125 protein-coding genes, 1 other RNA gene and 1 other annotated feature (1 of these 127 running past the window's edge) are annotated in these 111,182 nt (G+C 52.7%); of the genes, 48 read left to right on the top strand and 78 right to left on the bottom strand.

What is annotated here, in order from left to right:
• Window positions 1-267: 267 nt before the first annotated feature.
• The 3 genes from clpB to rluD all read right to left on the bottom strand — a co-directional run bounded on the left by clpB (window position 268) and on the right by rluD (window position 4,679).
• The gene (clpB, locus tag ACOT1A_RS04485) at window positions 268-2,841 is read right to left on the bottom strand and encodes an ATP-dependent chaperone ClpB (RefSeq protein WP_022649055.1); all 2,574 of its coding nucleotides are present in this window, start codon (window positions 2,839-2,841) and stop codon (window positions 268-270) included.
• A gap of 129 nt (window positions 2,842-2,970) precedes the next feature.
• The gene (yfiH, locus tag ACOT1A_RS04490; protein ID WP_023298396.1) at window positions 2,971-3,702 is read right to left on the bottom strand and encodes a purine nucleoside phosphorylase YfiH; all 732 of its coding nucleotides are present in this window, start codon (window positions 3,700-3,702) and stop codon (window positions 2,971-2,973) included.
• A complete protein-coding gene (gene rluD / locus ACOT1A_RS04495; RefSeq protein ID WP_022649057.1) occupies window positions 3,699-4,679 on the bottom strand; it encodes a 23S rRNA pseudouridine(1911/1915/1917) synthase RluD in 981 nt (326 codons plus the stop codon). The genes yfiH and rluD overlap by 4 nt, the downstream gene beginning before the upstream one ends.
• 131 nt (window positions 4,680-4,810) lie before the next feature.
• Here rluD and bamD point away from each other — a divergent pair, with 131 nt between their 5' ends.
• The 4 genes from bamD to pheA all read left to right on the top strand — a co-directional run bounded on the left by bamD (window position 4,811) and on the right by pheA (window position 7,577).
• On the top strand, window positions 4,811-5,548 hold the full coding sequence (gene bamD, locus ACOT1A_RS04500; protein WP_003863164.1) for an outer membrane protein assembly factor BamD: 738 nt from the start codon (window positions 4,811-4,813) through the stop codon (window positions 5,546-5,548).
• A 267-nt stretch (window positions 5,549-5,815) separates the two neighbouring features.
• Window positions 5,816-6,157: a ribosome-associated translation inhibitor RaiA gene (gene raiA, locus ACOT1A_RS04505; RefSeq protein WP_006811628.1), complete on the top strand. Its 342-nt coding sequence runs from the start codon at window positions 5,816-5,818 to the stop codon at window positions 6,155-6,157.
• A gap of 103 nt (window positions 6,158-6,260) precedes the next feature.
• Window positions 6,261-6,386, top strand: a sequence feature (Phe leader region).
• Window positions 6,262-6,309, top strand: coding sequence for a pheA operon leader peptide PheL (pheL, locus tag ACOT1A_RS04510; RefSeq protein WP_100229775.1), 48 nt, complete (start codon window positions 6,262-6,264; stop codon window positions 6,307-6,309). (Overlaps the previous feature by 48 nt.)
• A 30-nt stretch (window positions 6,387-6,416) precedes the next feature.
• The gene (gene pheA, locus ACOT1A_RS04515) at window positions 6,417-7,577 is read left to right on the top strand and encodes a bifunctional chorismate mutase/prephenate dehydratase (RefSeq protein WP_023306733.1); all 1,161 of its coding nucleotides are present in this window, start codon (window positions 6,417-6,419) and stop codon (window positions 7,575-7,577) included.
• Here the strand turns inward: pheA and ACOT1A_RS04520 are convergent.
• The 3 genes from ACOT1A_RS04520 to aroF are packed head-to-tail and all read right to left on the bottom strand — an operon-like array spanning window position 7,574 to window position 10,709.
• Window positions 7,574-8,446, bottom strand: a complete 873-nt coding sequence (locus ACOT1A_RS04520; RefSeq protein WP_155024331.1) for an SMP-30/gluconolactonase/LRE family protein — start codon at window positions 8,444-8,446, stop codon at window positions 7,574-7,576. The two genes, pheA and ACOT1A_RS04520, sit on opposite strands and share 4 nt — an antisense overlap.
• Window positions 8,447-8,506: 60 nt before the next feature.
• The gene (gene tyrA / locus ACOT1A_RS04525; protein ID WP_022649060.1) at window positions 8,507-9,628 is read right to left on the bottom strand and encodes a bifunctional chorismate mutase/prephenate dehydrogenase; all 1,122 of its coding nucleotides are present in this window, start codon (window positions 9,626-9,628) and stop codon (window positions 8,507-8,509) included.
• A 10-nt stretch (window positions 9,629-9,638) separates the two neighbouring features.
• The gene (gene aroF, locus ACOT1A_RS04530) at window positions 9,639-10,709 is read right to left on the bottom strand and encodes a 3-deoxy-7-phosphoheptulonate synthase AroF (RefSeq protein WP_006811632.1); all 1,071 of its coding nucleotides are present in this window, start codon (window positions 10,707-10,709) and stop codon (window positions 9,639-9,641) included.
• 478 nt (window positions 10,710-11,187) lie between these two features.
• Here aroF and ACOT1A_RS04535 point away from each other — a divergent pair, with 478 nt between their 5' ends.
• The 3 genes from ACOT1A_RS04535 to ACOT1A_RS04545 are packed head-to-tail and all read left to right on the top strand — an operon-like array spanning window position 11,188 to window position 13,432.
• A complete protein-coding gene (locus tag ACOT1A_RS04535; protein ID WP_276169972.1) occupies window positions 11,188-11,724 on the top strand; it encodes a YfiR family protein in 537 nt (178 codons plus the stop codon).
• Window positions 11,717-12,937 carry a diguanylate cyclase DgcN gene (gene dgcN / locus ACOT1A_RS04540; RefSeq protein WP_199009209.1) on the top strand — a complete coding sequence of 407 codons (1,221 nt, stop codon included), beginning with the start codon at window positions 11,717-11,719 and terminating at the stop codon, window positions 12,935-12,937. Before ACOT1A_RS04535 ends, dgcN begins: the two co-directional genes overlap by 8 nt.
• 12 nt (window positions 12,938-12,949) lie before the next feature.
• Window positions 12,950-13,432, top strand: coding sequence for an OmpA family protein (locus ACOT1A_RS04545; protein ID WP_045308388.1), 483 nt, complete (start codon window positions 12,950-12,952; stop codon window positions 13,430-13,432).
• A 2-nt stretch (window positions 13,433-13,434) separates the two neighbouring features.
• On the opposite strand, the gene ACOT1A_RS04550 is transcribed toward ACOT1A_RS04545, so the two are convergent.
• The 7 genes from ACOT1A_RS04550 to ffh form a co-directional block, all read right to left on the bottom strand.
• The gene (locus ACOT1A_RS04550; protein ID WP_276169971.1) at window positions 13,435-14,805 is read right to left on the bottom strand and encodes a PepSY-associated TM helix domain-containing protein; all 1,371 of its coding nucleotides are present in this window, start codon (window positions 14,803-14,805) and stop codon (window positions 13,435-13,437) included.
• Between the two features lie 38 nt (window positions 14,806-14,843).
• Window positions 14,844-15,248, bottom strand: coding sequence for a DUF2946 domain-containing protein (locus tag ACOT1A_RS04555; protein ID WP_022649065.1), 405 nt, complete (start codon window positions 15,246-15,248; stop codon window positions 14,844-14,846).
• A 132-nt stretch (window positions 15,249-15,380) separates the two neighbouring features.
• A complete protein-coding gene (rplS, locus tag ACOT1A_RS04560) occupies window positions 15,381-15,728 on the bottom strand; it encodes a 50S ribosomal protein L19 (RefSeq protein ID WP_002914145.1) in 348 nt (115 codons plus the stop codon).
• 43 nt (window positions 15,729-15,771) lie between these two features.
• Complete coding sequence (trmD, locus tag ACOT1A_RS04565) at window positions 15,772-16,539, bottom strand: tRNA (guanosine(37)-N1)-methyltransferase TrmD (protein WP_003863138.1); 768 nt, start codon at window positions 16,537-16,539, stop codon at window positions 15,772-15,774.
• A 31-nt stretch (window positions 16,540-16,570) separates the two neighbouring features.
• Entirely contained in the window at window positions 16,571-17,110 is a 540-nt protein-coding gene (gene rimM / locus ACOT1A_RS04570) for a ribosome maturation factor RimM (RefSeq protein WP_003863136.1), read from the bottom strand.
• A 15-nt stretch (window positions 17,111-17,125) separates the two neighbouring features.
• The gene (rpsP, locus tag ACOT1A_RS04575) at window positions 17,126-17,374 is read right to left on the bottom strand and encodes a 30S ribosomal protein S16 (RefSeq protein ID WP_022649067.1); all 249 of its coding nucleotides are present in this window, start codon (window positions 17,372-17,374) and stop codon (window positions 17,126-17,128) included.
• Between the two features lie 116 nt (window positions 17,375-17,490).
• On the bottom strand, window positions 17,491-18,852 hold the full coding sequence (ffh, locus tag ACOT1A_RS04580; protein WP_003863132.1) for a signal recognition particle protein: 1,362 nt from the start codon (window positions 18,850-18,852) through the stop codon (window positions 17,491-17,493).
• A gap of 166 nt (window positions 18,853-19,018) precedes the next feature.
• Between ffh and ACOT1A_RS04585 the strand changes: the two genes are divergently transcribed.
• Together ACOT1A_RS04585 and ACOT1A_RS04590 are read left to right on the top strand one after the other, a co-directional pair.
• On the top strand, window positions 19,019-19,810 hold the full coding sequence (locus ACOT1A_RS04585; RefSeq protein ID WP_014832951.1) for a cytochrome C assembly family protein: 792 nt from the start codon (window positions 19,019-19,021) through the stop codon (window positions 19,808-19,810).
• Between the two features lie 19 nt (window positions 19,811-19,829).
• Window positions 19,830-21,116 (top strand): HlyC/CorC family transporter, encoded by a 1,287-nt coding sequence (locus ACOT1A_RS04590; RefSeq protein ID WP_026094274.1) that lies wholly within the window; start codon window positions 19,830-19,832, stop codon window positions 21,114-21,116.
• A 52-nt stretch (window positions 21,117-21,168) separates the two neighbouring features.
• Here ACOT1A_RS04590 and grpE read toward each other — a convergent pair whose 3' ends face one another.
• Complete coding sequence (gene grpE / locus ACOT1A_RS04595) at window positions 21,169-21,762, bottom strand: nucleotide exchange factor GrpE (RefSeq protein ID WP_003863126.1); 594 nt, start codon at window positions 21,760-21,762, stop codon at window positions 21,169-21,171.
• 122 nt (window positions 21,763-21,884) lie between these two features.
• Here grpE and nadK point away from each other — a divergent pair, with 122 nt between their 5' ends.
• From nadK to bamE, 3 genes are all read left to right on the top strand, one after another.
• Window positions 21,885-22,763: an NAD(+) kinase gene (nadK, locus tag ACOT1A_RS04600; RefSeq protein ID WP_022649070.1), complete on the top strand. Its 879-nt coding sequence runs from the start codon at window positions 21,885-21,887 to the stop codon at window positions 22,761-22,763.
• An 85-nt stretch (window positions 22,764-22,848) separates the two neighbouring features.
• Window positions 22,849-24,510 carry a DNA repair protein RecN gene (gene recN, locus ACOT1A_RS04605; protein WP_022649071.1) on the top strand — a complete coding sequence of 554 codons (1,662 nt, stop codon included), beginning with the start codon at window positions 22,849-22,851 and terminating at the stop codon, window positions 24,508-24,510.
• A 138-nt stretch (window positions 24,511-24,648) separates the two neighbouring features.
• Complete coding sequence (gene bamE / locus ACOT1A_RS04610; protein ID WP_003863121.1) at window positions 24,649-24,987, top strand: outer membrane protein assembly factor BamE; 339 nt, start codon at window positions 24,649-24,651, stop codon at window positions 24,985-24,987.
• 61 nt (window positions 24,988-25,048) lie between these two features.
• Here the strand turns inward: bamE and ACOT1A_RS04615 are convergent, their stop codons facing one another.
• Together ACOT1A_RS04615 and ACOT1A_RS04620 are read right to left on the bottom strand one after the other, a co-directional pair.
• Window positions 25,049-25,336, bottom strand: a complete 288-nt coding sequence (locus ACOT1A_RS04615; protein WP_003863119.1) for an RnfH family protein — start codon at window positions 25,334-25,336, stop codon at window positions 25,049-25,051.
• The gene (locus ACOT1A_RS04620; RefSeq protein ID WP_196344390.1) at window positions 25,326-25,763 is read right to left on the bottom strand and encodes a type II toxin-antitoxin system RatA family toxin; all 438 of its coding nucleotides are present in this window, start codon (window positions 25,761-25,763) and stop codon (window positions 25,326-25,328) included. The genes ACOT1A_RS04615 and ACOT1A_RS04620 overlap by 11 nt, the downstream gene beginning before the upstream one ends.
• Before the next feature lie 156 nt (window positions 25,764-25,919).
• Between ACOT1A_RS04620 and smpB the strand changes: the two genes are divergently transcribed.
• Window positions 25,920-26,402: an SsrA-binding protein SmpB gene (smpB, locus tag ACOT1A_RS04625; protein WP_003863115.1), complete on the top strand. Its 483-nt coding sequence runs from the start codon at window positions 25,920-25,922 to the stop codon at window positions 26,400-26,402.
• Window positions 26,403-26,491: 89 nt separating this feature from the next.
• Window positions 26,492-26,855: a transfer-messenger RNA gene (gene ssrA, locus ACOT1A_RS04630) on the top strand.
• Window positions 26,856-27,335: 480 nt separating this feature from the next.
• Here the strand turns inward: ssrA and ACOT1A_RS04635 are convergent.
• Both ACOT1A_RS04635 and ACOT1A_RS04640 read right to left on the bottom strand, forming a co-directional pair.
• Entirely contained in the window at window positions 27,336-28,262 is a 927-nt protein-coding gene (locus ACOT1A_RS04635; protein WP_023306741.1) for an RNA-guided endonuclease InsQ/TnpB family protein, read from the bottom strand.
• A 149-nt stretch (window positions 28,263-28,411) separates the two neighbouring features.
• Window positions 28,412-30,136: a FliC/FljB family flagellin gene (locus tag ACOT1A_RS04640; protein ID WP_276169970.1), complete on the bottom strand. Its 1,725-nt coding sequence runs from the start codon at window positions 30,134-30,136 to the stop codon at window positions 28,412-28,414.
• 326 nt (window positions 30,137-30,462) lie between these two features.
• Here ACOT1A_RS04640 and ACOT1A_RS04645 point away from each other — a divergent pair.
• Window positions 30,463-31,610, top strand: a protein-coding gene (locus ACOT1A_RS04645) for an IS3 family transposase (RefSeq protein WP_276169969.1) whose coding sequence is annotated in 2 segments (ribosomal slippage) — window positions 30,463-30,700 and window positions 30,700-31,610 — 1,149 coding nt in all. Because the reading frame shifts where the segments join, the coding sequence is not laid out codon by codon here.
• Between the two features lie 353 nt (window positions 31,611-31,963).
• Here ACOT1A_RS04645 and ACOT1A_RS04650 read toward each other — a convergent pair.
• Window positions 31,964-32,386, bottom strand: coding sequence for a hypothetical protein (locus ACOT1A_RS04650; RefSeq protein ID WP_032671399.1), 423 nt, complete (start codon window positions 32,384-32,386; stop codon window positions 31,964-31,966).
• Between the two features lie 115 nt (window positions 32,387-32,501).
• The gene (locus tag ACOT1A_RS04655; RefSeq protein ID WP_276169968.1) at window positions 32,502-33,050 is read right to left on the bottom strand and encodes a recombinase family protein; all 549 of its coding nucleotides are present in this window, start codon (window positions 33,048-33,050) and stop codon (window positions 32,502-32,504) included.
• Between the two features lie 130 nt (window positions 33,051-33,180).
• Here ACOT1A_RS04655 and ACOT1A_RS04660 point away from each other — a divergent pair, with 130 nt between their 5' ends.
• Window positions 33,181-33,942, top strand: coding sequence for a hypothetical protein (locus tag ACOT1A_RS04660; protein WP_368958412.1), 762 nt, complete (start codon window positions 33,181-33,183; stop codon window positions 33,940-33,942).
• An 83-nt stretch (window positions 33,943-34,025) separates the two neighbouring features.
• Complete coding sequence (locus ACOT1A_RS04665) at window positions 34,026-34,796, top strand: hypothetical protein (RefSeq protein WP_276169966.1); 771 nt, start codon at window positions 34,026-34,028, stop codon at window positions 34,794-34,796.
• On the opposite strand, the gene ACOT1A_RS04670 is transcribed toward ACOT1A_RS04665, so the two are convergent.
• The 25 genes from ACOT1A_RS04670 to ACOT1A_RS04790 form a co-directional block, all read right to left on the bottom strand.
• Window positions 34,762-36,036, bottom strand: a complete 1,275-nt coding sequence (locus tag ACOT1A_RS04670) for a phage tail protein (RefSeq protein ID WP_368958413.1) — start codon at window positions 36,034-36,036, stop codon at window positions 34,762-34,764. The two genes, ACOT1A_RS04665 and ACOT1A_RS04670, sit on opposite strands and share 35 nt — an antisense overlap.
• Window positions 36,037-36,094: 58 nt before the next feature.
• On the bottom strand, window positions 36,095-36,328 hold the full coding sequence (cor, locus tag ACOT1A_RS04675; RefSeq protein ID WP_017382566.1) for a phage exclusion lipoprotein Cor: 234 nt from the start codon (window positions 36,326-36,328) through the stop codon (window positions 36,095-36,097).
• A 107-nt stretch (window positions 36,329-36,435) separates the two neighbouring features.
• Window positions 36,436-37,059, bottom strand: coding sequence for a hypothetical protein (locus ACOT1A_RS04680; protein WP_229685517.1), 624 nt, complete (start codon window positions 37,057-37,059; stop codon window positions 36,436-36,438).
• Window positions 37,060-37,107: 48 nt separating this feature from the next.
• Window positions 37,108-37,422 carry a hypothetical protein gene (locus ACOT1A_RS04685; protein ID WP_276169964.1) on the bottom strand — a complete coding sequence of 105 codons (315 nt, stop codon included), beginning with the start codon at window positions 37,420-37,422 and terminating at the stop codon, window positions 37,108-37,110.
• Between the two features lie 42 nt (window positions 37,423-37,464).
• Window positions 37,465-41,010, bottom strand: a complete 3,546-nt coding sequence (locus tag ACOT1A_RS04690; RefSeq protein WP_276169963.1) for a host specificity protein J — start codon at window positions 41,008-41,010, stop codon at window positions 37,465-37,467.
• Window positions 41,011-41,063: 53 nt separating this feature from the next.
• Window positions 41,064-41,669: a tail assembly protein gene (locus ACOT1A_RS04695; protein ID WP_032668962.1), complete on the bottom strand. Its 606-nt coding sequence runs from the start codon at window positions 41,667-41,669 to the stop codon at window positions 41,064-41,066.
• 43 nt (window positions 41,670-41,712) lie between these two features.
• Window positions 41,713-42,054, bottom strand: a complete 342-nt coding sequence (locus ACOT1A_RS04700; RefSeq protein ID WP_072026015.1) for a hypothetical protein — start codon at window positions 42,052-42,054, stop codon at window positions 41,713-41,715.
• Window positions 42,055-42,083: 29 nt separating this feature from the next.
• Entirely contained in the window at window positions 42,084-42,794 is a 711-nt protein-coding gene (locus ACOT1A_RS04705) for a C40 family peptidase (protein ID WP_032668965.1), read from the bottom strand.
• A gap of 1 nt (window position 42,795) precedes the next feature.
• Window positions 42,796-43,554 carry a phage minor tail protein L gene (locus ACOT1A_RS04710; RefSeq protein ID WP_023305932.1) on the bottom strand — a complete coding sequence of 253 codons (759 nt, stop codon included), beginning with the start codon at window positions 43,552-43,554 and terminating at the stop codon, window positions 42,796-42,798.
• The gene (locus ACOT1A_RS04715) at window positions 43,551-43,889 is read right to left on the bottom strand and encodes a phage tail protein (RefSeq protein ID WP_017384364.1); all 339 of its coding nucleotides are present in this window, start codon (window positions 43,887-43,889) and stop codon (window positions 43,551-43,553) included. The genes ACOT1A_RS04710 and ACOT1A_RS04715 overlap by 4 nt, the downstream gene beginning before the upstream one ends.
• 2 nt (window positions 43,890-43,891) lie before the next feature.
• Window positions 43,892-47,173 (bottom strand): phage tail tape measure protein, encoded by a 3,282-nt coding sequence (locus ACOT1A_RS04720; protein WP_368958414.1) that lies wholly within the window; start codon window positions 47,171-47,173, stop codon window positions 43,892-43,894.
• Window positions 47,174-47,208: 35 nt separating this feature from the next.
• Window positions 47,209-47,472, bottom strand: a complete 264-nt coding sequence (locus ACOT1A_RS04725) for a phage tail assembly protein T (RefSeq protein ID WP_032622502.1) — start codon at window positions 47,470-47,472, stop codon at window positions 47,209-47,211.
• Between the two features lie 23 nt (window positions 47,473-47,495).
• A complete protein-coding gene (locus ACOT1A_RS04730) occupies window positions 47,496-47,897 on the bottom strand; it encodes a phage tail assembly chaperone (protein ID WP_032622503.1) in 402 nt (133 codons plus the stop codon).
• A gap of 54 nt (window positions 47,898-47,951) precedes the next feature.
• Window positions 47,952-48,422 (bottom strand): phage tail tube protein, encoded by a 471-nt coding sequence (locus ACOT1A_RS04735; RefSeq protein ID WP_000202242.1) that lies wholly within the window; start codon window positions 48,420-48,422, stop codon window positions 47,952-47,954.
• Window positions 48,423-48,476: 54 nt separating this feature from the next.
• Window positions 48,477-48,824 (bottom strand): tail completion protein gp17, encoded by a 348-nt coding sequence (gene gp17, locus ACOT1A_RS04740; RefSeq protein ID WP_276169961.1) that lies wholly within the window; start codon window positions 48,822-48,824, stop codon window positions 48,477-48,479.
• Window positions 48,821-49,270, bottom strand: a complete 450-nt coding sequence (locus tag ACOT1A_RS04745) for an HK97-gp10 family putative phage morphogenesis protein (protein WP_032622505.1) — start codon at window positions 49,268-49,270, stop codon at window positions 48,821-48,823. Before ACOT1A_RS04745 ends, gp17 begins: the two co-directional genes overlap by 4 nt.
• Window positions 49,267-49,617 (bottom strand): phage head closure protein, encoded by a 351-nt coding sequence (locus ACOT1A_RS04750; protein ID WP_276169960.1) that lies wholly within the window; start codon window positions 49,615-49,617, stop codon window positions 49,267-49,269. Before ACOT1A_RS04750 ends, ACOT1A_RS04745 begins: the two co-directional genes overlap by 4 nt.
• 8 nt (window positions 49,618-49,625) lie before the next feature.
• Complete coding sequence (locus ACOT1A_RS04755; protein ID WP_048243843.1) at window positions 49,626-49,952, bottom strand: head-tail connector protein; 327 nt, start codon at window positions 49,950-49,952, stop codon at window positions 49,626-49,628.
• A complete protein-coding gene (locus tag ACOT1A_RS04760; RefSeq protein WP_233158516.1) occupies window positions 49,949-50,992 on the bottom strand; it encodes a phage gp6-like head-tail connector protein in 1,044 nt (347 codons plus the stop codon). Before ACOT1A_RS04760 ends, ACOT1A_RS04755 begins: the two co-directional genes overlap by 4 nt.
• Complete coding sequence (locus ACOT1A_RS04765; RefSeq protein ID WP_276169959.1) at window positions 50,989-52,347, bottom strand: phage portal protein; 1,359 nt, start codon at window positions 52,345-52,347, stop codon at window positions 50,989-50,991. The genes ACOT1A_RS04760 and ACOT1A_RS04765 overlap by 4 nt, the downstream gene beginning before the upstream one ends.
• A 203-nt stretch (window positions 52,348-52,550) precedes the next feature.
• The gene (locus ACOT1A_RS04770) at window positions 52,551-54,485 is read right to left on the bottom strand and encodes a phage major capsid protein (protein WP_276169958.1); all 1,935 of its coding nucleotides are present in this window, start codon (window positions 54,483-54,485) and stop codon (window positions 52,551-52,553) included.
• Between the two features lie 58 nt (window positions 54,486-54,543).
• Window positions 54,544-56,205: a terminase large subunit gene (locus tag ACOT1A_RS04775; protein ID WP_108367712.1), complete on the bottom strand. Its 1,662-nt coding sequence runs from the start codon at window positions 56,203-56,205 to the stop codon at window positions 54,544-54,546.
• The gene (locus tag ACOT1A_RS04780; protein ID WP_105322670.1) at window positions 56,202-56,696 is read right to left on the bottom strand and encodes a terminase small subunit; all 495 of its coding nucleotides are present in this window, start codon (window positions 56,694-56,696) and stop codon (window positions 56,202-56,204) included. Before ACOT1A_RS04780 ends, ACOT1A_RS04775 begins: the two co-directional genes overlap by 4 nt.
• Window positions 56,697-56,801: 105 nt before the next feature.
• A complete protein-coding gene (locus ACOT1A_RS04785; protein ID WP_421625507.1) occupies window positions 56,802-57,170 on the bottom strand; it encodes an HNH endonuclease in 369 nt (122 codons plus the stop codon).
• Window positions 57,163-57,753, bottom strand: coding sequence for a hypothetical protein (locus tag ACOT1A_RS04790; protein WP_370658810.1), 591 nt, complete (start codon window positions 57,751-57,753; stop codon window positions 57,163-57,165). Before ACOT1A_RS04790 ends, ACOT1A_RS04785 begins: the two co-directional genes overlap by 8 nt.
• A 168-nt stretch (window positions 57,754-57,921) precedes the next feature.
• Here ACOT1A_RS04790 and ACOT1A_RS04795 point away from each other — a divergent pair, with 168 nt between their 5' ends.
• Window positions 57,922-58,179: a hypothetical protein gene (locus ACOT1A_RS04795; RefSeq protein WP_040117529.1), complete on the top strand. Its 258-nt coding sequence runs from the start codon at window positions 57,922-57,924 to the stop codon at window positions 58,177-58,179.
• Here ACOT1A_RS04795 and ACOT1A_RS04800 read toward each other — a convergent pair.
• Together ACOT1A_RS04800 and ACOT1A_RS04805 are read right to left on the bottom strand one after the other, a co-directional pair.
• The gene (locus ACOT1A_RS04800) at window positions 58,133-58,468 is read right to left on the bottom strand and encodes a hypothetical protein (protein ID WP_136128982.1); all 336 of its coding nucleotides are present in this window, start codon (window positions 58,466-58,468) and stop codon (window positions 58,133-58,135) included. The genes ACOT1A_RS04795 and ACOT1A_RS04800 overlap by 47 nt on opposite strands.
• An 11-nt stretch (window positions 58,469-58,479) precedes the next feature.
• Window positions 58,480-59,937, bottom strand: a complete 1,458-nt coding sequence (locus ACOT1A_RS04805; RefSeq protein ID WP_276169957.1) for a glycosyltransferase family 2 protein — start codon at window positions 59,935-59,937, stop codon at window positions 58,480-58,482.
• Between the two features lie 190 nt (window positions 59,938-60,127).
• On the opposite strand from ACOT1A_RS04805, the gene ACOT1A_RS04810 reads away from it, so the two are divergent.
• Entirely contained in the window at window positions 60,128-60,418 is a 291-nt protein-coding gene (locus tag ACOT1A_RS04810; protein WP_032671404.1) for a Bor family protein, read from the top strand.
• Between the two features lie 110 nt (window positions 60,419-60,528).
• Here ACOT1A_RS04810 and ACOT1A_RS04815 read toward each other — a convergent pair whose 3' ends face one another.
• The 15 genes from ACOT1A_RS04815 to ACOT1A_RS04885 all read right to left on the bottom strand — a co-directional run bounded on the left by ACOT1A_RS04815 (window position 60,529) and on the right by ACOT1A_RS04885 (window position 69,522).
• Window positions 60,529-60,756: a hypothetical protein gene (locus ACOT1A_RS04815; RefSeq protein WP_108367717.1), complete on the bottom strand. Its 228-nt coding sequence runs from the start codon at window positions 60,754-60,756 to the stop codon at window positions 60,529-60,531.
• 432 nt (window positions 60,757-61,188) lie between these two features.
• Window positions 61,189-61,377, bottom strand: a complete 189-nt coding sequence (locus ACOT1A_RS04820) for a hypothetical protein (protein ID WP_047719375.1) — start codon at window positions 61,375-61,377, stop codon at window positions 61,189-61,191.
• A gap of 65 nt (window positions 61,378-61,442) precedes the next feature.
• Complete coding sequence (locus ACOT1A_RS04825) at window positions 61,443-61,646, bottom strand: hypothetical protein (protein WP_020690713.1); 204 nt, start codon at window positions 61,644-61,646, stop codon at window positions 61,443-61,445.
• Window positions 61,647-61,791: 145 nt separating this feature from the next.
• Window positions 61,792-62,169: a hypothetical protein gene (locus ACOT1A_RS04830; RefSeq protein WP_062939161.1), complete on the bottom strand. Its 378-nt coding sequence runs from the start codon at window positions 62,167-62,169 to the stop codon at window positions 61,792-61,794.
• 138 nt (window positions 62,170-62,307) lie between these two features.
• On the bottom strand, window positions 62,308-62,577 hold the full coding sequence (locus tag ACOT1A_RS04835) for a hypothetical protein (protein WP_023296246.1): 270 nt from the start codon (window positions 62,575-62,577) through the stop codon (window positions 62,308-62,310).
• 7 nt (window positions 62,578-62,584) lie between these two features.
• The gene (locus tag ACOT1A_RS04840; protein ID WP_117309009.1) at window positions 62,585-63,214 is read right to left on the bottom strand and encodes a glycoside hydrolase family 19 protein; all 630 of its coding nucleotides are present in this window, start codon (window positions 63,212-63,214) and stop codon (window positions 62,585-62,587) included.
• Window positions 63,214-63,492: a phage holin family protein gene (locus ACOT1A_RS04845; protein ID WP_017384386.1), complete on the bottom strand. Its 279-nt coding sequence runs from the start codon at window positions 63,490-63,492 to the stop codon at window positions 63,214-63,216. Before ACOT1A_RS04845 ends, ACOT1A_RS04840 begins: the two co-directional genes overlap by 1 nt.
• A complete protein-coding gene (locus tag ACOT1A_RS04850; protein WP_276169956.1) occupies window positions 63,482-63,871 on the bottom strand; it encodes a phage holin family protein in 390 nt (129 codons plus the stop codon). The genes ACOT1A_RS04845 and ACOT1A_RS04850 overlap by 11 nt, the downstream gene beginning before the upstream one ends.
• Window positions 63,872-64,225: 354 nt before the next feature.
• Entirely contained in the window at window positions 64,226-64,711 is a 486-nt protein-coding gene (locus ACOT1A_RS04855) for an HNH endonuclease (RefSeq protein ID WP_276169955.1), read from the bottom strand.
• Between the two features lie 294 nt (window positions 64,712-65,005).
• A complete protein-coding gene (locus tag ACOT1A_RS04860; RefSeq protein WP_276169954.1) occupies window positions 65,006-65,788 on the bottom strand; it encodes an antitermination protein in 783 nt (260 codons plus the stop codon).
• Window positions 65,789-65,815: 27 nt separating this feature from the next.
• Window positions 65,816-67,195, bottom strand: a complete 1,380-nt coding sequence (locus ACOT1A_RS04865) for a replicative DNA helicase (protein WP_023296241.1) — start codon at window positions 67,193-67,195, stop codon at window positions 65,816-65,818.
• Entirely contained in the window at window positions 67,192-68,073 is an 882-nt protein-coding gene (locus ACOT1A_RS04870) for an ATP-binding protein (RefSeq protein ID WP_276169953.1), read from the bottom strand. The genes ACOT1A_RS04865 and ACOT1A_RS04870 overlap by 4 nt, the downstream gene beginning before the upstream one ends.
• Before the next feature lie 15 nt (window positions 68,074-68,088).
• The gene (locus ACOT1A_RS04875) at window positions 68,089-68,985 is read right to left on the bottom strand and encodes a helix-turn-helix domain-containing protein (RefSeq protein WP_276169952.1); all 897 of its coding nucleotides are present in this window, start codon (window positions 68,983-68,985) and stop codon (window positions 68,089-68,091) included.
• Entirely contained in the window at window positions 68,982-69,278 is a 297-nt protein-coding gene (locus tag ACOT1A_RS04880) for a hypothetical protein (protein WP_017384393.1), read from the bottom strand. The genes ACOT1A_RS04875 and ACOT1A_RS04880 overlap by 4 nt, the downstream gene beginning before the upstream one ends.
• 25 nt (window positions 69,279-69,303) lie before the next feature.
• On the bottom strand, window positions 69,304-69,522 hold the full coding sequence (locus ACOT1A_RS04885) for a transcriptional regulator (RefSeq protein WP_032645228.1): 219 nt from the start codon (window positions 69,520-69,522) through the stop codon (window positions 69,304-69,306).
• A gap of 114 nt (window positions 69,523-69,636) precedes the next feature.
• Between ACOT1A_RS04885 and ACOT1A_RS04890 the strand changes: the two genes are divergently transcribed.
• The 10 genes from ACOT1A_RS04890 (at window position 69,637) to ACOT1A_RS04935 (ending at window position 74,488) form a co-directional block, all read left to right on the top strand.
• Window positions 69,637-70,344: an XRE family transcriptional regulator gene (locus ACOT1A_RS04890; RefSeq protein WP_017384394.1), complete on the top strand. Its 708-nt coding sequence runs from the start codon at window positions 69,637-69,639 to the stop codon at window positions 70,342-70,344.
• A 414-nt stretch (window positions 70,345-70,758) separates the two neighbouring features.
• Window positions 70,759-70,959, top strand: a complete 201-nt coding sequence (locus ACOT1A_RS04895; RefSeq protein WP_017384395.1) for a hypothetical protein — start codon at window positions 70,759-70,761, stop codon at window positions 70,957-70,959.
• Complete coding sequence (locus ACOT1A_RS04900; RefSeq protein ID WP_017384396.1) at window positions 70,959-71,381, top strand: hypothetical protein; 423 nt, start codon at window positions 70,959-70,961, stop codon at window positions 71,379-71,381. The genes ACOT1A_RS04895 and ACOT1A_RS04900 overlap by 1 nt, the downstream gene beginning before the upstream one ends.
• Window positions 71,382-71,573: 192 nt before the next feature.
• A complete protein-coding gene (locus ACOT1A_RS04905; RefSeq protein ID WP_016240231.1) occupies window positions 71,574-71,777 on the top strand; it encodes a hypothetical protein in 204 nt (67 codons plus the stop codon).
• The gene (locus ACOT1A_RS04910; protein ID WP_276169951.1) at window positions 71,758-72,168 is read left to right on the top strand and encodes a hypothetical protein; all 411 of its coding nucleotides are present in this window, start codon (window positions 71,758-71,760) and stop codon (window positions 72,166-72,168) included. The genes ACOT1A_RS04905 and ACOT1A_RS04910 overlap by 20 nt, the downstream gene beginning before the upstream one ends.
• Window positions 72,122-72,361, top strand: coding sequence for a hypothetical protein (locus tag ACOT1A_RS04915; protein ID WP_233161803.1), 240 nt, complete (start codon window positions 72,122-72,124; stop codon window positions 72,359-72,361). Before ACOT1A_RS04910 ends, ACOT1A_RS04915 begins: the two co-directional genes overlap by 47 nt.
• Entirely contained in the window at window positions 72,358-72,771 is a 414-nt protein-coding gene (locus tag ACOT1A_RS04920; RefSeq protein ID WP_276169950.1) for a hypothetical protein, read from the top strand. Before ACOT1A_RS04915 ends, ACOT1A_RS04920 begins: the two co-directional genes overlap by 4 nt.
• Window positions 72,772-72,874: 103 nt before the next feature.
• Window positions 72,875-73,159 carry a hypothetical protein gene (locus ACOT1A_RS04925; protein ID WP_276169949.1) on the top strand — a complete coding sequence of 95 codons (285 nt, stop codon included), beginning with the start codon at window positions 72,875-72,877 and terminating at the stop codon, window positions 73,157-73,159.
• The gene (locus ACOT1A_RS04930) at window positions 73,149-73,358 is read left to right on the top strand and encodes a hypothetical protein (RefSeq protein ID WP_000050710.1); all 210 of its coding nucleotides are present in this window, start codon (window positions 73,149-73,151) and stop codon (window positions 73,356-73,358) included. Before ACOT1A_RS04925 ends, ACOT1A_RS04930 begins: the two co-directional genes overlap by 11 nt.
• Window positions 73,313-74,488 carry an Arm DNA-binding domain-containing protein gene (locus ACOT1A_RS04935; RefSeq protein ID WP_166479411.1) on the top strand — a complete coding sequence of 392 codons (1,176 nt, stop codon included), beginning with the start codon at window positions 73,313-73,315 and terminating at the stop codon, window positions 74,486-74,488. Before ACOT1A_RS04930 ends, ACOT1A_RS04935 begins: the two co-directional genes overlap by 46 nt.
• A gap of 6 nt (window positions 74,489-74,494) precedes the next feature.
• Here the strand turns inward: ACOT1A_RS04935 and ACOT1A_RS04940 are convergent, their stop codons facing one another.
• The 3 genes from ACOT1A_RS04940 to ACOT1A_RS04950 form a co-directional block, all read right to left on the bottom strand.
• Window positions 74,495-74,938: a hypothetical protein gene (locus ACOT1A_RS04940; RefSeq protein ID WP_234707573.1), complete on the bottom strand. Its 444-nt coding sequence runs from the start codon at window positions 74,936-74,938 to the stop codon at window positions 74,495-74,497.
• A 225-nt stretch (window positions 74,939-75,163) separates the two neighbouring features.
• Window positions 75,164-75,490, bottom strand: coding sequence for an STAS-like domain-containing protein (locus ACOT1A_RS04945; protein WP_032422782.1), 327 nt, complete (start codon window positions 75,488-75,490; stop codon window positions 75,164-75,166).
• A gap of 4 nt (window positions 75,491-75,494) precedes the next feature.
• Window positions 75,495-76,406: a hypothetical protein gene (locus ACOT1A_RS04950; RefSeq protein WP_045332789.1), complete on the bottom strand. Its 912-nt coding sequence runs from the start codon at window positions 76,404-76,406 to the stop codon at window positions 75,495-75,497.
• A 253-nt stretch (window positions 76,407-76,659) separates the two neighbouring features.
• On the opposite strand from ACOT1A_RS04950, the gene ACOT1A_RS04955 reads away from it, so the two are divergent.
• The 4 genes from ACOT1A_RS04955 to ACOT1A_RS04970 all read left to right on the top strand — a co-directional run bounded on the left by ACOT1A_RS04955 (window position 76,660) and on the right by ACOT1A_RS04970 (window position 80,649).
• Window positions 76,660-77,025 carry a hypothetical protein gene (locus tag ACOT1A_RS04955; RefSeq protein ID WP_139153942.1) on the top strand — a complete coding sequence of 122 codons (366 nt, stop codon included), beginning with the start codon at window positions 76,660-76,662 and terminating at the stop codon, window positions 77,023-77,025.
• Between the two features lie 159 nt (window positions 77,026-77,184).
• A complete protein-coding gene (locus ACOT1A_RS04960) occupies window positions 77,185-78,255 on the top strand; it encodes a ParA family protein (RefSeq protein ID WP_126490465.1) in 1,071 nt (356 codons plus the stop codon).
• A gap of 738 nt (window positions 78,256-78,993) precedes the next feature.
• Window positions 78,994-79,953, top strand: a complete 960-nt coding sequence (locus tag ACOT1A_RS04965; protein ID WP_126490467.1) for a reverse transcriptase family protein — start codon at window positions 78,994-78,996, stop codon at window positions 79,951-79,953.
• Window positions 79,954-80,349: 396 nt separating this feature from the next.
• Window positions 80,350-80,649, top strand: coding sequence for a contact-dependent growth inhibition system immunity protein (locus tag ACOT1A_RS04970; protein WP_063849417.1), 300 nt, complete (start codon window positions 80,350-80,352; stop codon window positions 80,647-80,649).
• A gap of 337 nt (window positions 80,650-80,986) precedes the next feature.
• Here ACOT1A_RS04970 and ACOT1A_RS04975 read toward each other — a convergent pair whose 3' ends face one another.
• The 6 genes from ACOT1A_RS04975 to ACOT1A_RS05000 form a co-directional block, all read right to left on the bottom strand.
• Complete coding sequence (locus ACOT1A_RS04975) at window positions 80,987-82,303, bottom strand: amidase (RefSeq protein WP_276169948.1); 1,317 nt, start codon at window positions 82,301-82,303, stop codon at window positions 80,987-80,989.
• A 54-nt stretch (window positions 82,304-82,357) separates the two neighbouring features.
• A complete protein-coding gene (gene hisD / locus ACOT1A_RS04980) occupies window positions 82,358-83,653 on the bottom strand; it encodes a histidinol dehydrogenase (protein WP_276169947.1) in 1,296 nt (431 codons plus the stop codon).
• Window positions 83,654-83,848: an ester cyclase gene (locus ACOT1A_RS04985; RefSeq protein ID WP_368958415.1), complete on the bottom strand. Its 195-nt coding sequence runs from the start codon at window positions 83,846-83,848 to the stop codon at window positions 83,654-83,656. It lies immediately after the preceding gene.
• Complete coding sequence (locus ACOT1A_RS04990) at window positions 83,767-84,795, bottom strand: ester cyclase (RefSeq protein ID WP_368958416.1); 1,029 nt, start codon at window positions 84,793-84,795, stop codon at window positions 83,767-83,769. The genes ACOT1A_RS04985 and ACOT1A_RS04990 overlap by 82 nt, the downstream gene beginning before the upstream one ends.
• A gap of 106 nt (window positions 84,796-84,901) precedes the next feature.
• Window positions 84,902-85,873, bottom strand: a complete 972-nt coding sequence (locus tag ACOT1A_RS04995) for a nuclear transport factor 2 family protein (protein ID WP_022649093.1) — start codon at window positions 85,871-85,873, stop codon at window positions 84,902-84,904.
• Complete coding sequence (locus ACOT1A_RS05000) at window positions 85,870-86,940, bottom strand: LacI family DNA-binding transcriptional regulator (RefSeq protein WP_032625871.1); 1,071 nt, start codon at window positions 86,938-86,940, stop codon at window positions 85,870-85,872. The genes ACOT1A_RS04995 and ACOT1A_RS05000 overlap by 4 nt, the downstream gene beginning before the upstream one ends.
• A 308-nt stretch (window positions 86,941-87,248) precedes the next feature.
• Here ACOT1A_RS05000 and ACOT1A_RS05005 point away from each other — a divergent pair, with 308 nt between their 5' ends.
• From ACOT1A_RS05005 to ACOT1A_RS05030, 6 genes are all read left to right on the top strand, one after another.
• The gene (locus tag ACOT1A_RS05005; RefSeq protein ID WP_022649095.1) at window positions 87,249-88,487 is read left to right on the top strand and encodes an MFS transporter; all 1,239 of its coding nucleotides are present in this window, start codon (window positions 87,249-87,251) and stop codon (window positions 88,485-88,487) included.
• Window positions 88,488-88,562: 75 nt separating this feature from the next.
• Window positions 88,563-89,885, top strand: a complete 1,323-nt coding sequence (gene hisD, locus ACOT1A_RS05010) for a histidinol dehydrogenase (protein ID WP_276169945.1) — start codon at window positions 88,563-88,565, stop codon at window positions 89,883-89,885.
• Between the two features lie 3 nt (window positions 89,886-89,888).
• On the top strand, window positions 89,889-90,653 hold the full coding sequence (locus ACOT1A_RS05015; RefSeq protein WP_063137595.1) for an SDR family NAD(P)-dependent oxidoreductase: 765 nt from the start codon (window positions 89,889-89,891) through the stop codon (window positions 90,651-90,653).
• An 8-nt stretch (window positions 90,654-90,661) separates the two neighbouring features.
• Entirely contained in the window at window positions 90,662-91,405 is a 744-nt protein-coding gene (locus tag ACOT1A_RS05020; RefSeq protein ID WP_023298422.1) for an alpha/beta fold hydrolase, read from the top strand.
• Window positions 91,387-92,178, top strand: coding sequence for an HpcH/HpaI aldolase family protein (locus ACOT1A_RS05025; protein ID WP_276169944.1), 792 nt, complete (start codon window positions 91,387-91,389; stop codon window positions 92,176-92,178). The genes ACOT1A_RS05020 and ACOT1A_RS05025 overlap by 19 nt, the downstream gene beginning before the upstream one ends.
• A gap of 11 nt (window positions 92,179-92,189) precedes the next feature.
• Window positions 92,190-93,365, top strand: coding sequence for a cupin (locus ACOT1A_RS05030; RefSeq protein ID WP_276169943.1), 1,176 nt, complete (start codon window positions 92,190-92,192; stop codon window positions 93,363-93,365).
• 101 nt (window positions 93,366-93,466) lie between these two features.
• On the opposite strand, the gene ACOT1A_RS05035 is transcribed toward ACOT1A_RS05030, so the two are convergent.
• Genes ACOT1A_RS05035 through opgC form a run of 5 tightly spaced genes read right to left on the bottom strand, consistent with a single transcriptional unit; the run spans window position 93,467 to window position 97,572 of the window.
• Window positions 93,467-93,886, bottom strand: a complete 420-nt coding sequence (locus ACOT1A_RS05035) for an ATP-binding protein (RefSeq protein WP_080343380.1) — start codon at window positions 93,884-93,886, stop codon at window positions 93,467-93,469.
• A gap of 7 nt (window positions 93,887-93,893) precedes the next feature.
• The gene (locus tag ACOT1A_RS05040) at window positions 93,894-94,232 is read right to left on the bottom strand and encodes an STAS domain-containing protein (protein WP_046621201.1); all 339 of its coding nucleotides are present in this window, start codon (window positions 94,230-94,232) and stop codon (window positions 93,894-93,896) included.
• On the bottom strand, window positions 94,222-95,436 hold the full coding sequence (locus ACOT1A_RS05045; protein WP_046621202.1) for a PP2C family protein-serine/threonine phosphatase: 1,215 nt from the start codon (window positions 95,434-95,436) through the stop codon (window positions 94,222-94,224). The genes ACOT1A_RS05040 and ACOT1A_RS05045 overlap by 11 nt, the downstream gene beginning before the upstream one ends.
• Window positions 95,437-95,444: 8 nt before the next feature.
• Window positions 95,445-96,344, bottom strand: coding sequence for a hypothetical protein (locus tag ACOT1A_RS05050; RefSeq protein ID WP_046621204.1), 900 nt, complete (start codon window positions 96,342-96,344; stop codon window positions 95,445-95,447).
• 10 nt (window positions 96,345-96,354) lie between these two features.
• On the bottom strand, window positions 96,355-97,572 hold the full coding sequence (opgC, locus tag ACOT1A_RS05055; RefSeq protein WP_276169942.1) for an OpgC domain-containing protein: 1,218 nt from the start codon (window positions 97,570-97,572) through the stop codon (window positions 96,355-96,357).
• Window positions 97,573-97,855: 283 nt separating this feature from the next.
• Between opgC and ACOT1A_RS05060 the strand changes: the two genes are divergently transcribed.
• The 7 genes from ACOT1A_RS05060 to ACOT1A_RS05090 are packed head-to-tail and all read left to right on the top strand — an operon-like array spanning window position 97,856 to window position 109,236.
• Window positions 97,856-99,673: a glycosyltransferase family 2 protein gene (locus tag ACOT1A_RS05060; protein WP_126502728.1), complete on the top strand. Its 1,818-nt coding sequence runs from the start codon at window positions 97,856-97,858 to the stop codon at window positions 99,671-99,673.
• Window positions 99,670-101,001 (top strand): DUF3131 domain-containing protein, encoded by a 1,332-nt coding sequence (locus tag ACOT1A_RS05065; protein ID WP_046621209.1) that lies wholly within the window; start codon window positions 99,670-99,672, stop codon window positions 100,999-101,001. The genes ACOT1A_RS05060 and ACOT1A_RS05065 overlap by 4 nt, the downstream gene beginning before the upstream one ends.
• A complete protein-coding gene (locus ACOT1A_RS05070; protein WP_046621211.1) occupies window positions 100,998-102,545 on the top strand; it encodes a DUF3131 domain-containing protein in 1,548 nt (515 codons plus the stop codon). The genes ACOT1A_RS05065 and ACOT1A_RS05070 overlap by 4 nt, the downstream gene beginning before the upstream one ends.
• Window positions 102,530-103,924: a DUF3131 domain-containing protein gene (locus ACOT1A_RS05075; protein WP_126315104.1), complete on the top strand. Its 1,395-nt coding sequence runs from the start codon at window positions 102,530-102,532 to the stop codon at window positions 103,922-103,924. Before ACOT1A_RS05070 ends, ACOT1A_RS05075 begins: the two co-directional genes overlap by 16 nt.
• Window positions 103,921-104,355, top strand: coding sequence for a globin (locus tag ACOT1A_RS05080; RefSeq protein WP_046621214.1), 435 nt, complete (start codon window positions 103,921-103,923; stop codon window positions 104,353-104,355). The genes ACOT1A_RS05075 and ACOT1A_RS05080 overlap by 4 nt, the downstream gene beginning before the upstream one ends.
• A gap of 2 nt (window positions 104,356-104,357) precedes the next feature.
• Entirely contained in the window at window positions 104,358-107,045 is a 2,688-nt protein-coding gene (locus tag ACOT1A_RS05085; protein WP_276169941.1) for a hybrid sensor histidine kinase/response regulator, read from the top strand.
• The gene (locus ACOT1A_RS05090; protein ID WP_252065871.1) at window positions 107,035-109,236 is read left to right on the top strand and encodes a glycoside hydrolase family 2 protein; all 2,202 of its coding nucleotides are present in this window, start codon (window positions 107,035-107,037) and stop codon (window positions 109,234-109,236) included. The genes ACOT1A_RS05085 and ACOT1A_RS05090 overlap by 11 nt, the downstream gene beginning before the upstream one ends.
• A gap of 7 nt (window positions 109,237-109,243) precedes the next feature.
• On the opposite strand, the gene ACOT1A_RS05095 is transcribed toward ACOT1A_RS05090, so the two are convergent.
• On the bottom strand, window positions 109,244-109,447 hold the full coding sequence (locus ACOT1A_RS05095) for a hypothetical protein (protein ID WP_046621221.1): 204 nt from the start codon (window positions 109,445-109,447) through the stop codon (window positions 109,244-109,246).
• Between the two features lie 19 nt (window positions 109,448-109,466).
• Between ACOT1A_RS05095 and ACOT1A_RS05100 the strand changes: the two genes are divergently transcribed.
• Entirely contained in the window at window positions 109,467-109,601 is a 135-nt protein-coding gene (locus ACOT1A_RS05100) for a hypothetical protein (RefSeq protein WP_259369129.1), read from the top strand.
• 39 nt (window positions 109,602-109,640) lie between these two features.
• Here the strand turns inward: ACOT1A_RS05100 and ACOT1A_RS05105 are convergent, their stop codons facing one another.
• Complete coding sequence (locus ACOT1A_RS05105; protein ID WP_022649105.1) at window positions 109,641-110,363, bottom strand: SDR family oxidoreductase; 723 nt, start codon at window positions 110,361-110,363, stop codon at window positions 109,641-109,643.
• A gap of 98 nt (window positions 110,364-110,461) precedes the next feature.
• Between ACOT1A_RS05105 and ACOT1A_RS05110 the strand changes: the two genes are divergently transcribed.
• Window positions 110,462-111,182 carry the 5' portion of a LysR family transcriptional regulator gene (locus ACOT1A_RS05110; RefSeq protein ID WP_058646216.1) on the top strand. The gene runs 197 nt beyond the window's last position, so only the first 721 of its 918 coding nucleotides appear in the window; its start codon is at window positions 110,462-110,464; its stop codon lies off the right edge, out of view.

Here is a 111,182-nt window from a genome sequence, read left to right on the forward strand (position 1 = left end):
CGCTGCGGCGCGGGGTGTGCATATTACGCTTTCCCGCTTCAGAGTCAAGCGTTTATTTTGCTTTTCTCTGCTGACCCGGCGGCGTGCGTGCCGTTGTTCCGTGTCAGTGGAGGCGCATTATAGGGAGTTCTTCTGAGGCTGCAAGTGCAAAGTGAAAATTATTTACTGACTGCTCATTTTCCAGGCAAAACACATCTCAGACCTTAATTCTTGCCTGGTTTTTAAACAAAAACGAGCCGCAAGCGGCCCGTTTTTGCGTTTTGTGACTTACTGCACTGCCACAATTCGGTCTTCGTTGGCTTCCAGACGGATAACTTTGCCCGGAACCAGCTCCCCGGAAAGGATTTGCTGCGCCAGCGGGTTTTCGATCTGCTGCTGGATTGCACGTTTTAACGGACGCGCGCCATAAACAGGATCGTAACCATTCTCGCTCAGCAGTTTCAGCGCATCATCCGAGATGTGGATTTCATACCCACGCTCTTCCAGACGCTTGTACAGACGCTGCAACTGGATCTGCGCAATCGACGCAATGTGTTTCTCACCCAGCGGATGGAACACGACCACTTCATCAATACGGTTGATGAACTCCGGACGGAAGTTTTGGCTGACCACACCCAGCACCAGATCTTTCATATGGCTGTAATCCAGCTCACCGAAGCGTTCCTGAATCAAATCGGAACCCAGGTTCGAGGTCATGATCACCACCGTGTTACGGAAATCGACCGTTCTTCCCTGCCCGTCCGTCAGGCGTCCATCATCCAGCACCTGCAACAGAATGTTAAACACGTCAGGATGAGCCTTTTCCACTTCATCCAGCAGGATGACGGAATAAGGACGACGACGAACCGCTTCCGTCAGGTAACCGCCCTCTTCATAACCGACATATCCCGGAGGCGCACCGACCAGACGCGAGACAGAGTGTTTCTCCATAAACTCGGACATATCGATACGCACCATCGCGTCATCGCTGTCGAACATAAAGTTAGCCAGCGCTTTACACAGTTCGGTTTTACCGACACCGGTTGGCCCCAGGAACAGGAACGAGCCGATGGGTCGATTCGGATCGGATAGCCCCGCACGGCTACGACGAATGGCGTTAGATACCGCTTCGACCGCTTCGTTCTGGCCAATGACGCGCTGATGCAGATCCTGCTCCATACGCAGCAGTTTTTCGCGTTCACTTTCCATCATGCGAGCTACAGGAATCCCCGTCCAGCGCGCCAGCACTTCGGCAATCTCGGCGTCCGTCACTTTATTACGCAACAGACGCATGGTTTTGCCTTCCGACTGCGTGGCGATCTCAAGCTGTTTTTCCAGCTCAGGGATCTTGCCGTACTGTAGCTCGGACATCCGCGCCAGGTCCCCTACGCGACGCGCCTGCTCAATGGCAATTTTCGCCTGCTCCAGCTCCGCCTTGATTGTCTGGGTGCCAGAGAGGGAGGCTTTCTCAGCTTTCCACTCTTCTTCCAGCTCAGAATACTGACGCTCTTTCTCATCCAGCTCTTCGTTGAGCATATCGAGGCGTTTCTTACTCGCTTCATCAGACTCTTTGTTCAATGCCTGCTGTTCCAGCTTGAGCTGAATAATGCGGCGATCGAGTCGGTCCAGCTCTTCCGGTTTCGAGTCAATCTGCATACGGATGCTGGACGCCGCTTCATCGATAAGGTCGATGGCTTTATCCGGCAACTGCCGGTCGGCAATGTAACGATGCGAAAGCGTCGCCGCCGCAACGATGGCCGGGTCAGTGATCTGCACATGATGGTGCAGCTCATAACGCTCTTTCAGACCACGCAAAATCGCGATGGTATCTTCAACGCTTGGTTCTGCGACAAACACCTTCTGGAAGCGTCGCTCCAGCGCGGCATCTTTTTCAATGTACTGACGATACTCGTCCAGCGTAGTGGCACCGACGCAGTGAAGTTCACCACGTGCCAGCGCAGGTTTCAGCATGTTCCCTGCATCCATTGCGCCGTCAGCTTTACCTGCCCCCACCATAGTGTGCAGTTCGTCAATAAACAGGATGACGTTGCCTTCCTGTTTCGCCAGATCGTTCAGCACGCCTTTCAGACGCTCTTCAAATTCACCGCGGTATTTCGCCCCGGCCACCAGCGCGCCCATATCCAGCGCCAGTACGCGACGGCCTTTCAGCCCTTCGGGCACTTCGCCATTAACGATACGCTGCGCCAGCCCTTCAACGATGGCGGTTTTACCGACGCCAGGCTCACCAATCAGCACCGGGTTGTTTTTGGTACGGCGTTGCAGTACCTGAATAGTCCGGCGAATTTCTTCGTCGCGACCGATTACCGGGTCAAGTTTGCCCTGCTCGGCACGTTCGGTCAGATCGACCGTAAATTTTTTCAAAGCCTGACGTTGGTCTTCGGCTCCCTGGTCGTTCACGCTTTCACCTCCGCGCATTTTCTCAATCGCCTGGGTCACATTAGCGGTGGTTGCACCGGCGGATTTCAGCAGGTCGGTTAAGGTACCGCGTGATTCAAGCGCCGCCAGAACAAACAGCTCTGACGAAATAAAGTTGTCCCCACGTTTTTGCGCCAGCTTGTCGCAAAGGTTCAGTACACGCACCAGATCCTGTGACGGCTGTACGTCGCCACCGGTACCTTCTACCTGCGGTAAACGACTCAGCGCCTGATCGATGGCGGTGCGTAACTGGCCGGCATTAATGCCAGCGGACGTTAACAAAGGACGTATCGATCCCCCTTCCTGATTCAGCAAGGCGCTCATTAAATGAAGAGGTTCGATAAATTGGTTGTCGTGCCCCAGTGCGAGGGACTGGGCATCGGCGAGAGCAAGCTGGAATTTATTAGTAAGACGATCCAGACGCATAACTCCTCCCATAACAGGTCAAATTTGCTACTGGAGATTAAATGAGGTCATCCCTCAATTATTCAAGGTTAATAACCTGAATTATGTGAAAAGAAAACGGCGCGTACCGGATCGTCTTGATTCTTTAGGTTATATCAGCCAAATGAAACTTGCCATACGGCCTGTCGTCTTGTCACGGCGCCAGGAGAAAAAATCACCCTTTTCGGTGAATGTACAGCGATCGCCGCCGAAGATCTGGGTCACGCCGACATTATTAAGGCGCTGGCGGGCAAGCTGATAAATATCGGCCAGATATTTATCGCCGGATGCCACAAACGCATTAACCGCCTGAGGATCTTTTTCCATAAAAGCTTGCCGAACCTCAGGCCCCACTTCAAATGCCTGCGGGCCAATCGCCGGGCCAAGCCAGGCGATGAGATTTGCAGAATCGTCCTGGAAGCAGGCAACGGTCTCTTCCAGCACGCCTTCACACAGGCCACGCCAGCCCGCATGCGCTGCTGCAATCTCCGTACCGGCACGGTTACAAAACAACACCGGCAGGCAATCAGCGGTCATCACCGCGCAAACCGTTCCCGGCGTATTGCTGTACGAAGCATCGGCGCGTTTAGACGCATAGGGCTCACCCGTAAGCTTCAGCACCGCTTTACCGTGCACCTGCTCAAGCCAGACCGGTTTTGAAGGAAGGTTTCCCGCAGCAAACAGACGTTTACGGTTCTCTTCGACGTGCTCCAGGTTATCGCCACAGTGCGCACCGAGGTTCAAAGACGCCCACGCACCCTGGCTCACGCCACCGATACGGGTCGAGCTACAGGCGGCCACGCCTTCAGGCAGCGGCCACTCCGGGACAATCAGTTTGGTCATAACCAGTCCACGTGATCCTTATGTTCTTCGAAATCTGCGCGCATCGCGTCGATAAGTTCCACCATATCCTGTGGGATAGGCGCATGCCATTCCATCTGAATTCCGGTGATTGGGTGGTAAAGACGTAGCATCGTCGCATGCAGCGCCTGGCGATCGAATTTACGCAGCACGGAGATGAATTCATCCGATGCGCCCTTTGGTGGACGCGGACGACCGCCGTAAACAGGGTCACCCACCAGTGGATGGGTAATATGCGCCATGTGCACGCGGATCTGGTGAGTACGCCCGGTTTCCAGACGCAGACGCAGGCGCGTATGAATACGGAAATGTTCCATGATGCGGTAGTGGGTTACCGCCGGTTTACCCATCGGGTGCACGGACATATGCGTACGCTTGGTTGGATGACGACTAATCGGCTCTTCCACCGTGCCGCCAGAGGTCATATGACCAATCGCCACCGCTTCATACTCACGGGTGATTTCGCGCAGCTGCAAAGATTCCACCAGTCGAGTCTGGGCGGGGATCGTCTTCGCCACCACCATCAGACCCGTGGTGTCTTTATCCAGACGGTGAACGATACCGGCACGCGGTACGTCAGCTATCGGCGGGTAATAATGAAGGAGTGCGTTAAGTACCGTACCGTCAGGATTACCCGCGCCCGGATGGACGACAAAGTCACGCGGTTTGTTGATGACCAGAATATCGTCATCTTCGTAGACGATATCCAGCGGGATATCCTGCGGCTCGAAGCGGACTTCCTCTTCGATTTCAGCATTGATGGCGACAGCTTCCCCACCAAACACTTTCTCTTTTGGTTTGTCCCAGATCTTGCCGTTTACCAGCACGCGCTGGTCAAGGATCCATTCTTTTATACGTGAACGCGAATAATCAGGGAACAATTCGGCCAAAGCCTGATCTAAGCGTTGACCGAGCTGATTTTCGGAGACTGTTGCGGTGAGTTCTACTCGTTGTGCCATAAACTGCTTCTTCGTTTAACGTTGGGTTTTACGGCTTTGCCGTTTAATATAGTGTGCTATTGTAGCTGGTCTTAATCGGGAGCAGGAACTGAGTTTCTCCCGGACAAACATTTGAGGAAAGTCAAAACGTCATGACGCGCATGAAATATCTGGTGGCAGCGGCCACGTTGAGCCTGGCTTTGGTGGGCTGCTCCGGTTCGAATGAACAGGTCCCTGACAATCCGCCGAATGAAATCTATGCGACTGCACAACAAAAGTTGCAGGACGGTAACTGGAAACAGGCGATAACGCAACTGGAAGCGTTGGATAATCGCTATCCGTTTGGTCCGTATTCACAGCAGGTACAGTTAGATCTGATCTACGCCTACTATAAAAATGCCGATCTGCCGCTGGCTCAGGCAACGATCGATCGTTTCATGCGTCTGAACCCTACCCATCCTAACATCGATTACGTGATGTACATGCGCGGCCTGACTAACATGGCGCTGGATGACAGTGCATTGCAGGGCTTCTTCGGGGTGGATCGTTCTGACCGTGACCCGCAACATGCGCGTGATGCTTTCAATGACTTCTCCAAACTGGTGCGTAGCTACCCGAACAGCCAGTACATTACCGATGCCACTAAGCGTCTGGTGTTCCTGAAAGATCGTCTGGCGAAATACGAGTACTCCGTTGCGGAATACTACACCCGCCGTGGCGCATGGGTTGCCGTGGTTAACCGTGTAGAAGGCATGCTGCGTGATTATCCGGATACCCAGGCCACGCGTGATGGCCTGAAGCTGATGGAGAATGCGTATCGCCAGATGCAGATGACGGCTCAGGCTGACAAAGTGGCGAAAATCATCGCCGCGAACAGCAGCAACACCTGATACCGCTACAACGCATAACGGCAGCCCGCAGGCTGCCGTTTTTTTATTCTTTCAGACTTACGCTGAAGCGGTTTAGCTTCAACACATCCAGTCAACTATGACCGCAATTGCTGGCTTCGACAAGGTAAATCTCACCTCTTCCTGCCCTGCCTCACAAAAAAGATTCCCTGACAAAAACCGACAAAATAACGTGATCTAAATCACACATTTTGACATTAGGTCGGGTATGCTGGAATCACCAAGACGGAAAGACAAGAGGTAAAATTTATGACAATGAACATTACCAGTAAACAAATGGAAATTACTCCGGCAATCCGCCAGCACGTCGCAGACCGTCTCGCCAAACTGGATAAATGGCAAACACATTTGATTAATCCACATATCATCCTGTCCAAGGAGCCGCAGGGTTTCGTCGCTGATGCAACTATCAATACTCCAAACGGCCATCTGGTCGCCAGCGCTAAACACGAGGATATGTACACCGCAATTAACGATTTGATCAACAAGCTGGAACGGCAGCTCAATAAAGTGCAACACAAAGGTGAAGCCCGTCGCGCCACAACATCGGTGAAAGACGCCAGCTTCGCGGAAGAAGTTGAAGAAGAGTAATCCTTTAAATTGAGTGTACCGACAACGCGCCTTCGGGCGCGTTTTTTATTGACAGGATCAAAACAGTACAGGTACTTTAACCCTATCAATTTCAGGATGACCTAATGAAACAGACGCCGTTTTTCTTCGCATTCTTTTTTACCTTCCCCTGACCGGGAGGCGTTTCGTCGTGTGATAAAGAATGCGAAGACGAACAACAAGGCCTCCCACACCGGGAGGCCTTTTTTATTGATAACGATAAAATGAGACAGACAACACTATGACACCGGAAAACCCGCTCCTGGATTTACGCGTAAAAATCAGTGCACTCGACGAAAAGTTACTGGCCCTGCTGGCAGAACGCCGCGCGCTCGCCATTGAAGTGGGCAAAGCCAAGCTGGATTCTCATCGGCCGGTGCGCGATATCGATCGCGAGCGTGATTTACTGGAACGGTTGATACAGCTCGGCAAAGCGCATCATCTTGATGCCCACTACATCACCCGCCTGTTCCAGCTCATCATTGAAGATTCCGTTCTGACGCAACAGGCCCTGCTCCAGCAGCATCTGAACAAAACCAACCCGCACTCTGCTCGGATCGCTTTCCTCGGCCCGAAAGGTTCTTATTCTCACCTGGCGGCTCGCCAGTACGCAGCCCGTCATTTCGAAGAGTTCATTGAGAGCGGTTGTGCAAAATTTGCAGACATCTTCAACCAGGTCGAAACCGGCCAGGCAGATTACGCCGTGGTGCCTATTGAGAACACCAGTTCCGGCGCCATCAACGATGTTTACGATCTGCTCCAGCACACCAGCCTGTCGCTGGTCGGTGAGCTGACTATTCCTATCGATCACTGCGTGCTGGTCTCTGGCTCAACCGATCTGAGTCAGATCGAAACGGTGTACAGCCACCCGCAGCCGTTCCAGCAGTGCAGCCAGTTCCTGAACCGTTATCCGCACTGGAAAATTGAGTACACCGAAAGCACCTCGGCGGCGATGGAAAAAGTGGCGCAGGCAAACTCTCCTGCCGTCGCGGCACTCGGTAGCGAAGCGGGCGGCGCGCTGTATGGCTTACAGGTGCTGGAACGCAATCTGGCCAACCAGACGCAAAATATCACCCGTTTCGTGGTTCTTGCCCGCAAGGCCATCAACGTGTCGGACCAGGTCCCGGCGAAAACCACCCTGCTGATGGCGACCGGCCAGCAGGCGGGTGCGCTGGTTGAAGCGCTGCTGGTGCTGCGTAATCACAACCTGATCATGACGAAGCTGGAATCCCGCCCAATACATGGCAACCCGTGGGAAGAGATGTTCTATCTCGACGTTCAGGCCAACCTGGAGTCTGCATCCATGCAGAAAGCCCTGCGCGAACTGGGCGAGATCACACGCTCCATGAAAGTACTGGGCTGCTATCCGAGCGAAAACGTGGTCCCGGTCGATCCGGCTTAATGTTCGATAAAGCGGCTTTTCTTCATCCCTGCCACATTTACAGGCAGGGTGAAGATGGCACCGGAAAGCGGGTATTTCGCCAGCTCTTCCGCCTCCATATTTTCCCGCGTGGTGGTGATAAACAGCGTTTTCATATCGTCGCCGCCAAAGCAGACCATTGTCGGGCAGCGTACCGGCAGCCGGTATTCTTCCAGCTGTTCGCCTTGCGGTGAAAACCGTGCGATACGCCAGCCGTCAAACAGTGCGCTCCAGTAGCAGCCTTCCTCATCCATTGCCGCTCCGTCGGGTATACCCTCTCCCTCGCTAAAACGGCGAAACTCTTCGCGCTTACCGGGTTCCCCCTGCTTATCAAGCGGCGTACGGTAGATCACACCGTTCGGCGTATCAGAAGTAAACATCCACCGTTTGTCAGGACTAAACGCTAAACCGTTATGCCCCTGAATATCGCACTGGATCACTTTCGGTGTCAGGTCGTTGTCGATACGCATCAACATGGCGCCGTTATAATCTCCCGGCCCCCAGAACGTGCCCGCATAAAACCGTCCCTGATGGTCGGTGCCTCCATCGTTAAAGCGTGCAAGCTGCGAGTTGGACGGGTTATCGCAAACCTTACGCTGGAGCAGGCCGTGTTTATCGGTCAGCCAGATGGCGTTTCGCATCGCGACGATAAATCCGCCGCGTTCACGCAGGGCAAAACACCCAACTTCTTCATGGAATGAGAGCACCGAGTGTTCCGCGGTGGGCAGATGGTACCGATGAATCTCCCCTTCCAGAATATCCGCCCAGTAGAGCGCCTTCTCTTCAGCACTCCACGTCGGGCATTCGGGCAGATGCCCGGTATAGTTCAACAGCAGTTGCGGTTCAGCCATGACAATTCCCCAAAATGAAAAAAGCCAGCATTGCTGGCTTTTAGTATATACATCATCAGATTACTGGCGACTGTCATTTGCCTGGCGCAACAGCGTGCGGCTTTCACTCTGGAACCGCGTGGCGTAATCACCGAACCAGTGCTCCACTTTACGGAAACTGTCGATAAACGCTTGTTTATCGCCGTGTTCCAGCAAGGTGATCGCTTCGCCAAAACGCTGATAGTAGCGCTTGATCAGCGCCAGGTTATTTTCAGACGACATGATGATGTCGGCGTAAAGCTGTGGATCCTGGGCAAACAGTCGCCCGACCATCGCCAGCTCCAGACGATAGATTGGCGAGGAAAGCGCCAGCAATTGTTCAAGCTGAACGTTCTCTTCCGCCAGGTGCAGACCATAGGCGAAGGTTGCAAAGTGGCGCAGCGCCTGAATAAACGCCATGTTCTGATCGTGCTCAACCGCACTGATACGGTGCAAACGTGCCCCCCAGACCTGAATCTGTTCCAGGAACCACTGATACGCTTCCGGCTGACGACCGTCGCAGTAAACCACTACCTGCTTCGCCAGGCTGCCGCTGTCCGGGCCAAACATCGGGTGTAACCCAAGCACGGGCCCGGTGTGCGCCGCCAGCATTGCCTGTAGAGGGCCATTTTTAACGGACGCCAGATCCACCAGAATGCAATCTTCCGGCAGCGGAGGAAGTTTCGCGATAATCTGCTCCGTCACATGAATCGGTACGCTGACGATAACCATTCCGGCATCCTTCATGAGTTCCGGCGCATGCGGCCAGTCCTCTTTTTCCAGGATGCGCACCTGATAGCCAGAAAGCGTCAGCATTTTTTCAAACAGACGCCCCATCTGGCCGCCGCCACCGACAATCACCACCGGACGCAGCGACGGACAGAGAGTTTTGAAGCCCTTGTCGTTTTCGCTGGAATAGGATTCCCGCATCACACGACGCAGGACATCTTCAATTAAGTCCGGTGAAACGCCCAGCGCCTGTGCCTCTTTACGGCGGGAGGCGAGCATAGAGGCCTCACGCTCTGGAACGTAAATTGGCAGGCCGTATTTGCTTTTAACTTCGCCGACCTCAGCAACCAGTGCCATGCGGCGCGCCAGCAGGTCCAGCAACGCCTTATCCACTTCATCAATTTGATCGCGTAATGCGGTCAATTCAGCAACCATAACTATCCTCTTATGCCAGACGCGTCGCCAGCTGGCCGTTCAAATCTTTGTGGATCTCACGCAGTAGCGCATCAGTGGTTTCCCAGCTGATGCAAGCATCCGTGACCGAGACGCCGGGCTTCATCGCGCTACGCGGCTGTTCCGATGACTGATTGCCTTCATGAATATTACTTTCAATCATCAGGCCGATAATTGAACGGTTACCATCTTTAATCTGTGCAATCACAGATTCTGCAACCGCAGGCTGGCGACGGTAATCTTTATTCGAATTACCATGACTGCAATCTACCATCAGCGCCGGACGCAGTCCCGCCTGTTCCATCTCTTTTTCACACTGCGCGACATCCGCCGGGCTGTAGTTTGGCGCTTTACCACCGCGCAGGATCACATGCCCGTCCGGATTGCCCTGCGTTTGCAGCAGGCATACCTGGCCCGCCTGGTTGATCCCGACAAAACGATGGGGCATGGCGGCGGCGCGCATGGCGTTAATCGCCGTGGCCAGGCTGCCGTCGGTACCGTTTTTAAAACCAACCGGCATAGACAGGCCAGACGCCATCTCGCGGTGGGTTTGTGACTCGGTGGTGCGCGCCCCAATCGCAGACCAGCTAAACAGATCGCCGAGGTACTGCGGGCTGTTCGGATCCAGCGCTTCGGTTGCCAGCGGCAGCCCCATGCTGACGAGCTCCACCAGCAGGCGACGCGCAATCTTCAGGCCCGCTTCCACATCAAACGAGCCATCCATGTGCGGATCGTTAATCAACCCTTTCCAGCCAACCGTTGTACGTGGCTTTTCAAAATAGACGCGCATCACCAGATAGAGGCTATCGCTGACCTCCTCCGCTAATGCTTTAAATCGACGAGCGTACTCAATGGCGGTTTCAGGATCGTGAATGGAGCAAGGACCACATACCACCAGCAGGCGCGGATCGCGGCCTGCGATAATGTCAGAAATGGTCTGGCGAGAGTGCTCAATCTGAGCTTCCTGCGCGACGCTCAGCGGGAATTCCGCCTTCAGTTGATCCGGGGTGATTAACACCTGTTCGTCAGTGATATGTACGTTATTCAGCGCGTCTTTTTGCATGATTGCGATCCTGTAAAACTCGTTTGCGATAGTGGTTTTCCTCGAAGAGGTGACACAACGATAACACATCAAGTAAAGATTTCAATCCAAAATTCGTACAGATTATTTTACAGTAGCCATCTATATGCCAAATTACAGGTTAAAAACGTAAACTTAAAATTACACATACGCTTTTAATGCCAGTCTACGCTCACACCAGGGACGCTATCCAGGCGCTGGCCGTTAGCTTAATTATCCTCGGGTCAATTGAGGGAAAGTTGCGTGGCTACATAAATCCTGGCAACAAAAAATGAATAAAAGTATGAATTCCAGCAGACTTAATTGAGCCTGCCTAAATTACTTTGAATATCGTGCTCTGTAAGATTTAGCTTAGGTCAAGACAGGGATATTTCTGACATAATGACGGCTTTGAGAAAGAATGGTATTCTGCCGGAAATTCATAAGGGCATCTATTTCCGGGGCGGTTTGGCGGATTCTGATGAGAAATGCATTCTTGATCGCTTTGCTTCACCTCCCCCTGGCGCTAATGCTTTTCATTTTGGTGAGCCCTGCAAGGGCAGGCTCGCTCACGGAAACGGATAAATCGGTACGTTCGATTGTTTCTGGTATTGTGAGCTACACCCGATGGCCAGCACTTTCCGGCCAGCCTAAGCTCTGTATTTATGCCTCTTCCCGTTACAGACAGGCGCTCAGCAGTGAAGATGTAAATAACCCGTTGTCCTATAGTCCTGTCATTGTGCATAGCGATCGGGAAGCACTCACAGCAAGGTGCGATGCCCTCTATTTCGGGAGCGAATCACCGGCAAAACAACAGGAAATAATAAATCAATATCAGGGCCAGGCGTTGCTATTAATGTCAGAGCAAAATCCTGAATGCGTTATTGGCAGCGCATTTTGTCTGATAATAGAGCACAACAAGGTCAGGTTTTCCGTAAATCTGGATGCGCTGACGCGCAGTGGCGTAAGAGTCAATCCGGATGTATTAATGCTCGCTCGGAATAAGAAGCATGAATAAGGAATTCACACCAACACCGCGTCCGACGTTTAAAAGAACGTTGCGGCGAATCAGCATGATAAGCGTCATTATAACGATGACGTTTATATGGTTGCTGCTGTGTTTCGCTTCCGTGGTGACATTAAAGCAATACGCGCAAAAAAACCTCGAACTCACCGGCGCCACCATGAGCCACAGCCTTGAGGCCTCTCTGGTGTTCAACGATGCCGTGGCGGCAAATGAAACGCTGGCGACCCTCGGCAAGCAGGGGCAATTTGCCGTGGCGGAAGTGCTAAATGCACATCATAAACGGTTTGCCTGGTGGTCGTGGAACCCGGCGGATAATACCGACACGCTGGGCGCGCTGGTCAACCGGTGGTTGTTCCCTGTTCCTGTCGCACAGCCCATCATACATAACGGTAATGTGATTGGCGAAATTCGTCTGACCGCACGAGACAGCCTGATTAGCCACTTTATCTGGCTCTCATTTGCGGTCCTCACTGGCTGCATTCTTTTTGCCTCTGCCGTCGCATTGACCATCACCCGCTCGCTACATCATGGCATGGTTGTTGAAATGCAAAACATCACTGACGTTGTGCATGACGTCCGTACCAACCGCAACTTCTCTCGCCGGGTAACGGAAGGCCGCATTGAAGAGTTCCACCAGTTTGGTGAAGACTTCAACAGCCTGCTGGATGAAATGGAAGAGTGGCAGCTCAAGCTACAGGCGAAAAACGCTCAACTGTTGCGTACCGCCATGCACGATCCGCTCACGGGGCTTGCAAACCGCGCCGCGTTTCGCAACAACATTGCGGCCTTAATGAATGACGCTTCGGCAAAGACCAATTCTGCCCTGCTCTTCCTGGACGGTGATAACTTCAAGTTTATTAACGACACCTGGGGCCATGCCGCGGGCGACTGCGTACTGATCGAAGCCGCAAAAAGGATGGTCGAATTTGGCGAAAAACGTCATCAGTCTTACCGTCTTGGCGGCGACGAGTTTGCCATGATCCTTTATGGCGTCCACACCGCGCGTGAGGTCGAATATATTTGCGCTGCGCTGTCGCAGCAATTTATCCGTCCGTTTGATCTGCATAACGGACACACAGCATCAATGTCACTCAGCATTGGCTTTGCTCTGGCGTGGGAAAATGCCTCCGTCGAGGCATTACTGGAGCAAGCCGATCGCAATATGTACCTGGTCAAAAACCAGCGTTCGAAAACAATACCCTGAAAGGAAGACGATATGTTGAAGCGATACATCGCGCCGTTGTTACTGGCATCTCTGGTTATGTCCGGGTGCCAGACGCCGGAGGGTAAATTCACACCAGAGCAAATCGCGGCCATGAAGTCCTACGGCTTTAACGAACTGAATGGCGACTGGTCCTTGGGCCTGTCGGATAAGATCCTGTTTGATAAAAATGACGCCAGACTGCGTCCGGAAAGTGAAACGCAGATCCAGACTATGGCCTCACGTCTGGCGGCAACCGGTCTGAATCACGCCCGGATGGACGGCCATACGGATAACTATGGCGAAGAGAGCTACAACGAAGCGCTTTCGTTAAAACGTGCCAATGTTGTAGCGGATGCCTGGGCGAAGGGCGCGAACATCCCGCGCAGCAACCTCACTACGCGGGGTTTAGGCAAAAAATACCCTCTCAGCAGCAACCGTACTGCGCAAGGGCGCGCTGAAAACCGCCGTGTTGCGGTAGTTATCAGCACGCCTTAAGGCTATTTAGCGGATGTGCCGGCGAGCGACACGCCTGAAGCCGCTCGCCAGCGCAGCCAGTCAATCACGATAAATACCGCCAGACTGACGCCCATTATCGGCAACGCCAGCCCCAGCAGGAGGCTTATCATGAACGTCACTCCCCTTCCCCACAGCGGCAATGCCAGCCAGCTTTGACAGAGCGTCTGTACCGGGTTCGCGGCTGACGTCGCAGGACGACGCATCCACCACATCCGGTATCCCCAGATAATCAGCACGCACAGCGCAACGCCAAACGCGATGAGCAGCAGCTGATTTGCCAGACCAAACAGGATCCCCATATGGAAATCCACGCCCCAGCGGGTGAGTTTAGCCATCAGCGGGAAATCCCCAAAGCGAGTCCTGTCCAGCACCTTCAGAGAGTGGGGGTCCACGGCAACGGCATCAACCTGCGTCGGCCAGCGGCGATCGATTTCCGTCACCGTCCAGGCCTGGTCGACACTGCTTGCCGGACGGATCTCAACGTTGTTAGCATCAATTCCTGACTGGCGGGCGGCCTGCAATACGCTGTCAAAAAGCGACAGTTCAACAGGCATTTCAGGCATCGACATTCCGCCGTGATGACCACGATGTTCGGCGTGTTCATCCATCATTTCCGGCGCACCGGAAAGGGTGGTGTTTACCTGCGGCGTCAGCCAGTTCATCTCTGCACGCAGCTTATCGACGTTGCCACCGGCCCATTGTGACCAGGTTAACCCGGTGACTGAGAACAGCAGCATTCCCGCCAGTAACGTCCAACCTAAGATCACATGCAGGCGACGACGATTCTGGAAACGATTGTTAATACGGCGCTTCGGTCGGGTATAGAACCACAGCGCGATCCCGCCCAGGGCAGCAACCCACATCCACGAGGCGGCTAACTCGCTATAGAGGCGTCCGAGGTTGCCCAGCATCAGCGAGGTATGCAGATAATCGATAGTCTGACGCAGCGGTAAAATCCCGCTGGTGCCGTAGACGGTCATATCCCCTCGAACCTCAAGGCTGGCGGGATCAATAAAAATAGCCCGATGCTCGGAGGGACCCAGCGCCGAGTCGGCAAACATCACGCGGGTCGTTTCGCCCTCTTCCAATCCCGGACGAACAGCATGTAAACGCAGCGCTGAACCCACGGCCTTTTCGGCCGCGGCAATTTGTGCAGCAAGAGGCTGCGCCTCACCCACGGCATCCGTGTGGAGTGCATGATGGTACAGCGCATTTTCAAGCTGCGGCGTGGCGACATACAGCGTACCGGTCAGCGCTGCGAAGAAAATAAACGGACCAACAAACAGCCCGATATAGAAATGGAGGCGACGCAGCAGGTTTCCCCATGCCGCGCACGGAGTGCAGGTAGTCATACTTTTCCTTTTTAAGGCAAAAAGTGAGTGATTTTGTTTTAAAGGGAGAAAGCAGACCGACGCGGCGGCGCGCGGGTATCGGGGTAAAGCCAGGGGAAAAAGTGCCAGTGGCTGACCGCCTGACGAGGCGGCTTCATGCGCAGCCGCTGCAACACCACGCTGAGCAGAACGATAAGCGCCAGCATCACGCCCGGCACATGCGCTAACAGCACGCAGTAGCCGCAAGCTTCCGCATGGTCAACTGGCATGGAATGCGGCATATCCCCATGATGCTCGTCCATCGACATCATGCTCATGTCATGGTGCATACCCGGCATGGCGCTCATGGGATCTTTTTGCAGCGAGACGGAGATCAGCGGCGCCACGACGATCAGCAGGATCGCAAACAGCGCGGTCAATGCCGCTGCGCGTTTCCAGCTATGCTGATGCAGTACGTTATCCACTTACCCTCCACCCAAGAGGCGAACATTGTAAATGATTTATGACGGAAGGGTTAACGCGAGAGGTGCGATGGGATAAAAAAAGGGCCAGCCTTTCGGCCAGCCCTTTCTGACAGGATGTCGCTTAAGCGAATCTTAGTTCAGACGCTCTTTAATACGAGCAGACTTACCAGTACGCTCACGCAGGTAGTACAGTTTAGCTTTACGTACAGCACCACGACGTTTAACAGCAATGCTGTCAACTACCGGAGAGTGAGTCTGGAAGACACGCTCAACGCCTTCGCCGTTGGAAATTTTACGAACAGTGAATGCAGAGTGCAGACCGCGGTTACGAATAGCGATAACCACGCCCTCGAATGCCTGCAGACGTTTTTTGGAACCTTCAACAACCCATACTTTCACTTCCACGGTGTCACCTGGACGGAAGGAAGGTACGTCCTGCTTCATCTGCTCTTGTTCAAGTTGCTTAATAATGTTGCTCATAATTTAATCTCTTATCCTGGGTAAACTGATATTCGGGAGCGTATTACGCTTTCCCATCATGTTCATGCTGCTGGTGCGCGTGTTCGGTTTTGAACTCGGCCAGCAACTTTGCTTGCTCTTCAGTCAGAGCCAGGTTTTCCAGAAGTTCAGGTCTTCTAAGCCAGGTCCGGCCCAGCGACTGCTTCAAACGCCAGCGACGTATCTCGGCATGGTTTCCAGACAGTAACACTGCCGGGACTTCCATCCCTTCTAACACTTCAGGACGAGTATAGTGTGGACAGTCCAGCAATCCATCGGCAAAGGAATCTTCCGTTGCCGAAGCTTCATGGCCCAGAACCCCCGGAATAAACCGGGCGACGGAGTCAATCAACGTCATTGCTGGTAGCTCACCACCGCTGAGAACGTAATCGCCGATAGACCATTCTTCGTCAATCTCGGTTTGAATTACCCGCTCATCTATCCCTTCGTAGCGACCACAGACCAGAATCAGCTTTTGATTCGTCGCCAGTTCGCTCACGCCCGCTTGATCAAGCTTGCGTCCCTGAGGTGACAGATAAATCACCTTCGCGCCTTCACCTGCCGCGGCTTTTGCTGTGTGAATGGCGTCCCGTAAGGGTTGCACCATCATCAACATCCCCGGTCCGCCGCCGTAAGGACGATCGTCCACGGTACGGTGCCGGTCATGCGTGAAGTCACGAGGACTCCAGCTCTGGATGCTCAGCAGGCCATTCTTTACTGCCCGGCCAGTTACCCCGTAATCGGTAATCGCGCGGAACATTTCAGGAAACAGGCTAATTATGCCAATCCACATAGCGCCGTCTTTTACCGTTTATCCGGAGAATTTAAAAACCAGGATCCCAATCTACTTCAATGGTTTGAGTAGTGAGATCGACTTTCTTGATAACCTGTCCATCGAGGAACGGGACCAACCGCTCCTTGATGCCAAATGCATCTTTCAGGTTTGCCTTAATGACGAGAACGTCATTTGACCCGGTTTCCATCATGTCGATGACTTTCCCCAGGCTGTAGCCTTCAGTGGTCACTACCTGGCAACCCATAAGGTCTTTCCAGTAGTAGTCACCCTCTTCCAGTTGCGGCAACTGCGACGAATCCACGACAATTTCACAATTAGTCAGCGCATTCGCGGCATCACGATCGTCAATGCCTTTCAGCTTGATGATGATGTCCTGATTGTGGTGACGCCAGCTTTCCAGCTCGACCTCTTCCCACTTACCGGCTTTCTGGATAAACCAAGGCTGGTAATCAAAAATGCTATCAGCGTCTTCAGTGGAGGAAAACACTCTGAGCCAACCACGGATACCGTAGCAAGAACCCATTTTTCCCAATACGATCGGTTCAACAGGTGCTTTATTGCTCATCATGACCACCGTGACAGATTAAGCTGCTTTGTTTGCTGCTTTGATCAGCGTAGCAACGCGATCGGAAACAGTAGCGCCCTGGCCAACCCAGTGAGCGATACGATCCAGATCCAGACGAGTTTCTTCTTCTGCGCCAGAGGCCAGTGGGTTGAAGAAACCAACGCGCTCAATGAAGCGACCGTTGCGTGCATTACGGCTGTCAGTCACAACAACCTGGTAGAACGGACGCTTTTTAGCGCCGTGACGTGCTAAACGAATAGTTACCATAACATCCTCTTGTGTGAATAAAACAACCGGGCCCCATCGAGGAACGGAGCCCGGGTGTCATATTAAAAGCCCGAAAATTTTACTCATTTTCGGGCAAAAAGCAATCTCAAAAGCGATTATCGCCCAGGAAAACCGGGCGGCATCATGCCTTTCATGCCGCGCATCATCTTCGCCATGCCGCCTTTCTTCATTTTCTTCATCATGCGCTGCATGTCGTCGAACTGTTTCAGAAGGCGGTTAACGTCCTGGACCTGCATGCCGCAACCGGCTGCGATACGGCGCTTGCGGGAACCTTTGATGATTTCTGGCTTCGCGCGCTCTTTCAGCGTCATCGAGTTGATGATTGCCTCCATACGCACCAGCACTTTGTCATCCATCTGGGATTTGACGTTGTCCGGGATCTGCCCCATACCCGGCAGTTTACCCATCAGGCTTGCCATACCGCCCATGTTTTTCATCTGACGCAGTTGCTCAAGGAAGTCGGTCAGATCGAAACCGTCACCTTTTTTCAGCTTGCTGGCGAGTTTTTCAGCCTGCGCGCGGTCAACCTTGCTTTCGATATCTTCGATCAGCGACAGCACGTCGCCCATGCCGAGGATACGGGAGGCAATACGATCCGGGTGGAACGGCTCCAGCGCTTCGGTTTTCTCGCCCACGCCGAGGAACTTAATTGGCTTACCGGTGATATGACGAATAGACAGCGCCGCACCGCCGCGAGCGTCGCCGTCGACTTTGGTCAGCACCACGCCGGTTAACGGCAGGGCTTCGTTAAACGCTTTTGCGGTGTTCGCCGCATCCTGACCGGTCATGGCGTCGACAACAAACAGGGTCTCTACCGGATTGATAGAAGCATGAACCTGCTTGATTTCGTCCATCATCGCTTCGTCAACGTGCAGTCGCCCGGCGGTATCCACCAGCAGCACGTCGTAGAATTTCAGCTTCGCCTCTTTCAGCGCCGCGTTAACGATGTCAACAGGCTTCTGCGCCACGTCGGACGGGAAGAAGTCTACGCCAACCTGCTCGGCCAGCGTTTCCAGCTGTTTGATCGCCGCCGGGCGATACACGTCCGCCGAAACCACCAGCACTTTTTTCTTGTGCTTTTCGCGCAGGAATTTCCCCAGCTTACCGACGCTGGTGGTTTTACCCGCACCTTGCAGACCCGCCATCAGCACGACGGCTGGTGGCTGAGCCGCCAGGTTAAGCACCTGGTTCTCTTCGCCCATCGCCGAAACCAGCTCGTTACGGACGATTTTGACGAACTCCTGACCCGGAGTCAGGCTCTTGTTAACTTCATGACCAACCGCTTTCTCTTTCACGCGGTTGATAAAATCACGCACGACCGGCAACGCAACGTCTGCTTCCAGCAGCGCCATGCGCACTTCGCGCAGCGTTTCCTTGATGTTCTCTTCGGTGAGGCGTCCACGGCCGCTGATGTTGCGCAGCGTGCGCGACAAACGATCGGTTAAATTATCAAACATTGTCTCTCGCCTGGGGTAGAAACGTTAGGTCGCCTGGGCGACACATACACAGAATTTTGCCGGAGTATAACATGAAGGCGCCTTTGTTGTTATGCAACGGTTGGAGCAGGCGTCACGTAACGTTATACTGCTTCTCTTTCTTATTAAGACAACTGTCGACGCCTATATGCCTGTTTTCGCACTGATCGCCCTTGTTGCCTACTCTGTCAGCCTCGCGCTGATCATTCCTGGCCTGCTGCAAAAAAACAGCGGCTGGCGGCGCATGGCTATTCTTTCGGCAGTGATCGCACTGATTAGCCATGCGTTTGCGCTGGAATCACGCATCATTCCCGGCGACGGCAGCGTGCAAAATCTGAGCGTGCTGAACGTCGGCTCGCTGGTCAGCCTGATGATCTGTACGGTCATGACCATTGTCGCGTCTAAAAATCGTGGCTGGCTGCTGCTGCCGATAGTCTACGCCTTTGCGCTGATCAACCTGGCGTTAGCCACGTTCATGCCCAATGAGTTTATTACCCATCTGGAAGCCACGCCGGGGATGCTGGTGCATATCGGCCTGTCTCTATTCTCCTACGCGACGCTGATCATCGCCGCCCTTTACGCCATGCAGCTCGCCTGGATCGACTACCAGCTGAAAAATAAAAAGCTGGCGTTTAACCATGAAATGCCGCCGCTGATGGTGATTGAGCGTAAGATGTTCCACATCACCCAGGTCGGCGTGGTTTTGCTGACGCTGACGCTGTGCACGGGCTTGTTTTATATGAAGAACCTGTTCAGCGTGGAGAATATCGATAAAGCGGTCCTCTCCATCATCGCGTGGTTTGTCTATATTGTCCTGTTATGGGGCCATTATCATGAAGGCTGGCGCGGTCGTCGCGTGGTCTGGTTCAACGTTGCGGGTGCGGGCATTCTCACGCTTGCCTATTTTGGTAGCCGCTTCATACAGCAATTTGCTGGCTAAGTAACAAAAGGAGTTCCCCCTGGAACACATCTCTACCACCACGCTGATCGTCATTCTGGTCATCATGGTGGTCATTTCCGCTTATTTCTCTGGCTCTGAAACCGGCATGATGACGCTGAACCGCTACCGGTTACGTCATCGCGCCAAGCAGGGTAACCGTGCCGCGCGTCGTGTCGAAAAGCTTCTGCGTAAGCCGGACCGTCTGATTAGCCTGGTGCTTATCGGTAACAACCTGGTCAATATTCTCGCCTCTGCACTGGGCACCATCGTCGGGATGCGTCTGTACGGCAATGCAGGCGTGGCGATTGCCACAGGTGTGCTCACGTTTGTGGTACTGGTGTTTGCGGAAGTGCTACCCAAAACCATCGCGGCGCTTTACCCGGAAAAAGTCGCCTACCCGAGCAGCTTCCTGTTAGCACCGCTGCTTATTCTGATGATGCCGCTGGTCTGGCTGCTGAATATGGTGACACGGGTGCTGATGCGCATGGTTGGTATAAAGGCAGACGTCACCATCAGCAGCGCGCTCAGCAAAGACGAACTGCGTACCATCGTGAACGAATCCCGCTCGCAGATCTCCCGTCGCAATCAGGACATGCTCCTGTCGGTGCTGGATCTGGAAAAGGTCAGCGTTGACGACATTATGGTGCCGCGCAATGAAATCGTCGGGATTGATATTAACGACGACTGGAAGGCCATTGTCCGCCAGCTGACGCACTCCCCGCACGGGCGTATCGTCCTCTATCGCGATTCTCTCGACGATGCCATCAGCATGCTGCGCGTGCGCGAGGCCTATCGTCTGATGACTGAGAAAAACGAGTTCACCAAAGAGGTGATGCTGCGCGCCGCCGACGAAATTTACTACGTGCCGGAAGGCACCCCGCTGAGCACGCAGCTGGTGAAGTTCCAGCGAAACAAGAAGAAAGTCGGTCTGGTGGTGGATGAATACGGCGACATACAGGGACTGGTGACGGTCGAAGATATTCTGGAAGAGATTGTCGGGGACTTTACCACGTCAATGTCGCCTTCCCTTGCAGAAGAAGTCACCCCGCAAAACGACGGGTCAGTGCTTATCGACGGCAGCGCCAACATTCGTGAAATCAATAAAGCGTTTAACTGGCATTTGCCGGAAGACGAAGCGCGGACGATGAACGGAATGATCCTGGAAGCGCTGGAAGAGATCCCGGCGGCAGGCACGCGCGTGCGCATTGAGCAGTATGATATTGATATTCTGGACGTTCAGGACAACATGATTAAGCAGGTGAAGGTCCTGCCCGTTAAACCTTTACGCGAAAGTATCGCCGAGTAATGTTGTAGGCCGGGTAAGGCGAAGCCGCCACCCGGCACTACGGGTCGGCAAATTACGCTTTCGCTTTCGCCACGGTCACCATCGCAGCGCGAATAGTACGACCGTTCAGGGTATACCCTTTCTGCATCACGCCCAGCACGTTACCCGCAGCAACGTCTTCGGATTCCACCATCGCAATGGCCTGGTGAACGTTTGGATCCAGCGGTACATCCGTATCGGCAATCACTTCAACACCGAACTTACGCACCACATCCAGCATGGATTTCAGCGTCAGCTCGATGCCTTCAATCATCGCCGCGTTATCCGGATTAGCTTTATCCGCCACTTCCAGCGCGCGATCCAGGCTGTCGATCACCGGAAGCAGTTCGTTGACGAATTTCTCCAGCGCAAATTTGTGCGCCTTTTCAACATCCAGCTCGGTACGACGGCGCAGGTTTTCCATTTCCGCTTTGATACGCAGTACGCCATCGCGTTCGCGATTCTGCGCTTCTACCAACTGAGCTTCCAGATTGGCAATTTTTTCATCGCGCGGGTCCACCTGCTCAGCAGACGTGTCTGGCTCTACTGCCTCAACTTCATCGTGCTGTTCCGTGATAATTTCTTCAGGGGCTTGCCCCTCAGGCGTTTTCTGTTCTTTACTACTCATGAATTTCTCCGCGTTTTTCTGCATTCATCTCGCTAACTTCGCTTATTATGGGGATCAGTTTCCTGGATTCAAGGGAACAAGGCAGATTGTCATCATTCATCAGGCACAAGGACCTCCAGAAAATGAATAATCATTTCAGGTGTATTGGGATCGTCGGCCATCCGCGTCACCCTACCGCATTGACGACACATGAAATGTTGTATCGCTGGCTGTGTGGTAAAGGCTATGAAGTGATGGTCGAGCAGCAGATCGCCCAGGAGTTGCAGCTTAAAAGCGTCAGAACCGGCACGCTGGCGGAAATTGGCCAGCAGGCGGATCTCGCCGTGGTGGTCGGCGGCGACGGCAATATGCTGGGCGCGGCGCGAACGCTGGCTCGCTATGATATTAAGGTTATTGGTATTAACCGTGGCAATCTTGGTTTCCTGACCGACCTCGACCCGGACAATGCGCAACAGCAGCTGGCGGACGTGCTGGAAGGTCACTATATCAGTGAAAAACGGTTTTTACTTGAAGCCCAGGTCTGCCAGCAGGATTGCCAGAAGCGCATCAGCACCGCTATTAACGAGGTGGTTCTCCACCCTGGTAAAGTGGCGCACATGATCGAGTTCGAAGTCTATATCGACGAAATCTTCGCTTTCTCGCAGCGCTCTGACGGGCTGATTATTTCAACCCCGACGGGGTCAACTGCCTATTCGCTTTCAGCCGGAGGCCCAATCCTGACGCCCTCGCTGGATGCGATCACCCTGGTGCCGATGTTCCCGCATACGCTCTCGGCGCGTCCGCTGGTGATCAACGGCGACAGCACCATCCGCCTGCGTTTTTCACATCGCCGCAGCGACCTGGAGATCAGCTGCGACAGCCAGATTGCGCTTCCCATTCAGGAAGGAGAAGATGTCCTCATTCGCCGCTGCGATTATCACCTGAACCTTATCCATCCAAAAGATTACAGTTATTTCAATACATTAAGCTCAAAACTCGGCTGGTCAAAAAAATTGTTCTGATTTTACATCCAGCGCTTTACTGTATATAAAACCAGTTTATACTGTATACAAACACAGTTATGGTTTTTCATACAGGAAAACAATTATGCTGGCACAACTGACCATCAGCAACTTTGCCATTGTTCGTGAGCTTGAGATCGACTTCCATAGCGGAATGACGGCGATTACCGGTGAAACCGGTGCAGGTAAATCCATTGCCATTGATGCCCTCGGCTTGTGCCTCGGGGGTCGTGCAGAGGGTGATATGGTGCGCACAGGTGCGGCCCGTGCCGATCTCTGCGCCCGCTTCTCGTTAAAAGACACGCCTGCCGCCCTGCGCTGGCTGGAAGCGAACCAGCTGGAAGATGGACGTGAGTGTTTACTTCGTCGCGTTATCAGCAGTGACGGCCGCTCCCGCGGTTTTATCAATGGTACAGCGGTTCCCCTTTCCCAGCTTCGCGAGCTGGGCCAGCTGCTCATCCAGATCCATGGTCAGCACGCGCACCAGCAGCTAATCAAACCCGAACAGCAGAAAGCCCTGCTCGATGGCTACGCGGGTGAGTACGCGCTTACTCAACTCATGGCGGAGCACTATCGTCAGTGGCATCAAAGCTGCCGCGAACTTGCGCAGCATCAACAGCAAAGCCAGGAGCGTACCGCGCGCGCCGAGCTGCTGGAATATCAGTTGAAAGAGCTGAACGAATTTAACCCTCAGGCGGGTGAATTTGAGCAAATCGACGAGGAGTACAAGCGTCTGGCCAACAGCGGTCAGCTGCTTTCCATCAGTCAGAATGCCCTGAACATGCTGGCGGATGGCGAAGACGTGAATTTGCAGAGCCAACTATATACCGTGCGTCAGCTTGTGACCGAACTGACCGGCATGGACAATAAGCTTTCTGGCGTACTGGAAATGCTGGAAGAGGCCGCAATTCAGATTTCAGAAGCCGGGGATGAGCTGCGCCACTACTGTGAACGTCTGGATCTCGACCCGAACCGTCTGTTCGAGCTGGAGCAACGCATCTCCCGTCAGATTTCACTGGCGCGTAAGCATCACGTTACCCCGGAAGAGCTGCCGAATTACTATCAGTCTCTGCTGGAGGAACAGCAGCAGCTGGACGATCAGGCCGATTCCCTCGAAACCTTGTCTCTGGCGGTTAATCTGCATCATCAGCAGGCGCTGGAAACAGCGAAACGGCTGCACGACGTGCGACAGCACTATGCTCTGGAGCTTAGCCAGCATATTACCGACAGCATGCATACGCTGGCGATGCCGCATGGGGTGTTCACTATTGATGTTCGCTTTGAAGAGCATCACCTGACGGCGGAAGGCGCAGACCGCGTAGAATTCCGCGTCACCACCAACCCGGGCCAGCCTTTACAGGCGATTTCGAAAGTGGCTTCTGGCGGTGAACTGTCGCGTATCGCCCTGGCCATTCAGGTGATTACCGCCCGTAAAATGGAAACCCCGGCGTTGATTTTCGATGAAGTGGATGTGGGTATCAGCGGCCCGACCGCGGCCGTTGTCGGCAAACTGCTGCGTCAGTTGGGTGAATCGACGCAGGTTATGTGTGTGACTCACCTGCCGCAGGTCGCCGGCTGTGGTCATCACCACTTTATCGTTAGCAAGGAAACCGATGGCGAAATGACGGAAACGCACATGAAGCCGCTGGATAAACGCTCACGCTTGCAGGAGCTGGCACGCCTGCTGGGGGGCAGTGAAGTCACCCGTAATACGCTCGCGAATGCGAAAGAACTGCTGGCGGCATAAACTTTTTCGGGATCTCAGGGTCATACAGAACAACAAAAACGCCGCCAGACCGGTTTCAAAGTGGGGCAAGGTCTATTATCATCGGCATATTACATATGAGCCGCGTACTGCTCGGGCCCGAAAAGGAATCAAATCACTATGCGCTGTAAAACGCTGACCGCTGCCGCAGCGGTTCTTCTGATGTTGACCGCAGGCTGTTCCACTCTGGAGAAAGTGGTTTACCGTCCTGACATCAACCAGGGGAACTACCTTACTCCTAACGATGTGTCCAAAATCCGCGTAGGTATGACACAACAGCAGGTCGCTTATGCCCTGGGAACCCCGATGATGTCCGATCCGTTCGGCACAAACACCTGGTTCTATGTATTCCGCCAGCAGCCTGGTCATGAAGATGTGACCCAGCAAACCCTGACGCTGACCTTCAGCAGTGCCGGTGTGCTGACCAACATCGACAACAAGCCTGCCCTGACCAAATAATCAGGTGCCAGCAACGCAAAAAGGTGCTCAATGAGCACCTTTTTTGTGTATGTTTATTTGGCTACTTACCGGATTTCTCTGCTCGCTGACGGCGCAACTCTTTCGGGTCGGCAATCAGCGGACGATAGATTTCAACCCTGTCGCCCTCTTTCAGCACATCACCGAGCTTAACCGGACGGCTATAAATGCCGACTTTATTCTTCGCCAGGTCAATATCACGGCGAAGTTCAAGGATGCCGGAGGCCCGGATAGCCGCCTCAACGGTGGCGCCCTCTTCAAGCGTCACGCGCTGCAAATACTGCTTCTCCGGCAGCGCATACACCACCTCAACAGCAATCTTATGCGACACTGTAAACCTCTTTGGCGCGCGTGGTGAACGCCTGAACCATATTCGAGGCCAGCTCTTTAAAGATTCGGCCAAACGCCAGTTCGATCAGCTTATTGGTAAATTCAAAATCCAGATGAAACTCAATGCGGCAGGCGTCAGCGCTCAGTGGCGTAAACTTCCACCCTCCCATCAGTTTTTTAAACGGACCATCCACCAGATGCATCAAAATACTCTGATTGCTCGTCAGGATATTGCGCGTGGTGAACGTTTTGCTGATCCCCGCTTTGGAGACATCCACGGCCGCAGTCATCTGCGTCGGGCCGGATTCCAGCACCCGACTACCGGTGCATCCTGGAATAAATTCCGGATAGGACTGAACGTCGTTCACTAACTGATACATTTGTTCCGCGCTGTAGGGAACAAGCGCAGTACGGCTAATCTGAGGCATAGCATTTTCCATGGTCACACAACAGACAAATAATAACATTTATCACCTGTTAAAAAAACGCTAAGCCTTATCTCGTGCTAAGATAGCGCGTTAGACCTCACAGGACGCAATGAGGTGACTTTTTAAAATCAGATTACCGACGGCTTTACGACACTTATGACGAAGAAAAAAGCACATAAACCTGGTTCGGCGACCATTGCGCTCAACAAGCGTGCTCGCCACGAGTATTTCATCGAAGAAGAATTCGAGGCCGGCCTTGCGTTGCAGGGCTGGGAAGTAAAATCGCTGCGTGCCGGGAAAGCCAACATCGGCGACAGCTACGTGATCCTGAAAGACGGTGAGGCCTTCCTGTTCGGCGCGAACTTTACGCCGCTGACCGTCGCCTCTTCACATTACGTTTGCGATCCTACCCGCACCCGTAAGCTGCTGCTTAACAAGCGCGAGCTGGAATCCCTCTACGGACGCATCAACCGCGAAGGCTTCACCGTAGTTGCGCTCTCTTTGTACTGGAAAAACGCCTGGTGCAAAGTGAAAATCGGCGTGGCGAAAGGTAAGAAACAGCACGACAAGCGTACTGACCTGAAAGCACGCGAGTGGCAGCTCGATAAAGCACGTATCATGAAAAACGCAGGACGTTGATTCTGCGCGCTTATTGTACTATTCAATAAGTTAGCGTTTCGGGCTGGTATCGAGGAAGTGAAATCTGGTATACTGAGTTCAACACTATTGGGGCTGATTCTGGATTCGACGGGATTTGCGAAACCCAAGGTGCATGCCGAGGGGCGGTTTGCCTCGTTAAAAGCCGCAAAAAAATAGTCGCAAACGACGAAAACTACGCTTTAGCAGCTTAATAACCTGCTAAGAGCCCTCTCTCCCTAGCTTCCGCTCTTAAGACGGGGATCAAAGAGAGGTCAAACCCAAAAGAGATCGCGTGGAAGCCCTGCCTGGGGTTGAAGCGTTAAAACTAATCAGGCTAGTTCGTTAGTGGCGTGTTTGTCCGCAGCTGGCGTGCGAATGTAAAGACAAACTAAGCATGTAGTACCGAGGATGTAGAAATTTCGGACGCGGGTTCAACTCCCGCCAGCTCCACCACTTTTGATAGCACTGCAACCGGACAGTGGAAATAAAAACAGCCACTTACGGACACTGACCAGACAGCAGGCAGACCGAGAAAAGACAAAAATATGCACGTGAAATGCACGTGCACTTTAAAAGAACCCCAGATTTCATGCGCTGGGGTTTTTCTATTTGTAACTAAGGGTAACAAAAATCCTTCACCATTTTGCACCCTACTCGCCTCGAGACTGTTTTTTTCACAGCAAGCGCTGTATATAATCACAGTCATATTTAAGCAGCGTTCGATGACTAATTTACTAAAGGTGCACAAACTGGTGTGCCAAAGTATTGACCAGACGTTGACATTCTCAGTATCAATAACCGAGATTTTTGCTTCATCGGAAGTTGAAATAACCCCCCTCCACAAACTGACACGACATGCCCTGCCGCCAGCAATTTATCTAAGGCCATATAAACAGCTGTATATAACTCTTATTTAATCATTAATAAACTACGCTAATCGCCCAACCGAATTACCTTACCACCCAACCATTCTTGCTTATACATTAACTGTCTAACAAATTCATAAGTCATGCTTACAGAACCATTATTTTTATCAGGTAAAGAATCCGTTAAATTAACCAACTCTACAATAGCGTGTTTTTTGCATATTGCCGTAGTTATTTTATGTAAGGCATCCAGTCTCCGCCTGCTTGACCTTGCTTTTACGCCGTCAATTTTCTTTTTAGTTTTTAGCCAGTTACTGCTGTATTTTACTTTTCTGCCTAGTATATTATTCAGGTTCCTTAGCTTTTTATTACCTTCCATGTTGGCAAATTGCTCGACCAGACTCTCACACGCTGTGAGTTGCATAAGCCATTCATTATTTAGCAAAATTTTGGTTTTGCTAAATGATGGATGAAGGGGTTCAGGAACAACTTCTTCTGTATTAAAGCTTATATACCATTTATCAAGCTTTCTTGAAATAGTAACATTCTTTAATACTCCTGTTATCTCTCGGCTTTTACGATACTTAACCCACCCTAGTTTGGGCAATGATACTAAATGCTTTTCTTGGTCCAGTCTGACTCTTTGGCATGGCACTCTAAAAGAATCATTACGGCCTTTCTTTTTGAATCGAGGATATTGTGACTTTCCCGAAAAGAAGTTTTTAAAAGCTCTATCCAGATCTCTTAATGATTGTTGCAAGCACTGTGATGGAGCCATTTTTAGCCATGCAAGGCACTCTTCGTTTTTCCAATTAACTAGTTCTGATGCTAGTTGATTGTAATTCAAGAATTTCTTACCCGAATCATAATTCTCATTAATAAGAGCAAGTCCTTTATTGTATACAAATCGACAGGAACCTGCGAAAACCAAAAAGTCATTCATATGAGTTTTATTCGGCTCAAGCAAAAATTTAAATGCCTGTTTCTTAATCACAATAGAACCTATACACGCTCAATTTGAGAAAGCCAATTTTAAATGATGATCGGCTTTTTTATCGAGTGAATATGACGGCTATGTTCAGCTATATTCATTCGATAAAAAAGCCCTGCATGTGCAGGGCTTTACGGTTTAGTAGTGCTGAATTAGCCTTGCAGCAGAGACAGAACCTGCTGAGGAACCTGGTTAGCTTTAGCCAACACGGAGTTACCGGCCTGCTGGATGATCTGCGCTTTAGACATATTTGACACTTCGGTCGCATAGTCGGCGTCCTGAATACGGGACTGCGCTTCAGACAGGTTGGTGGTGGTGTTGTTCAGGTTGGTTACTGCAGAATGCAGACGGTTCTGTACAGCACCCAGGGAAGAACGGAATTTGTCGATAGAGCTGATTGCATCGTCCAGCGCTTTCAGTGGGTCAGCAGTGGTTGCTGCTTTAGTTGCTGCATCTGTGGTGAATTTCCCATCTTCCTGTACATATACAGCCTTACCGGAATTGTTAGTAATGGAGCCGTCTTTCTGCAGGAAAATCTCAGTTTCATTCTTGGCAGCTAACGTACCGTCAGTCTGAGTGTAAGCTTGATTACCACCAATTGTAACTTTGCCAGTATTAGCTGCTACTGTCGTTGTGCCAGTTGTGAAACCAGTCGTTTTGGTAGCAGACTGCATAGCTTCAGCGCTGATTCGGGCACCAGTAACTACAATTGCACCACTCTGACCAGCAACAGTTGCACCCGCTAATTTGATTTCAGTCTTATCTTCGGTCGTAATGGTGACTGGAACTGCCGCCGCAGGAGTAGTTGTGTTTTGAGTAAGAGCATCAAGAGTTGCAGGCTTAATACCAGCACCAGCACTGTTCTGAGTCAGGTTGCCATCAATACCAATGAAAAGCTTGGAACCATCTTTCGCAGTGATTTTACCATCGCTTGACAGAACAACATCTACAGATGTTGCACCAATCTTAACGTTCAGATTAGCGGTATCACCTGCTTTAGGAGTCAGGATAGATTGTAACTTGGCGCTATTACTTGGAGTTGTTGCGTCACCAGCTGCAATAGTAGCATTGAATGTAAAATCATTAGTATCTTTATGATACGTATAGTTATTACCAGTAACAGCGTCGAAACCACTGGTAATATTAGCATTAACTACGGCAGTATCACCTAAGCCAGCAAACACGTCAGCTACGGTAGATTCGTTCAATCCCGCGCTTACTGTATACTTAGTTACGCCATTAGCATCTGCAGCAGGAGCAGCGATAGGACCGCCAGCAGCTGTTGTAGTGAGCTGAGCAGCTGTCAAATCAGCTTTAGTTGCTGCCTTATTAGCTACTGAACCTTCACCATTAACGTTAAAGCCAGTCAGGTTCAGAGTAGACGAGTCAATTTTTTTCAGGTCGATAGTGATGGTCTGGCCATCGTTCGCGCCAACCTGAATTTTCATGGAGCCGTCTTTTGCCAGCACGTTCACGCCGTTGAACTGGGTCTGACCGGATACGCGGTCAATTTCGTCCAGACGGGATTTGATTTCGTCCTGGATGGAGTCCAGGTCAGACTTGGAGTTGGTGCCAGTAGAAGACTGAACAGTCAGCTCACGGATACGCTGTAAGTTGTTGTTGATTTCAGACAGTGCGCCTTCAGTAGTCTGTGCAACGGAGATACCGTCGTTGGCGTTACGGGCAGCCTGAGTCAGACCTTTGATGTTAGAGGTGAAACGGTTAGCAATCGCCTGGCCAGCAGCGTCATCTTTTGCGCTGTTGATACGCAGACCGGAAGACAGACGCTCAATGGCAGTAGACATTGAAGACTGGTTTTTGTTGATGTTGTTCTGGGTGATCAGCGAGAGGCTGTTGGTATTGATGACTTGTGCCATGATAGTAATTCCTATTTGACTGAACTTAAATTAAGTTTACGGCTTCCACCATTTGGCTCCTGCGCCGCTATGTTCACTATCGGCAACGTACTCTGGACCTTTAGAAGAAAAAGTGAAAAACCATCCCCATCTGCTTTCAGGCATCAAACGAAAGATAGTTGTTTACTTTTAATACAATGTGATAAGTTCGTTTTAACGCCCCCTAAACCACCATGATAAAGCTAAACAATTCAATATGTTGAGCATAGTAAATAAACTATCTCTGAATCGCCACGGGTTTAACAGACACCTCAGAGTCATTTAAGATGGCTTAAAGAGAGGTGCCCATGAGCGGTAAGCGTTATCCCGAAGAGTTTAAAACTGAAGCAGTCAAACAGGTTGTTGATCGCGGTTATTCTGTTGCCAGCGTTGCAACACGTCTCGATATCACCACCCACAGCCTTTACGCCTGGATAAAGAAGTACGGTCCGGATTCTTCCGCTAATAAAGAACAGTCAGATGCTCAGGCCGAGATCCGCCGTCTCCAGAAAGAGCTGAAGCGGGTTACCGACGAACGGGACATATTAAAAAAAGCCGCGGCGTACTTCGCAAAGCTGTCCGACTGAGGTACGCCTTTATCCGTGACAACACCTGTTGCTGGCCTGTTCGCCTGCTCTGTCGGGTGCTGGATGTTCATCCCAGTGGTTTTTACGCCTGGCTTCAGCAGCCGCATTCACAACGCCATCAGGCAGACCTGAGACTGACAGGACAGATTAAACAGTTCTGGCTGGAATCGGGATGCGTCTATGGTTATCGCAAAATCCATCTGGATCTGCGGGACAGCGGGCAACAGTGCGGAGTGAACAGAGTCTGGCGACTGATGAAACGTGTCGGGATAAAGGCTCAGGTCGGATACCGGAGCCCGCGGGCACGTAAAGGCGAGGCCAGTATCGTGTCGCCCAACAGGCTCCAGCGACAGTTCAATCCGGACTCACCGGATAAGCGTTGGGTAACGGACATAACCTACATCAGGACCCACGAAGGCTGGCTGTATCTTGCCGTGGTTGTTGATCTGTTCTCACGCAAAATTATCGGCTGGTCCATGCAATCCCGGATGACAAAGGACATTGTCCTGAACGCACTGCTGATGGCTGTATGGCGCCGTAATCCCCAAAAACAGGTGCTGGTTCATTCGGATCAGGGCAGTCAGTACACAAGCCATGAGTGGCAGTCGTTCCTGAAATCACACGGCCTGGAGGGCAGCATGAGCCGTCGCGGTAACTGCCATGATAATGCGGTTGCAGAAAGCTTTTTCCAGTTGTTGAAACGCGAACGGATAAAGAAAAAGAGCTACGGAACGCGGGAAGAAGCCCGCAGCGATATTTTTGATTACATCGAAATGTTTTATAACAGTAAGCGTCGGCATGGTTCCAGCGATCAGATGTCACCGACAGAATATGAAAACCAGTATTATCAACGGCTAGGAAGTGTCTAGATTATCCGTGGCGATTCAGTTTGTTTTACATTACAGTCATTCTTTGTCTAATACATGATCAGGAGATTTGTTCAGTGAATGTTTCCGCCCGTTTTGTTATACTCTTAAATCTTGCATGCGCTGCTTTATTATTTACTCTACTCAATGCTCGGTTTGATTTATTCTGATCAGGTTCTCATTTCACTTACTTGAAATCCCTCCCAAGATTTATGCAAGTACATATCTTATATCCAATCGAGTAGTAAATCGACAATCATCAGGGAGAATAATGACTTGATAAAGGACGTGATCATAGACCATCGTCCTAATCTTCCATACACAGGTGGGTATGTTGTGTATGAACCCCCGTCCAACTAGTTCCTTCCGATTACCCTTAAAGCACTTTTCATGGTGATGTTTTTCCTTGTTACATATTTGGATGCTTGTTTTAAGGCATTATTCATTGCTATTACAGTCACAGGCCTAGCTAATCCTTTAACTCGATTTGATCTACTCTGGAAAACGTAAATATCAGAAGAATTGCAATCCTTTCTGCACGCAATTAACTTAGAAAGCAATAAATTTAATCTAATTGTTCGTGGCTCAAATTTTGGAGTTCCAGCCAAGTGCAGCATGTCATCTTCGATATCGGAATATCTAATAGTAATCACCCTGCTGCCTTCAGCACGGAGAGAAAACAATGTTAACCATAAGTCTGCCCAAGTTGATGAGATTTTAGACAATTCAACGTGAATAGCCCTGAACTCTTCTGGTGTAATAGAATCTGTTTTTGCCATGAATACCCCCAATGCTCAACCCAACCGCTCACCAAAATTTCAACAACTTTATTACATTCTTTCAATACTTTATTACGAAAATTGTATTTAATGTTCAATATTTTTTCCTCTGCCCCTACTGCGCCGGAAATTTCTTATACAAGGTGCACACCGCAACGTCGTAAATAATCGCTACTTGCTTTCTGTCTACTCCGTTTGCGATCAGCCTGCCAGCCTGCGCCCATTGCTCAGGGGCTAACTTTGGCCGTCTACCGCCTATGCGCCCTTTCTCCCGGGCTGCCGCCAGTCCTGCCCGGGTGCGTTCCACGATTAACTCCCTCTCCATCTCAGCCAAGGCTGACATAATGTGGAAAATGAAACGCCCCATTGGGCTGGAAGTGTCGATGCTATCCGTAAGGCTTTTGAAGTGGATGCCGCGCTGCCGGAGTTCGTCGACCAGCAGTACCAGGTTTCGCATGCTTCGCCCGAGGCGATCCAGCTTCCACACTACCAGCGTATCGCCCTCATTCAGCGTTCGAAGAAGCCTTTTAAGCACTGGCCGGTTCGCTACCGTCCCGCTCATTTTTTCCTCAAAAACCTGTTCACATCCTGCGCGTTCGAGTGCTTGTAGCTGAAGATCTGTGTTTTGGTCATTTGTTGATACCCTTACGTAGCCAATTTGCATATTTTTTACCCAATATTTTCTGCAAAAAAATCAGGTGAAGTTATCGGCATGGCTGCCGCAGGGCAATCTATAAAACGTCGATTTGGGAACATCTGCAACAAAAAACACTGGAACATCGAGCAATGATGTCATGCAGCCAGGTATGTTTGGGCTTGGTCGTCCGGATGGAGCATTAATATTCAACACAACAAGTCAGGATGATCTTCTTACTGGATTGACAGGGTATGGGCTTACGGTTCTTCGAAATAATGCACAGATACCAGAGCCATGGAATATATGGAACTATTCACCGACAATATTTGCCCGTACAGGTGATACGTATAGCCTTTTTTCAATGCCTTTTCAGTCATCTGGCAAAGTTCGTATTTTTGGTGGTGCAGCAGCAACTGGATGGAATCACAGCAGGATATTATACGATGATAAAAATACGGTTGTAGATAGCAATGGCTTTATAAAACAGGCATCCCCGGTCGTCAAAGTCTTCTCTAATGGTAAATATGAAACTAACGACGAATCAGAAGGCGTCACGGTCACTCGTCTGGATATCGGACAATACCTTATTGAAGGCTGTAAAGCACTCAATTCAGACGCTGCCTGGGGCGGTATCGACGGAGGATTTGAAATCCCCACAGACAGGAATAAGCAACCGCTTATATGGCTGGATTATGAGGTTAGCGCGGATGGTTCTGTGCTGGTGAAAACCTACCACCGAACTCACCCTGATGCGCCAGCGTTCGCCAGGAATGAACTGGAAGGCGTGGGTGATGGTGATCCGGTCGACATCCCCCGTGACCAGTTTGTGTCCGTTCGTGTCGAAATGCCTGCCGATTCTTTATACAACCAAAAAATCAGTGCGGCAGAGCTGGCCATGACTGCTGATGCGGGTGAATAAAGATCAGTTTAGGAAACAGCGCTACACGAGACGTTGATAGTCAGTTTGCCCCGGTGTCATCGTACATAAACGGAGCCGCTGTTATGGCCCAGGTTCATCGCGATTACCGGCCACTCGCTTCGTATGATCTTATTACGCAATATCCACTGGGTATGTCTTTCGGCATTCAGGCTGGCGGTAATGGGTGGGGTGGCGGATCTAGTCAAGATGTCTATACCGGTATGTTAACCCTGCGAGGATGGCATGATGCAACAGGTGGCGGTTACACGTCTTGGCAGTTGGCGTCAACGTCGCAGGGGCTTAAATATCGCCAGGGAAACGGTACTGTCGCAGGGCTATCCAATGTTGGCTTTTCTACTGCGCATACCATTTATTCAACGCAGAACACCACGAAAGCCAGCGACGGAACGCTTAAGGCTGCATCACCTGTTACCCGTATTGTGAAAAGTCAGGAGGAATGTCAGCGCACTGATATCGATGAACCAGGCTTTGTCTGGTGCGGCTGCGGTACGGCGAATACCGAAGCTGAAGGGATCAAAATTTTCCGGCTCGATGTAGGAATTTATGTGTTGACTGGTTCGGCAGGCCTTGCGTCTGAGGGATGGCAGTTACTGCCGCCAATGGACCCTGGCGGCATGAGAGAACTGGGTGTGGCTGAAGCTGAGCAAACCGCTGACGGAGAGCTGATTATCCGCCTGTTTAAGCGAAAATACATGCTGAGCGATGAAGGGGAGATCGTCAAAACAAAAGGGGAACCGATGGACGTGCCTGTGAACAGCTGGATCGATGTTCGCCTGGATATGCCTGATGATTCTGCCTTTAATCAGATGATGAATCAGAAACTTCAGCCATAGCTGCACGCTGATTCCAGATACTGTTTTGCGGCATCTCTACACGGACACTGACAAACTGATCGGCCGGAATATCGGCCGGTTCGCCATCCACAAAACCTTCCCGTGAGTTCCTCGCAAATATCGGTGCTGACGGGTATTCCCGGTGGAATGTTTTCACGAGCACTGACCCGTCGGCATTTACCTCATAGTCAAGCCAGATTAGGGCCTGCCCATTACGATCTTTAGGGATATCGAACCCGCCATCAATCCCACCCCACGCCGCATCTGAATTCATACCCATGCATCCTTCAATCAGATACTCACCGATAGCCTGACGGGTTACGGTGCATCCTTCAGATTCATCGTTAAGCTGACACGAACCATCACCGAACAACTGTACAATCGGAGAAGCGGCTTTTAACGTACCGTCAGATGCACGGGTCGTATTTCCGGTGTGGTAAATCTGCATCCAGCCAGAATCATTGCCATCCGCCATACTCATGAACTGAATAATTTTCCCGCTAAGAATCAGCGCAGCAAATGATTGTTGCGCTGCCGGAGTGCTTCCATTCCCAATATTACGGTCTGATAACCGTATACCAGAACCATACATTCCAGGACCACCAGAAGTTGCGGGAGTAACGTTACAAAAACGGGTTCCCTTGCTTTTATCCCAGATATCTGAAATTACGGGAAGATTTTTTGAACCGACACCAAATGAACCTGGCGCCAATACATCGTCATCCCCTTCTCCCGTGTTCTTTGTTGCAGATGTTCCCAAACCGAGGTTTGTGCGAGCGTCAGCGGCATTCGTTGCTCCGGTCCCGCCGTCCGAAACTCCAACCGCCCCATTGCTCCCTTTCTGGACCAGTTTGCCGATCGCCGGAATGGTTACACGAGCGCCGTTGATGGTAACGGTGATGTTCTGGTTTGCTGAGGTAGTGGCGAACGTCTCCCAGGCACCGATATTCTCGTCATACTCGTTGATGAGCTGAGACATGCTCTGCGCCAGGCCGTCGACCGAGAGACTATCAGTAACAAGAATGCCGTACTTCTGGCCGCTCAACGCCGGAGACGCGGCAGGCGTAACCGTCAGTGACGTCGCACTGTTGATGGCGGTGATCTGAAACATCTGTACCGGGTTAGAAAGAACAAACAACGTCTGGCCAACCCGAATCTGGCTGGCGGGTGCCGTCCAGTTCGTGCCGGTGCCGGTTGCAGTGTTTCCGTTAATGGCGATGGTGCCAGTGTTATAAAGCATATTTTCTCCAGGCAATAAAAAACCCCGCCGGAGCGGGGTTTGTTCAAAACTGAATGGGTTAGTGGCAGGTGGTGCTGGTGAACGTGTTGGCGCTCACCCATGACCAGTTAAAGGGATAACCGGCGCGGTACTGTGTCTGATTGTTTTGTTTACGGACTCCGTAGATCTGGACGCTGCTTTCCTGTCCGCCGACCAGGGCTGTTCCGGTGCATACGGGTTGCTGCTTCTCAATAACGCCAGCGCAACCGGAGAGCAATACCGCTACCGCCAGGCAAAGAATCATATTTTTCATAGTGGTTATATCCCAGGGCATTCATGAAGCTACACAATAACAATATGAATCAATGGGATATAATTGATTTGGTAGATCAATTATTCGAAATTGATCGTTCAAAACGATCAATCATAGTTGGCGCAGTTGATGGCCATAATCACGTTCCTCAGATTCGAATACGCGACGTTCTGAAGGTTGCCGCCGGGGGTTGTCTGCGGCCTGGCGAATATTCGCGTATTGCTTCCCTCAAGCTTTGCCATGCTCTTGTATATGGCCGAGTAGGGCTGCGGCTGACCGCCGGCCGATACAACCCCGGTAATTAGCCCCAGCATGGCAGGCATACAGGCCCACTTCCCCGCCAGAGTTGTATTGATGTTGTATCCTGAGCTGGCATCCACCCCGGCGGTACCGAGGGTGACAACATCGCTCAGCGTGCGCGTTTCGTTTGTTAAAATCAGCGTCCCTGAAGCATCCCACACGGCCAGCCCGTAGTCTGGCTTTGTCTGTGGGAAAATAGAGAAAAAATAAACGTACGCTGTGCCGGTTGCATTCGGTCTGAGAAAATCAATCGTGATGGTGTTCCCGCTTATCGTCTGGGTGATTTCGACCTCAACAGTACAATGAACGAACGCGACAACGGGCTGACCTGCGGGGAAAGTGTGCGTCACTTTGGTATTGAAACCCGTTGTTCCCTGAAGTGCCGCTGTCTTTCGCGCCTGTAGAGCGATTGGCGAGCTGTTCGCGGTCACCCATACTTCCCCGCTCGTGGTCGTCAGTAAAACGCCATACTCCGCCATTTATGCCCTCTCGATCTGGAAAATGAGAAAAGCCGCTGCCGCAGGCTCAGTCCCTGCTGAGTAGTCGGTATCGCCTACTGCTGACACTGTCGCGGTTCCCCCTGAAATGGTGATCTTCCTCCGACTCGTTCCAAACTGATCACCGTTCATGACCTGAAAACAGGTAAGCCTGCAACCCGGTGGAAGCGCTACGGTGTAAGAGCCTGTTTTCTGGTTCTGGGCCAGCTGAAGATAGCCACAAACGCTGACAGGCTTAACGCCATAGTTGCTTACCTTGCCTGAGGCGTCCCATGTCTGAACACCATATTCCGCCATCCAGTCCTCCTGAAAAAAAGAGGCCCCGTAAGAGGCCTCCCGTTACCATGTGCCCGTGATTCTCCCGATCTGTACCCTCAGCACCCGGTTTGAGTCCCGAACGCTGATAGTTTCGTTTGTCTGCTTCATGGCCCCTTCACCAGCCGTCGAACCGTAGCTTTCGATCGTCCCCGTTCTAAAGTTGATGGACAGGCCAGCCTGGTTCTGAACGTAATTAACCGAGCTGATTGTTTCAGCCAGTTTTGCTCGCGTGATAGTGGCATCACCTATTACCGTATCCCTGATAATTACCTGACCGTTCTGGATAACGAACGGAAGGGTCACCGTGGCTCCGGCCTGGTGCGTTACGGCGAAGCGGTCAGCCAGGAAGATGACCTGCGACTGCATGCCGGACGGCGTATTCTCCACGCCGATCCCCATCCCTGCCGCGTAATACTGACCATTGCTGGACATCCCGACCTTGATGCTGTACATCGCCTTCAGGTCTCCGTTGACGTTCGCAATGGCCTGCGCGTTGGTGGTGATCGCTGAAGTGTGCCCATTGACGGTTGCCGTGATGCTGTTTACCTGCGTGGCCATAGCCTGCTGGTAATCCGAGAACGTCTGGTTAAGGCTGTTGATGGATGCCTTGTTGCCGTTCACGTCAGTCTGCAAGCTCAGCAGCGAACGCGCCGTTGCCTCCTTCTCGTTGACGATCACCTCATCAATGCGGTCCAGCTGCGCGCTGTTACCGGCGACCGATGCCGACAGCGTTTTGCGCGCGGCCACCTGCGCCAGATTGCCCTGAATAATCGCGATGGCGGAGTTCTTCACTCCCCCCGCCATGCCGTCCACAGACACGCTGATGTTATCGATGCGTTGGCCCAGCGCGGTATCAGCCGTCGCCACTGTCTGCTCAAGCTCGCTCAGAGAAGAAGACACATCTCCAACCGTGCTCGACAGGTTTGTAACGCTGGTCTGAACTTTCCCGATATCCTGGGCGTTTTTGGCGATTTCCTGCGCCTGTTGCGCCAGTTCGTCGTTGGCCTGTTTGATGTCGTCAGCCATGCCAGCAATTTTTTCATTGCTGTCTACCGCGTTCTCGATCAGGTCTTTGAACGTATCGGAGCCTTTCATGTCCTCCAGAATGGCATCGGTGATATCGGATACATCAATGCTGGCCTGTCCGCGCACAAAGTCTGTATACCCTGATTCGTTTCCGCTGCGGTCCACCAGCTGCGCGCGGTACCAGAAAATTTGCCCTGCCTTAAGGCCCATCTGCTGATACTTGCGCTGCGGATAGGGTACGTCTGCCAGCAGCATCGCATCGTCTTCCGTCCCGGTCGGGCTGTACTGAATTTCCGTCTTCAGCGTGTCGTCGGTGTTCGCCGGGAATCCCCAGCTCAGCTCGATACCGAATACCACATTATCGGAAGCGATGAAGCCAACCGGTTTCGGCGGATTGCCCACTTTCCCCGTCAGCGTTTTCTCTTCCGAATATCCCCATCCGGAAGAAATTTCTGCGGCATTGATGGCGCGTACACGTACCAGATAGCGCCCGGCATAAATCCCAGGAACGTCGAATGACGTGGTGGAACTGCGCGACACGTTAACCCAGTTCCCGTCGTTGCGGCGCCATTGCGCTTCATAGGCGATAGCATTCTGCGCCTGGTCCCAGCTCACGCGCATGGTTTCGACGCTGATATTCTGCTGCACCACCGAAAACGAACTGATTACTATGTTTTCTGGCGGTGACTGATTTCCCGGTGGGATCACGCTCACCGGACGCTGGTCAATGATGGCTCCGGTATCGATTCGGGCATATTTATCCGGATCGTGCCATGCACCGGTAATGGTGAAAGTGCCATCATCGTTATCAGTGACGCTCACAACACGGTACTGCTGTGCGTACAGTTCGTTTGACTCAACCACCCAGACAGCTTCGGCCTGCGGCGTCTCACTGTATGCGGTGGTGACTGTGACCGATTCCCCGTTAACCGCCTGAATTGTCCTGCTCTGTGACGCTCCGGAGGGAAGGTTGAGGATAAGGCGATCACCTGCTGCTGCATCAGCTACACGGTCAAGTTTGATAACGCGACCATTAACTGCGCTGATGCGGCCGCCCATAACCTTTCCGGAAAGAAGCTCGTCTGCCAAGGCGATGATATAGCCAGGCTGCGGAATGTTTCCGTCCAGCCCGACATCAAACGAAACAACGCGATCCTTGTTGTTGGTGAGAATACCCCAACGCCCCTTTCGGTTCGCTTCTGACTGTCTGGTACAGCCGATGGCTGTCATTTCCAGCTGATTGAAGCCGTACCGTGCCACCAGCGCCTGCTCGAATACAGGTTCCATCGCGTCAGCGTAGGCGTTACCGGGATCGGACCATGAAACCAGCGCTGTGGTGTAGCGCGTTTTCGTGGTGCTGCTTGAATAACGGGGTTTGCCGACAATATTTGCGAGCGTGTAGCTGTAATCCACATCACGGGGCATATCGGCCAGAGCAACGATCTGATCGCCGCCCCAGTACGTCATGCCACGGAATATGGCCGCAAAATCACGCAGGACTGTATAAGCGTCGTTTCGGTCCTGGATGTACACGTTGCAGGTATAGCGTGGTTCTGTTCCATCGCCACCCTTACCGTCCGGCACCATCTGATCGCAATACTGGGCGACCTGATAAAGCGTCCATTTATCGATGTTAGCAGCAGTCAAACGGTGACCGAGGCCGAACCGGTCAGAAACAACCAGATCGTAAAATATCCACGCAGGGTTATCCGTCCATGCCCACTTAAATGCCCCGGTCCATGTCCCGCTGTAAGAGCGGGTTTCTGGGTCGTAAGTATCAGGAACCCGAATAACGCGGCCACGAGGCTCACAGGAGATCTGAGGTATAGAACCATTAAACTGGCTGGAGTCGAATTCGATGTACAGCAGCGCGGTGTTCGGGTATCGCAATTTCGCATCAATCACCTCAGTGAAGCTCTGTAGCGTCATCGTGTCGCCGATCTTCGCACTGTTGGCGTCAGCGGTAATTTTGCGTAGTCTGATTGTCCAGGTGCTGCCTGCCTGAGGTAAATCAATACGGTGGCTACGCTCATAACCTGAGGTCGTTTTCCCGGTCACGCTGGTATTGAGGACTGTCTGCCATGTCCCGCCGTCCGTCTGCAAGTCAATCGCATAATTAACCGAGTAACCAACCAGATCGCCATCGTCCTCCTGTTTGAAAAGCGAAGGCCATTTGAGGCGTAAACGAACCGCCGAAAGCTGTGTATTGGTGAAGGTTCGTGTCCACGCTGTAGCGCTCGTTACCTCGGTTCCCACGCTGATTTCGTTTTCGGTACCGGGAATGCCCTGAATGTACTTCTGGGCCTGCGTACCCGAGCGAAATTCCCACGTAACGCCGCTGAAGTTTTGGGAGCCGTCGGCGTTCTCCAGCGCCGTTCCGTCCAAGTAGATATCCTTCCCGGTGAGCTGTCCAGCAAACTCCCCTTCCCCAAGCGCAACGAGGATCTTTGCCTTCGCTACAGATTGCAGATCATCAGGCTGTTCGGTAGGAGTTCGGGAGCTGGAGCTCCCCCCTTTTTGTCCGGTAATTTTATTCGCCATATCGCGCCCATAAAAAAAGCCACCCGAAGGTGGCTTGTAAAAAGGTTTGTTATCTACTGCTGATCTTCGACATAAATCCCGGCGGAAATAATTGCCCCGCCGATTCGCCGGCGGCCGTAAAGGAGCGGAACCGGGTAGCCCTGTGCGGCGGTATTTGTCACCCCGCCGAACGCATACGATGCACGGTTATCTGCGCTTTGTTTACTGGCTATGCCTGATGGCTGCGGTGAAAGCAGTTGAATAACCCCACCGAGGACCAACGAGGCACCAGTGGCAGCAGCAAACCCCGTCAATCCACCAGCAGCGAAAGCAGCGCCAACACCACCAGAAACAAAGACAGCCGCGGCTATTAAAACTGCTCCTAATATGGTCTGAAAAAGACCAGCGCGCTTACTACCGATAACAACTGGCATGATCCTTACTACGTCGCCTTCACACGGAAAACCCATCTCATCGGCGGCAATATTCTTTTTTCCTTTAAATACTGCGAAAGTTAATCCACGACGCTTACTGCTGATCATGAAGCTTTCGAAACCGGGTAATGTTTTACTTAAAGCAATAGCTGCTTCACCAGTACGGGATATCAGTCGTTTATGTGTTTTACCGAAGGTCTTTCCTAATACTCCGCCGAGCTGAATTGTTGTCATTACTTCTTTCATATTCTCACCATAAAAAAACCCGCCGAAGCGGGTTAAGTATTGGTTAGATACAGTGTTCTATTACTTTTATCCGGCTGTTGATTCGATAAGCAAAAAGGCCACCTTGATGTCGAAATTCTATCTTGGTAATTCCACCTTCAGATATTAAATCAACCATCTCAAGTTGAGATTGTGTAAAAACAGTTTTGCCACCGTCATAAGGCTGAATAAAAACGCTTCCGTATTTTTGGCTTTCTTCTTGCCAGCCAACAAGTATACATTCAGATACCGCATCAATTTTTTTCCTTGATTGAAAAGTATTTGACGCTGGCTCATTCCGAAGATCCTGCATGCTCGAACATCCAGCCATGATTAACAAAGAAAGTGCCAAAAATGCTTTTTTCATATCCCTATCCCCTTTGGTTTTACAAAAGGTTAGCACAGAGATTTGTAACGTAGAATCTTCATCGTTCGTTCCTGCCAGTAACCGCCATATGGTACTCGCTGACTCAGGTGACCGTACAGGTGGTGCAGCAGCATATTGCCCTCCAGCAGAATTCCCGCGTGGTTCCACTTATCAGCCTGCACCTGCATAATCACCATGTCGCCAGGCTGCGGCGGGCCGTCAAATTCACGGAAACCGCATTCGTACCAGCATTCCTGATAGAAATTGTCAGGGTAGTCATTTTCCCACCATGGATAATTTACCCGGTAATCATGCAGCTCAATGCCGTGCGTCTGCCGGAAATAACTCATCACCAGCCCCCAGCAGTCGTACACGCCCAGGACGAAAGGTCGTTCAATTAGAGGAATTTCTCCCCGCGGCATGATGGTTCTCAGGTCGCCTTCCGGCCAGCTGACAATGTGCCAGGGCAGCCCGTTAAGATCACACTGGGCCTTGTCAGTTTCGCTCGGCTGGGTGGTGGCGTCAGGGTGGCTGTGAACGATAGCAGTGACCGGCCCCCATTCTTCCGCCGCGGCGTAGTCTTCAGGGCAAAGGACAAAATTGTCCTCAGGGTCATCGGCCACGTTACGGCAGGGAAAGTAGCGCTCCACCCGGCTTTTCTGCGCCACCACACCACAGCACTCACGAGGATATTCAGCGGCGGCATGCGCCATAATCGCATCAATGGTTTTCTGACGCATATCAGCTCCTGATCAGCGACGTACCCGGGAACCCACCAAACGAGAGTTCGTTGCTTTCACCGAACCGAAGTTTGCAGGCCGTCAGCGTGCCGTTGCATTCATCCAGTGACGGATCGCTTACCGGGTTGTTGTTTTTGTCGAAATAGCGCGTACCGGCATAGTCGCAGCCATCGCCGGTGCGGTACTTATTACGAATGCACCATGTACACAAGGAATGAAGCTGCCGCGTCGGGATCATTTGTCCCTGAAGATCCATAGGGCTGGACAGTACAAACTCGATGGTTTCGCCAGCAAGCTCGGTCGTTTTCCCGTCGATATACCAGACCTGAAGTTTCTCCTGAGTCGGATCTGCTGTAGGGTTACCGCCTGCGAAGTTTTTCGCGTCGAGATATTTTGCCTTTGTGTCGTGAATAGTGACCTTAGCCTGTAGCAAATCGTCGTACGCAAGACACAGGGCAGAAATAGAGCTTTCAATGTTCGCGACCGTCAGAGATGGCGTCGCATTGCTGCCACTGGTCGATTTCTCCAGCCCTTCCAGCTGATACGGCCAGGCGGAATATTCATTACCCTGCCACCAGATTGGTTTCGCCGGGAGCTTGGCCTCATCCCCGCCAGCGGCAACTATTTCCGCTTCGGTGTGGGGAATGTTGTAATTGTGAAACCGGAGAACGTCCGTCAGTCCAAAAGAAGAACCGTCCACCTCAATCAGGCGAACGTCGTTCCCTGATTCCAGCTTCTGATAGTCTGCGTTTAAGCTCATGGTTTAAATGCCTGGATGAATGTTGCTTCAAGGTTGAATTTCCCCGCGCCGAGCCCGGTGGGTTTATATGTTTCGCAACGATACAAACCCAAAGGTTCGAGCGGTGGCTTCCACTGAAAGGCTTTCGTCCCTTCATGCCTGTCGAGAAAAGATTTAATGGCGGAAATGTAGGTTTCGTTGCCAGTAAAGTTGAGCGTCCACTGCTGGGTTCTGGTATTCAATCCATCCCCTGAAACCTGCTCATATCCATCACCAAACTGTGCTTTCCTGACGCGGAAATTTATATCTGCCTCAGCGTTAATTCGTGGGCACCAGGTGAAAGTTTCGATAGCCATTTTTATCGGGTTCCTTTCATTGCGTTCCAGATGTCACCGCCAGGGCGAATATCTCGCATGATGTTCTGCTTATATCGCTGATCAACATATTTACCGACATCAGCACCAAATTGCTCAAGGCCGGGTGAAGTCTGCGTGGAGGTATTTCCGTTGCCATCGATGGTGATATAAACCTGTGGCGCCGAAGATACAGACTGACCACCACCAGCGCCGACCGCACGAACACCGAGTGAACCATCCGGTGCGCGGGTCAGCGGCATGATTGCCTCCGGCCCAGCCTCGCCCATGATTCCGGCCCCGCCTTTCGCGAAAGCGAACATGGTGGGGTTTCTGACGATCCCATTACTGAAAGCGCTCAGAGATGGAGAGTCATAAACGCCGCCTTTAGCGTTAAACTGGAAGCTCGAACCGTAACTGGAAACCGCAGTACCGGTGCTGGCTGATGCTCCCGCGCCGCCCCCGAAGAAGCTGCCTACGCTGCCGATGAGTGAGCCAAAAATGCCAGAACTGGAAGACCCACCCCCCATCGCGCTGACCACTGCCATTTGCAGAGCGACTTTTCCGATAATCTGTAAAACAGAGATACCCCAGGATTTCCAGCTGACCTTATTGCCTTCCAGCATTGAGGTGACATTACTAAACGCGCTGTCGAGTGTGGTTTTCACTCCATCAGAAACCGTGCCAGAAACATTGCTGATTTCATCGAACCAGTTGGCATAGCCGCGCGATACTCCAGCCATCCAGTCCGCTTCAGCTGCTGCTATAGCCTTGTATTTCTTATCCAGGTCATCGAGGGCAGCCGCGCGTTGTGCGATGGCCTCGGTGCCGCCGTCCGTTTTAGCAAAAACACGCTCGATCTGTTGCGTCTCGTCGAACCGGCTGCGCTGGCGATCACTCATGCCTGCGGTTTCGGTTGTCAGTGTCGCCTCATCCCTGAACTTTCGGGCCGCTTCAGTTAAATCCTTCAGAGCATCGGCTTGTTCGCGCTGCTTACGTACGTTTTCATCGGCTTTTTGCGTCCATTTTGCCAGCTCTGCTGATGATTCCTGGATAGCCTTGCGTTGCTCGTCGGTCCATTTAGTGCCTGCCTGATGCGATGCTGCGTATAGCTCAGACGCTTTTTCTCCTTCCGTTGCCCTGACGCGTTGCACATCGATAGCCACGCTCAGATCGGCCATTTTGCGGGCATATTGCTCAGCGGTGCTGGCTGCTGCGCGCTCGGCTTTACTCTGAGCACTTGAGGCGGCAGTAGAGGTTTTTTTTGCCTCGGCTGCTGCTGCATCCTTTTTGGCGGCCTGATCCTTGTTGTAGATGTACTGGGTATAAAGTGCTCCAGTCAGCTTCAGATCTTCCGCTTCATAAACGTGCTGCTGATGAAGTTTCTCTAATCCACTTAAGCTGGCCAGCTCATTATCGCGGCGTGAACGTTCCAGTGCTGTTTGCTGCTGAGGCGTCGCATTAGCCATTGAAACCACAGGCCCCGCATACTGCGGTGGTTTGGCGCTAGCGGTTGCTGACATTGAGCGGTTTAGCAGGTCATAGGCACCTTTCAGGATTGAGACGGCGCCAGCCTGTTCGATAGCCTTTTGCGTTGCCAGGTCGCTGGCATCGTTCACCAGCTTCTGCGTTTGCTCGACTTTTGAAGCGGCCTGTTCCCGCTGATACTCCAGCTGATTCAGCTTATCGGTAAGTTCAATGTTTTTGGCCGTGATGTCGGCCTGGTCCATGAAGGTATTGATCAAGGTCAGCGTCGGATGGCGGTTATAATCCTGCTGGATTTGATCAACCGCCTTGAGGCTGTCTTTCACCTTCGCGATCTGAGAGTCGAGGTCGGCCAGGTCCTGCTTTTGCGCCTGTAAAGAGGTCCGCGCATCTGCGGCGGTCGAGCGAAGACCGAGCACAGACATCTGCTGGAGTTTGGTGTTGATCTCGTCAAGGTTGTTGGCAAAGCCGACAGCCTCACGGTGTACCTGCTGGGTATGCTGATACAGGCCATACATCGCAGCACCGGCACCGATAATAACACCTGGCCAGCCACCGAGAATGCCCAACACTCCGCTACCCAGCCGTGACATCACCGAGGCTGTATTGGTGAGGTTGTTAACGGCAGAAGCCCTTCCAGCAAGCGCTGTGTTCAGGGATGCCTGAGCTGCGGCAAGATTACGTTCGGCAACAATCTGAGCCTCAATACTTGTCGCCGCTGCGCGCGCCTGTTGAGCGCGGTAAACCGCCTGGCGGCCAGCAGCAACGCTAACCTGAGCGCCACGGACCTGAGCCTGAGCCAGCGCTACCTCGGCGGCCGTATTAGCGAGCACTGCACGGGTTGACTGGCCGACGCTGCCGACCATATTGCCAAAATAGCGAGCCAGACCCACGCCAACGAGAATGCCTGCCGTGTTTGCCACATCATCAATGTTATTCGCCAGACCATCCAGCACGCCGGATAGCGTGGAGGATGCGCCGACGGCATCGTTCGCCCCGCCAACCCAGGCGAGAAAAGCATTTTGCACTTTCTGTGCAGAACCGCTGATTGACGCCGGAAGAGTGTCAAACTCTTTACGCAGGGTCTCAACGTTTGTCAGCAGCGGGACGATCTTGTTGGTCGTCAGCTCGCCGTTGTTGGCCATATTTCGCAGGCCACCAACAGTGGTACCCAGACCATCAGCCAGCAGTTTCGCCAAGCGGCCACCGTTCTCCATGATGGGGTTAAATTCTTCGCCTCGCAAAACGCCTGAGCCAAGCGCCTGGCTAAGCTGGGTGATAACAGAGCTTGCCTCTTCGGTACTGGCGCCAGACAGCTTCAGCGAGGTTGCTACGGTTTCCGTAACTTTTGCGACGTCTGCGGAGGCATAACCGGCATCACGCAGGGACTGAGCAATTCGGCTGTAAAGGTTGCTGTTTGCCTCGAGGGATGTTCCTGTGCGCTGGCTGATCTCCATCAGCACGCGCTGAGATTCCACGTAATCCTCGCTTGAGGAGGCAGCCAGGCGCAGACGCCCATTCAACTGGTTCCAGGTATCAGCAAACGCGATGAGCTGATGCGTGGCAAATGCCCCAGCCCATGCCCCGGCAAGCTCAGTCACAGAAGAGCGCACGCTAGCAAGCTGAGAATTCAGTTCAGCCAAAGACCGCTGAGTTTCACGCGTGGCCGCTGCTGCTTTTTTCCCGCCCTGTTCCATAGTGCGGTAGTAATCCGTCCCCATACGGGACGCTCTGGCGATCTCAGACTGAAAAGAAGACGAGTTCGCAGAAATTTTGATGATTAGCTCGCGCAGCGTTGCCATATTTCACCCATAAAAAAAGCCCGCAGCCGCGGGCGTCAAAGACTGGACATCCATTCTTCAAGTTCAGAGACTTCAGAGCCTTCTTCCTGCTCACCCCATTTCAGCATCACGTCAGGTATGGTGAATTTCCCGCCCTGAGAGTTCAGCATTGCAACGGAGATCTGCGCCGCCTGTGCATCGGAACGCCAGTCCCCTACAGGGCTTATGCGGTCAAACTCGATCCACATCTTGAGCTCACTGGCGGTTATGGTCTGGCGCAGTTCATGCAGAGTGCGCCCCATCCGGAGCGCCAGTGACATCAGGAAGAAGGTCAGCGGCTGCTTTACGGCTTTCCCGCTTCTTCCTGACTCATTCCGAGGCCAAGAGCCTGAGCCAGCAGGCGCGCATGCACAGGACCATAAATTTTGGATACCAGCTCCTGATCCTCGTCACTGAATACGCGCTCGCCGTTTTCATCCAGCAGTACGTCAATAAACAGAACCACATCCGCCTCTTTGTTACGCAGGAACTTCTCCGCCTCCGTCAGCGTCGGGGCCTCTTCGCCTTCGGCGAGCTGAGGATTTACGATTTCCCGGAATTTCACCCAGGCATCGCCGGACGGTTCGCGCAGCGTTACCTTTGCGCCATCCCACTCAGGGACCGTAATACCGTCTTTTGTGCGATAGGCTTTTGATGCAGTAAGCGCCACGTCGCGTAGTGAATTCTGTGATGTTTTTTGCGCCATTTCATTTTTCTCTTGTTACATGGTTGAAGGGATAAAAAAAGCGGCCGAAGCCGCTCAGGAACCAGACGCGTAAATGCGTTTAGGTTTGCCGCGTACACGCAGAGAATAAGTCGCGCCAACAACGGATGAGGTTGCAGCAGACCATGAGCTCTGACGAACCTCCACAAGCACGTAGAAACCATTACCAGACGGGAATACCACGCGCAGCGCACGCAGTTCGTCATTTTCATAAGCGGTCTGGAGTGCCTCCTGTGCTGCTTCATCGCCAACCCAGTTACGGGTAATGCTCATTTCAGCAGGTGCGGCGAGGCCGTTCGTTTGCTCCTGTTCAGTTGAGCAAAGCGTGGTTACGTCAATATCCCCTTTTTGACCGCCAGTGAAGGTGATCTCCTTTGTTGCACAGGCCGCTTCCAGCCAGGTAACACCAGCCCCCGGGAAACCTGAGGCATTAAAATCCTCGGCGGTTACGGGTGCGTCGGAGACGGCAAAGGTCATCCCCTTTGTAACTTCATACTTACTGGTCATGATTTCTCCAGATAAAAAAAAGACCGCCGGAGCGGTCTGTGATGGTGAATGAACTTAAACGGTCACCTGAAATTCAAGCGTGGCCCGGTGATAATGCAGATCAGGTTCATAACCAGGCGTTTTGACAATGTTCTCAGGCTTCAATGTTTGCAGGGCTTCCAGCGCCATATTCCTGATCGTACGCGCTTCAGTGATAGTGCTGGAGTAAACATCGACTTGCACCGAAACGGCTGATTCCGCCTGGCCGCAGAGAACGTCGGCGGCCGCGTCGGTAATAATCGAGAAAATTACCCAGGGCGGCGAGACTGAAGGCTTCCCGTCACTGCCGAGCGGCGCAACGTAGGGATAAACCTGTCCTCCGGCCAGCGGTTCCAGCAAAGGATAGAGATCGTCTTCCGTCATTTGCTTAACGCCTCGTCAATGGCCTGGTTCATGCGCCTGATCGCGACCTCTGTCGCCTGCTCCTGGCGGACGTCAAACGCGGGACGAATGAAAGGATGTGGCGGCATGTTGGCAGTTCCCATTTCAACGAATCGCCAGTAAAAGGCGTTTCTCGGGTTATTCGCCTTCATCGTGTTATCGCTGTTGCCGGTGCGCGGGTTAACGCCACGAATATGGACGCCGGAAGAAATCTCCCCGCGGCGGCGGCTTTTTTGGGTCACCACCACCACGTTTTTTTTCAGTTTCCCGGTGCGCACTGGTGCGCGTGCGATTACTTCTTCCTTAAGCACTTCGGCACCGGCGCGCGTAGCATCACGCAGGACCTTGTTGTTTTCAGCGCGGCTAAGCGCCTCAAGGTCCTTTGCGATATCATTTAACCCAGAAAAATCGAGGCTCGTCTCAATCATTTTTCGGTACCCATTTTGCACAATATCTCAAGACGCTCACCCTTTTCGTCGGGGATGGGCGGGCCTATAACGTTAAGGGTTTTACCTCTGTATGGTCCACTCTGAACCTTTAGCCTGGATGCCGCGGTTATTGTTTCTCCCGATTTCCCCCGAACCCATACCCTGACGTCAGCCTGAGCAATTTCGGCACCGGCAACCATTAATTCTCTTCCGCTCCGGCCCCTTATATCTGCGCGGATGGTTTCACCATCTTCCCATGTTTGAACTGGCTGGCCTGAATCGTCACGTATATGTACGGGGTTTTGTATCACAACAATTTGTATGAGCTTACCAGCGGATATAGCCATTAATGCCCTCAAATAATTGTAGGAAGTCGGAGGTCATGAATTAAAAACGACACAGAAAAAGGAAGCTCTCCATGAATTAAATCTTCTTTGTCAGCTAGATCAGGGTTTCGGTACAGCATGCCCACCAGACGCATCGTGGCGGCCTTCATCCGACTTAGCGCTTCGCCTTCTATTAACCTGCCTTTCTCATCAACGATCTTGTCCCGGCTTCCCTGGATAAAAGCCAGCAACACCGAACTTGCTTCCTGTATTTTTTCCTTAAGTGGGCCGTCGTCAGCATCATGATCAATGTGCAGGTGCTCCTTAATCTCAGCCAGTGTCACAAGTTCAATCACGTTTTATCCCTCCCGTCGCGGCCACGCTTGGCAGCCAGGGTCCAGCCTTTCGAACCTGCCTCACCCGGCTTGTCCTGGGTCTGCTCGTCGCAGTGCCAGAGCGAACCGCCCCATGTAACTGTGTCGCCAGGCAGATATTCCTGACCGGATTTGAATACGCCCTGATAAATCATCACAGGCACGTCAAATGATTTGGTTTCGCTGGCGCCACTGGTGCGGTTAACCGTCAGGGTGAAGCAACGCTGCTCAGATTGCTGAATATCAATACCCGCCACACCATCAACAAGACACTCCCAGCCACGCATACCATGGGTTTTCTCGTAAGCGCGCCACAGGCCGCCGTTATGCGTGGCATAGCTGCCACGTGGGTAGCTTTTCCCCTCATCAATGAAAGGTAGAATCTCCAGCGACAGGGCGTCCCGGCCATTTTCTCCATCTTTACCCGGCTCTGCTGCGGGCAGAGCTGCAATCGCCTCATTAACCAGCGATTTCACATCTGGCAGCTCCGGCATGGATGCGGAAACCAGCTCCTGAATCATCGGCTGGACGTCTTCAGTTGTGACACTTTTACCGTCCTTCGGTACCGGGATGGCGGCTACCGCCTCACTGACAGCTTCTTCAACTGCCTGTTTAAGCATGGCGGGCTCAAAGTCTTTACCGTCCTTTGGTACAGGTATCTCTGCCACGGCATTGCTGACCAGTTCCTGTAAAACGGGGGTGATTTCGTCTACCGTGACACTTTTACCGTCACGCGGAGCCGGGATAGCAGCTACCGCCTCGCTGACCATAGTGGCAACATCTGGAAACTCCGGCGCTGCCTGGGCTGGTAATTTAGCAATTTCCGCTTTCACCATGCTCTCGACGTCTGGAGCGGGCGCATTACTGATTTCTTCAACCTGCTTTGCGAGCCTGGTTAGCCTCTCCTCATAGTCCTCTTGCAGCGCCTGAATACTTTTACTTAAGCTGTCACGCATTTCAGCGAGAACCTGACCAAATTCCTCACCCAGCACCTTTATCAGGGATAGTTCGCGTTCATTCATTTTGTAAGAAATCCTCTGATCATGGCTTTGGCTGCCGACTGCTCAGCATCGGTTAAAGCCTTTCCTTCATTCGTTGAGGCTGAAGGTTGGGACAAACTGCTTTTACCAAACGGATCATCCGAAGCATCACGGCGCGCCAGCGCCTCAAGGCTGAAGTTCTGCTGTTGAAGGTAAAGAGAGTCCCCTCCAGCCAGGGGAGGCAGGTTCTCACTTTTCCTCGCTTCGTTTGGTGTGAGGATAGTATTTTTCACCCCTTCCCCCAGGGATTTGATACGGCGTTCACTGTCCATACGCAGCAGCGCATTAACATCAAACTCAGTCCCCGTATCACCCTCAAGTTCAAACGCTTCATCCAGCAGCAATTCGATGGACTCAATCAGGGACTGAAGACACTGTGAGTAATACTGCTGATCCTGCGCCTCGATGTTGTCATGCGTTGGCAGTTCACCGATGCCAACCTTATAAGCAGGCACGTGAAATACTGAACAGACAATCTGCGCGGTCATGCGAAGCTGTTCGACAGTTTGCGCATCAGCAGCTGAGACCGTCCGGGGAACATATTTCGCACCATTGCTCAGAATGGCGGTTTTACCCGCATTTTCCCCGGTATAACCAGTGTCCCAGTTTTCTTTGATCTTCCTGGCGTTCTCTTCCGTAATCGAGCCCGGAACCTCGATAACACCGCTGGGTTTCCCGCCATTGCGGAAAAAGTACGCTGAGCTTTCCTGAATATGGTGACCCTGCATTGCAGCCAGACCAGCAGCATAAATCGGCGAAAGACCAATGAGGGGATGAAACAGACAGTTGAACCGATCGTGAATAACCTCTCGTGCCGGTACTGTCACAGATGATTCAATGCCGACCATGTTATCCGGATTGATCTGGTAGAAGACAGAGCCATCATCAGCTACCAGCGGCGTAACTTTGTTCCAGTCCAGCAGCCTCAGCTCGGTTATCTCACCGCGATTGTTCCGGATCTTGAGCGCAACGGTATTGCCTTCGCACAGCTTGGAATTCAGCCATTGCTCAAAGAACTGGATGCGGTTCTGAAAGGCATTTGGCCTGGAATACAGCGCGGCTATCTTTCCGGTTTTAATTTCCCTCCGAACGCCATTTGAATCCTGTTTCATCAGGCGCGGAGGCATTTTAGCAATATCACTTGCGATCAGAGATATGCAGGAAAACACAGCATAATAGGAGAGAACCGTTTTGGGCTTAATTTCCATGTTCTGCTGCCAGGCCCCGGCGTAGGGTTCGTGGACATAACTGAACATCGGCGTCCAGCCCCCGCGGTTGACAACAGGCTGCTGTAGATTTTTGACTTGCCCCTCTTTTCTTCGGAAAGGATTCCACATTAGCCGTTCTCCGCTCTACGCTTATTCTTCCTCACCCTGGTAGTTACCTCGGTGAAATATTCTGCCTTGCCAAGCAGCACCAGCACCCTTGCGCACCGATCGTCCACGGTCTTTACGTCTCCCGTAACAGAGTCATGTGTGCGTTGCAGATATCTGATTTTTGCCATGCAATATGGCGGGGTTTCCCCCGCCCTCCTTTCGCGTTAGCTTCCCTGGTTAGAGCCGTAGTTCACACCAGAAATAACCGCCACCGCTGCCGTGCGGCGACGCTTCCAGTTGATCCAGCGCTCGGCACGGATAGCCACGCTGTTCGTCTGGAACATGGAAACCAGCTCCGTTCCGGTTGGGCTGACGCTGTCGCCAGTAGGATCGCTTTCCATTTCCAGAGAGGCTTCACGTGACATATCCACTGCCACACCACCGTCGTCAGCCAGATAAATATCCGGCGCGTTCAGCAGGGTAAGATTGCTTCCGGCGAACTGCGAAACGATAGCCGGAAGCCCCTGGAATGTGCCGCCAAGCAGGGTCATTTCCGGATACATTTTCTGGCTCAGAGCATTTTTCTTCATGGACAGCGCCAACGCGTTGGTGCTGGACATGATCCACACGCCGCCAGTTGGCTGGAGGTTATTGGAGACAAACTGAGCGAATGCCGCTTCAGCATCTGCATCCGGATCGCCGGTTGATGGAACAGCCACAATACCGTTGGTAATTGAGGCCGGAGAGACGTTAGCAACTTCAGCTTTCGCCGGGTTGATGAAGTCCGTATCCAGGCGTGCAATGACCGCTTCTGCCAGCGCATTACGCACCAGTGCATCAGCTGCCGGATTGGAGAACCGGATCAGCTCATCGGTCAGCACCGCAATGGCTGCGACTTTGGCGAAGCTGAACGTGATGGACTCAAAGTCGAATTTGGTCAGCGGCTTGGCCTTACCCTGACCTACCCAGCTTGCAGATCCGCCGGAAGTTTGTGCCGGAATACGAATGTTGAACGGGACCTGACGCAGTGCAGGAATACCACCCTGACCGAAACGACCGATAATGGTCTGCGGGCGGAGGAATTCAACAAAATCATTTGCGTATTCCTGATACTCCACCAGCGCACCAGCCCACTGAGGATCGGTCGTTGTGCCAGCACCAACAGCGGCTTTCAGCACATGGTGAAGTTTCGCATCATCCGGGTACTGCTTACGTGCAATTTCCAGCGCTTCAGAACGGCTGCCGTTTGCCGCCGCCAGTGCCTTGGCAAAACGGGCAAAGGCGATACCTTTCTCCAGATTTTGCTCAACGCGAATGATCCCCGGCGCGTTTGCCTTAACGGTGGTGACTTCGCCATTGGCAGTTTTTGTTACCGGTTTAGCCGTGGCTGCAATGCTGGCTTCCATATCACGAAGACGTTTCAGGTGTTCGTCTACAGATTTGATCTCAGAAGAAACGTTGTCATAGCTTTCAGTTTCTTCAGCATCGAGGGTACGGCCTTCATCGAATGCTTTGCTCATGATGTCACTTTGTGAAGCTGCCAGCGCCGCACGCTTATTTTCAAAACTTTTGATCTGTTCAGCGATATTCATCGAAATGTTTCCTTTTTTGGTTTTGGGTGCTGTAGCGCCAGCGGTTTTAGAAGTTTTCACTACCGGTTTCTCATTGCCTGACGCGGCGAGAAACTGGCGATCGAAAGATTTAACGGTCTGGATGGAGCATTCGGCATTGGCCGGAATGGTCACCGCCGAGACCTCAAGCAGGTCCCAGGACAAAAAGCGAATACCGCCTTCATCCAGGAAGGAATACTCAATTGGGCGGAACCCAATCGACAGGCCGCGTACCAGCCCCGCCTTAATCGAAGCCCACGCTTCATCAAGACGTGCGATTAACTGGGATGGCATGTCAGGGGTTGGTTTCACGAGCTTTGCTGTGATCTGCAACCCCTCTTTCACCATTTTTGGCGTGCAGGTGCCAATAGGCTGAGAGCGGTCGTGCTGCCAGAGGAACGGCGTATCGCTGCGGAATTTCGCCCCCTCCGGCTCCATAATGTCACCGTCACGATCGGGAGACGGTGTTGAGGCGATGCCGGTGATAATCCGCTCATCCTCATTTACCGACTTCACCGTCATGAGGGTGCAGGCGCGTTTAAGCGTCATTTGCTGGCCTCCAGAAATGAAAAAACCCGCATGCGCGGGCCATTAACTGACGTGTGTGTTAAACGAAAAATACCTGGTAGTCTTTTTTGACCGGTTCGGGGTTAAGAGCCATTAACGTAACGGCGTTGAATGTGGCCATAAGAGGGTCAATTTTCCCCTTCCCGCTGGCCTGTTTGGTGATGAGTATGGCGTTACCTTTCGGCTCTACACGGGCGTTGCCTACGCACCATGCCATCAGAAGCTGACCACCATGAAGCAGAACACCTTCAGCCAGCTTTCGCTCGGTAGTCTTAATGGCGCCGCCGAGTTTCCAGCCCTGGCTGACCCCGGTTACAGCCTCATCAGGAATGCCTGCCTCACTGAGCGCATCAAGAATTTGCCCGACCTCAGAAGGGTCAATCCCGATTTTGTCCAGCAGTTCGGCTTCATAAATCCGGCTGACATACTCTGCAACCTGCTCAACATCCTCGCCCACCCGCTTAACGATCGTCAGGTCACCGGCCCTCTCAAAATCCTTTAATTTTGAAATTTCGCTCTTTCGTCTTTCCAGGGCGATGGTATGCGCCCATGCATGACACCAGCATAACCATTCCCGAGTCTGGCGATCGCGCCCGATAACGGCCAGGCCAAGAAGGTCATCGAGACCACCGCCATCTATACCAACTGTGACCACCTCAGAGCGGCGAAGAATATCGTCAAAAGTGACGCGCCTTGCCTGTTGCTCCCAGAAATCCGCCCCTGCCCATCGGTCAGCGCGCAGGGCGAGACCGATTTCAACGTTGGCGTGCTTGGACATAAAGCCACGGAAGTCTTCTTCCCCGGCCTCTTTCGCTTTGTTGTATTCGCGGTAAAGAAACTGCTCGTCAACGGAGTAACCCAGGTTGGGGTTAACCATCGCGAGGTTATCCAGAAGAAGATGCTCTCCGCTGGCAACCATTTCCGGTGGATGCTCAAATATCACCGGAAGAAAATGCGGGTCGTGAATTTTTCCGTCGCGAACGTCACGAGCGTACTGTAACTTTTTCTTAAACACACCAGCAGGCGGTTCGTTGGACTGCGTGGTTGTGTACATCACAAAGCCTTCCGGTCGTGATGCCATGCCACCGACTGCCTCGCGCAGCATATCTTCGGAGTTATGTTGCTTGCCAAAAAGCCACAACTCGTCAATGAGCGTGCCGACAGATTTAATCCCCGATACGGTGTTGGGGTCGGCGGCCACCACTTTCAGCGTCGTGTCCGTTCCCCTGTGGGTGATGGTCCTGATATGTGTCTGCACCTGACAGAGGTCATCCAGATCATCATCCCGCTTTACCATATCGCGCGCCGGGTTAAAGGCGTTTGTCGCCACCTCTACAGTCGGGGCGATGATGGTGTACCCGGCAGCCTGACGCCAGTTGAGCAGCAAGGCCGTCATCATTATCCCGGCGGCCAGCGTAGACTTGGAGTTTTTTTTGGGGATCAGTACAAACACTTCTGTAATGTGTCTGCGGCCGGTTTCGGCATCATAGGAGCCGAACAGCGCGGCAACGAGATCGAAAACCCACTGTGCGCAGGACTCACCGAAAGTTGGCGATCCTGGAGCATCAACGATTTTCAGTTGTCTGAAAACGTTCAGGGCTATTTCAGCCTGCTCCGGGTAAATCGGGGCAGGAATAATAGACTGGCCTTTCTTCAGGCGCTCCGCCCAGTCAGGGCAGGCAGTTGTCCACTCCGGCATCATGTATTCCCGCGATTGTTAACCACCAGTTTCGGCGGCTGCTGAATTGCGAACTTATTGGCCGCTTTTTTGGCAGCCTCAGCTTTTGCATCCTTCTTACCGCCCTCACCTTTCTTCTGATGCATATAAGGCAGCATGGCCTTTGCAGCATCTTTCCTGGTTTCGATTTCGTAACCAACGTTGTTCATAACCGATTTCAGGAAGTCGAGAGGGTCTTCATACTCACCGGCGGACGATGCCGCAGGAGGTCGTTTTTCTTCAGGAGTGTTTACTGCTGGGGTACAAACATTCCTGCGATACGCAGGTTCGTCATCCACCTCAACTTTTTCTCGTTTTTTCCGCTCAATAAACGCGATGACCTCCGGGTCTTTAGCAAGCTGCGACCCCTTGGAACGCGCGGATTTTTCAGAATATCCCGCCTTTATTGCCGCATCCTTCCGAGACATCCCGGACATCAGCGCGAGAGCATATTTCCGCTTCTGCGCTGTTAACATGTTTACACCCTCCAGAGGGGGATTTTTTCTGCGAATGAGAGGGGGCGAGGTGTCCAGGGCGATCGATGTTTACTCTGGATCATACCCCCCCGGGGTTGGTAGGCCTCAGAGCCCTACAAACCCTGATTCCTGATCGCCACCATGCACCTTATGCTTCAGGGCTTGTTCATCAGGCTGACCCGTAGCGGCTTCACGTGCAGACTTACCTGCATGACATTCAGTGCAGAGCGTCCACAGGTTGCGCTCCGAGTTATCGCCTCCGAACTGAAGCGCGATGCGGTGGTCGATTTCACTGTCAGTCAAATCAATAACCCGATTACACATACAGCAGTGACCACTGTCACGCGCATAGATACGGCGCTTCAAACTCACCCTTGCACTTCCACTTATGCGGCGCTGCTCACCGTAGATTGGCTTGATGCGTCGCGTATCAATGGCTTTCAGGCGTGGCTTTAACGTTGTTAGCTTAGACATGCAACCTCCACGCTCGTCGGCGTTCTGTACGTGGCGCTGAGTCAGGGTGACGCTCAACAGACTCACCATCAGCATGATCCACCAGCGAGTAACACGGATAAACCACAGCCCCGCCATAGGCATCACCAACGGCATAATCGGCAGGCTTGCTTCTGTCCCATCGAGAAAGGACTCGTTCAATATGCTGAGGAGATACGCTATAACAAACGCCGTGTATCAGCCGCGGCAGTGTGATGTAGTCAGCCTGAGTCTTATCAGCAACAATCAGCCGTTCGGCTATCTGCATTTGATACTGAGGTGGGCGGCCAGTGCCCAAGTAGAAACTCACCAACGATTCCGGGAAATAGTTAAGCCATTCACCAACCCGTTCAACAAAATCTGGAACAGGCAGCGCGTCGTCTTCCAGCACGACTACCCGGCAAGGTTGCTCAGCAGACCACTCAAGCGCGCGCCGATGATTCCAGTTCGCCCCATGATTCTCTTCATCGAGGAGGAGATGGGCGCCAATACTCATGGCCAACGCTTCAGCCTGCCGCCGCCGGGCGTGATGGCCGATTACACAGAACTTAAATTCTTCAGCCACCAGCGGAGCTCCATTAAAAAAGCCGCACGATGGCGGCTACTGTCTGAATATCAGGGTGTTGCTTCTCTTTAACCCTGGTTAAGGTAAGCATTCAGCCCGTCAGTGGTGGGACACTGGCGCACTCTGTCGCGGGGGGATGGCTGATTACCTCCGAAAAGGAAAATACCCATGGGTTCCATGTCAGAACTGGAAAAAGCAGTTGCAGATTTGCAACGTGAATTAAAGATTGAAAAAGCCACCAATAAACTGGTTTTTTCTTTGATTATTGAAGCGGTTAACAAGCTGTCACCAAAACAGAATGTTGGGGACGTTCTGATGGATGTACTGAAGGAGGTTACACCGCCTGAAATTTCATCTGCCCCAGATGCTCACGAAGCGATTAAGAGAGTTGAGAAAATAATTCAGAAGAAGCAACCGCGTTCGTAACTTCCTGAATTAAATCGTCAGCGGCTCGGTGCTGAGCCGCATTCACAATCTGATCGATTACAGTTTTCGCGTGAGTTTCAGCGCGCTGCTTGTAACCTTCAAGAGTGAAGTCTGCCGTAATGTCTTCACGATAAGGCACAGTCAGCATTGTTTTCTGATCGAGTTGTACTTTGACGTCACCGCCAATAGCCTCAACCGTTTTACAGTCCAGTCCCTCTGCTGAGGAGTAACCATTAATTTTGAAACCTACAGATTTTTGAGTCGGAAACTCAACAACATACAAAATCATAAGACCTCCTGTTATTTATGGCGCCACCAGGCATTTTCTTTGCCGATACCATCAGTTTTGAAAACGGTATGTACCTGAGGGCCGGTGACCAGCCTGTCAGCAAATGACTGCGCGACAATACCGAACGCCAGCATGTCACCCACCGCGGCGCCAGCCTGTTCTTTCTTCCAGAAACGATAACTCTCGATCCGGTAGTAAAGACGGATGATGCCGTGAGCAAACGCCATCACATCAGCGCGGGTACCACCCAGCAGCCCAGCGTTGAGCATCACATCGTTCCGATGTTCTTCAATGAACTCCTGATAGATGCGCTCCGGATGATTCTGCTTTGCCCAGGTATCGGCGTAGGTCTTTGGCTCAGAGCCAACGTAAATTTTGCCGGGCTCCATTTCTCCCCACGGCGCGCGTAGCATTTCGACATCGGTACCATCAGTACACCAGACGAACCGGTATTCAGGGTGATCTCGCAGGTGCTGCCAGATGTGCAACCAGCGACGAAAGTAGACATTCATCTTCACGTCAGGAACGCGACATAGCTCAACATCTGCCGGGGCCGTCAGTAATTCATCCACCAGCGCTATACGACCACACTGGCGAAGTGATGAGGCCCATTTGCTCAGCAGGTCAGGCGAGGCCGCCATTTTTGTGCCGCGCTGCGGGTCAGGCTGACTGGTAAGCAGCGTTGTGATAACCACATCGCGCTGCTGGCGGTATTCAGCGTAACCAGTAAACCCGGCATCACGCCGTTCGTTGTGGATCTTCACGTTACGTTCCACCAGCGCCTGTCGATCGGGACGCGGTACCGAACGCTCTACGGCTTCATGCTCATCGAGAGAATGAATCAGCTTTTCTGAACCGACCACATCACCGTAAGCCCACGTCGTCAGGCCAGCGTTATGGATACGTAGCGCGAGGTCACTGTGTTCGTACATGCCGCGACCATAAACCGGATCGAATCCACCCACCTTCTCGATGGCGCTACGGTGGTAATAGAGCATCACTCCGCGCTGCCCGGTGTACGCCACATGCTGATCGTCACGGTAAAGCACCGAAAGGTCATTGAGCTTATTCTGGCCAGCAAGATCGAGGAACTGGTAAGCCAGGTGTGGCTCGGGTGATTCGATGTAAGGGAGGTGCCAGTTATCAGCGATAGGCCAGGCATCATCATCCCACAGAAAAAGATGCTCGCACCCGGCATCCATCATGGCTGACAGGCTGGCGTTCTTCGAAGCAACAATGCCGAGTGATGTTTCATGGCGAAGCAGCTGCACGCCGTGTGGCACTACCGCTGCAGGTTTTGAACCATCATCGACAACCACCACCAGCGCACCGGCCGGCAGGTGCATCATGTGCTGTTCAAGCGCTCGTTTCAAAACGTCGGCGCGCTGGTGTGTCGTTATTGCAATACCGATCCGCGATGAAATGATGCTGGCAGGCGCATACGGGACACCATCAATAGTGACCTGCATAATTTTCCTCTGGGAAGTTTATTAATTATCTTATTCGTAATAATGGATGGTCTGACGATAGCAATGGATGATGTTGATAGTTAATCACTAGGGAAGTAGAACAAATCTAAGTTAAACTACTGGTCTGATATGTATAAATTAATGATACATGTCATTATTTTTGCGAACCAAACCAACAATAAGGTCATTTATGAAAAAGTTAATTATGGTAGCTCTGGTTGCCGCAGCTGTTTCTGGCTGCGCTCAACAATCATTTTCAGTAAACAAAGGCATAACGACTACGCCACAGCAAGTTACGACACATCATTTCTTCGTTAGCGGGATTGGTCAATCCAAGCAAATTGATGCTGCTCAGGTTTGCGGTGGTGCTGATAAAGTTGTTCGTACTGAAGTTCAACAGACTTTTGTGAATGGGTTGCTGGGATTTGTCACCTTCGGCATCTACACCCCTCGTGAAGCACGCGTCTATTGCGCGAAGTAATATTTCATAGCAATTGAAACTGATAATCCTCTAGCCCCCTAACAGGGGCTTTTTTACATCTGGTTGATAAAACAATTATCAAGCCCACCAGCAGGTGAGCTTTGTAATGGCTACGAATCCACCGCGTTATGCAGTGCTTCCTGACTGGCAATATGCTCGTAACGAGAAACCGTCTTTCCGTTCTGGTTCATCACGTAGGCGACCTCGCCGGGTTTCAGGAATACATTTTTGTCCATTCCCGATACCGCGATGCTCTGCTGCCCCGGATTGAACCCTACACTCAACCCGCAATGAATATCTTCACCGCCACCTGGCGACATTACTTTTACTGTTAACATGCTTCTTCTCCTGCTTCTTCTGGGAATAAAAAAGGCCGCCCATTGGCAGCCTTTTGACGTTAGAGATGTTACTTATGAGGTATGACATGGTTTACAGCAGAAGTAACACCCGTTTGATTTTGAATAATGCTTCTTAGCTTCCGTGACAGCTGGACGACATGTGTCGAAGATACCAAGGTAAATGCGATTCTCTGTCGCAGGCATAAATGCGCATCCTGTAACGTGTACCTCGTGGTCGCCGTTTGCCTGAGCATTTTTATTGACGTAATAGAACTGTCCCATTTTTAAAATCCCAGAGTGACGCTGCTTCTTGCAGCACCTGAGATGTTAATAATCTTGTAGCTTCAAAGTTACGATATATCCTTAAACTTTGAGCGAGTTCACTTTAAACACTGCTCACGCTAGTACTCAGTGAATGCCTGCTGTAATGCCTTAGCCCAACTTAGCGCGCACCAGAGCATCTTTGGCTTCAAGCAGCTTGCGTAAGCCTGCTGACTTTTCCGCGCTGTCTGGCATGGTTTCGTCCATCAGTGCCGCGAGATCACCGATTGGCTTACTCACTTCTTGTAGGTGCGCAGGTAGATGCTGATACGCAAAATACTTCATGATTGGAGATGACATTATTTACCCTCGGTTAGTAAAAAGCCCCGCTTACGCGAGGCTGGTATTGATTTGGGTAATGGCAATCAATCTTCTTTTTTGATCACCACTTCCTGCGGTCGCATCTGCTGGATCGCCCGAACGATACAGTAAGGAATTACTGCCCAGGCAACTCCCATGGCGGCCCCTGCTGCTTGCTGAGGCGCGCTGACAGCGCCGAAAACCCCAACGATACCTTGAACAAAGCCAATAGCCCCGAATACAACACAAATAGCCCAGAGGATCTTCATCAACCTAACTCCTTTTATTAACGAGCCATTAGGATAATTCTGAATGCCGTTTAGTAAAGCTTTATTGCATGAATTGCCGGAACTTATCGTACCGCTTATAGCGACAACCATTATCAAGCCCACCAGCGGGTGTGCTTTGTAATGGCTACTTCATCAGTGAGGCGGCGTATTCAATCAGGTAAAGCTTCGGAGCCAGCCAGATTTTTAGCCAGTCAAAGTTGAACCAGAATCCGGCAAACATAATGATAGAAGCCAATGCTCCGCAGACTATGTACAAAAAAGCAAAGAAATCTGCACCAGAGTATCCTTCCGCTATTACCCATGCTTTCTTAACCGTCAATAAGAATCCCATTACCGTCAGAATCGCTACCGCCTGAAACATCAGGCTACTTACTGCATTCCATATCAGCAGTTGATGAATAACATCAGGAACCTGAGCCTGACTGAATGAAACCGCTGCATCAACGCCATTACTTGCTTTCTGCAACAGCTCAGAAAGAACTTTGTTTGCCTGTTCGTTCACTACTTCTCCTTCTGGCAGTTAGCCTGCCACGCTTTGTTATGTGTCAGGATGTCTTTTTTCGTCTGGCGGTCCAGAACATCCCAGTCGTGATCCGTTCCGTATATGGGTTTAACCCAGTCGCAAGCCGTGTCCACTACCTCAACCCTTACGGGTCCAGTTGTCCCGCAGCTCGCGATCAACATCGTCGCCAGGCATATGGTTAACAGTCTGCTGTACATTGCTGGCCTCTTTCGTTGCTTCTACCCGGCGTTCGGCTGCTGTGACCGTTGCCGCTGCGTTATCTTCGGTGCGCTGCTGGTCGGCTTTCGCTTCCGCTTTGCTGGTGCCGCGAATATGGCCCAGGCCAAAGGCACCGGCGATAGCGGAAATCACCAGTGCGGCCAGCCCGATTATCGTTTCGATACCCACATTCACCTCACACCAGAACGGATTTCGCCAGGTTAAACAGCGCGCGGCGTTTATCCAGCCCGTTTCTGCCGCCATTGATAAGCAGCGTAACGCGCTCAACATCGCCGGAATGGAGCAGGCAACCGCGAGACGAATAGAACCATGCAGCTGAGCGCGCGGCGTATTCATCCTGTTCAAGCAGCTCCGGGTGGGTAACAAGGTCCAGTTTCAACGCCTGGCCACAACTGCGATAGTTGCTCAGGCCGGTAATCTGTTTCAGCCCACGACCGCGATATTTCCAGCCATCACCGGCAACCTGATTGCCCAGGTGTTCTTTTCCCCACTCACCGCCGTATACCAGATTGGCGATCGCTTTCTGGTTTGCCGGTTGCGTTGCTGTTCTGCCAAGTGCTGCTGCCTGCTGTTGCGTGATGCGGTGGCTACCGAACGTCGGTACCAGGTTTTCAACCGCGTAATTCAGGTTCTCCACCAGTCGGGTAAATCTGGTGCTTTCATGCCCCATCTGGGCAATAAACATGGCCTGATCGAGCGGTGCGGTGATGCCGTATTCCTTCATAGCGGCGTCGATATGTGGAAACCAGCGCGCAGCTAACCCGGCGCTGATACCAGCCGCCCTCTGAAATTGTGTTTGGTTCATTAGTGCCTCAGACGATCAACCAGCCGCGCCATATTTCCACGAACCTTCAGGATGGCGGCGAAGATAAGAATGTTTGCGACCACCACCAGCCAGCTGGAATCACGATAAAGGCCGAAGATGAACTGCAAGGGGATCGCGGCGTAAACCAGCACGGTTATATACGCCAGGACAGAAATAAAGGGGCGATGCCGGGCGCCATGTCGCTGGTAAAACATCAGCACGATGACGATGGCCGCACAAATAAACGCATTAAAGACTGCTGACGGGTCAATTACCATTTCCCCCTCCCCCACGTAGCCGCGAGAAAAACTTGAACACGTTGTTCAGGTCCTGGTTATTAAGATAAGTGAGGATTTTTATACACAGGGCAGACAGAATCACTGCACCCAGTGCATCCAGCGGTTTTTCATAGTGCGAAGCTGCATTTAGCAGTGAGCCAACAAATCCAGCCCCAAGCACCCCAACGATAAACGACGTCAGAAAATACCCAGCCAGTCGTGCACGAGACAGGTTCGTTGCTGTTGCGACGTAGAACACCGCACCACCAAACGCCCCAAACACCACACCGAAATCTGTATGAGTAAAGACGCCGTACAGGACTGAACCCAGCAGGCCGCCGCCGAGAACTGCGCCGGTGCCGGTTAATGGATCGGACATTAAGCCCCCTCTTATTGCTGTTGATCCTCTCAGAAGGTTGAGGGGAAACAAAAAAGGCCACCCGAAGGTAGCCTGTAGTAATGATTGTGAAGGCTGGAGTCGAACCAGCTTCCATCGGTGCGCTGCCGATTGGGTTACGCGCGCCTTGTGGCTACTTATCCAGAATATTCACCGCAAAACTATTCCCTAGCTCGCCGCTGAGCTTCATCACAATGGGGATCGCTTTGCCGCGCCAGGGAAGTGTGCCTGGTCTCACCGGGATGTCGTCACATACTCAAAGCGATTTCCGTTGTGTAGAAACTAAATAGCCCCACTAATACAGGCAGGGCTTAATTTATTTTATTCGTGTAGGCGTTAACGACACATTTCAGCTTTAGCTTTCATGTAAGCCTCGTGAGCCAACTCCGCAGTTTGGAAACTACCGAGCTCTTTACGTTGCCCGTTGATGCGAATAGCGGAACGCCATACGCCGCGAGCTTTGCACCAGTTTGCTCCAATCAGCTTGGACTTCGCCCCTTTTCGAACTTTGTGTCTGTTCTGTTGATTAACAAACTGGGCAACGATACGTAAGTTGTCCCATCGGTTATCTTTGGGATTGCCATTGATATGATCGACACACTTATCAGCCGGCGGCAGCGCACCGTCCATATACAAAAAAGCCAACCGATGAGCGAAAATTAATTTCTTATCGATCATTATCTGGATATAGCCGTACGTATCTGCGTTCCCGGCTATTTTGCCAGGCGTAGACCGTGAGTTTGTTCGCTTGATCCAAACAAATAAACCAGTCAAAGGGTCGTACTTCAGAACCTCTTTCAGCCGTTCTTGGGTGATGCTCATGATATGCGTATGCCTTACTTTGAAATGAACCTTTGCCGCACAGGAAACCAGCCCGTCGAGGCTCGCCAGCGCTAACCGACTTCCTCAAAGGCTCATTTCAAATGGATTGGTTCGACGTGATGAATGCGCGGGCGGTGCGCAGGAAATACGGGTACAAAAAAACCCGCAACGTGGCGGGCTTTTAGAGGTTAATTATCTACAGGCGTTATACTCCATAATCAGAAGCATACAGGACAGTTTTATGCAAAGTCAACACTAACGTGCAAAAAAGTGTCGCCATTTGCTCCGATCATATTAATAAGTTGTTGCCTTCTCAAATTCTACTGCCGCGTGACGCTCCCACTGGCGCAGCGTGTCCACCAGCATTTCATAAAAGGGTTTCCAGTTGCGTGACCATGAGGACTGATGGAGGGCCGGGAGACGCTTCAGAATGGCACGGTGTACCGTCGCCGAGGAGATAGCAGAGAAGCCATTACCAGAGCAACGTTCACAGGTTTTGAAAACCGGTGCGCCACGTTCTTTGGTCGCTTTGCGATCCAGCACTTCGCCTTTACCGCCGCATCTGCACCGCGCAAGGATTACCTTTTTCCCTCCGCAGGTTTCGCAAACCCTTTTCACCAGCTCATTTTTAATCTTCGGGGCCACCACTTCGGCACCGTCATCGTCGAAGATACCAGGATGTTTAACCACATCTTCATTCCCGGAGATAAAACCGGTACCGCTGCAACTGTGACATGTCACGCTGGTAGCCGCCGAACGGGAGTAATCAGCAAAGGCAAACTGCGCCAGCGTCAACATGCATGCTCCGAGCTTGTCGCCAGCGGCTTTGCGGACACTTTTAGGAGCGTTTTTGATAGCAACCTGCGCCAGCGCCTGAACTGCGAGCTGTTCATCTGTTTTGCTGATGCCGAACTTGCCGAAGAAAGCAGCCAGGCCGAAGCGCGCACGGCTGCTGGTGGTGCCAATCGCCGCCATTACATCTGTTCCTGTAAGGCGGTCCGGAGAAGTTCCCTTCACGTCATCGCTGATATGCATTCCCTGAGGACTAAAATGTTTGAGCGATGCTTCCAGTTTCATAAGGTTGCCCTCGTTGCTTTGATGTTTTTAATAGTCTGCATTGCTGGAATGCCTTTCTTTTGAGTAACGTCTGGTCTGAGCTTTCTGCTGTGGCGCCGAACGCTGCTTTGCTAACTCCTGGTCAATTGGCAGGAAGTGCCCGTTATAGAATCGACGGTAGATCGTACCCAATTCACCGTTGCGCTGTTTGGTCACGTTAATTTCCGCGATCCCCTTCGCTGGCGACTCAGGGTTATAAACTTCATCTCGGTATAGCATCATGATCAGATCAGCATCAGCCTCAATCTCACCCGAGTTTTTGAGGTCTGAGTTCATCGGTCGTTTGTTGGGTCTCGACTCAACGCCACGAGAAAGCTGGCTCAGGGCAAGGACCGGAGTTTTATTGGATTTAGCCAGACGCTTGAGTCCTTTTGACACCTCACCGACGGCAAGGTCATATCGTGCAGTGCTTTCAATTTTGATGAGTGCCAGGTAATCCACGACCACCAGCGCTATTTCCGGATGCGCCAGCTGTAGGCGGGTAGCTATCTGTTGAATCTGATCTACTGTCAGATCGGTGGAATCAACCATCCAGATGCTACGACCAGTCAGCCGTTCTACACCGTTTGTCAGCCTGGCCCAGTCCTCATCATCAAAATCAGCAGCCTTTTTCAGGCGTGAAACCGACATGCCGCCGGCAGCAGATACCATTCGCTCTCCGATCTGGATATTAGGCATTTCCATGCTGAAGAACAGCACACCACGGCCCTGCTCAGAAACCTTGTCGATGATATCCAGCGCCAATTCAGTTTTACCCATCGACGGCCGCGCAGCGATAAACACCAAGTCTGTTGGTTCAATGCCGCCAGTCTTTGCGTCCAGCTCTTCGATACCTGTCATGAGGCTTCTGGCTTCTTCAAGCCCACGGTTGCGCGCATCTACCCGATCCACCACAGCAGGAAGAATGTCGTCGATATGAACTGGCTGAACGGTCTTTTCTTCGAGAGTAATTGCTGCAATGCTGTTCTGTGCGGCCCTGAATGCCGATAAAGCCGCATCACTATTGTGAGCATTCCGGAGATCGGCCAGCGCCCTTTCAATGACAGCTTCGGCATCGCGAACAGCTGCATTACGCTCCAGCGTGGAAACGTAGGACACAAGCGCCGACTTCGCCCATGCGATACGGCTCGAGTCCATAATGATTGCGCTGTGCTTTGGCATGTTTTCGCAGAGCAGTACAGGGTCAATAACGCCAGCTCCACGCGCCTGACGGCAGATCCCAGTATATATTTCCCGATACTGCGGTACCGAGAAAGCGGTGGCTGGCACCCTGGAAAGAATATCCAGTACCTCAGGGTCGGCACCACGCAGAAAAATTGCGCCGATCACCGCACCTTCCAGATCTTCATTTTTCCAGACAGGAGTCATGCTACAACTCCTGACGCGATGGCACGGAAACTTCCCCAGCCAAATGCCAGACGGTTGCGGCCACCATCGGTAACCCGATCCACAATTCTCTCGCCAATCGTTTCTTTCAACTGGTCGAATGTAAGATTGCTGATCAGGATTGTTGGCAAAATGCTTTCGTACCTGGCATTGATAATTTCCTGAAGGATGGTCATTTCAGTCGGACTGCCGAACTGAACGCCCACCTCGTCGATAATTAGCAGATCCAATGAAGCGAAACGTTCAATTACATCTTCCTCGGTCATTTCAGCATTGTGGCGCCACGTGCTTTTCACTGCTCGGGTGAGGCGCATAACGTCGGTGATTTCCACTTTAGCGAGATGTCCACGGATAATGCTCTTCGCCATGGCCACTGCCAGATGGTTTTTACCGGTCCCGCAGTTTCCGGTCATGACGAGCCCAGTTCCAGCTTTCAGGCGATCAGGCCAACTGTCGGTGTAGCGCTGACAGACTGCCAGATTTTTGGCGGCATCCGGGTTGACAGCCTGGTAGTTATCGAATTCACATGCTTCGAATCGTCTTGCGATCCCGGCATTGTCCATCAGGTCGACTACTCGTAATGCACGCAGACTGGATTCAATGTCAGCAAGTTCCGCTTTCACACACTCCGGGCACTGGGAGTATTTAACGTTTTCAACTCCACGATATGCTTTTCCAGTGAGGGAAATGCGCTGATAGTTGCCATGTTTTTCACAGTCGGCGGCGTGGACGTCGCCTGACTCCCAGCTCCCCCACTGCCACGGTTTTTTATGTTCAACAGCAAACGCCAGTTCTTCACGAAGCCCTTCGCGCTTTGCCACCAGAGCTTCCCTTTCTTCGCGTTGTTTAATACTCAGCATTGTGATTTCTCCTGCTTACCAGTTGCAGTCTGATTGGCCATAGTCTTGTTCACTAAACCCCGAAACCGGCAGCCCACCAGGTCTACCGCTTACCGCACCAGATGGCGCCTGCCATGGCTCTTCGAAATGCCGATCGGGACCAAAGAACGTCGCCGCCTGTTTCACGTACTGCGTTCCGGCGCTACCTGTAGCACGGACATAACCTGCATAACGGTTTACACCAGCCAGCATTGCCTCAGTGTTAACACCGTCTTTGATTCGAGCTTTCCAGGCTTTCCAGGCAGCTGCTTTAGAATTACCGCCAGCACGTTTAGGGTATGCCTGCCATGCCTGTTCGAACTCGTTGGAATAGTTCTCTTTGGAAGAGCGATTTTCAGAATGGACTTTCCCACATGCGCCAATATCTTGTGATTCTTGTTTTGAATTTACTTGTGGATCATGTTTTGAATTTACTTGTGGATCTGGGGTCAGATTCTGACGGGTGAAAACACCATTTTTGTCAGATACTGAAGGGTGAAAACCGTTTGAACATCCAGAACCTGACGGTTCAGAATCTGACGGGTGAAAACCGTTAGCCCTGCGCTGCTGTTTCAGCGCTGCCACTTTGTCCTTCTCAATGCGTGCCAGAGCCTCGAGACGATCAGCATTCAAATAATAAAGATTAGACGTGTTGCGATTACCTTTACGGCGGAATTCACGACGCAGCCAACCGGCAGACTCAAGTTCTGCAATAGCGGTCCTGACCGTGCTTTCCCCCAGACCCAACTGGCGGCAGATGGTCTCAACACTCGGATAGCAGACACCTTCATCATTCGAGTAGTCAGCCAGGCGAGCCATAATCACCAGTTTGGCACCCTTAATGTCATGCGCGGCGCATGCGTCCCAGACGTTACCGAGAATTTTGCTACTCATACAAACTCCTGAACTGGCGTGATTGTGTAGCCGCGAGCTGGCTCAATCCGAGTTTTAAGGCCTGTATCGTGGGCACCAATTTTTCTCACTTTCAGGCAAGCTGCGCGTTCAAGTGCCTTGATCTCCTTAAACATGGCTTGTTTTGAGCAGCAACAGAATTCAGCCAGGACCTGATGATCGATAACTCGCTCCCCCTCTCCATCCATAGATCCGCCCATCAAAATGCGAAGCATGACCAACCGCTGAAGTGGGTTATCGAATGTATATTTACGTACGAAGTCAGAGTGATTCATGATTCCTCCAGCATGCCGTGACATGTCACACCTCATTGCCCGGGTGCGGGAATAATTTTGGTTTGTCAGGTCTCAGTTCATGGGCGGGAATCCCAGTAAAGGCCGCAACATCAGGCACATGTTCCACCCCAACAACACCAACCTTTCTCCAGCGAGAGACAGAGGGTTGTTTTACACCTATAGCGCGAGCTAGAGCATTTACTCCTCCAGCAGCATCAATAGCTCTTTCAATTGCTGATTTCATTTTTTTGCTAATCCCGTTCAGTTGCTATCGAAATTATGATAGCAATTGCTATTGGAATGAGCAATAGACTTGTTTATCATGCTTGACTAGAATGTGATAGCGGAGGCTATAAATATGCAAGAGAGAACACTTAAGACGCTAGCTGACAGACTTAACTACGCAATGCATGAGATGGGCATGAGCCAGGGTCAGTTAGCCAAAGCGGCGAATATGGCACAACCAACCATATGGCGAATAACATCTGGAAATGCTAGAGGCACAACTAAAATCGTTGAAATAGCTAATGCCCTGGGTGTTCGTTCGGAGTGGCTATCAAACGGTACTGGACCAATGAGGGGTGACGACCAACAACCACCCCCACCGATGAATAACAAAAAAGATCCAGCCATCTTCAGAGTTGACGTACTCGACCTTACCGTAAGTGCTGGCCCGGGCATAATTAACAGCGAATTCGTGGAGGTGCTGCGCTCCGTGGAATACTCAGTTGAAGATGCCCGTCAAATGTTTAATGGCCGGAAACAGGAGCAGATACGCATCATCAACGTTCGAGGTGATAGCATGTCTGGCACCATAGAGCCAGGGGACTTACTCTTCGTCGATATCAGCGTTCAGCATTTCGACGGCGACGGTATATACGCGTTCATCTACGATGACACATCGCATGTTAAGCGCTTACAAAAGATGAAAGACAAACTCTTAGTTATCTCTGACAACCATACCTATCTACCATGGGACCCAATCGAGAAGGAAGAGATGAACAAAATTTTCATCTTCGGAAAGGTGATCGGCAGCATGCCGCAGACCTACAGGAAGCATGGGTGAATAATGCAAATGAAAATAAAAACTTACGCATAACAAGCTGAGTAGATTCTTAACCCGGCCAGTGCGCCGGGTTTTCTATGTGCCCCCACAATAGTAACCACCAGTCAACCAGGCGGGCGACTACCTGATCGGAACTCCTACCCTCTTTCTCTCTGCGAGTATCTCGCCCTTTCACAGTCCATTTTATTCTCAAGCTTCGATGCTCCAACTCCCGATATCTCATGTATTGGTAGATCACTGTCTAAAGGACAATTATTTCTACCGTGCTGTTACAAACACATCAGCAATATATTTTTTTTATTTTTGATATCAATGACATAAAAATCAATAGCAATTTAAATAGCAATACCTATTGCAAAGGCCAATAGCAGGCTCTATCATCATTCTATCAAATCAACTCAGAGGTGATAGAAAATGTCTCAGAAGATAAAAACATTTAAGGGGTTGTCCATCCATCCTTGTGATGCCTTCAAGAATATGTCCTTGATTGTTGAAGCAGCTAGTTTGTTATCGGCGGTTGATGATGACGAGTATAGAGAAATTAGCGACATTCTTCTCGCGTTTGTCTGCAACTATGCAAACGAGGCCCATAAAAATGAATGGGATAAACGATAATGAAAAATCCAATCGAAATGCTAAATGATATTGCTGCGGAAATCACTGAGAATGCTTCGTTACTGGAGGTTATTTACCGCATAAATGAATTTTCACCGGAAGCCGATAACACAATTGCCTGCCTGATTCGTTCTATGCTAAAGACCAGCCAAACTGCTTACGAGTATGTGGAGCAACTTAGCATCCATGCTGGAGCTGAATGTCAACGGGGACAAAAATTAGAGTCGCTAACAGCGCTAGCTAATCAACTTAACTCTTGGGCTTGTGATATCGGCGATTGTAAGCTTGCCGTTTATAATTCAATGGATGATATACCAACAGAATCAAACTCAATTGGGGTTTTAAGTCTCGTCTCCCAAAAACTGGATGAAATGCAGAGCATTATTAGCTCTAAAGCGGACAAGATCGAATTCAATAAGTAACGCTAAACAATAAAACAAATAACACCTTCACTGGTGTGGCTTCCTGCAACCTGAAAACAGGATTAGGTTAAAAATGACATTCATCAAAGATAAATCTGCGTATTTAACAGCACGGCTTTTCTTCGCGACCTATGGTGAGGAATACCGCCATATCTCTAACCTTTTCATGCGCAAAGCTTACGGGGTCTGAATATGCTCAGTAAAGACAGCTCTCTAGAAACCGCAAAAAACACAGCAGATAACCTGTATCAATTAATGGAATTAATTAACTCCAATATTATTGATATGGATATCGAGCAAATAATTTCTCTGTCTGGCCTCTGCCTTGACTTGTCGGCTCAGGTTTCAATGTGGATGGATTCGGAGTTTGAACGTCGTGAAAAACAACGTAATTGAAACCTACCGACGCCGAATTTTAAAGGCAGCGTTATTACGCCACCAACGTAAAACAGGCAGTAACTGCCTTGTTATTAAGCTCAATAAAGGCGGTATTAATACGGTCGAGTTAACAGAGATTCTTCTCGATGGATTATTGCGAAAATTCGAAAGGCTTGCGATTAGTGAGTATGGGAATGTCGAAGGCGTAAAAGCTATTAAGGGAATTTACAGCAGCTCTGTTGATGTTAATGGCAGCGGTGAATTCCTCACAGATAGCGGAAAGGAATTAATCGACGAGCTCATTTCTGAGCTGGTTGAGTTCGTCAAAAAACAAAAAGTGGAGGCTCCGAAAACGGAGGGTAATGAAATGGGGGGATTTGGTGGCACTGACAGCGATACGAATTCCTGAGTGGGTTCACCTCAAAGCGGTACACGTTTTATGCCAGTTCAGGGCAAGGCGCATTCACCCCTGCCGAATGCACGGCTCCGGGAATTTGAGCCTCAAAGTTAACCATCGCTGGCGGCTACTCTCCCGCGATGGCGGCAAGAACTGGGAAGTAATGAGTCACGAACGATACAGCAAAGTTAAGGACCGGAAATGAACGATAAACGCACCGTAAGCACAATTGATCTGGCATTACAGAAACACGATACGCCAGTTGGCCCGCTGTTCGTAGCAGTACGTCACGGTCGTATCAAAAAATGCTTCACGCGAGATACGGCGATCCGCTATCTGGCTTTCTTCATGACCACCGAGGCTTTTGAGCGTTCAGGTTTTCCGCAGCGTCACCCGCGGGTGCGTATTGATCGCGATGATAGGGAGGTATGGCGAGACGGGGAAACAAAGGCTGAGTATCTGGCCGCCCACCAGCGTTGTGTTCGCCGTCTGCGTCGCATCCTGGCGCGCAAGCGAGAAATGGAGAAATGGTGTGAGAAATGGGACGCGATGCATGACCGATTCGTTAAAGAGGTTGATGCACTGCAGGCCATCAAACCAGCAGGGGTAAAATGATGAAGCCCTTCATTTTCAGCATCATTGTTTCCATGCTGCTGGCGGCCACCGTTATCGGCGCGCTGATTGAATATAAATTTTTGGTGAGGTAGCGAGGCGCTCCATGAATAAGCCAGTTTTAGAAATTATTAAGCGTTGGACCCGTCTGGCAACGGAGGCTAAGCAGCTGGGGCTCACCACCATCCCTGTCGACCCGGAAAACATGCTGATGGTCCTGGTAGATCTGCCAGCCAGTGAAGACTATCAGGCTGCAATCGATTTTTTGCGCAAGAGAGCGGCCAGCGAACTTGATGCCGGTTTTAGAGCGCACCACAACGCACTTATCTATGCGGCAAATGAACTGGAAAATGCCCAGGCATTTGGGCGGGAGGTAGGTCATGAGTCTTGATTGCGTACCACTTTCAACCTACTGCCGGGACGCCGGAGAAACGGTTGAAGCCGTTAACAAACGGATACAAAGGGGGTTATGGAAAGAGGGTGTCCATGTATTAAAAGTCGATGGCGTTAAAGAACGCTGGATAGACTTAACGGAGGTTTCAAAGTGGGCAAGAAAGAACAAGGATCATTATCTCTCCCAAGAGGAGTAACCATCCGCCAGCATAAAACTGGCGACACTCTGGTTATCACTTTCACATACAAAGGGGTTCTGTGCCGGGAACCCCTCTCCAAAATGGAAGCAAACGCGCGCGGTGTGAAGTACGCCGAGCGCCTGCTCGGGGAGATACAAAACCAGATTGCCGGCGGCACATTCGATTATGCGAAATATTTCCCCAACTCCAAAAAACTGGAGCTTTTCGGGGTGGTGAAGAAAACCAAAAACATAAAGTCTTACCTGGACGAGTACCTGAAAATCTGCCAGAACCGCAACCTGTCCCCGTCGACTATCAACGGTTATGAAAAATGCCTGTCGGCGCTGTCAGCCCTGCATAAACTCCACGTGTCAGAACTGACGCCAGCGGTCCTTAAAAACTGGATAGCCAGCCGGAAAACAAAGCTGAAAACGACCAGGAATAACCTTTCGTTTCTGCGCAGCGCCATCGATGAAGCTGTTACGGATGGCCTGCTGACCATTAACCCGGTAACCCTCGTCAGCGCCAGCCGGTACCACGTGATCGACAGCAGCCCGAGCGCCGACGATTACGAGGTTGACCCGTTCACGCCAGCGGAAACCCTCGCCATTTACCAGAGCTGCAGGTACCCGGAATGGGAAAACCTGTTCCGCTTTGCTTTCAATACCGGTCTGCGGAGCTCCGAACTGTGCGCGCTGCGCTGGCCTGATCTCGACACCATCGCGAACACAGCCCACGTTCAGGCGGCCAGTGTCGTAGGGGTACTTAAAGGCACCAAGACAAAAGCCGGTACCCGTAAGGTGGAGCTGAACAGTGAGGCGCTGGCGGCCCTGCAGGCGCAGAAGCAATACACCTTTATGAAAAGTGAGTTCATATTCAGCGACCCGAAAACGGGAGAACCCTGGGCGAACGCCGACGCTATCCGTAAAAAAGCATGGGTGCCGACCCTGAAAAAAGCTGGCGTGCGCTATCGTAACCCGTACCAGACGCGGCACACATTCGCCACCAAGCATATTAGCCAGGGCGTAAACCTCTTCTGGCTTGCCGGACAGATGGGCCACAAAGGGCCGGAAATGATTTTCCGCAATTACGGTAAATACCTAGCAGAATATGACGGCAGCACCAGTGTAATGAGAAAAGGCTCATAAGAGCATTTATCTTAATTCGTTATGCCAATTTTCCACTTCACTATACTTCCGAGATACCATTTGGAGGAACGTCTCTTGCTTAGCTGGAGGATGGTAAAACTGGAAGGTTTCATGCAAAGCATGAACAACTTGCATACAAGCGCTCACGATTTCCTGAGACCTTATAGTGCGGAGTTCAGAGTCGAGTTGATAAGCAGTCTCACAGTCCAGAGTTGTTTTTTCCATTACTGTTGAGAGCAAATTGTCAGGAATAGATAGCCCACGGAGATGCAATACTTCCGCGAGCTTTGCGATCTGCTGGGCCTTAGCTAGGACGTTGAACAGATAAATTGAGGACTGATTTATCTTATTCGCCCTTTCTTTGTTCTTCTGTCCTGGATCTAAGCAATGATCAATGGGTGATGATTTATTAAGCCAGAAGTCAATAGAAAGATCAGAAATTTCAATCACTAACTTCGATACTGAATCGATTATGGACTTGGACTCTGACCGGGTAGCGAGCCTTTTCGAATTGTTATAAGCAACTCGCCATCCGAGAAGAGCGATGCAAAGACCTATAAGGGTTATGCACCACGAGTACTGTCCGATTTGGGCAAAGAGTGACTCAGATTTTTCTGCATGTTGTCCCATTTGAACAAAAATTATCTTTGGTGATGCTGTGATCAACTCTTACCCTTAAGCTCGTTCCGGCTGAGCCATATCGATAAATTTTTCAATTTGCTCTTTGTAAAACGGCACGTCACTCTTGATTACGAGCCGAGCTTTGATGTTGGCTTTGGGTAAACCTTCTTTTCGGATTAATCCTCCGAAAGCCTCTTCGAGGAAGGACGAACCGACGCCCAAAGCTATGCCACGGAAGTCGACAATGACTTCCTTTTCTTCACCTTTCAGAGCTGGAACCAGAAAATCCCTGCGGAAACGTTCAGCACTGTTGGGACTGTCTGTGGTATAGCGTCCGAATGGTGTTCTGGAGAACTCCTTCGCAATGACGATGTTTCTCATAAAATCATCTCCTGGGAACCAGCGACCACTGTAGTAAAGTTCCTGGTATGTATTCAGTAAGTCTCTCACACCGAGGACAGCTGTCATTAGAATTATAGTTGTATTGAGCACGTCCAGTTAGGATTAGTAGTGTCTCATCATCTACACAACCTACGCCAATAGGCCGTTTGATATCTTCTGAACCGTTGCCTCGACCAGAGCCAACAAAACGAGATTCACCAACCAGCATAGCTCTTTCTACAGAAGATACTTCGTTTTGAGTGCTAAGACCATCATCATCAGGCATGAAACTCTTAAAAATCCCCAAGCCAAGGTCACATACAATGAAAACAACGCGGTTTTCTTCTGGATTGAACCAAGCACATTGCCACCAGCGTTTACCTTTCAATAGAAGCAAATCATCTTTGAAGGCATCGTCTTCATACGCATGGTGAGAGACATTAAGCAAAGCCTCACTGATAGCTGTTAGCAACAAATCCAGCTGTTCATCATTTAAGACAGCTTTCCTTTGCAGCATGGTTACAGTTTCAACGATATGCTCAAAAGGTTCGACAGCAGACTGAAAAAAACGTTCCTCGTGGGTAAGAGCCTGAAGCTTTTCTTCAGTCCCGGCCAGCAATGCTCGCGAGAGCCCCGTACTTACGATCCAGCGGTGCCCCTCAGGATTCTTCTCCTTTTTTGGCCACTTGAAGCGTATTAAGTGGGGATCTCCTGTTAGCAACTGTGCTCGATTCACTACCGCAAAAAAAAGTAACGATGCCGCTGCAGATGCAAATCTTACCTTGGATAAATCGATCTCAAGTTTACGACCATGCTTGACCCCCATCGTCTCGATGAAGTTGAGAAACTGAAGGGTACCAGGTCGGTATTCGTCAGAATAAATACATATTTCAGGAGGTGGGGCAAGTACAGTCATCCTTTACTTCCTTGAAATTAGGGGGATCAAGATTTTACACATGTTTCTAAACATTAGACAGAAGCAAGACTCCACAAGGACATGAAAATGCACGTGAAATGCACTTGAGGCCTGTCATAGCAACAGAGTCCTTTATTTTCAATGAGTTAAATACATTTCAGACGCGAGTTCAACTCCCGCCAGCTCCACCAAATATAACGGCCTGATTCTCTTAGAGTTTCAGGCCGTTTTTCTTTGGGCGTGTGGCACAACTGTGACTCAGGAGTGTACCATATGCCATCAAACAGCATTCCCCATTACCTCTACAAGCGTAACCACACCTGGTGGTTCAGGAAGCGTTTCGTATCTGAGGGCAACAGCCGCCAACAACGTATATGTAAAGCTCTCATGTGAAAACAACACCACTGTGGACATCACGCTCAAGCAGCAGGAACAAGTTGGTTGGGCCGACTTGTCCACCCCAAACGGAACGCGGAGGGCAAAGTTCTTCATGGGAGCAGAGGATAATGATGGGGTGAACAGTCTGACATTCTCCAGTCTTGGCATCGCGTTCAACATTAACTACACAGCAGATAAAAAATTCACGCTCAAAATGATAAGTAGTGGCAGCGGAGAGTAATCCTGCAACGTGGTGTAATCACCGACTAGAGAATGAATCTGACTCCTCTTTGATTACAGTCGTATTTCAAAGAGGAATTCCATTGGTATGCCCTTCCACGGTTAAGAGCTTATGTTAAAGTGATTCCCTAAACGATAAAATTAGGGGCAACAGTACGTTATGGTTACTTTATCTCTTTTTAATAACAAAGGCGGTGTAGGTAAAACTACACTTACATGGAACCTTAGCGTTGCTTTAGCAGCCAAAGGTAAATCAGTTTTACTGATCGACTTTGATCCGCAGTGTAACTTATCAATTGCAACACTGAGTGATGCAAACTTTGCTCGTCTATTGCACACAAACGCACAGGCTCCTTTCGGTCAAACGATTAGAGCCTTCGGGCAGCCTTACATTCAACAAAACAGAACCCCTGAAGTAGTCATAAATCATCCTAAATATCCTATGCCTCAGGGATCTGGCCATCTAGATATCGTTGCCGGAGATTTTTGGCTTAACAATCTTTCAGACACACTCAACGTTGGTACCGATCTTATTGCTGGTACAAGTATTTATCGCTTCCTGATGCCTCATTTGATCTCGAAAGCTGCTGAGGAAACAACGGGCATTAGCTACGATTATGTTCTCATCGACTTGCCGCCATCATTCAATACATTAGTTCGTTCTGCTCTTTACTGCTCCGATTACTTTATCGTTCCATGTACAGCAGATATGTTTTCGGCCTACTGCATCGGTTTAATTGGTGAAATGCTTCCTAAGTTTGCCACTGACTGGCAACAAGGCGTCTCTCGATATCTTGCTGGGAATGCTCACGACCCCATTTTGTCCATAAAAGGACAGCCTAAATTTGCAGGGTGGGTATTCAATGGATTCGATATGAGAAAGAAACAAGGGGCAACAGTAGCAACTGAAGTAGGGGCTGACCTAGCACATAGAAATGTTATTAGTACCGCAGTACAAAACGCATTAATCCCTAGCCTACAAACCATCACTTCATACAATGCAGTGCCTAGTTTTGTTACTAGGGAACCAGTAGCGAAAGTGGAAGATTTAAACGTTATGGCTCCTGACAGCATTATTCAAAGCGTCCCGCTTAAATACCTCAAGACTGTTCGCCCAACTTCACACGTTTTAGTTCGTGGACAATGGGCTAAAAACCAAACTGACTTGATGGATAAAATGGACGCAGAGCACGACAAACTTGCTGACCACGTGATCGCTAACTGTGTGTAATGCTCCTATTGATTAGTGGTACTAGCCAATAACGATCTGCACGAATTCAACTTCCAGTTAGGGAGTTGAATTCGCGTCCTAATTCCCCTCCTAATCATCACTCACATTTCGAAACAAATCTCTAACCGATCTATTGCTAACCATATGAATATGATCATAAAATTAGCCTGCTAGTACCTAGGAGAGACTTTCTCGCAAAAGCTTGATGGTTTGCTTGTCAGCCATCGTGGAGGTTTCGGCCTCTAATCTCTCCCCCACACGACGCATGCCAGGCTTGCTCAATGTTCCAACGTTACGATGCTACGCATCACCGACGCTCTGGTTCTTACCGGGACAGCTAGGATTGCTGGATTTGTGGCGAGAGGACGTCACTCTGTGACGTCGAAAACTGGGGTTAATTGCTGAACATCTCTTATTCCTGTCAGTTCAGGCGAGACTGGTGGCCATGTTGGTCATCGGGAACTGAAAGGGAGATGTAATATGGGTCGTAAGACACGTAAAAGTCGAAAGACGCATACAAGTCGAAAGACACGTAAGAAATACCAGGCTAGTGTTCAGCAAACGTTTTGTGTGAAGGAGAAACTAAAGAAATACTCCAAAGATACCGGTAAGTACATCCTTGCCTTGGTTTTCAGCGAAGTGTTTTCTACGGTTTTTCATTCTGAAGCTGTTACCTCCTTCTTTGCATCCATCAAGGGATTCCTGTAATGGAGGCTATAATGGATTGGAGCAACGACGATGAAAAGCACAAAACGTACCCCTAGTCTTCAAAGATCCCCTAAGATTTACCCTTTGAATCAATCCCCTCTATACAAACTTAAAACTAGAAAAAAACTATTCGAGATCATAGGCCTATCAAAGAAGCAGGCTGATAAACTCATGCTTGACTCTGCGTACAAAGAATTCGAAAACGACGCAGGAAGGAAGATTCAGGAACCGATTGCCCAGCTCAAAGCGGTTCATAGGAGGCTCGGCGTATTATTAAGCAGAATCGAATTACCTCTATATCTTCACTCCGGTCGGAAGAAACATTCAACACTAACTAATGCAGAATCACATAAGCAGGCAACTGAACTTCTGAAGCTCGACATTCATAAGTTTTTTCCTTCGACTAGCGCTGCGAAGGTCTACAAAGCATTTGTTGAGAAATTTGAGATGTCACCTGATGTGGCTTATGTAATGGCCAATCTAGCAACCTTTGCAGGAAAAGTGCCTACAGGCAGCCCGATAAGCATGGCTATGGCGTTTTGGGCCAATAAAGATATGTTCGACGAACTTAGCAACCTTGCAGCCTCAAACAGCCTAGTATTTACGGCATATGTTGACGATGTAGCGTTCTCTGGTTCGAAAATCCCAAAAGGATTTGCCGCCCAAGCTAAAAAATGTATTCGTTCTCATGGCCTCACCTCTAAAGACAAGAAAGAGCGATTTTATCCGTCTTCAGAGGGAAAACTGCTTACAGGGATAGTGATTCAGGATGGGGAACTTAAGGTTCGTTGGGCACACTATGATTCAATCGGAAAAGAATTCGCTACTTTGGCTGACGCAAAAGACAACGCTGCAAAAATAATCCATCTAGAAAAGCTAGCAGGTAAGCTGCATGCGGCCGGTCAAGTTGACTTCAGACAGAAAGATAGAGCTCGCTTCTTCACTCAGCAACTCAGAGCAGCCAAAAAGCAATCAACTCAGGACAGTTAGGGCTATTGATCGTAACTAGTTGGATGTGCCGTACTGCTGTGACATTGATTCCCGCTACATTGCTCAAAGAATCAGATAGTTAGTATTTGGTGTCGCTTTCATCCAGCTCCACCAAATAAAACAAGGGGTTACGTGAATACGTAACCCCTTTTTTTGCCCATGTCCACATTACGTCCACTCGGCAAAACTTTGGCCAGCACTAACTTCAGTAACCCCAGTTTTACATTTTTGCATCCAGTGCCCATATGCCGCTTGCCACGCCTCTTGTTCATCGGCAAAAGATGTTCTGCAATAGGCAACTACTCAATGCCTTTTGAACCAAACTCCGAGTACAAGGATGACCAGCTCTGTCGCTATATCCTTACAGCATTCCCGACCCCATAGGACAAATGGATTATGCAAAATTTCTATCATATTGATCAGCTGATTCAGGGTTATTTCAATCAGGATAATGACCTCATAAATGAGGGAGAGGATACTATTGAGGGCACTATTGAACTCTATAAAAAAACAGCTCCCGACTGGATGTTAAAAGAGTTAGCCGAAGAGGTCGATTGTTTCTTTGCGCTTTACGGAGACAGGCTGGATGAGGAATTCAAAAGCCGGTATGGATTTGATTTTTCACCTGAGTTGTGGGATTCAACCCCATTCGATTTCCTGATGACTGTGCGCAAACTTGCCCTTTCTTCGAAGTAGCTACAGGCAGACAAACCCGCAGCGACTTAACCGACCTCAGACCAGCAACAGCCGGTCTTTTTCTTTCTAAATATAAGTTAAGGGTGAACAGTTAAATCCAAAAAAGCTTTTTCTTGATGTGATCCATTCAAAAAACAGGTTTGCTTAACCACAGGAAACACTGCAACAAATCGCCATTGGCATACCCGTGAAAGTTGAATTTATAAATTATCAACAAAAAAACAGCCTATTAATGAATTTATTCAGACTCCACCAGTCCAAAAATCCTCCATCGGTGATTACCAGAATCACCCGATGAAGTGCTGAAAGCCCGCACGGCGCAAGCTCTGCGGGCTTTTTATATCTGTCCCTTCCCGTCCAGCGCCCCCTCACACGCCAGCGCCAGCACCATCAGCGCCGTCTCATTCTCCTGCACCGATAACATCTCCATCCCCACCGGCAGACCGATACGGCTTACGCCGCACGGCAACGTTATAGCTGGCAGGCCGCTGATGGCGGCCAGTTCCGGCGCGCAGCCTGGCGGCATCTTCGCCATACTTTCTGGTAACCGTTGTACGGTGGGATACACAAATCCGTCGATGCGCTGCGCCTCCGCCACCTGGCAAAGGCTCTGCCGTAACAGGCGCTGAAAGCGACGCCCCGCCAGCCAGAGCGGAGTTTTCAGCGTGCTACTCGCCAGCATCTGACGTAGAAACGGCGCAAACTCTGGCAGGTAAGCGCCGGAGTCCACAATGCTTGTCAGTCCGGAGGGAGCGCCAGGCTGTTTGCTAAGCCAGTCGTCAATCGCCACGCGAAATTCATACAGGCTCAGGCATGTCGCCTGACTTACGTCGTCCAGCAAAGGTAATGATACCTCCACCAGCGTTGCTCCGGCACGACGCAACGTGTGCAGCGCCGACTGCCAGACCTCCAGCTGTACCTCATCCTCTCCCTGTAACGCGGTTACCACACCAAAGCGAACGCCTTTCAGCGAACGCACAGGAAGCGCAACCGGTGGCAAACCATGGATCACCGCATGCAGCAAGGCGGCATCTTCAACGCTATGTACCATTGGCCCAACGGTATCTTTGCTGGGCGAGAGCGGCGCTACCCCGTCCAGCTGTGAACGGCGAAAAGCAGGCCGTAGCCCCACCAGCCCGGTATAGCTACAGGGAATGCGGATAGAGCCGCCGGTATCGGTACCCAATGCGCCATCCGCCATCCCCGCCGCCACCGCCGCGGCGCATCCTCCGCTGGAACCTCCGGCGGTGAGTGACGGGCGAAGCGGGTTTGCCACATCGCCCCCCAGCGAGCTTCGCGAGCGCACGTCAAAAGCAAACTCGGACATATTCGCTCTGGCGAGGATAATCGCTCCTGCCCTGCGCAACCGCTGTATAACAAGCGCATCCGACGTCGCGTTAAGTGAGGCCAGCGCCCGGCAGCCAAGAGTAATGGGCATCGGTGCGCAGGCAATATTATCTTTGACGATCAACGGCACGCCGTGCAGGGGGCCGATCGGCTCCCCGCGTCGACGCTGCTGCTGATGCTGTTCCGCCTGAGACATGGCGTCAGGGTTAACCCCGAGGATCGCGTTGAGCGCCCGGTGCTGCTGAATGACGTCGAGACGGCGGGCAATTTCCTCCGGGCAGTCGTCTGGCGGTATCAGGCGCTTCATAGTCTCAGGCTCCCTCGTGATGAAAACCGGGCAGAAGGCTGCCCGGGATACGTTTTAGTCCCGCATGCCGGTAGTAATGGCATCAATGTCCTGCGGACGCAGACGAATTTCCGCCGCCCGTCGGTGCCCCTGCATCCCCTCGGTACGGCTCTGGCGGATCGCCGGTTCTGCGATTGCCGGGATACCCTGCTCGTCAATCCACTGATGGGTACAGATTTTGACGTACGCCCCAACCCACAGACCGCCGGTATAGCGTGCCGCCGCCATCGTCGGTAACGTATGGTTGGTGCCGCAGCATTTATCAGAGAACACCACGCTGGCGTTCTGACCAATAAACAGCGAGCCATAGTTGCGGATCTTCGCCGCCGTCGCGTGCGGATCGCGGGTATGCACCTGCAAATGCTCCGTCGCCATATGGTCAGCAAACGCAATCAGCTGCGCTTCATCTTCGCAGAGCACAATCTCACCCTGCCGGCGCCACGCCTCCCCCGCCGTGGCGGCCGTTGGCAGGCTGGCAAGCTGACGCTCAACCTCCGCCAGGGTACGCTCAGCGATATCCCGGCTGGTTGTCGCCAGCCCGACACGGGTATGAATATCGTGCTCTGCCTGCGCCAGCATATCGGCGGCCAGAATGCGCGGATCGGCGCTGTCGTCAGCGATAGTGAAAATCTCGCTCGGCCCGGCGAGGGCATCAATGCCGACTCGACCAAACACCTGGCGTTTCGCTTCGTTAACGAAGGCGTTGCCTGGCCCAACGATTTTGTCCACCGATGGAATGCTCTCCGTTCCCCAGGCCATGGCCGCAATGGCCTGCGCGCCACCTACCCTGAAAATGCGGTGCGCGCCCGCCAGATGGCAAACCGCGATCATCGCAGGATGCGCTCCCGGCGGCAGACAGGCGATGATCTGTTCGCAGCCCGCCACCGTCGCAGGGACAATCGACATCACCGGCGCAGAGAGGATCGGGTAACGCCCACCCGGCACGTAGCAGCCTACCGTCTGCACCGGGATGATCCGGTGACCGAGATGTACGCCAGGCAGCGTCTCAACTTCCAGCGGCTGCATGGTCGCCAGCTGCGCCTGCGCAAAACGACGCACCTGATTAATAGCAAACTCGCTGTCGCGACGCGTCTGGGCATCCATCGCCTCCAGTGCTTCGGCGATCTCCTGCTCGCTCACCTCAAAGTGCGTCGGCACGACGTTATCAAACTGCTGCGAAAAGGCTTTCAGCGCCGTATCGCCTTCGGTTTTCACGCGCTCGATAATGGCGCTGACCTTCTCCGTCAGGGAACGATCGGCCTGCGCATCCTGCCCCTGCGGGCGCTTAATCCAGCTCACCTGATTTAACATTTACGCGTCCTCCATCTGGCCGAGTTTGATTTGCGCCAGCAGCGCCAGGTGGTCATACACGACCCATTCATCAACAATTTTGCCGTTGACAATGTGGTAGTGCGACATGCCCATCACGAACAGTCGTTCTCCGGTCGGCTTGCCCAGTTCGCCGTAACCCAGGTGATGCCCTTCGATGATCCAGCGAACCGCCACTTTGACGCCGCGTCATCGCACGGGTTGGAACAGATATGCTGCGGCAGCCACGCGCCGTCAGGGATCATCCCCACCAGCGCCAGCGTCTGATGGGTTACCGCCGCGGTGCCGTACAGCTCTTTCATCAGCGGGCCATGCCACTGCACGTTAGGGGCGTAAACCTCTTTGATTTTGCCGAACATCCGACGATTGTAGATCTCATGCAGCCAGCGCAGGCACTGCTCTTCCGTATCGGTGTGTGCAATGGATACATCGCACTCCATCTCCGGCGGATATTGTCCCAGCATGCGGCCATTTTCGCCGATGTCCATCACGCGGAAGCCTTTATCAAACTGCTCCTTTGCCATATTAAATGCGATTTGATCGGTATTCAGGCCAAGCTGTTTCATTAACGACATGTTGTCGCTGACTACCCACTCCCGGTAAATTTTATTCTCGTGGATCATACAATCCGCCACGGTACGGGTAACGAAGGTGCGGTTGGTCGGCTTGCCTAAATGGCTGTGCTGGGTATGCCGCCCGCTTCCCGTCACCAGGTGAGAGGTATAAAAACCGTCAACATCATTTCCGTTCCAGATAACCTGGGTTGCCATGCCGCGCCGCTCCGGGAAGGCAATTAAGCGTTGCAGCGTATCCTGTACCACCTGCTCACGGTTATAGAGTGTCCCCAGCGCGTTATACAGCACGCAGTTATGGGTATAGTGAGAATAAATTAAGCCGACATCGCGCTCGTCCCATATTTTATGGGTGCAGCGAACGATATAATCGACAATATCGGTATAGCAGTCATCAAAGCCGCGTAATGATTGCACGCGCGGTCTTTTTTCCGGTACCAGATCGACAAAATCACGACGTTCCACCTGTAATACAGGTTCCTCTTTCAGCGATTTCACGCTGCTTTTTTCGGGTACGGCTGGTGCTTTATTTGTTGCTTCGGTGGAAGACATATAAACTCCTGCTCTGTTTTCAGACAATAAGAACCCGCACCCGTAAGTGAGGGTGAATTAAACTCGATTATTTTCGGTGGCCAGAATAAGGGGGCTGCCGCCCCTGTTAATTCACTATTTGCGACCAGATCGCTAATTCATCGATCCCCAGATATTCACGGAAAATTAAACCATCACGTAATTCAAGCTGGCTGATACCGGTAATTGATATGGGTTTACGGGTTGGCGCACCAAATTTGCCGTAACCGTCATGCCAGGTTAATAACGACCAGCGCAGGGAAAGCCGAATCGGCTCGTTAGGATCTTTACGCACAATCAGATGATGGAGCTGCGTTTCGCTGTCGGCAAATGAAGCGCGGTAGCCAGAAAGCTGTGCGCCAATTTCCTGCTCACCGGTGCAGAGGCAATGACCCGGCGCGTAAAGCGTCGCCGCCGGGTGATAGAGACCGGGCACCACGCCACTGTTACCGCCCGCCCACATGGTTAAGTAGCGCTCAACGACGCCTGCCAGCGCCCCTTCTACGTCGTCGCCCTCGGGCCCGCCCGCCCAGCGGGCATCCAGCGTCTCGGCAGAGACCGCCTCCACGCCAAGCTGCTGGCGCATGGTCGCCAGGTTAAAGGCAAATTCGCGGATATCCAGCCCCAGTTGCGCCACAATCGCTGCACGATCCTGAAGCAGCCACTCCTGGCGTACGGCCCCATCAACACAGATGCGATCGGCCCAGGTGCGGACCCAGACATTTTTCCCGGTCGGCGGGCCAAAAAATCCCTCCCCCTGATGCTGAATGCGGGCTACGGTACGCTGAGCCGCATAGTACTCGTCCCCCGGGTTCTGGCTGCACAGAATATCCTCCGTCAGCACCGCTCGCTGCGGGAAGCTGTGCATCGCCTCAAGCGTCAGGCGCATAAACTGGGAAAGCTCATGCAGCTGTTTTTCGGGGGTAGTGAAAACCACCGGCGTGGCGTAAAAATCCGCCAGCTGGCCGATATCTTTCTGCTCCCAGACGACATGCGTCAGCGTCAAAATGAACTGCTGGATAGAGTCGAATTGAGGGCTGAAGCCCCGCAATCTGGTCATGTGCGCTCCTTAGACTGGAATAGCGTTAAACCATTGGTTTCGATAACGCCGCTGCGTGGGCGACGCGCCGAGTGGCGTATCACCAGCGTACCGGGCACCGTAATCTGTTCAGGCTCTATGGTTCCGCTGTCAATTTGCTTCATTAACAGTTCCACCGTGGCATCTACCATCGCGCCGACCGGCTGCGACGCCGAGGTCAACGCATAAGAGGGCCAGCCGGAAGGGCCGATGTCGTCATACCCGACAATGGAGACCTCCTCCGGAATGCGCAAACCAAACTCATAGCGCGCCACATCCATTACCGTGACGGCCATATGATCGTTGGCGACAAAGACCGCATCCGGCGCTGGCGACGCCGAAAACAGGGTATAAGCCGCCCGGGTGGTTTGCTGAGCGTCGTAATTCCCGTGCACCACCCGCACATCGGTGATGCCATGTTCTTCCAGCGTGGAGATGAACCCGTGCTGGCGGGCGATATTGACTGGGGAATCAGCCACGCCGCCCACGTAGGCAAAACGCTTGTGCTCCCCCGCCAGCAGAAACTCGGCAATCTGCCGCGCGGCCGCTTCGTTATTACTGTTGACGCTGGAGGCCATGCCACTCTCTTCGCTGCGGTTAAACAGCACTACCGGGATCCCGGCGGCAAGACACTCCTCAGACAACTCCAGCGACAGCGTCACCGAGGCCAGCACAATGCCATCCACCCGGTACTGCATAATCTGGTCAAAAATACGGTCAACGTTACCGTCCCGGTCGCCAACGAACAGCAGCAGGTGATAGTTCAGCGTATCCAGCTTTTGTGCCAGCGCCTCCAGCACCTGCGAGTAAAAGGGGTTATCAAAGTAAGAAATGACGACACCGATAATGCGCGAACGCGCCGTGTTGAGCGAACGGGCGATCGCATTCGGGCGATAGCCCAACTCGCGCGCCGCCTTCAGCACTTTTTCACGCGTTGCCGGTGAAATGCTGGCCCCCGGCGTGAACGTTCGCGACACCGCAGATTGCGATACCCCCGCCAGTTGAGCGACCTGTTGGGATGTGACTGCTGCAAAAGTCTTACGTTTCATTACCCCTGATTCCTTATCAACGTCCTGCCCATTTGCGCGTGCTTCAAACGCCTCAGCAAGTGGGTGTTTTTTATACTTACACCACCTTTGCATGCGTATGCAACACAAAAAATTAAAATTCTCACAACAAGATCGAGATCACTTTACAAACATGAAACCTTTTCGTAACTTCAAATCTTGAATACGTATGCAAAGAGTTTTCATACCGTCAATGGTACCGGAGAGAACAGGAGTCGCCCAAAGGATTGAACCGGTAAACGTCGTCCCTGACTGGTTATAACCCATTAATTCTTAAGAGGTTCAAAACCATGTTTCAAGCACTGTTACGCCGTCGGGAAGCCCGGCTCTTTTTCATCATCAGCATCCTGTTCTTTATCTGCATCCATAGCATTGATGCATTCCTGGCCCCCATGATGATCAACCAGGGCATTGAGCCACAGATCATGGGCATCATCATGGGCGCATCTGGGCTGGCAACCCTTCTGATACGCTTCCCGTTAGGCATTATTTCCGACGTGGTTAAAAGCCGCAGGATCTTCATCCAGATTGGCCTGCTGCTGCCAATTATCGCCTGGCCAATTGCCTGGCTTGAACCCAATGCCATTACGCTGTATCTGGCGAAAGCGGCAGACGGCGTCACGGCGGCGACATGGGTGCTGTACAACATCCTGTTCATGCGTTACTTCGGTCGCAACGAAGCCCCTGCCGCCGTCGCGCTGCTGGCGCTGGCAGGGCCCATCGGCGTGTTTCTCGGCAACTGTATTGGCGCGGTGCTGATTCACTATTTTGCCAATAACATCGCCTTTTTTGTCTCCTGCATCTCCGCCCTGGTGGCGCTGATCCTGACGACCCGCATTCAGGACGTGCACGACCCGGTGCAGGCCCCCACGCTTAAAGCCTGCATCACCGGCGCGCGCCAGCAGCTGGCCGACCGTTCCGTCTGGCTGATTGGCATCCTGGCGACCGTCGTCATTCTGGTGCCCTTCGCCACCCGGGACACGCTGACGCCGGTCTACGCCGAACAGCTCGGCGCCCGGGCGGGGATCCTCGCGGTGCTCGGAAACATCCACCTTCTGTTTTACGGGCTGGCCATCGCCCTGTGCAGCTCGGTGTTTTATCAGCGCCTTGGGCTGGTAAAAACCGCCGTGCTCGGCATCGTTTTACAGGTGATCTCCACCTTCGGCATTCCCTTTACCAGCAATATGTACGTCATTTACCTGTGGCAGGCGCTGGCAGGTTTTTCGTTCGGTATGGCCTTTGCCGCATTCATGTCGCTCAGCGTAGTGAATACCTCGTCTGATGAACAATCCACGCGAATGGGACTATTCCAGACCATTTATTCCTGCGGCATGTTTGTCGGGCCGGTAATGATGGGCGTAATGATGCAACATATTAACCTGTCGTCCGGTTATATATTGATTGCCGCCCTTTCCGTTGTGGCCGCTATTGCCACGCCGCTGTCCGCTCGATGGGTATATGCCCGTAAAACGCAAACCTCAGCCCAATTATTAAAAAACGGTGCGTACGCCGCCGCGCCGGATCAATAACCCACTCTGAAGTAAACACCCTTTCCCGGTCTGCCGGGAGGACAACTGACATCTAAAAAAGGTAAGGAGAAGCGTGTGTCCTGGAAATTAAAAACCGGTAAATCTACCGAAGAGCGCCAGCAAGCCAACCAGCAAATAAGAGAAACGGTTGAGCAAATACTTGCGGATATTGAAAAGCGTGGAAATAAAGCCATTCGCGAATTATCCATTAAATTCGATCGTTATGACCGTCAGGATTATCATCTGACCCCCGCGGAGATCGATCGCTGCATAAAACAGTTAAGCCGCCAGGATATTCAGGATATTGAATTCGCCCAACAGCAGGTGGCGAATTTTGCCCGCGCGCAGAAAGAATGCCTGCGGGATCTGGAAATTGAAACGCGTCCCGGCGTTATTCTCGGGCATAAAAATATTCCGATTAACGCCGTGGGATGTTACGTGCCTGGCGGAAAATATCCCCTGCTCGCCTCCGCGCACATGTCGATTATCACCGCCAGCGTGGCGGGGTGCTCAAGAATTATCAGCTGTGCCCCGCCGTTTAACGGTCAGCCCGCCCCGGCGATTGTCGCGGCGCAAAAAATGGCTGGCGCAACGGAAATCTATGCCCTTGGCGGCATTCAGGCGATAGGCGCCATGGCGCTGGGCACGGACTCGCTGGCACCGGTCGACATGCTGGTCGGCCCCGGTAACGCGTTCGTCGCGGAGGCCAAACGCCAGCTGTTCGGCCGGGTAGGTATCGATCTGTTTGCCGGTCCGACGGAAACGCTGGTGATTGCCGATGACACCGTTGACGCGGAAATGTGCGCCACGGATCTGCTGGGCCAGGCCGAACACGGCGTCACCACCCCTGCCATCCTGCTGACGAACTCGCTCCAGCTTGCCAAAGAGACGCTCAGCGAAGTGGAACGGCTGCTGAAAAAGCTCCCTACCGCCGACATTGCCCGCCAGTCCTGGCAGGACTACGGGGAAATCATCGTCTGCGACAGCTACGAAGAGATGCTGCTGGAGGCAGATCGTATCGCTTCCGAACATGTTCAGGTGATGACCGACCGGGACGACTGGTTCCTGGCTAACCTGACCAATTACGGCGCGCTGTTCCTTGGGCCGCGTACTAACGTGGCCTACGGCGATAAGGTGATCGGAACCAACCACACCCTGCCGACGCAAAAAGCCGCACGCTATACCGGCGGCCTGTGGGTGGGCAAGTTCATGAAAACCTGCACCTTCCAGAAAGTCCTCAGCGACGAAGCCACCGCCGAAATCGGCAGCTATTGTTCGCGTCTGTCGTTGCTGGAGGGTTTCGCCGGACATGCCGAGCAGGCCAATATTCGCGTGCGCCGTTATGGCCAGACGGAGGTTCCCTACGCCACACCGGCCCCGGTCAGGGAAAAGGTGTAAGCCATGACGCTTTTGCAAACGCCCTCTTTCACCCTGCACGGCAAACGCGCGCTGGTAACCGGCGGGTCAAGAGGGATTGGCTTCGCTGCCGCCGTCGCCCTCGCACAGGCGGGCGCAGAGGTATGGATCGCCGCCCGGGGCCACGAGGCGCTGGCGCATGCCGCAAGTCTGGCAGCGGAACACAGGCTCGCATTTCACCCGCTGGAGCTGGATATTACCGACGCTCAGGAGGTGGAGCGTGTGCTGGCGACATTGCCCACGCCCGACATTCTGGTGAACAGTGCCGGGCTGGCACGCCACCAGCCGTTTCTTGAGGTGAACGAGGACAATTTCGATGCGGTGATGGCGCTTAACCTGCGCGCCACCTTTTTTGTCAGCCAGCGCGTGGCGCGCAGAATGCGGGCGGGCGGTAAGGGAGGGTCGATTATTCACATCTCATCGCAAATGGGACACGTTGGAGGCCCCGAGCGTAGCGTGTACTGTGCCTCCAAATTCGCGCTTGAAGGGTTAACCCGAACGATGGCGCTGGAGCTGGGCGATGCGGGGATCCGCGTTAATACGCTGTGCCCGACCTTCATTGAAACCGACCTGACGCGCCCGGCGCTTGCCGATCCGGCGTTCCGCCACTACGTGCTGGACAACATCAAGCTGCGCCGGTTAGGCAGGCTGGAGGACATTATGGGCCCGGTAGTGTTTCTCGCCTCAGATGCCGCCGGGCTGATCACCGGCAGTGCCCTGATGGTTGACGGCGGCTGGACCGCTACGTGAGGGATGCAATGGAATATCCGCTTCTGGACAATACCGATCTCCCGCTGGTGCTGCTTGGTGGCACGCTTTGTAACGCCCGGCTCTGGCAGCCCGTTATTGAACGGCTGAATGTCGCAGCGGTGTCGTGTATTACGCTGACGGGTGCGGAGTCCGCGCCGCAGGCGTCACGGCGGTTATTAGAGGTTCTGCCGCCGCGCTTTCTGCTGGCAGGGTTTTCTCTCGGTGCCATAGTCGCGCTGCAAATGGCCGCCGACGCGCCAGAAAGAGTGAACGGGCTGACGCTGATTTCCGTTAATCCGTTGCCCGTTGCGCCAGACACCCTCGCTTCACGCCGGGAAGCGGTACGCACCGCACAGGCGCGGGGCCTGGCCGACTGGCTGGTCTCCTCGCTGTGGCAGAGCTATGTCGCCCCGTCACGTCTGTCCGATCGGATCCTGCAAGAGACTATTTGCCGAATGGCGCAAGAGTGCGGCATTGAGACCTTTGCCGGGCAAACGGAAATGGCCATTCACCGGCAGGACAACCGGACTGCGTTTAACGCCCTCTCCTGCCCCACATTACTTCTAAACGGCGCGCAGGACGTTATCTGCACGCCCCATCATCATCAGCTACTGGCCGCAGGCAACGCGAACGTGACCAGACATACGGTGGAGGCTGGCGGGCATTTTATTCCGCTGGAAACCCCGGATGAGATCGCGCCGCTGCTGCGTCAGTGGATAACGGAGTGCATACAGTGCGCAAAAACAGTTTAAAGACCGCATTTCTGGAAAATAATCCCATCATAAACGGCTGGCTGGCGATCCCGTCAGGTTATAGCGCGGAAATTATGGGCCATCAGGGTTACGACGCCATCACCGTCGATTTGCAGCACGGCATGATTGATTTTGCCAGCGCGCTGTCAATGCTACAGGCGCTATCGGCCACGCCTGCCGTGCCGCTGGTGCGGGTGGCAGATAACGATCCGGCGCAAATCATGCGCGTATTAGACGCAGGAGCCTACGGCGTAATCTGCCCGATGATCTCCAGCGCGGAACAGGCTCGCCGTTTTGTCGCGGCCTGTCGCTATCCACCGCGGGGTGTTCGCTCCTTTGGTCCGGCCAGAGGTCTACTCTACGGCGGCAGTGATTATCCACAGCACGCTAACAACGAGATCCTGACGCTGGCGATGATCGAAACCCGCGAAGGGCTGGCTGATCTTGACGCCATCCTTGATACCGAAGGGCTGGACGGTGTGTTTATTGGCCCCAACGATCTCTCACTGACGCTGACCGGCAGCGCCAGCGCCGAATCGCAACATCCCGAAATGCTTGCTGCTATTGAGCGGGTGATTCACTGCTGCCGCCAGCAGCAGAAGATTGCCGGAATTTTCTGCACTTCCGGCGCGGCCGCCGCAGCGCGCATTGATCAGGGTTTTCAGTTTGTTACCCCTGCAAACGACGTTATGCAACTGGGTCGCGCCTCGCGTGAAGCCATTGCCCTCGCCCGCGGCAACGCTATCCCTACCACCGGTGCATCCGGTTATTAAAAGGAGAAATAATGAAAACCATCCATCTTACCCAGAGTCAGGCACGAACACGGTTAATCGCCCCCGAGGACATGGTTTCCTGTAATCTTGCTTTTATTGATTGCAAGCTACCCGGCTCGCATCTCAAACAAAACTATTCCTTCATCGGCCCGGGTGTAACCCAGTCCAGCGAGCAGGTCGTCAATATTCCCGAGCCGCACGGCTTTAACATTGGCGCGGCGGCTATGCCGAAAGGGGTGACGAATAATCTGCATCTGCATTTCACCGCCGAGGTGTTCCTGATCCATGAAGGAACATGGCGTTTTCGCTGGGGTGCCAACGGCGAGCATGAAGCTGAATTTAGCGCACCCACTATCCTTTCAATACCGACCTGGATCTTCCGCGGTTTCACCAACGTCAGTAAAGAAGAGACCAGCGGTATGGTGTTTACGGTGCTCGGCGGGGACAACACGGGCGGCATCATCTGGCATCCTTCCGTGCTGGCGGCAGCCAGCGAATACGGAATGTATTTGAGTAAAGACAACATGCTCATCACACAGGAAACCGGCGACCCGCGGCCTGACCCCGCCGCGCTGCTGACGCCGCTGTCAGAGGAATATATTGCCGGGCTGCGTGACTACAGCGTTGAGGAGATGCGCCAGCGTGCGGTAACCGGCGATGACCGCTGCTGGTCAGCCCAGGGACTGCTGGATTCGGTGCTGCCAGGACACGGCGGCGAAATTGCGCCGGTTATCGGTTTCGGCATTTCACAGGATCGGGATTCCGCTCCCGCTATCGTGAGCCCGCACGGTTTTTCCGTCGAATGGCTGCGTCTCGCCGAGGATCACGTTGTGGGCCGCCATCTCTGCCCGGATATTCAGGTCATTATGGTCTTTAAAGGCCAGCTGGAGGTCACCTGGAACGAGGCGGGCGAAGAAGTGAGCGTTATCGCTCCGGAACGTTCGGTGATCTCTGTTCCGGCAAACAGCTGGCGTCGCTACCGCGCGGTTGACGGCAAAACGGAGTTTATTCTGACGACCCGCGGCGATCAGCGTAAGCGCCTCTACTGGGATGAAGCGATCCTGCAACAGGCGAGAGAACACAATCGCTGTCTCGATCCCGATGGCTACGTGGCCGATGCCGACATCCTGCCTGCCACGGCCCGTCGGGCCGGTGCGATACTGGAGAAATGGCAGGCGAATGCCTGACTGAGCTTATACTCGTCATCACGATACTGGCGCAGACTGTTCACTGCGCCATTGTGGTTATCAACATACCGCCCCTCACCGGGCCTTCTTAAACGCCAACATTATCCGACCATCCTCTTCTCCAGAACGGTGATATTTTTCCCTGCAACGTTTTCCACCGTGAAATTATCGACATACAAAAAAATGAGTTTCAGTCCTCTGCCGCTTTCAGCCAAAAGAGAGGCATCGAACGTCGCATCGTCCCGCACCGCCACGAGACGTTCAGCGGGAAATTCATCGCCATCGTCCGTAAAACGCAGCGTCGCGTCCGAGACGGTAGCGATGAACTCCACGCTGAAGCAACGTTCCGGATCCTCATGTAGCGCATGACGAATAATGTTGGTAGCCGTCTCACAGGCGGCGAGATCGAGCGCAAAGCGCCAGTCATCGCTGACGGATAGCGAGGCCATCTGGCTCTCAAGCCATGCCGCAAGCGGCGAGACTGAAGTTAACGTGGCGGGAAAAGAGATGTGGTTAGCCACAGTCAACTCACTGATTTAGCTGCGCAAGTGCCGTTGCGCGATCCGGGCAGATGCGAAATATGCGATCCATACGGGTCAGGGTAAACATGTTGCGTATACCGGGGTTCAGCGCACATAACATCATTTCACCTTTACCGTTCATCATTTTCAGCAGGGAAACCAGCGCACCAAGGCCGCTACTGTCGATAAAATCGATTTTGCTGAAATCGACTATCAGGGATTTACGATCTTCCCCAATCTCCCTGGCAATGGCTTCCTTAAATCCCGCCGCCACCGAGGCGTCCAGTCGGCGCACCGATGGGGTCATAATGTTTACCTCGCTCAGCCGGTCTGTATCAATGTTCATCGTTTACTCCTGTACGCTCAATTACTAATAAGGAAACATCATCGGCCATGGCCTGCTGTTCACGACATTCTCCGCTGCGCCAGCGTATAAGATGCTGTGCAAACTGCGGTAAGAGCTGTTCCAGCGCTAGCGTGACATCACTCTGAAGCCGACGCTGCAAACGCGCCTGACCAAACTGTTCGTTATCAGGGTTCTCACACTCGGTAATACCATCGCTAAACAGACAGAGGCGATCACCCGGTGCCAGCGAGAAGCTCACGTCTGTCCAGCTGAGATCCGGCATCAATCCTACCGGCGCACCGCCTTCACCGACCGTCCTGACCTCGCCACCAGGGTTCACAATGAACGGTGTAGGATGCCCGGCCTGGCACAGCTTGCCTTCGCCTGTCGCCAGGTCGATAACGCCGTAAATCATGGTGAAATAACTCATTATCTCAGCCTCTTCGCTGCAAAAGCGACCGTTCAGGATGCGAACGACTTCTGCAGGGGACGCAACATCGCTCTCGTCCGCAAACAGAAAACGCTCTACCGCCCTGCCATGCAGAAACTGACGGGCAACAGCAAGTGACATCATCGCCGCACCGACGCCGTGCCCCGACACATCAACACAGTAGAATCCCAGATGGTTGTCGAGAGGGAAGACATTGAAAATATCGCCCGATACCCAGGCTGACGGCAGGAAAATCCAGTCGGCAAAATAATCCCGGTAGCGCAGCTGATGCGCGGGCAGAACCGACTGCTGGATCCGTGCCGCCACCTCAAGGTCTTGCTCTATCTGCCTTAACGCCTCGCTGAGGCGCGCATTACGCGCAGCAAGCGTGGCTTCAAGGGACAAAACCCGTGCCCCCGCGTGCAATCGCGCCCGTAGCTCACTCTGCTCGACTGGCTTATTGAGAAAATCATCCGCACCGGCGTCAAAACCCACCGTCAGATCGCCCGGCTCTTCGCGCGCGGTAAGCAAAATTACATAAACATAATGGCCGAACTGGCGGCTGCGAACCTCCCGGCACAATGTCAGGCCATCCATTTCCGGCATATCCCAGTCGCTAATCACCAGGCTGACGGGCTGGTTTTCAAGGATCTCAAGCGCGGCGACGCCATTCTCCGCCTCGTAGACGATATACCCCCACTGCGTCAGCATACGGCTAAGCAGGCGACGATAAACCAGTGAATCTTCAACTATCAGGACGTGCTGGGACAACATACGCCCTCCTATAGCGGTAAGAACCAGATGACGCTGACGGTGCCTTCCCGGAATTTACCGCTGCCGCTCTGGTGGCCGGGGTAACGGGTGCCGGAGTAGTTTGCATACTGAACAGAGAATGAACCTGGCGTATAACCCGCATAGCCAAAGCTATAGCTGTAGTCGCCGTTCCAGGGCTGCTGCTGGCTGCTGTCCGGAAACCAGAACGCCGTGGCGCGTACGAAAAAATGCTGCTTAAAGGTATAACCACACCCGCCCAATACCACGTTCTTGTTTTTGCGGATATCGTTGCTGTCCAGATCGTAATAGCGCGGAACCCAGCTGTAGCCCATCTGGCAAATGATGGAGTCGCCTTTGTTGATCAGAAGCTTATTCTCTACGGGCTTCGGCAGTGAAAATTTATACGCCAGCGTCACGGCCCCCTGCTCAAAATAGGTGTGACGACGGGTTCCTGACGTCCAGAAGCGGTTATCCCCGTAATTACTGTAAACCAGGCTGACCGTGTTGGCATGCCAGTCGTCATAGCCAAAGCTGTAGCGAAAATCGGCCGTGTAGCGGCTGGTGTCCGTCACCGGTAACCTCGATGTCACGTTGGCAAACCAGTAGCTGTAGGGTGAGTATTGCAGGCTAAGATTGAGCGTCTGGTTGTATTTTCTTTTCTGATCTGCGCTGTCCGAGCTGTTCGGGATGGTCATCCACTGCTCTTTCAGGCCGGAACTAAAGCTCAGCGCGCCAGAGAAAACGTCTTCATTCCCTGAAAACAGACGTCCCCAGCGGCTGGTGAACACGCCAGCCTGCACCGGCTCACCGTTCTTGTCACGTAGCGATTCCGCATCGTCCTTCGGCGCAGCCTCAGCCCCAGTGGCAACGCACAATAGTGCGCAGGTCAGCAAAAATTTATCCCGCATCTGCCCTTCCTTAGTTAGGTATCCAGCGCGCGGCGACATTATATTTCGCCATCAGCCACAGCACGCCCAGCGTCGCCGCGTGAATGAAGGTGTTCACAGCCCAGTCATGGCGCCACAGATCGAACGTAACGAACTGGCTTACCAGGAATACGACGTAGAGGTGCAAAATAAAGGTATAAAGCGAATTCTGACCCAGGGGGATAAGAAACCAGCCCGCGAAGCGATACAGGGGCAGCCAGTACCAGGTCAGCAGCAGATAGACCGTCACCATCAGGCTGATATCGTTAAGCACCCTGATGGGTCCCAGGCCATTTTTTGCCGCCCAGGTATGGTAAAAAGCGTTAAAGTCCTCGGGTGAAAGACTGTGCATGAGCAGCGCGGGCGGCATAAACGGGTTGGTATGGTTCTGGGCAATAAAGCCAAGAATCAGCGCAATCATCACCAACGCCACGAGCACTACCTTACCGGCGGGCGTGCGGGCAAAGGAGATCAACTCCTCTTTGTACCAGCCGCTGCACATTCCCAGCACAAAAATAAACTGCCAGGCCAGCAGCGGAAACGCGAATTCAAACTGAGACGGCGTAACCCGCACCGGCCACACCTGCCAGCAGCCGTAAACGAGTAACGATAGACCCAGCAGCCAGTAGACGTATCCTTTCTGAAGCATTCCCAAAAACAGGGGGCTTAACAGCAGAAGAAAAATATAGAGTCCAAGGATTTGCGTTTGATGAGGGCCAATTTGCAGGTAGAGGACAATGTTAAACCAGGTTTCTTTAATTTGCGGCGTCACCGGATACAGTGACCAGGTTGTCCCCGAGTAACGATCGGTAAAATGGGTCACCTCAAAGACGTTAATAAACGGAAGATATCCTAATAGCAAAAATGAAAGAATAATGATGATATTTACGCGATATATTTTCCACGCGCGCAGATAAAGCCCCCAGGATATAGTCAACAATACCGTTTTTTGCAATCTGACACGGTTTAACATTCCCAGCATAAATCCGGAAAGGATGACAAAACCCTCGGCACCAGTGACCAAACCAAATCTTTCCCAGGTAAATATATTAAATATCGACATCACTTCAGTGTGCGCCACCACCATCATCACTAACGCGATACCGCGCATAAAATCAATACGTAAATCACGTTTATCCGACAGGGCGTAACGCCATGTTGTTGGTTTGTCAGCATCTTTTTTTATAAGCACAGGCGCAATCTGGCTCATGGGGCGTCGCGTTCTCCATGCTAAAAAAGTTTCTTGTATTTTATTTAGATAGCGTAAAGAAAAGCATCTGGCAATGTTTGGAAGATCTTACGATATTATTAAGCGTGGTTAACAATTAATTAAGCAGATGTAAATAATCGACTATTAACACCTCTGGAATTATTTCCCCCACGTTCTACACTTACTTTACTTTTTGTTTGCGGACGTGATTTTTCGTTTTGCGATCCCTGTCGGTAACGGGTCTGTTATTAATATCTATCGTGGAAACAGGATATCCTTCTGTATGGATTTTTATTTTACCCGTTTTGAACATCGCCAGCCGCCTGAACCGCTTAAGACACCGCGCTGGATAATGCTAACATGGCAGGTATTGGCGGTTGCTGCGCTGATTTTAGGCGCTAATTATCTTTACTGGCGCTGGACAGCCTCCTTAAATACCGACGCGCTGTGGTATGCCATTCCTCTGGTGCTGGCTGAAACCCTGGCCTGGATCGGCACCGTGCTGTTCACCATTAACCTGTGGAAAGAAGAAGATCCGCCGCAAAATCCCCCGCCGGTTGAGATCAATGATTGCCTGCGCCCCGAAGACGCGGAAGCATCAAGACCCATAAAGGTCGATCTCTTTATCGCAACCTATTCAGAAGATGTAGAGCTGGTCAGGCTTTCTATTCGGGACGCCATGAAGATGGATTACCCCTTCCCGCTGGACTACAGGGTACATGTGCTCGATGACGGCCGACGCCCGGAGATGAAAGCCGTCTGCGATCGGGAAGGCGCCAACTACATCTCCCGCCAGACAAATATTGGCTTCAAGGCCGGTAATTTGCGAAACGGACTTGAGCAAACCGACGGTGATTTCCTGATCATTTGCGATGCCGATACCCGTGTCTTCCCCACCCTGCTCAGCCACACGCTGGGCTACTTTCGCGACCCTGACGTAGCCTGGGTTCAGACACCGCAGTGGTTCTTCGACCTGCCGGAGGGGGAAAACCTCGCACGCTGGCTTGGGCGAAAAGCAGGCAAAACGGGATACGGGCTGGGATGGCTCGCCCAGAAGTTCGTCGGGCCAGTGACCATCGGCCGCGATCCCTTTTTTAACGATCCGCGCATGTTTTATGATGTGATCCTACGCCGGCGAAACTGGGCCAACGCTGCCTTCTGCTGCGGTGCGGCCTCTGTACACAGGCGCGAAGCGGTGATGCAGGCGGCGCTGCGCAGCTACGTATGGACGGTTGAAGAAGAGATCGATCGCCACACGCGGGATATACGCGATCCTGTCATGCGCGAAACCCTGCAGGACGCCATGCGTCCCCACGTGGCCTTCGATACGGAACTCACGCCCTATAAATTTCACGTATCGGAAGATATTTATACCTCTATCCTGCTCCACGGCGATGCCGCCCGCCGCTGGCGCTCGGTAATGCACCCGCGGATCGAATCGAAAATGCTCTCTCCGCAGGATATGCTGACGTGGATGATCCAGCGCTTCAAATATGCCGCGGGTTCACTGGATATTCTGTTCCACGACAATATCTTCAGCCGTCGTCGCTTTAAGCTCTCTTTGCCGCAGACTCTGATGTACGCCACCACCTTCTGGTCCTATCTGGCCTGCGTGTGGAACACTATTTTCCTGATATCGCCCATTGTTTACCTTTTTACCGGTATACCCCCTGTATCAGCGTGGTCTGAACCCTTTTACCTGCATTTTTTGCCCTTTTTTATTGTGTCGGAGCTGGCGTTTATGTTCGGCACCTGGGGAATATCAGCCTGGGATGGCAGAGCATCATATCTCTCATTCTTCTCCATGAATCTGCGCGCGCTCGACACGGTCCTGCGCGGAGAGCAGATCAAATTCCACGTCACCCCCAAAGAGCGGCAGACGGGGCGTTTTCTTTATCTGGTAAAACCGCAGATCGCCATCGTCGTGCTCACTCTGGCCGGGCTGATTTGGGGTGGTATTCAGGTTGCACGCGGGCAGGTTGACGATCCGTCTGGCTACGTCATCAACATCTTCTGGGGTGCAGTCAACATTGCCGCCATGCTGCCGCTGATCTTCGCCGCCATGTGGACCCCGGCGGAAGAAGAAGAGGTTAGCGAATGAGAAAACGCGACGCGCTTTTGTCTGCCCGCAGCTACCTTACTATTCTGCTCGGCTTTCTGCTGGGATTCGCCATCGTCGTCTGGGTTGAAAAACAGATGCCGACACGGGTGGAGAGCAGCGCGGGGATGTCGCTGAGTAACGATTTCCCGCCCTTGCCCGCTCCGCGTGAACTGACATTCGAAGAAGCCATCTGGGCGCGGGTAGCCTGGCAGTATTATGTGAACAACACGCAGCCTAATGGTCTGGCCAACGCGCAGAATGGCGAGCCCTGGCTCAGCCTGTGGAGCACCGGCAGCTATCTGTTTGCCGCTGTAGCCGCCAGGCAACTCAACATTCTTACTCCCGGCGAATTTGATGAACGCATCGCGGCCGCACTGGCCGCTCTCGCCAGCCTTCCACTCAATCCTCAGGGGCTGCCTGCCGCCTATTATCATGCCGACACGCTGGAAGCCCTGGGCAAACCGGACGCCTCGGCGATCGGCATGGGCCGTCTGCTTAACGCTCTGCAAACGCTGCTATGGCGCTATCCTCAGCACGCTGGCCCCGTGCGCAATCTGCTTGAACGCTGGAATATGGGCGCCCTGATTGCCAACAACACCACCAGCCAGGCCGCGGTCCCGCTACACCACTGGGCGCTGGCGACGGACGAGCCGCGCAACAGCTTCGGCTATCGCCTGTATGCCAGCCATACGCTTCGGCTGATCGACAGCGCGGCGGGACTGGCGGTAACGAATCCGCCGGAAGGACAGCAGATGATCGACATCGACGGAATAATGGTGCCTGACGAAGGGCTACGCACGCCGTGGGGTCGGCAGCCTTCGCTTATCAGCCTTCCCTATTTATTAACGGGTCTCGAATTGGGTTTTGATGCGCAGAGCGCAGAAATCACGTGGCGCATAATGCAGATCCAGCAGCGCCGTCACGGCCTGCGGGTCCGCAAGCCACCGATCAGCACCGATTACGCCGAGCCCGCGCCGGATTACGTCAACGATCTGCCCGATCGCCAGCCGCTGCAAAATAGCGCTCTGCTTGACGCTACCCCCGAGCAAACGGCAATTACCTCTACCCGCACCGCCTTTGCCTGGTACGCCCTGTTCCGTAATGGCTGGAGCGAAGCACTGCGCCAGCAGGTGCAGAAGCTACAGGTTCCGGGTAAGGGCTGGCAGCGCGGACTTAACCTTAACAGCAGCGTGAACGAGATCGTTGACGCCGATACCAATGCGGTCGTGCTTGAGAGCCTGGCGTACATTGCTCACGGTCAGATGCTTTGTCTGGCCTGCCCTGGTCCCGCCACTTCCCTCACATCTTCAGCAGGAGCGAAGCCATGAAGCTGAAATCTATCCTCTTTTTTCCTCTTCTGGCCGGGCTTGTGGCAGGCTGGCTCTCACTCTCTGCGGCCCAGGCAGCGACCGGCCTTCCCGCCTCGGATTACCCGCCGCGTAGCGGTGAACTCACGCCTCGGGAGATGACCATTGCCAAAAACGCCTGGCAATATTTCGTTGTGAACTACCAGCCTACGACCGGCCTGGTGAACGCCGTCAATAAATTTCCCTCAACCACCATGTGGGATAGCGCCTCCTATATGGCCGCGATGACGGCCGCAAGGGAGTTGGGAATTATTGATAAAGCCGAATTCGATCGCAGAATGCTGAAATTACTCGCCACCCTGAACAAACTGGATTTGTTCCGCAACGAACTGCCCAATAAAGCCTATAACACCATCACCGCCCAGAAGGTTAACTACCAGAACAAACCTGGTGAAATTGGCTTCTCGGCACTGGACATCGGCAGGATGCTGATCTGGCTGAAGGTCATTAAGGAGCGCTATCCGGAATACGGCAACAGCATTGATAACGTGATGCTGGGATGGAATTTCACCAACGTCATCAACCCCTGCGGGATGATGTACGGAGCCTATCTGGAAAACGGCCAGCCAAAGTACGTGCAGGAGGGGCGGCTGGGCTATGAAGAGTACGGCGCCGCGGGCTTCGCGTTGTGGGGCTTTGGAACCTGTCAGTCCAGCCAGCCCCAGCCCTATGAGCTGGCTGAGATCTACTGCGTAATGGTGCCCTATGACTCGCGCGATCCGCGCCTCACCAACCAGCATAATTACGTCGTAACCGAATCGTATGTGCTTTACGGCCTGGAATTCGGTTTCGACAAGCCGACGGACAGAGAGAACAGTCCGCGCGACTACTCCCATCCGTGGATGAAAAACTTCGCCGACAGGGTTTACCAGGCTCAGGAGAATCGCTACGCCATCACCGGTATTTTATCCGCTCGCTCTGAACATCAACTCGATAAGTCCCCTTACTTCGTCTACGACACCGTTTTTAGCGACGGCTTCAACTGGAATACCATCACCGATAAAGGCGTGTACGTTCCCAATACGGCCGCCGTCTCTCTGAAAGCGGCGCTCGGGATGTGGGTTCTCTGGAACTCGCCTTATACCGACCGCCTGCTGGACGCCATTGAAAACGCCAACGAGACGGACAAAGGATACTATGAAGGGCTGTACGAAAACGGCGACGGCCCCATCAAAGAGTTCACCGCCAATAACAACGGCATCATGCTAGAAGCATTGCTGTTCAAAAAAGAGGGCAAGCTGTTGCAGTTCAACAGCGATAATCCCAAAGATCGCCACTTCGCCCCCTCCCTGTGGGAAAAAAAGCTGGTGGATCTCTTTGAGCCAAATAATGCCTCGCGCAACCGTCCGTTCCTGAACAGTACGCCAGCGGTGAAGACATGGTGTGAACAGACCGGAACCACCCTTCGCACCAAACCCGCTTGCCAGGCCTGTCAGTGTGCTACCTGTAATACGGACGAGCCTGTGAAACTGCCGCCGGTGACCGCACAATGCTTAAGACCTTAGCCCGCTGGCTGGCTGCCGCCGTCCTGATTCTTATTATCGCCTTCGCCCTGTTTAACCGTGAAGGCGCAGGTTGGCGCTGGCTGACCAAAGGTGGCTGGCACACCACCGCGCGCATCAGTAATCTGACCCCACAGGAGCGGGAGTGGGCACGTATCGCATGGCGCTATTTTGAGAATAACACCCAGCCTCAGACAGGGCTGGTCAACGGTAGCGATAAACAGCCGCGTGTTACGCTGTGGCAAATTGGCGATACGCTTATTGCCCTGCTGGCTGCCCGCGAGCTGGGTCTGATCCAGGCGGACGAATTCGATGCCCGGCTGACGCGCCTGCTCGGAACCCTCAACCGCCTGACGCTGACCGAAACCCGCACCCCCGGCAGGCTCTATTCCAGCCGAACGGCTTCGCCCATCGATTTCACAGGAAAACCGGCGCTGCGCGGTTGGTCGGCAAAAGATATGGCCCGTGTGATGCTGGCGCTGCGTCTCACCGCTGAGCGCGCGCCTGAGTACCGTGAATATCTGGATAAAATCATCCTGCGCTGGAACTTCTGTCCGGTGATGGATAAGGACGGGGAGCTGTGGTCTGCGTCCATGCAGAACGGGCAGCCGGTGGTGCGCGACGAGCTGCGGCTGGGTGAAAGCGAATATGCCGCCAGCGCGTTTCGGCTGTGGGGATTTCCATCGGGTAAGGCATTTTCCCCGCCTTCTCAGAACATCATTCTCTACCAGCGTAGCCTCGCCGTTGACGCGCGCGATCCAAGAACGACCTGGCAGCCGTCGCTACTCTCCACCCTCCCCGCTATGCTGCCGGGGCTGGAGTTTGGCTGGCAACCGCCCGGTGTGGCGTCCGATATTCACAAAACGCTGCGCGCACGGGCCGAAGCCGTATGGCTTAGCCAGAAAACGCGCTGGGAGCGTGAGCGCGCGCTAACCGCACGCGCCGATTTTTACCTCTCTCAGGCCCCCTGGCACGTAGAAGACACCGTCTGGGGAAATGGCTATGCCTGGAATACCCTGGGCGACGACGGAAAAAGCTATCCCCGTCTGGCACAGGTGAGTACTAAGGCCGTCTTTGTGCTCTGGGCGCTGTGGGAGACAGATTACACTGACGCGTTGATGACCGTTACCCGGCACCTGAATAACCCGAAACAGGGCTGGTATGAGGGCCGCGTTGAGGCAACCGGCGACATTAACCCGACGCTCACACTCTCGACGAACGCCATGGTGCTGGAAGCACTGCTGTACAAACACAACGCCGGGCCGCTGTTTGAAAATGGCCTTGTGGAAAGCGATGGCTATTTTGCCCGCCGCACGTCGGATCCCTTCAACCCGCCCGGTCTCTGCATGCCCGGCGAACGTGCCGCGAGGCCCGCACCATGAAATTTTATCGCGATCTCTTTGACGCCAGCCTGAGCCGCGTCCTGCCGGAGAATGATAAACGGCACTTTTTTGAGGCATTCTGGGAGACTTTTATTCATATGTCCCCCGATACGGAGCAGCACTTTGCCCAGGACCAGGGCCGGGATGGCCAGCAGATGATCTTCAAGAGCTTTTTCGCCATGCTTGCCGTTGACGGTTCGCTCTTTGTGCCCGATTTTCTGGAACGCCTGGCGCGGGAGCAGAGTGATGAAGGGCTGCGCCTGCCACCACGATTTTTCGGCCTCTGGCGGGAGGCAATGCTCCGGACCGTACGCGCCTGCGATCCACTTTGCGATGAAGAGATCCTAACAGCCTGGGCGATGGCCATTGCCCCCGGGCTGGAGTATCTGCGCCGTCAGGCGGAGCTGCACTATAAGGCCAGAGGTGAGTAATCATGCGAGCCACATCCCGTTTCGATCTCAACGCGCTGCCTGTGGGGGTGATGATTTACGATCCCGCCGAGCATCTGCTGGCCTGGAATGACCAGATATCGCGCTTTTACCCGGTGATCGCCCCCTGGCTGATCGCCGGTGCCACCCTTGAGAGCCTGGCGGAGAAATTTATTGATTCGGGTTATAACATTGACCCCACCCGCCGCCGGACCCTGCGTGAAGCGATCGTACGCAACTGCCGTCAGTCAAGCCATCGAGAGGTGCGGCAGTCAGGAAACCGGCGGCTCTACGTGCAGCATCAGCGTCTTGCCGATGGTGGCATCCTCAGCCTGCATACCGATATTACCGAGCTTGACGACGCCCAGCGCTCGCGCCAGCAGCTGCACGATGATTTTTTACTGACCGCAGAGTCCATTCAGATCGGCATCTGGAACTGGCAGGTCTCTCACGACAGCCTGGAGGTGAACGATACGCTGCTGGCGATGGTGGGTCAGTCGCGTACGCAACTGCACTACCCGCTGCGCTTTTTACTGAACCTGGTCCATGAAGAGGATCGTGCCGTCCTGCGCAACGCGATGATCGCCTCCAGGCAGGAGCACATGCCGGTGTTTGAATGTGAGATTCGCGTGCAACACGCGACGCAGGGCTGGCGCTGGATGCTGATTTCGGGACAGGTGGTCACCCTCACTATGCAGCAGCAGGCCGAACGGGTGATCGGCACCCTACAGGACATCACCCGCCGCAAGGAGGCCGAGCTGTTAGCCATTGAAGCGGCGAAAGTGGCCCGGGAGGCCAACGAGGCGAAGAGTGCATTTCTCGCCAACATGAGCCACGAAATTCGCACCCCGATGAACGGCATTCTGGGCATGACTCAACTCTGCCTCGATACACAGCTCAACCCCGAACAGCGGGAATATCTTTCTCTGGTGATGAGTTCAGCGCAGTCACTGCTGCATATCATCAATGACATTCTCGATTTCTCACGCATTGAGTCAGGTAAGATGACCGTCGATACAGAGCCGCTGGAAATTCGCCCCTTTGTGCAGTCGCTCATCCGCCCGCATATGCCCTCCGCCAGCGAAAAAGGCATTGAACTGCTGGTGGATATCGCTCCGGGGGTGCCTGAAGTGCTCATCGTTGATGGTCCCCGACTACGTCAAATTCTGACTAATCTTCTGGGCAACGCGCTGAAGTTCACCCATCACGGTGAGGTTATGCTGGCAATAGAGCCTACAGAAAGTGAAGGACACTGGCGTTTTCGCATACGCGACAGCGGCATTGGCATCCCGATGGAGAAACAAAAAGCCATTTTCGAGGCGTTCAGCCAGGCCGATAGCTCTACCACCCGCCGCTACGGCGGTACTGGCCTCGGACTGACCATTTCTGCCCGCCTGGTAAGCCTGATGGGCGGAGAGCTAACGGTTCAGAGCGAGCCGGGTGCAGGCAGCGAATTTGCTTTTACGTTGCCACTGGAAGGTCAGTTGGCTGTCCCAGCAACCGATGCTCCTGTAGCACGCTTTAACGGCGAATCGGTACTGGTTGTAGACGACAATAGTACCAACCTGCGGCTGCTGGATACCATGCTTCGCCAGATGGGTCTGACACCGACCTGTGTTAACAACGCCGGGGAAGCGTTAAGCCTGACTGCAAAAAAGGGATACTGGCCGCTGATCCTGCTGGATGCCCAGATGCCGGATATGGACGGTGTATCGCTGGCCCTTGAACTCTCTGTTATGCCGCAGGCCGAGCAAAGCCACATCATTATGCTCAGTTCCATGAGCCGCCATTTCGATGCCAATCTGCTCAAGCGTATCGGGATTGCCCACTATTTGCATAAGCCGGTTGCCCAACGTGAACTTTATCAAACCATAGCCAGCGTCCTGGCCCCCACTCCACAGCTGGCATCACCCCCTTCTCTTTCTCCCTCTCCCGTCACCTCACCTGTACAGGTGCAGAACGGGCTTCACATCCTGCTGGCCGAGGACAACCTGGTGAATCAGAAAGTCGCCAGACGCCTGCTGGAGCAGCTCGGCCACCGTTGCGAAGTGGTATCCAATGGCCGGGAGGCTCTCGAACGCTGGCGTGAACGGTCGTGGGATTTGATGCTGATCGATCTGCAAATGCCAGAAATGGACGGTGAAACGGCCATTCGCCTGCTTCGTGAAGAGACACTCACGCGGGGGCGTAGCCACCAGCCCGCCATTGCGATGACTGCCCATGCCATGCAGGGCGACCAGGCGCGCTGCCTGGCAATGGGCTTCGACGGCTATATTGCCAAGCCGGTGAGTCAGGAGGCGCTCAGGGAGGAGATAGCCCGTGTTGTCGCCGGAGAAGAAAAGGGTCTGCCGGATGAGGCTCACCTGTTAAAACAGTGCGCTGACGATCCCGATCTGGTTAATGAGCTGCTGGCGCTGTTCGGTAACGGGCTTGACGAGGCAATGGCAGCCATAGAAAGAAGTATTGTAAACGATGACCGCGAGGCCTTGCGTCGGGCTGCACATAAGCTTCGCGGTGAAGCCGTCACCCTGGGGTTCGCATGCTTTGCGGAAACTCTCCAGTACGTCGAGAGTCAGGCAGTGTCGTTGAATCAGAGCGAGCTGAGCGTTATGCGAGGCGAGCTCATCGAGCAGGCCAGGCGCAGTATGGCATGGCTGCACCGCCGAGGGCAGGAGGTTAAAGATGATCTCTAGGCATATTATGCTGCTGGCATTCACCCCTCTGCTTGCACAGGCAAGCCAACCGATCACCTGGTCATTAGCTGGAATGTGGCGCGTACATGACGCAAATAACGCCACCTTCGACGGAGCCAATGCGCCTGACCATGACTGGCGAACGATTCGGGTTCCGGCCAACTGGTACAGTGCCGGATACGATCATCAGGGGGCCCTCTGGTATCGTCACGAATTTACCTTGCCCAAACCCGCTCCCGATATCATGACCACACTGGTGTTTGAGGGAGTGGATTATTTCACCGACGTCATACTTAATGGCAAACATCTGGCTCGCCACGAAGGGTATTTCCAGCGCTTTTCCGTAGACGTGAGTGATGCCCTGTACCGGCATAATAAGCTTGCCGTTCGGGTGGACAGTCCCTGGGAAGATCCGAAAACAATCTGGCCGCTACATAAAACGATGGTTAAAGGCGTACTTAACCAGCACGATACTCGCCCTGGCGGGGCCTGGTCAGAGGACGGCCAGGATGCCAACTCCGGGGGGATCTGGTCGCCGGTAAAGCTACACTTGAGCCGCGGAGTAACCATCGACGAGGTGATACTGCGTCCGGACTGGCGCGAAGGACTGAGCAAACCAGCGCTGCACGCCGAGATCCGCTATCGCGCGCTGTCTGCCGGTGACGTAACTCTGCGCCTGTCGGCCACACCGGACAATTTTATGGGCCCGCGTATAAAGCAGGAATTCCCTGTAAACCTTGCGAGGACTGATGGGAAGCCGCAGTCGCTTCGCGTCACGCTGCCGATGAAAGACGCCAGGCTCTGGTGGCCAGTGGGCTATGGCAGGCCAAACCTCTACAGGGTGCGCGCAACCCTGATGGATGAGCAAGGGGTGATGGATACTGCGGTTGCCCGAACCGGGTTACGCAAGATAGTGAAGCAGCCTGACAACAAGGGCTGGCTGCTCAATGACAGACGCCTGTTTATCAAGGGGAGTAACTACATCGGCTCCCCGTGGCTTAGCACCATGACGCGCAAAAAATATCGCCGCGATTTTAGGCTGGTGCAGGCGATGAACGCCAACGCGATACGCGTTCACGCACATGTGGCAGGTCGGGCACTTTACGATGTGGCTGACGAGATGGGACTAATGATCTGGCAGGATGTCCCCCTGCAATGGGGTTACAACAACAGCGACGCCTTTGCGGACAATGCCACGCGGCAGACCCGCGAGATGGTCGAACAGTTTGGCAATTCCCCGGCCATTATCGTCTGGGGCGGTCATAACGAGCCGCCGTGGAACTCACCGTGGATGGAAAAACGCTTCCCCGACTGGAACAAAACCCTGAACCAGACGCTGACGAAACGCGTGGGAGAAGCGCTTGCGCAAGACACCTCGCGCATTGTTCATCGTTTTTCCGCGGTTGAAGAACATTACTGGGCCGGGTGGTACTTTGGCACCATGCGCGATCTCCTTGGCCCCGCCAAAACCGCGATCATTACGGAATTTGGCGCTCAGGCGCTACCGCGACTCTCAACCCTGAAAACCATCATCCCCGCCCGCCTGATATGGCCGAAAAGCACCGCCGCCGACGATCCTGGCTGGACGCACTGGAAATACCATAACTTCCAGCCTTTCCAGACCTTCAAATTTGCCAACATTCCGCGGGGCAATACCATTCAGGAGATGATTGCCAACACCCAGCGTTACCAGGCGGAGCTGGTGGCAATGGCGGCGGAGAGCTATCGTCGGCAACGCTATCAGCCGGTTACCGCCCTCTTCCACTTTATGTTTGTTGAAACCTGGCCCTCCATCAACTGGGGCGTCGTGGATTATCTGCGTAAGCCCAAACCGGGTTACTACGCGCTGCAAAAAGCCTATCAGCCCATTCTGCCGTCGATTGAACCCGTGACGGCGGTGTGGCGCAAGGGAAGCCAGGCCACGGTTCGCCTGTGGGCAATCAATGACACCTGGTCCGCCTGTGAGGCGTGTCGCCTGAAGTGGCAGGTGAAGCAAAATGGTCAGGTGTTGGCTAAAGGCGATACAACGCTTACGCTTCCCCCTGATTCGGGCAGCAAGATAAAGGACCTTACCGTCACACCGACCAGCAGGCATAACGTTACCATTGAATATGTGATTTCGGATCGCGCCGGTAAAACCGTGGGTTCCAACCAGCGCAATGAGAGGGTGGAAAGCCCTCCTGAGCCATGAATGCTGGCTACCCGACGCTGCTACTAATACCCGGCATGCCAGCCTGCATTTTCAGCCTGTTAACGAACCAGCGTCCGGCCGGGCCGGGCGGATGTTCCTCCAGGTGCACCGCCTGCATGGAAAAACCGGGCCCGACGTCGGGCTGCATCGGCACGTTCAGCGTAACCAGTTTTCCCGCTGCGAGATCTTCCTCGACCATTGGCAGCGGCATATAACCCCACCGTGCACAGATGGAACAGCTGAAGGAGAAGATGACGTTCCTGAAAGCCGATGATATCGCCGACTCGATTCTTTACGTATTGCAGGCACCGGAACATGTGGACGTGGCAGAGCTGTTTATTATGCCGACCGAACAGCCGTGGTAAGAGGTTGAAGCGGGTCAGGCTGGTGCCTGACCCGCTACGTTAGTTTGCAGAGGCCGTAGGTCTGATGGTGATTTCGGTGGTATCGACACTCTCAGGCGCCTCGATGATGTGGCGCACGGCGCGAGCGATATCAGCCGGTTTGAGAGCAATAGCCCGGTACGCATCCATCACCGCCATGGTTTCTTCGTGCGTAATGGTCGAGGCCAGTTCGCTTTCCACTACCCCAGGGTTGACGCAGGTCACACGGATGTTCGAACTTTCCTGACGTAAACCATCGGAAATGGCCCGTACCGCAAATTTGGTCGCGCAATAGACGGCGGCCGTGGGCACGACGGACAAGGCACCAATCGAGCCTATATTGACGATCTGCCCCGAGCCCTGGGCTTCCATAATCGGCAAAACAGCACCAATACCCCACAGTACGCCCTTGATATTTACGTCAATGGTGCGCTCCCATTCATCCTGCTTGCCAGCCGAAAGCGGAGAGAGAGGCATAATGCCCGCGTTGTTAATAAGTACGTCAATACGGCCCCACTTTTCCCGTGCTGCCTGAACGAAGGCGGCCATCGACTGGCGGCTGGTAACGTCTAATACCTGAGCCTCTGCCTCCCCTCCTGCGCTGCGGATTTCATCAGCCAGAGCGTGGATGCGATCCAGCCTGCGTGCACCCAGGAACACTTTTGCGCCAGCCTTGCCGAGCTCTCTGGCGATACCTTCTCCGATACCGCTGGAGGCGCCGGTAATTAAGATGACTTTGTTCATGTTTTACTCCTTCAGTTGAGTTCACTGCAATCATAGATACAGACCATTGTTTCTTGTATCCTGCCTTTACTGGACTCACTGGTTAGCAATGTTAAACAATGAAAATCGATCTTAATTTGTTACCGCTTTTTCTGGCGGTCGCCGAAGAACGCAGCTTCAGCGCTGCCGCCGGGCGCCTGGGCATAACCCGTTCCGCTGTCAGCCAGGGAATAAGACGTCTCGAAGATGGGTTTCAGACCCTGCTGGTGATGCGCACCACGCGCTCGGTAAGGCTCACCGAAGCGGGTGAACGGTTGCATAAATCGTTGCTGGGGCCCATCGCCAACATTGAGGCGGCCTTTGACGACGTCATCTCGGACAGCATACCGCGCGGACAGCTCAGGATCGCTGTCACCTCAATTGCGGAAGCGTTTCTTTCGGGCCCACTGCTCGCCTCGTTTACGGCCGCGCATCCTGCGGTATCGCTTGATGTTTTCGTGTCAGATGAGGAATTCGATATCGTGGCAGCGGGCTATGACGCCGGGGTGAGGCTGGGCGAAGTTATCGAAAAAGACATGATCGCTATTCCCCTTACGGGCCAGCAGCGTGAACGGGTGGTGGCTTCACCTTCCTATCTGGCGACACACAGCGCACCGACGCACCCCCGTGAACTGGTCGCTCATCGGTGTATCGGCTGGCGCCCTTCCCCGGACGTTGCCCCCTATCGCTGGGAGTTTGAGGAAGCAGGCGTCCCTTTCGATGTGGCAATTGAACCACAAATCACCACTAACGATCTGCGTCTTATGCTCAGCCTCGCGCTGGCCGGCGGTGGTATAACCT

Source organism: Enterobacter cloacae complex sp. SYL003, assembly GCF_049236925.1.
GTDB classification, from domain to species: domain Bacteria; phylum Pseudomonadota; class Gammaproteobacteria; order Enterobacterales; family Enterobacteriaceae; genus Enterobacter; species Enterobacter intestinihominis.

Excerpts from the sequence above, each read along its gene's own strand:
- clpB (WP_022649055.1), bottom strand. The coding sequence starts at position 2,841 with ATGCGTCTGGATCGTCTTACTAATAAATTCCAGCTTGCTCTCGCCGAT.
- yfiH (WP_023298396.1), bottom strand. The coding sequence starts at position 3,702 with ATGACCAAACTGATTGTCCCGGAGTGGCCGCTGCCTGAAGGCGTGGCC.
- rluD (WP_022649057.1), bottom strand. The coding sequence starts at position 4,679 with ATGGCACAACGAGTAGAACTCACCGCAACAGTCTCCGAAAATCAGCTC.
- bamD (WP_003863164.1), top strand. The coding sequence starts at position 4,811 with ATGACGCGCATGAAATATCTGGTGGCAGCGGCCACGTTGAGCCTGGCT.
- raiA (WP_006811628.1), top strand. The coding sequence starts at position 5,816 with ATGACAATGAACATTACCAGTAAACAAATGGAAATTACTCCGGCAATC.
- pheA (WP_023306733.1), top strand. The coding sequence starts at position 6,417 with ATGACACCGGAAAACCCGCTCCTGGATTTACGCGTAAAAATCAGTGCA.
- ACOT1A_RS04520 (WP_155024331.1), bottom strand. The coding sequence starts at position 8,446 with ATGGCTGAACCGCAACTGCTGTTGAACTATACCGGGCATCTGCCCGAA.
- tyrA (WP_022649060.1), bottom strand. The coding sequence starts at position 9,628 with ATGGTTGCTGAATTGACCGCATTACGCGATCAAATTGATGAAGTGGAT.
- aroF (WP_006811632.1), bottom strand. The coding sequence starts at position 10,709 with ATGCAAAAAGACGCGCTGAATAACGTACATATCACTGACGAACAGGTG.
- ACOT1A_RS04535 (WP_276169972.1), top strand. The coding sequence starts at position 11,188 with ATGAGAAATGCATTCTTGATCGCTTTGCTTCACCTCCCCCTGGCGCTA.
- dgcN (WP_199009209.1), top strand. The coding sequence starts at position 11,717 with ATGAATAAGGAATTCACACCAACACCGCGTCCGACGTTTAAAAGAACG.
- ACOT1A_RS04545 (WP_045308388.1), top strand. The coding sequence starts at position 12,950 with ATGTTGAAGCGATACATCGCGCCGTTGTTACTGGCATCTCTGGTTATG.
- ACOT1A_RS04550 (WP_276169971.1), bottom strand. The coding sequence starts at position 14,805 with ATGACTACCTGCACTCCGTGCGCGGCATGGGGAAACCTGCTGCGTCGC.
- rplS (WP_002914145.1), bottom strand. The coding sequence starts at position 15,728 with ATGAGCAACATTATTAAGCAACTTGAACAAGAGCAGATGAAGCAGGAC.
- trmD (WP_003863138.1), bottom strand. The coding sequence starts at position 16,539 with ATGTGGATTGGCATAATTAGCCTGTTTCCTGAAATGTTCCGCGCGATT.
- rimM (WP_003863136.1), bottom strand. The coding sequence starts at position 17,110 with ATGATGAGCAATAAAGCACCTGTTGAACCGATCGTATTGGGAAAAATG.
- rpsP (WP_022649067.1), bottom strand. The coding sequence starts at position 17,374 with ATGGTAACTATTCGTTTAGCACGTCACGGCGCTAAAAAGCGTCCGTTC.
- ffh (WP_003863132.1), bottom strand. The coding sequence starts at position 18,852 with ATGTTTGATAATTTAACCGATCGTTTGTCGCGCACGCTGCGCAACATC.
- ACOT1A_RS04585 (WP_014832951.1), top strand. The coding sequence starts at position 19,019 with ATGCCTGTTTTCGCACTGATCGCCCTTGTTGCCTACTCTGTCAGCCTC.
- grpE (WP_003863126.1), bottom strand. The coding sequence starts at position 21,762 with ATGAGTAGTAAAGAACAGAAAACGCCTGAGGGGCAAGCCCCTGAAGAA.
- nadK (WP_022649070.1), top strand. The coding sequence starts at position 21,885 with ATGAATAATCATTTCAGGTGTATTGGGATCGTCGGCCATCCGCGTCAC.
- recN (WP_022649071.1), top strand. The coding sequence starts at position 22,849 with ATGCTGGCACAACTGACCATCAGCAACTTTGCCATTGTTCGTGAGCTT.
- bamE (WP_003863121.1), top strand. The coding sequence starts at position 24,649 with ATGCGCTGTAAAACGCTGACCGCTGCCGCAGCGGTTCTTCTGATGTTG.
- ACOT1A_RS04620 (WP_196344390.1), bottom strand. The coding sequence starts at position 25,763 with ATGCCTCAGATTAGCCGTACTGCGCTTGTTCCCTACAGCGCGGAACAA.
- smpB (WP_003863115.1), top strand. The coding sequence starts at position 25,920 with ATGACGAAGAAAAAAGCACATAAACCTGGTTCGGCGACCATTGCGCTC.
- ACOT1A_RS04640 (WP_276169970.1), bottom strand. The coding sequence starts at position 30,136 with ATGGCACAAGTCATCAATACCAACAGCCTCTCGCTGATCACCCAGAAC.
- ACOT1A_RS04650 (WP_032671399.1), bottom strand. The coding sequence starts at position 32,386 with ATGGCAAAAACAGATTCTATTACACCAGAAGAGTTCAGGGCTATTCAC.
- ACOT1A_RS04655 (WP_276169968.1), bottom strand. The coding sequence starts at position 33,050 with ATGCAAATTGGCTACGTAAGGGTATCAACAAATGACCAAAACACAGAT.
- ACOT1A_RS04660 (WP_368958412.1), top strand. The coding sequence starts at position 33,181 with ATGCAGCCAGGTATGTTTGGGCTTGGTCGTCCGGATGGAGCATTAATA.
- ACOT1A_RS04665 (WP_276169966.1), top strand. The coding sequence starts at position 34,026 with ATGGCCCAGGTTCATCGCGATTACCGGCCACTCGCTTCGTATGATCTT.
- ACOT1A_RS04670 (WP_368958413.1), bottom strand. The coding sequence starts at position 36,036 with ATGCTTTATAACACTGGCACCATCGCCATTAACGGAAACACTGCAACC.
- cor (WP_017382566.1), bottom strand. The coding sequence starts at position 36,328 with ATGAAAAATATGATTCTTTGCCTGGCGGTAGCGGTATTGCTCTCCGGT.
- ACOT1A_RS04685 (WP_276169964.1), bottom strand. The coding sequence starts at position 37,422 with ATGGCGGAATATGGTGTTCAGACATGGGACGCCTCAGGCAAGGTAAGC.
- ACOT1A_RS04690 (WP_276169963.1), bottom strand. The coding sequence starts at position 41,010 with ATGGCGAATAAAATTACCGGACAAAAAGGGGGGAGCTCCAGCTCCCGA.
- ACOT1A_RS04695 (WP_032668962.1), bottom strand. The coding sequence starts at position 41,669 with ATGAAAGAAGTAATGACAACAATTCAGCTCGGCGGAGTATTAGGAAAG.
- ACOT1A_RS04700 (WP_072026015.1), bottom strand. The coding sequence starts at position 42,054 with ATGAAAAAAGCATTTTTGGCACTTTCTTTGTTAATCATGGCTGGATGT.
- ACOT1A_RS04705 (WP_032668965.1), bottom strand. The coding sequence starts at position 42,794 with ATGCGTCAGAAAACCATTGATGCGATTATGGCGCATGCCGCCGCTGAA.
- ACOT1A_RS04710 (WP_023305932.1), bottom strand. The coding sequence starts at position 43,554 with ATGAGCTTAAACGCAGACTATCAGAAGCTGGAATCAGGGAACGACGTT.
- ACOT1A_RS04715 (WP_017384364.1), bottom strand. The coding sequence starts at position 43,889 with ATGGCTATCGAAACTTTCACCTGGTGCCCACGAATTAACGCTGAGGCA.
- ACOT1A_RS04720 (WP_368958414.1), bottom strand. The coding sequence starts at position 47,173 with ATGGCAACGCTGCGCGAGCTAATCATCAAAATTTCTGCGAACTCGTCT.
- ACOT1A_RS04725 (WP_032622502.1), bottom strand. The coding sequence starts at position 47,472 with ATGTCACTGGCGCTCCGGATGGGGCGCACTCTGCATGAACTGCGCCAG.
- ACOT1A_RS04730 (WP_032622503.1), bottom strand. The coding sequence starts at position 47,897 with ATGGCGCAAAAAACATCACAGAATTCACTACGCGACGTGGCGCTTACT.
- ACOT1A_RS04735 (WP_000202242.1), bottom strand. The coding sequence starts at position 48,422 with ATGACCAGTAAGTATGAAGTTACAAAGGGGATGACCTTTGCCGTCTCC.
- gp17 (WP_276169961.1), bottom strand. The coding sequence starts at position 48,824 with ATGACGGAAGACGATCTCTATCCTTTGCTGGAACCGCTGGCCGGAGGA.
- ACOT1A_RS04745 (WP_032622505.1), bottom strand. The coding sequence starts at position 49,270 with ATGATTGAGACGAGCCTCGATTTTTCTGGGTTAAATGATATCGCAAAG.
- ACOT1A_RS04750 (WP_276169960.1), bottom strand. The coding sequence starts at position 49,617 with ATGGCTATATCCGCTGGTAAGCTCATACAAATTGTTGTGATACAAAAC.
- ACOT1A_RS04760 (WP_233158516.1), bottom strand. The coding sequence starts at position 50,992 with ATGAATGAACGCGAACTATCCCTGATAAAGGTGCTGGGTGAGGAATTT.
- ACOT1A_RS04765 (WP_276169959.1), bottom strand. The coding sequence starts at position 52,347 with ATGTGGAATCCTTTCCGAAGAAAAGAGGGGCAAGTCAAAAATCTACAG.
- ACOT1A_RS04770 (WP_276169958.1), bottom strand. The coding sequence starts at position 54,485 with ATGACGCTTAAACGCGCCTGCACCCTCATGACGGTGAAGTCGGTAAAT.
- ACOT1A_RS04775 (WP_108367712.1), bottom strand. The coding sequence starts at position 56,205 with ATGATGCCGGAGTGGACAACTGCCTGCCCTGACTGGGCGGAGCGCCTG.
- ACOT1A_RS04780 (WP_105322670.1), bottom strand. The coding sequence starts at position 56,696 with ATGTTAACAGCGCAGAAGCGGAAATATGCTCTCGCGCTGATGTCCGGG.
- ACOT1A_RS04785 (WP_421625507.1), bottom strand. The coding sequence starts at position 57,170 with ATGTCTAAGCTAACAACGTTAAAGCCACGCCTGAAAGCCATTGATACG.
- ACOT1A_RS04795 (WP_040117529.1), top strand. The coding sequence starts at position 57,922 with ATGGGTTCCATGTCAGAACTGGAAAAAGCAGTTGCAGATTTGCAACGT.
- ACOT1A_RS04800 (WP_136128982.1), bottom strand. The coding sequence starts at position 58,468 with ATGATTTTGTATGTTGTTGAGTTTCCGACTCAAAAATCTGTAGGTTTC.
- ACOT1A_RS04805 (WP_276169957.1), bottom strand. The coding sequence starts at position 59,937 with ATGCAGGTCACTATTGATGGTGTCCCGTATGCGCCTGCCAGCATCATT.
- ACOT1A_RS04810 (WP_032671404.1), top strand. The coding sequence starts at position 60,128 with ATGAAAAAGTTAATTATGGTAGCTCTGGTTGCCGCAGCTGTTTCTGGC.
- ACOT1A_RS04815 (WP_108367717.1), bottom strand. The coding sequence starts at position 60,756 with ATGTTAACAGTAAAAGTAATGTCGCCAGGTGGCGGTGAAGATATTCAT.
- ACOT1A_RS04820 (WP_047719375.1), bottom strand. The coding sequence starts at position 61,377 with ATGTCATCTCCAATCATGAAGTATTTTGCGTATCAGCATCTACCTGCG.
- ACOT1A_RS04825 (WP_020690713.1), bottom strand. The coding sequence starts at position 61,646 with ATGAAGATCCTCTGGGCTATTTGTGTTGTATTCGGGGCTATTGGCTTT.
- ACOT1A_RS04840 (WP_117309009.1), bottom strand. The coding sequence starts at position 63,214 with ATGAACCAAACACAATTTCAGAGGGCGGCTGGTATCAGCGCCGGGTTA.
- ACOT1A_RS04845 (WP_017384386.1), bottom strand. The coding sequence starts at position 63,492 with ATGGTAATTGACCCGTCAGCAGTCTTTAATGCGTTTATTTGTGCGGCC.
- ACOT1A_RS04850 (WP_276169956.1), bottom strand. The coding sequence starts at position 63,871 with ATGTCCGATCCATTAACCGGCACCGGCGCAGTTCTCGGCGGCGGCCTG.
- ACOT1A_RS04855 (WP_276169955.1), bottom strand. The coding sequence starts at position 64,711 with ATGAGCATCACCCAAGAACGGCTGAAAGAGGTTCTGAAGTACGACCCT.
- ACOT1A_RS04860 (WP_276169954.1), bottom strand. The coding sequence starts at position 65,788 with ATGAAACTGGAAGCATCGCTCAAACATTTTAGTCCTCAGGGAATGCAT.
- ACOT1A_RS04865 (WP_023296241.1), bottom strand. The coding sequence starts at position 67,195 with ATGACTCCTGTCTGGAAAAATGAAGATCTGGAAGGTGCGGTGATCGGC.
- ACOT1A_RS04870 (WP_276169953.1), bottom strand. The coding sequence starts at position 68,073 with ATGCTGAGTATTAAACAACGCGAAGAAAGGGAAGCTCTGGTGGCAAAG.
- ACOT1A_RS04875 (WP_276169952.1), bottom strand. The coding sequence starts at position 68,985 with ATGAGTAGCAAAATTCTCGGTAACGTCTGGGACGCATGCGCCGCGCAT.
- ACOT1A_RS04880 (WP_017384393.1), bottom strand. The coding sequence starts at position 69,278 with ATGAATCACTCTGACTTCGTACGTAAATATACATTCGATAACCCACTT.
- ACOT1A_RS04885 (WP_032645228.1), bottom strand. The coding sequence starts at position 69,522 with ATGAAATCAGCAATTGAAAGAGCTATTGATGCTGCTGGAGGAGTAAAT.
- ACOT1A_RS04890 (WP_017384394.1), top strand. The coding sequence starts at position 69,637 with ATGCAAGAGAGAACACTTAAGACGCTAGCTGACAGACTTAACTACGCA.
- ACOT1A_RS04895 (WP_017384395.1), top strand. The coding sequence starts at position 70,759 with ATGTCTCAGAAGATAAAAACATTTAAGGGGTTGTCCATCCATCCTTGT.
- ACOT1A_RS04900 (WP_017384396.1), top strand. The coding sequence starts at position 70,959 with ATGAAAAATCCAATCGAAATGCTAAATGATATTGCTGCGGAAATCACT.
- ACOT1A_RS04905 (WP_016240231.1), top strand. The coding sequence starts at position 71,574 with ATGCTCAGTAAAGACAGCTCTCTAGAAACCGCAAAAAACACAGCAGAT.
- ACOT1A_RS04915 (WP_233161803.1), top strand. The coding sequence starts at position 72,122 with ATGAAATGGGGGGATTTGGTGGCACTGACAGCGATACGAATTCCTGAG.
- ACOT1A_RS04920 (WP_276169950.1), top strand. The coding sequence starts at position 72,358 with ATGAACGATAAACGCACCGTAAGCACAATTGATCTGGCATTACAGAAA.
- ACOT1A_RS04925 (WP_276169949.1), top strand. The coding sequence starts at position 72,875 with ATGAATAAGCCAGTTTTAGAAATTATTAAGCGTTGGACCCGTCTGGCA.
- ACOT1A_RS04930 (WP_000050710.1), top strand. The coding sequence starts at position 73,149 with ATGAGTCTTGATTGCGTACCACTTTCAACCTACTGCCGGGACGCCGGA.
- ACOT1A_RS04945 (WP_032422782.1), bottom strand. The coding sequence starts at position 75,490 with ATGAGAAACATCGTCATTGCGAAGGAGTTCTCCAGAACACCATTCGGA.
- ACOT1A_RS04950 (WP_045332789.1), bottom strand. The coding sequence starts at position 76,406 with ATGACTGTACTTGCCCCACCTCCTGAAATATGTATTTATTCTGACGAA.
- ACOT1A_RS04960 (WP_126490465.1), top strand. The coding sequence starts at position 77,185 with ATGGTTACTTTATCTCTTTTTAATAACAAAGGCGGTGTAGGTAAAACT.
- ACOT1A_RS04965 (WP_126490467.1), top strand. The coding sequence starts at position 78,994 with ATGAAAAGCACAAAACGTACCCCTAGTCTTCAAAGATCCCCTAAGATT.
- ACOT1A_RS04970 (WP_063849417.1), top strand. The coding sequence starts at position 80,350 with ATGCAAAATTTCTATCATATTGATCAGCTGATTCAGGGTTATTTCAAT.
- ACOT1A_RS04975 (WP_276169948.1), bottom strand. The coding sequence starts at position 82,303 with ATGAAGCGCCTGATACCGCCAGACGACTGCCCGGAGGAAATTGCCCGC.
- hisD (WP_276169947.1), bottom strand. The coding sequence starts at position 83,653 with ATGTTAAATCAGGTGAGCTGGATTAAGCGCCCGCAGGGGCAGGATGCG.
- ACOT1A_RS04990 (WP_368958416.1), bottom strand. The coding sequence starts at position 84,795 with ATGTCTTCCACCGAAGCAACAAATAAAGCACCAGCCGTACCCGAAAAA.
- ACOT1A_RS04995 (WP_022649093.1), bottom strand. The coding sequence starts at position 85,873 with ATGACCAGATTGCGGGGCTTCAGCCCTCAATTCGACTCTATCCAGCAG.
- ACOT1A_RS05000 (WP_032625871.1), bottom strand. The coding sequence starts at position 86,940 with ATGAAACGTAAGACTTTTGCAGCAGTCACATCCCAACAGGTCGCTCAA.
- ACOT1A_RS05005 (WP_022649095.1), top strand. The coding sequence starts at position 87,249 with ATGTTTCAAGCACTGTTACGCCGTCGGGAAGCCCGGCTCTTTTTCATC.
- ACOT1A_RS05015 (WP_063137595.1), top strand. The coding sequence starts at position 89,889 with ATGACGCTTTTGCAAACGCCCTCTTTCACCCTGCACGGCAAACGCGCG.
- ACOT1A_RS05020 (WP_023298422.1), top strand. The coding sequence starts at position 90,662 with ATGGAATATCCGCTTCTGGACAATACCGATCTCCCGCTGGTGCTGCTT.
- ACOT1A_RS05030 (WP_276169943.1), top strand. The coding sequence starts at position 92,190 with ATGAAAACCATCCATCTTACCCAGAGTCAGGCACGAACACGGTTAATC.
- ACOT1A_RS05040 (WP_046621201.1), bottom strand. The coding sequence starts at position 94,232 with ATGAACATTGATACAGACCGGCTGAGCGAGGTAAACATTATGACCCCA.
- ACOT1A_RS05045 (WP_046621202.1), bottom strand. The coding sequence starts at position 95,436 with ATGTTGTCCCAGCACGTCCTGATAGTTGAAGATTCACTGGTTTATCGT.
- ACOT1A_RS05050 (WP_046621204.1), bottom strand. The coding sequence starts at position 96,344 with ATGCGGGATAAATTTTTGCTGACCTGCGCACTATTGTGCGTTGCCACT.
- opgC (WP_276169942.1), bottom strand. The coding sequence starts at position 97,572 with ATGAGCCAGATTGCGCCTGTGCTTATAAAAAAAGATGCTGACAAACCA.
- ACOT1A_RS05060 (WP_126502728.1), top strand. The coding sequence starts at position 97,856 with ATGGATTTTTATTTTACCCGTTTTGAACATCGCCAGCCGCCTGAACCG.
- ACOT1A_RS05065 (WP_046621209.1), top strand. The coding sequence starts at position 99,670 with ATGAGAAAACGCGACGCGCTTTTGTCTGCCCGCAGCTACCTTACTATT.
- ACOT1A_RS05070 (WP_046621211.1), top strand. The coding sequence starts at position 100,998 with ATGAAGCTGAAATCTATCCTCTTTTTTCCTCTTCTGGCCGGGCTTGTG.
- ACOT1A_RS05075 (WP_126315104.1), top strand. The coding sequence starts at position 102,530 with ATGCTTAAGACCTTAGCCCGCTGGCTGGCTGCCGCCGTCCTGATTCTT.
- ACOT1A_RS05080 (WP_046621214.1), top strand. The coding sequence starts at position 103,921 with ATGAAATTTTATCGCGATCTCTTTGACGCCAGCCTGAGCCGCGTCCTG.
- ACOT1A_RS05085 (WP_276169941.1), top strand. The coding sequence starts at position 104,358 with ATGCGAGCCACATCCCGTTTCGATCTCAACGCGCTGCCTGTGGGGGTG.
- ACOT1A_RS05090 (WP_252065871.1), top strand. The coding sequence starts at position 107,035 with ATGATCTCTAGGCATATTATGCTGCTGGCATTCACCCCTCTGCTTGCA.
- ACOT1A_RS05095 (WP_046621221.1), bottom strand. The coding sequence starts at position 109,447 with ATGCCGCTGCCAATGGTCGAGGAAGATCTCGCAGCGGGAAAACTGGTT.
- ACOT1A_RS05100 (WP_259369129.1), top strand. The coding sequence starts at position 109,467 with ATGGAACAGCTGAAGGAGAAGATGACGTTCCTGAAAGCCGATGATATC.
- ACOT1A_RS05105 (WP_022649105.1), bottom strand. The coding sequence starts at position 110,363 with ATGAACAAAGTCATCTTAATTACCGGCGCCTCCAGCGGTATCGGAGAA.